This window comes from Blautia intestinihominis (assembly GCF_040096655.1).
Taxonomy (GTDB): Bacteria; Bacillota; Clostridia; order Lachnospirales; family Lachnospiraceae; genus Blautia_A; species Blautia_A intestinihominis.
In genome coordinates, this window is record NZ_JBBMEI010000002.1 from 1 (window position 1) to 115,343 (window position 115,343).

Genomic DNA, 115,343 nt, shown 5'->3' on the forward strand with positions numbered 1-115,343 from the left:
ACCTTAATTTTACCACAAATGGATGCTCTTTTTTTATTCACTTAACAAGTGAAAAGCAATATGCAATTAAAATACAGTAACTATGTGGCTTTCAGCCACGATCACGGCTTTGCCGTGAATAATTCAGGCTTATTATACCATTTTTCTTCTGACAGCAATTGTAAAAATTTTATATTTTCATATTTTAGGAAGACTTTGTGCTACGCACAGCTTTCCCGGGGATGTCAAGTCATTGCTACAAAAAATATGCGGCTTTTTTGCCACGAAAATGGCTTAAAACCGCATATTTCTGTATAGAGGACGTTATATAATTGTCACAAAGTAGGTGGGGAGGATGTTATGTCATTGCTCCATCTCATGCAATAATAATCAAAATTAAAATACAACACATACTACCAATATCTACGCATAACGCTCTGTTAAACCATGCATATTTATTAACCGTAATCTGTGCATTATATGTTATTTCATCCGCGTAATCTAATTCTATTTTGGATAAATCTTCTTCTCTTTTTATTATATTCAAATATTTTCGATATACCGCAATTAAATATTTTTCTTTTGTATATTTTGCAATATGAGTAAATAACAATAAATTATCTGCATCATTGCTCGATTGTATTGTTCTTTTATTATTTCCCGTTTTAGGTTTAAAAGACATCAATGCTAATCCTGAAGATATTATCAAAGCGCAATTGATTATATAATATAGTACGTTCTTATTCAACACATCTACGCTCCCTAACATTGCTGTAAGAACAGCTATATTAAATGCAATTAAAGCTGCATTTTTTGCCTCCGCAAAACTCAACCAATTATTAATATTTGAAAATGTATTTTCCAATATGGATACTGCTGAATTTCTATCATCACTATTTTCCATTTATCTCCTCCATTTTTTCAAAAGCCAATTTCAATGTATTTTTAAAATCCTTAACAGCATCTTCTTTAAAATCTTCAACTTCTTCTTTTGAAATCCATCTTACACTTGAATGTTTGCCGTTTTCCACAAAATTTGTTATATCATAAGGTTCTATAATTTCTGCCAAGGAAATGACTCCTTTATCTTTTCCCTGTTCACTTTCAACCTCATACAGTGCCAATGGTATAGGTTGTTCATCATCCCTTCTTGCATCACAAACAACTTGGATTTTCAATCCAAAATCCTCATAATACTCTTGTTCAATCTGTACACTCAATGAAGTCTCTAATGCTCCCTTGGCACAACCAAATTCCCACTTACTTGGATACTTTTTCCGACTATTTGATCGTTTCATTATCAATATTTTCATTGTAGATTTATCATAGCAAACTGCTACACAATGAAGCCGCAAAAAAAACTGTGGTTCCAAAAGATGCCCCGATATAGTTGGTGAGTTTTGTGATTCTTCTATTATTTTTTCTATTTTTGTGAATTTTTCAGCCAAATTCTGATCAAATAATATTTTCTTTAATGCACCATAAACATCATTATACATTTCCTCTTTCAAAACAGGTCTTTCTCTATTTGAAAAATATTCTTTTGCTAAAGTATTTTCTTTCTTTTCATCATAAAAAAAGCTATCCTCAAATTGTACATTTTCCGCATATTTAGGATCATGATACCAAATAATAGGATACATCCTATTTTGCCAAATTCCTTTTAAAGATTTATATGTAATGATATATATATTTTTTAAATAATCTGTATCCTTTGAAAGAATATAAGCAAGTTCAAAGCTGATGGCCATACGCCTATTTTCAGTTTCTTTTTTTACTCTAAATCCAGTATCAATATCATTTCCTAAAAACTCAATAAGACCATATCCTTCTCTTAATTTATATCTTTCTAGTAAATTATCATACCTCTCTATTTGTTGTATTTCTTCTCCTACAATTGCAATCCACGCAGCAGCCTTTAAGGAAATAATATTCTGTGTTTTCATTAATAATTTTTCAGCATCATCAGCTTCCAATTCATCAAAAAACTTTCCTGTTTTTAATTGATATACAAAATTATTTAAAATTTCGAATATTTTGTCTGTATAAACAAAAAAATCTTGTTTTTCCTTTATTGGAATAATAAATATAATTTCATCTCCTAAAACTCTCCACATCTCTGCTCCTGGCATTAATTTCATTACATTAGCCTGAATCTTTTTAAACAAAGAAATAATTACATTATACCATCCAGTATAATTCATCGTTTTATAAGCAGACGAATTTACTATATCAAAAGAAAAGAATAGCTCAACAGTTCGTCGAGCTATCACTTTTTCCTTTTGTATATTTAAATCTTCAATTAGCTTGCTATATTTACTTAATGTCTGATCTTCTTTTACCATCTTAAATACCCCAAAAATTTTCCTCGATTAGATGCAGCTTCTACCGACACATTAAAATACTCTGCAATCTTGGAAGTATCTACTACGTTACCGTCCGCAATCCTTTTAAGGACTGTAAGATATTCCGATGCTGGCATTAAAAAAGCTGCTGCAAACTCATTTGCTTGATATTCTTTTTCGGAGCTTCCTATTCGATGATAAATGTTATTCTCTTGTCTTGCCCATAACTCTTTATTAGTTCTATATCCCATATGAAGAAAGAGATGTCCTAATTCATGCGCAATTGTAAATCTTTCTCTTTTTTCGTCTTGATATGGGGATACAATAATCCTAAATCCATCCCCTTCCTTTTCAACTGCGCCATCTGAAAATGAAGTTTCTTTTTGGATAGTACCACCTAATATTTCAACAATATCACCAATATTCTGAATCGGAACAGAAATGTCATATACATTTAGTATATCTTCTGCTAATGAATTAATCATTCTTCTAGTAGAAATATCCATTATATCACTTCCCTCTCTTTAATGTCTTTTCATTATATCATACTCCTTTTACCATATTCAATACCTCCACAACTATTGATTAAAATTTTTCTTTTCTCCATTCCACCTCCACTCTCCCATCATCATACACATATATTCCCTGCACATATTCTTCCAGCATCTCTCGTGTCAGCTTCTCATAGCCTAAATACTTCAACATTTGCTCCACCGGAACATTTTTTTTCATCAGAATTTCTTTCTCTCCGTTTATCAGTTCATCCAGTTCCTGTACACGTTTCTGCAGTCGTTCTCTTTCTTCTTCCAACTGCTTCTTTGCTTCCATGAACTGTTTCTGATTCATCTGTCCCTCATGATACTTCTCATAGTTCTGGCGGTTCTGAATCTTTATCTGCTCCTGACGTTTTTCACAGTCTGCACTTTCCGTCTTATAGGCTTCTATGCTGTCCTCATGCTGTTTTCTCATAGATTGCTGCATCTGTTCCTGACTAATATTTTGACGTAAATATGCCTTTATTTCTGCCAGTACGATATACTCCAACATTTTGTTATCAGCTTTCCCTGCAAAACATCCTGTATCTTCTTTTCCTTTACTGTAAGCACAGCTATAAAGGATATGACCATGAACCGGACTGCTTGAAGTCAGACTTCTGCGACAATTTCCACACTTCACATAGCCACCTAACAGTGTTGTTTCCCTGTCAAATTTACTTTTCTTTGTGTATCTGATCTGCAGGGACTGTGCTTTTTCAAAAACTTCTTTTGATACGATCGGCTCATGGTGATTTTCCATCACTTTCCACTGATTTCTCGGCACTGGTACTTCTTTCCCTGTTCCGGGATCTGGAATCTTTGTCTTTCCATAGACCATACAGCCTATATAAGTCTTATCATCCACAATCTTCCGTATCATATCACTCGTCCACTGCAATCCTCTTGATGCAGCTTTCTTGCTGTCTGATTTCTGTCGTCTGCTCATAGACTGCAAGGGAGTCAATACACCCTCTTCATTGAATAACTTACAAATCTCCATCTTGGAATATCGCTGATTGGTCAGTTCAAATACTCTGCGAATCACTTCCGCTTCGTCCTCTACAATCATCAGTTCTTTCTTATTTTCAGGATTGATTCGATACCCATACGGTGCAGAGCCACAGCAATACTCACCTTTTCCTCGTCTGGTACTGACTGCCGCTTTTACCTTTACGGACTGGTCTTTCACATAAAAATCTGCTATCAGTCCTTTAAACTGTACTTCAATATCCGAACTCTTTCCCTTATAATCTTTAGAATCATATCGGTCTGAGATAGAAATGAATCGTACTCCCAGGAATGGAAAAATCTGTTCCAGATAAGTTCCCATCTCAATATAGTTTCTGGCAAAACGTGAAAAATCTTTTACCACAATACACTGTACTTTGTTCTCTCTGGCAAATTCCAAAACCTGCTTAATTGCCGGACGATCCATACTGGAACCAGAATACCCGTCGTCGTAGAACTCCTGAAATGGCATAGAAGCCAGTTCCGGGATATTGGAAATATAATCTTTGACCAGTTTTCTCTGATTGATAATGCTGTTACTTTCTCCCTCTGAATCATCTTCCATGGAAAGACGATAATATCCAATAATCAGTTTCTGATCACTCATGTTCTACCGCCCCCTTAAACCCGAAGTTGATTTCCAGTCTGCCATCACCATATAGATACATACTTTCAATCAAGCTCTCCGCAAGTTCCGCATTGATTCTGGTTGTCCCATCCAGTTCCAGCAGACTTCGTAAAAATCTGGCTTCTTCTTTCTGCTGTTTTTCCAGCTTTTGTATGGTATGCTCCAGAGTTCTCTTTCTCTCTTCGCAGAATACTTTCCAGTTATTACGGTCATCTTTCATTTCTATATAGGCTTCTTTGGAAAGTTCACCCTCTTTATATTGCATGAATGCCTGTGCCAGTTTTTCTGAACGTTTTTCCATATCTGCATCCAGTTTCCTGATCTCTGCTTGAATTTCTTTGATTTTGGCAAGAAAGACTGCACTGCTTATAGCAGACATATCCTTTTTCCGTAAGTCGGATAACTGAAACTGTCTGGTCAGCTCCGAACGGACAATTTTCTGCAGTTTTCCTTCGGAAATAGATTTATGACTGCATTTCCTTTCATCCCGATACTGGGCAGCATTGCAAAAGTAAAGCACATCATTTCCGTATCTGCGTGTGCACATTTTTCGCTTACAATCTCCACAATAGAATACATTGTAAAATGCTCTTTCATCCTCTTCCCATCCTGCTGTAGTTTTTGCTGCTTTCTGTTGTGCTGCTTTTAACCTGACCTGTGCTTTGTCAAACAATTCTCGACTGATAATCGCTTCATGGGCATTTGGCGTAATAATCCACTGACTTTCATCCAGTATGTCACACCATTTTTCCCCTCTTTGAAATCTTGATTCGTATTTTCTCTGAACCAGATCACCATAATAATTATTTCGATTTAAAACCGCACGTATCGAAGAATTTCCCCACTGATGAAGATTCTCTCCATCCTGACAGTACACATGATGATATTGGTTATAGTCCGAAATCCGATGTACCCCATCTTCAAACAGCCTGTCAATAATACTCTGTATACTATCTCCAGAAGCATATTCTTCAAAAATCCTACGAACAATCTTTGCAGATTCCGGTTCCACAATCAGCTTATAAATCCCATTTACCTTTTCCACACAATATCCGTATGGAGCTGTAGATCCCACATATTCACCATTTTTCTGGGCAATACGTTTCGCAGCCCGTTCTTTTGCAGAAATGTCTTTCGCATAAGCATCATTCACCAGATTTTTGATATTCATAGATAATTCCTGATTCTTAGCACCAGGTGCAAATGAATCATAGTTGTCACATACAGAAATAAACCGTACTTTCATAAAAGGAAGAATCTTTTCCAGATAGTTACCAGTTTCGATGTAATTTCTTCCAAATCGTGAGAAGTCCTTTACCAGAATACAATTTATCTTGCCTGCTCTGACATCATTCATCATCCATTCAAATCCAGGTCTGTCAAAATTTGTTCCTGTTTTTCCAAGATCAGAATAAATATCATACACAACAATCTCACACTCTCTGTCCGGATTTTCATTGTGCTTCTGAATGAATTCTTTTATCAGCGTAACCTGTGTTTCAATAGATTCTGACTTTTTTTCATCATTGTCTACGGATAATCTGGCATAAATTGCAGCCATACATACCGGAATACCAGAAATCTTCTTCTCTGTGTTTTTCTTATATCTTTTTGCTGTTCTTGCCATTTATCCCACCTCTTTCCTGCACTCTGTCCTGTGTTCCGCATAAAACCGTCTTATGACTTTCATCTTCTCAATCATATCCTGATAGCGGATGTGAATTTTAATTTGCTTGTTTTCATAAATATAGATTTTATCTACGGTCAGTGCCAGCAATGTGCGATCCAATTCTTTGATTTCCAGTGATTTCTTCCAGTTCTCCAACTGAACAGTTGCAGACACTCCACCCTCAAACATTTGCTTTACCAGCTTTTTCTGATTTTCAATCATCTGCTCCAGTTCTTCACATTTTCTTCCGTAACTTTCCCTAAAATCATCAAACTCCTCTTTGCTGATCAGTCCCTCTTTCAAGTCATCACCCAAAGATGCTTTCAGACTGTAATAGCGGTTATATTCTTCCTGTAACTTACTAATCTGTGTATCATAACCAATTACCTGATCGTAACTGACTTTCATTTCACAAAGTTCTTCCATAATCATCTGATAGTCTATAAAAAGTGCCGTATATGCCTGAATCTCTTTCAATACAATTCTTTTCAGCACCTCTTCCGGAATACTATGTCTGGTGCAATCTCCACCTTTATTTTTTGTCTGGCAAATATAAAAGGCTTTTTTCTTCCCCTTATATTGATTTACCCTGCGTATCATTGGTGTATGGCAATCTCCGCAAAATACAAAACCTGAAAAAAAGTTTGCACTGTCTGATGTTTTCGATGCCCTGCCATCATATTGAAGCAGCTTCTGAACCACATCAAAATCATTCTGCCTGATAATTGCCGGATGCGTATTTTCTACTTTCACCCACTCTGATTCTGGCTTATCCAAGCGTTGCTTTACTTTATAGCTGATTCGTTCCTGCTTGCCCTGTACCATGTTTCCAATATAGACTTCATTGGTCAGAATCCTTTTGATCTGCACTGCCGACCATTTCGGTGTATCTGAACTATGAAATCCGGAATTGTAATTTTCACCATTTGCCTTTTTATATTCTTTTGGCGACTGCACATGACGTACATTCAGTTTTTCTGCGATTGCTCCAAGACTGAACCCATCAATTTTCCATGAAAATATTTTTCTTACAATATCCGCTGCATAAGAATCAATCACCAGACAGTTCTTATTCTCCGGATCTTTGCAGTAACCATACGGTGCAAATGCTCCAATAAATTCACCTTTCTCACGTTTGATTTTCTGATGGCTTCGCACTTTACCGGAAATGTCTCGGCAATAACTTTCATTTACAAAATTTTTGATTGGAACTACAAATGACTTCTCTGAAAAATCTGCTGTTTTACTGTCAAACTGGTCTGTAACTGAAATAAAACGCACATTTAAAGCCGGGTAGGTCTTTTCGATCCATCGCCCGGCTTCTATATATTCTCTTCCGAATCTGGATAAGTCTTTTACAATCACACAGTTTACTTTTCCAGCTTCTATATCAGTTGTCATTCGTTTAAACTCAGGTCGGTCAAAATTTCCTCCTGAGTATCCGTCATCCACATATATATCAAAGATCTGAATATCCGGCTGGCTTTTTACAAAGCTCCGAAGTAACTCTCTCTGATTTGCAATGCTGTTGCTCTCTGACTTCGCACCGCCCTCTTCCATATCATCTTTCGATAATCGAAGATATAATGCAGCATCGTATATATCTGGCATATTCATTTGCATCTGTTCCATTTCACATCGCTCCCAACTTACTTATTCCATTGAATTTGAAGTCAGAAACCATGTATCACGTTCATTTTCCCTGACTTCACATTAACATAACATCTGTAGCTTCGCAAGATATTTTTTCAAGACTTGCATCTAATACATCAACTCCGTTCTTTTTCTTAGATAATCACTGATCGCATCTGTAGCATCCATTTCTCCTGTCATTTCCACGACTACCACATACCCTTCATTCATGTGAGCATACGGCTGATCGCCAGATTTATCCAGAAAAGTTTCCACTTTTTCAGAAATAGCTTTATCCATATCAGGAATTAAATCTTCAATGTCCTTTAACTGCTCCAGATTAACACTGGAATCTATTACTGACTGATTCACCATGATGCTCACCTCTTTTCCAACATATTCTTTGTATAAGTCGTCCTATACCTACAATTTTCTCAATCACATCACCTTACCTTTCACATTTTGTTCTCAAATTTTATCTATTACTATGGCATTGCATATTCTGTTCAGCGTGTTGGCTTCCATTCGTATAATCTGTTGTCAGCGTTACGTCCAACCTCTATCAGAATATTTCTGAATGCTGGCAGCTTCTTCGCAAACTTACCAGCCGTTTCCGGAGTATCTTCGACGCTCGCCCGTAAAATCATTTACAGGGTTATGGCATCTGTGGAATCAGATTATACAGCTCATGTAATTTTCAAGGTACAAAAGAGATTTTTTTGAATATCCTTTCACTTATTACAGCCTGGAAACACCAAAATGTTGTTCTCTTCAAAAAAATCCTCTCACTAATAAAGCCTGACAGAAGGATTTTACCAACCTCATTTTGCAATAATTTACAAAAAAATATTTATCCTCATCTGTACATTCGCTTTCATGCGAACCTTTATCGTACTGTCATTTTAATTCGCTTTTATGCGAATGTCAAGTATTTTGTTCGCTTCAATGCGAATCTTTCTGTTTACATTCCTTGTTTTTGGTAGTAAAATGGATTTATCAAAAAGAAAGTTGGAAATTTGGTATGACAATCGGTGATAAAATAAAAAAAATCCGGACATTCCGGAACATGACACAGGCAGAACTTGGAGCTGCCCTCGGCTGGGGCGCTAAAGGTGCAAACCGCCTTGCTCAATACGAAACGAATTACAGGGTTCCCCGTAAAGATCTGGTAACTGAAATGGCTAAGATTCTGGACGTAAATCCACTGGCACTGCATGAACCTACTACTATGGATGCTTCTGAACTTATGGAAATCCTGTTCTGGATTGATGAATTTAATCCGGCATCTATCAATCTCTTTCAGTTAGAAACTTATCCCGAAGAGAAATGCAATTCCAGCGAAGATACTGCAGTCCGTTACCATAACTCTGATAACTGGCCTGCTCATCCACCTGTTGGTATGTGGTTCAATTATGGAGTTCTCAATGATTTTATGAAAGAATGGGTTCTCAGAAAAGAAGAACTGAAATCCGGTGAGATTACCAGAGATGAGTATTTTGAATGGAAAATCAACTGGCCACAGACCTGTGACGGGTGTGGGAAATATGAACCTAAGAAAAAATGGCGAATATAGCAAATACAATGCTCTCCAAAACTGGAAAATATTCCAATAATGGGGAGCTATTCTTTTTTTAATCTAATGCTCTTCTACTATATGTATTTTTCTTTCAGACAATCATTAAGCACCTCTTCACAAACAGCATATTCCCGTCTATTTGGATATTCTTTAGCAACTACTTCACTGCCAATCTGAATATATGATAAGCGCTTAATTTTTAGGTATGATAGAAAAAATCCCCGACTACTTTTCAGTAGCCAGAGCACCTTGACAATTCACATATGATTGATTTGATTCGTTTACACGACGTTCGATTTCAGCTTTGACAATTTCGTTCCATGGAGACAGAAGTTCTAATTCATCATCGCTCATCCTATCATTATCGTGCTGATTTGTACAAAGAAATAACCCTATTATGCCGGTTGACAGGTTGGATTACGCTGATTTTTTGAAAACTTTATATTGTATATTTTAATGAATTGTAGGATTACTTTATTGACATTTCTGACACTATCATATACACTGTACATATCGTACAAGTACGCATATATCAGAAGGTGGTGAGAGGAAGTTAGAATGGAAATTATCATAAGTAATAGTAGTGATAAGCCTATTTATGAACAAATTTCTATGCAGATCAAGAGTTTAATCATGGATGGTACCCTATCTGCCGGAGAAGCCCTGCCTTCCATGCGTGCACTGGCAAAAGACCTGCATATAAGTGTTATTACTGTTCAACGAGCTTACGAAGATTTAACTCGAGATGGGTTTATCGAAACCGTATCGGGAAAAGGTAGTTTTGTTGCATCACCAAATAAAGAATTTATTCAAGAAGAACAACTACGAATAGCGGAAGAATTTTTAGAAAAGGTTGCTATAATCGGTCGTACTCATGGTATCAGCTATGAGCAAATGGCTAATATTCTAAAACTATTTTTTGAAGAATGAGAGGTGAAATTATGGAACAGAACAGTATTGTTGTAAAAAAAGTGACTAAAAAATTTGATGATTTTATGTTAGATCATATTTCATTTACAGTTCCTACAGGACGTATTGTGGGTTTCATAGGAGAAAATGGTGCTGGAAAAAGTACAACTATCAATTTAATTTTAGACCAGTTGAAGTTGGATGCAGGTGAAATAAGAATATTGGGTAAACAAAATCATTCTTATTTGCATAAAGAAAACATTGGTGTTGTTTTTGACGAATGTAAATTCCATTCCGTCTTAAATGCAAAAGATATTGCCCAAATCCTTTCGGGATCTTATAAAACATGGGATATGAATTTGTTTGAAGAATATATGAAACGCCTTGATGTTCCATTAAATAAATCAATAGGGCAACTTTCAAAAGGTATGAAGATGAAATTGTCAATTATTTGTGCACTATCGCATAGACCCCAGATTCTGATTTTAGACGAAGCAACAACAGGGTTAGATCCTGTTGTACGAGATGAAATTTTGGATATTTTTTTAGAATTTATTCAAGATGAAGAACACTCTATTTTGTTCTCTACACATATAACCTCTGACATACAAAAGGTTGCTGACTATGTAATTCTGATTCATAATGGAAAAATTATTTTTGAGGAAAAGAAAGATGACCTCATTTATAATTATGGAATTATACGCTGTAAAAAATCAGAATTTAATACTGTTTCGCCAGATGACTATGTATGTTGTCGAGAAACAAATCTTAGCGTGGAATGCTTAATACATGACAAAGTAGCTGCAAAAAAAAGATACCAAAATCTAATTATTGATGACGCTTCTATTGAGGACATTATGCTGTTCTATATCAAAGGAGGTATCAAATGAAAGGATTGGTTTTTAAGGATTTATTGCTTATGAAGAAAATGAATAAAAAAGTCATTCTTGTAATGTATTTTTTTGTAATAGCAATTTCATTCTTCGGAGAGAATGAAGTTTACTCAATTATGTCATCGGCTTTTTTTTCACTTTTTATCGGTATGCACTTAATGATGACCATGACCTATGATGGATTGACTTCATGGAAACAATATGAATTAACCTTGCCGATGAGTAAGTACCAAATCATTTTCAGTAAATATTTGACTAGCTTGCTTCTTGTTCCGATTAGTATAATGGGTACAGTTATCATTTATATCATTCGTTATGTGGTTTATCATAATTTTACACTTAGCCAGTTTGGTTTTTCTATCGCCATTGCAATAGCATTACCTGTTTTATGGTGTTCTATATGTTTAGCAATAGCACAGTGGTTTGGCTATATGAGCGTTCAGTATGTGAGAATGATTTGCACACTTCTCGTTATCTTTTTCGTAAGTAAAATATCAAAAGATATGGACTACGTTACTCAAAATTTGGTTAAAAATCCTATGTTGATTGCTATTTTTGTTTTGGGTATAGTAGTTGCATCGTATTTTGTTAGTGTTATAGGATATTCAAGGAAAAAATAAAAAGTAGAGACGCAAATAAAAGTAAGTGTCGAGTGGGTGCGTTTCCCTGTCTACGGAAATAAAACTCGCGACAAAATCTGAGAAAATGAGCCGGTGACAAAATTTTCCACTCTTTTGTCCGAAGTGCAAAAGCGAATGCCTAATCGACATTGAACAATTCCATATAACTGCTATTAAAACGCCAGACGCACAGCCGCAGAGCCGATAATACACAGTTCTTGAACTGTGGTTATCGGCTTTTGTATTTTCCTAATCATAGTGATGGCTTTTTTCTTCAAACTTCTTCTGAAAATACATTTTAAGCAGCATGATTCCCACATTGATAAATCCAAATGTCAAAATCAAATTCACTGGCAGATATTCTCTGATTACATCTCCAAGTACTGCAATCCCCGAAAGACTTCCCAGCAAAAACATCTGTGAAATTTCATCCCACATTTTTTTGTATCTTTTTATTACTTTCACGATTGTTACCATAACGATTGCCAATATAAAAAGCACAGCTACAATCGCCAGAATCCTAATAATCCATGCTTCTCCGCCTGTATATGCTATTTTCTGGTTGAATCCGTTATCATAGGTTGGATGTACCAACCATTCACAAAATCGAACATACCACATGAATGGAGTCCTGAAAAAATCTATAAAGTCATTCTGAAAAGCATCATTCTGTACGATTGCAAACAGGATTACTGTAACGTATCCCATTCCCCAGAAATATTCTATATCCCTCATTTTTTCAGTTCTTGCCTTTACTTCTTTTTTTGCTTTGCGGATTTCCAACTCTGTACTTTTCTTTTCGTTACGGGCTTTGGCTTCTGCCTGTTCCATCTTTTTCTCTGCTTCTTTCTGTTTCTTCTGTGCTTCATCTACTGCTTCAACAGATGATTTATTCACCTGTATCTGCAGTTTAGAGTTCTGGTTCCGAACGTCTCTTATTTCTTCTTCGAGCTGCTCTTGCTCGCTCCTGCTCTTCAAACCATTCCTGTTCCTCAGATCGTCGTTGCTCTGCTGAAGCGATTGATTCAGCTTCTGCGTTTCGGACAATTCGATTGTCAGACGCTGAATTTCTACGGTTGATTTCCGAACTTCTTCTCGCAATCTCTGCCTGTCGGATAAGATCGTCTGTTTCTCTTCTTCCAGTGTCTGTATCTGCTTTTTCTGTGTTCGCATGAACTCTTTCGCTCTCTCGAAACTCTGTACGAGAATATCTCTCTCCACTTTGAGCTTGATTGGTGATTCCTCTGGTGTCTGCAATGGCTGCGTCAAGCTCTCTGTAATAGTTTCTGAGTTCTTCGTCCGATCTGCTGTCTCTGTTGGCTGAATCTCTGGCTTTTTGCCTATTTCTATCAAATTCATTCTCCAGTCCCTCCTTGCTGATGTCCAGATGGAATGTTTTTGACAAATTGCTATCTCGCACTTTCTTCCCATCCTGGTTCTGAAAAGTGATGTGCTTCCGTTTCTCTGTCCAGTTTACGTTCCATCCAAACTGTTTCATTTTTTCTATAAACTTTTCTTTGCTGATACAATTTTCCAGTACCTTTAATACCGCCATTGCACAGTCCGCTACAAAACTGTCCTTTACCTGCTGACGGAACAGATTATATTTGTCTTTGCTCCATGCAATGACTTCCCCTTTTTCAATCTGGCTTCCATTAAAGTGCTTTCCTTTCTCGGCAACTGTCAGTCCACGTTCCCGGCACATCTGATTAGTAAGCTGTTTCATCCGCTCCAGATCTTTTCTTGTATTATGCAGCTTTCTCCCATCTTCATAACTCACTGAATTAGTAACCAGATGGCAGTGGATATGATCTTTATCCTTATGCACAGCCACTAAAGTCTGGAATCCACTGAACCAATTTTCTGCAAACTCTTTTCCAAATTCTAATGCCTGCTCCGGAGTAATCTGCTCGTCCTTATGCCAGGAAATAATGTTGTGAGCGTACATTCTCCCAGAATCTTTATCCCACATCTTCTTTTCTTCTAAAAAGGTTCTATACACCAGATCATAGTTGATCTCATCATAGCAGCACGGACCTGTTACATAAGTAAGCAGTTCACTTGTCTTGTCCTGTCGCAAAACATATTCGATACAGTTTCTCATTGCTCCATGTGTATTTGTCCGCTTATTAATCGTCTTATTAATAGCCATATCTTTTCACTCTCCTTCCTGTATTTGAGAATATTTTTGTTGAGATAATACAGAATATCTTCCCTTGGCATAAAACCATCCGTATTCATTTTTCTTGCAATCTGATTCAAATTCGTAGCTGCACCACGAAGCTGACTAAGTATCTCTGCAAGAATCTGATTCAGCGTTTTCAGTTCTTCCACTTCCTCTGCAGAAGCAATTTTTAAACCTGCTATTGCATGAATTACAACCGCCTGCTGAGTCTGTCCAGACTCCTTTACTTTATTTTGGAGCAGATCATACTCTTCTTTATTCATTCGTATCGTTACTGTATAATTTCGTTTTCGCATAAATCTTTGTCTCCTTTCTCCACTCTATCTTTTTTATAAATCATTCATAACCTTTCCGGCAGGTAGATTAGCAGGGGATATATAAGGGAGTGCAACGCTCCCTTATACAGGTGCAGGACAGCGTCCTAGTCAATCAGTAAGTGTTCCGTAGGAATGTCCGGTGGACATTTCGCAGGAATACTTACGCCATTGACGTGCCGGGGTTCCAAGGGGCGGAGCCCTCTGGCAAGTTTAGGAACAGCCCAAAGGCTGGCTCCGGTGCATAGTGGCTTGCCACTTTGCGAAACTTGCCTGTCATCTCCCCACCACTGAACTAGCACCAGTCAAGTAACATTTCTCCTCTGCGTTATCCAGCCTAAATAGAGATGACGGTGGTTTTGTGGTGCAGGGACAGACTGTGGAAGAAATAGAAAAGCTCCCATTTCGATAGATTTTCTCTTTCTGAAACAGGCTGTTCGTGCATCACTCCGATGCGAAGTATCGGACAATCATGTGCCGTATCCGGCACTCTATTCTTTTCTTCACCTTGCTTGTTCCATCCACCCATCTACCAACGCTTTTCTGTTATATTTTCCTGTTATTTCTGTCTTTCTTTTACTGGATCTCTTTCCAGCTCTGCTAAAAGACATCAAAATAGCAGTCATAAACATTTCTCCAATTCATAATGTCTGAAATGTCACCACTGCCATTGTCTTTTTCTGCTATTCTGTTTTTGTAAAGCTGTTCCTTACTGTCAATCTTATTCTCTGTTACTGTTATTCTGCAGCCAACTAAAAACTATCTGCAAAATCCAGTGCTGCATCCATATCAGCTTCTTTCTCCCAGTCCAGATTATCTTCTGTAATCTCTCCATCCTTTTTTTCCATTGTTAGTATTCTGTCCGACAGCTTACTTTCTCCTACCGATTCTTTTACAAACGGTACAAGCATTTCCATCAGATTCTTCGCTATAGCCATCGGAACGGATTCTTTCACTCCATCCCGGACAGCTGTTTCCACTCTTTCCAAAAACGCATCTTCCTTTTCTCTGGTTTCCAGATACGGATCTGCTTCATTCCTGTACTCTCTGGAAAAATAATCGTTTAAAGCAACTACAACTGCTCTGGTGTACGATTTATATTTTTCCCTGTCCATCGTCTGCAAATATTCCCATGCCTGCCTGTCCTGTTCATCACAAAGATTCAAACGGATATTTGTGTTGATGATTTTCCGTTCTTTTCTCATACAAGCATCCCTCCGTTTCTCTGAATTTTCCTTACGGTCATTGCTTCATAGCCTTTCGCTGTGGCACAGATGTCCCGTACAATTGTCACCCGGCTCTTGTCATATTCTCCAAAATTCTGGATCATACAACCGCCACCGCCGACCACATACAGACGCATCAGTTCTGGATTATATTCCCGTTCTCTCAGCTTATGGAAAATTTCTTTCGTATAATCTCCGGCAGCTTTACGAATGACTGTCAGATATTTCTCACCAATATCTGCTGTCCCGGTACGGATCACCTGCTCAATCACCAGATCGTCCACCACTGTTCCCAGTTCTTTCAGCAGGGATTCCCTTACAGTAAGCACACACTGATGCGTTCCATATTTCTCTGTAAAGCATTTCTTCTCTAATGGACGGGAATTGTTGATATACATGATGTTTATAGTTCCGTTTCCAATATCCACAAGCATGTTGATTCCTTTGAAATCCTGTAATCGGTAAAAGGCTGCTGCAAACCCCTGTGGGTAAATATCAGCTCCTGCAAACTCTACATGGTAGTCTTTGTTACGGAATGTAAAATCCACACTTTCATTCTGGAGAAGATATTTCTGAAAGTCTTCTTTCTGTGTAGCTACCCAGGTAAGGGGAAGTCCGGCTGCAATGTGTACCTTTGCCCTGTTCATACCTTTCCCATCAAGTTCTCTTGCGATAGCCGCCAGTGTCAGCACATAATAGTCCTCATCCTGCGTTTTCTCTGCACAGAACTCCTTGTGTTCCTCTCCGATCTGGTAATACATGCCATTGTAAACAAGAAGATTATTCTGAAAGATTGGCTCCTTGTCATATCTGGCTACACCGGATGGGAAACATCTGGTAGCTGTTTTCATGTTTCCATAACCATGATCAATCCCGATCACCATAACTGTTTCATTATTGTTGATTTTCATCATTCTCATAATCATACCTCACACTTTCTTAATTTTTATTTTTTTACTTTTTCCCAAATTCGGGAAAAACCTATATTTGTATCAGCTAAAACGTTGATACCTGAAAAAGGGCAATCAGTGTAAAAAAAGCAAAATTTTATGTACTCTGGCAGCTATCTTTGTTATTTCTCCTGCTCCGGTAACATTTCTTTTTGCTTATTTTGCCCTAAATGCCCTTAATTCCCTGATTCATATTTAATTGTAACTGTTTATAATCTATATCTGTCTCTTCAAAAGGTATTCTTTCTTCTGGATCTACAGGACAAAAATCTTCTTCCTTAACTGCAATATCCTGATAATAGAACTCACCATTGTACTGCTTCAGAAGGAAACCTTTATCCGTCATATTCCTGAAAAAGTTGGACTTACCATGCCCCTGTCTGCCATTCTCTTTGCAGTATTCCTCATACATATGGAACACTTCACTTCGTTTCAGACGTTTTCCTTTGGCACGCACCAATGACTCATCAATAAAAGCGCAGATACTATCTGACGTCCGTTGCACTTCTCTTACACATTCTTTGCTGTGTTCGCTCTCCGTGAACTTTCCCTGTTCGTACAGATTTTTCAATGCAATCATCGCCATATGAATTGCATAATCGGATTCTGCCTGTACCTTTTCCTTTAAGTGCAGATCTTTTTCACCACTTTTTACTACCCGGTTCATATCAAGAATCAGTAGTCTACGGTAAAAAGCATCTGACTTATCCTCAAGATTCTGCGGCATTTCATTGGTAGAAAAAAGCAGCTTCGCATAAGAGTGGAAATGAATTGCATCCTGTCCTTTTTTCTCATAAATCAGTGTGTCCTCACCGACTGCTTTCTTTAATACATCTGTGTTCTCCATTGCTTTGCAGGGAATATCCGCACAGGCATTTAACAGCTTTCCATACATTCCAGTCGCATAGAATCGTTTATTTAAATCCTGTAAAGAAATACTGGACATATTGGTGATTCCAACTACATACTGAATCAGTGATACTGCCACAGACTTTCCAGTTCCACCATTTCCTTTCAGTGTAAGGAATTTCTGAAACTGCGTATCCTGTGTCATGCAGTATCCAAAATACTCCCAGAATGTCTGCTGTTCTTCTTTATTTGGAAGAGACGATGCAAGATACTTTTTGATATTATCTCCACCTTGTAACACCTGCTCACAATCCTCTGGATAATAGGGAAATGGAATCTGATTGATTGTCAGATAATCCGGATTGTGTTCCAGCATTTCACCCGTAACCGGATCATAATATCCATTTTTGAAGTTGATCCACCGCACAGGTTGTTTATTTAGTTCATATGCCTCTCGGTGAACTTTTGGCTGTGCGATCAGCAGATTATAGATTCTTTTGATCACTCCACTCTGTATCTGGTCACGATAGATCAGCTTCTGGATACGGTATTTCATTCTTACCCCATCATGGTCTTCCAAGAAAACTCCATGCTCATAATAATACGGTGTGATTCCCACCACAAAAAACTGAACATTCTCCACCAGGTAATCTACAATCTCCATATCCCGGACACCTTTCACATTTCCTTTTGCATCAAATAAGTGAAAACGGCTCAGTTCCGGTTCTTCTTTCAGATATCGCTCAAACCGAAGAATATACTTTTCCAGTAATTTCTCAACTTCTTTCTGATTATCCAGTTTGCCAAGGTACTCCTTCTCTTTGAACAACTGCCAGCCCGCTTTTCCATCAAGACCAGCGTCTTTGAAAAATGTCTGTAACTTATCATTCATCCACTTCACCGTACAGGCAGTCACATAATGATAGGCACTCTGACAGCTTCCTGTAAACTGAATAGCTCTCATTTCTTCTATAAAGGAATCTGCACTGAAATAATATCCGTCATCTTCCTGTACCAGACAAAGTGCCTGATAACCTGACATCACAATATTCAGTGCGATATCCTGATTGTCCACCAGAAAGATATAGGTCTGTGCTGTCCCTTCTGGATTGGTTTCCATATAATGCTTCAAAAACTTCTTGTTCAAACTTATCACTTCCTTTCAGGCAAAGAAAAAGACGCAAGCCATATCTTATGACTCACGCCTTACTTCGCTCACAATATTCTATTTTTATCAGTTACCTGCCAGATTAGTTACTGGCAATCCTTATACACAAATCAATTCTTTCAGGATAATCTCTTCTGTAATCGCTCTGTGCTGATTGGCAGCTCTTACCCATGCCATCTGATCTTTCTCTTTATCCGGCAGTGGTTCTTTTTCTTCCAACTGTTTCAGAATCACTTCCTCCCGTTCCCTAGCTGCCTTGTCCACTTCCAGAAGATGCTTTCCAATCGTATCCTGCAGAAGCATCACCTGATAGGTTGAATTTCGATGGTTTTTCAGATAATCTCTGCGAAGAAAACCATACTTGCCAAGTTGCTCCATCTGCTCACCGGATTTATAGATGAGATTCGGGATCAGGTATCCATTTACATTCGTGTACGTTAATTTCATATTCATAAGACCTCTCTTTCGTTTAAACTTTTATCTGTAACAGAACCAGATATTCATGTTACGTCATTGCTACAAATCTTTCTTTCCATATCATTTTGAATCCAACCCGGGCAGATTTTCTTCAAAATCATAGTGAAAGTGCTTCTTTTCTGTGTTGGGAAAATGAACGGAAACACTTGATTTTACTGACTTTCTTCAATGTAACCTTATTATAACGTCCTTCCCCCACCCCACCGCTTCATTCGGATACTCATTAAATCCGGGCAGGGGCTGCGCGCCTCGTCTTAAGTAGGCTTTGACTTTCTCGCCCCAGAGGAATGGGTCGTTTCGTTGTATGATGCCCCATTCCATCAGGAGGGCGGCGGAGCCGGTGACGAAGGGAGTGGAGAAAGAAGTTCCGGTGACACTGGTATAGGCACCGCCGGGAGTGGGGGCGGTGATGTTTACGCCGGGGGCGACGAGATCCGGTTTGGGGAATGAGAGATTCGATCCGCCGCGGCCGGAGAAATCGGCGTAGGCGTTTAGTCTGGAGTCATAGGCTCCTACGGTGATCACTTTGGCTGCAGTGGATGGGATCGTGAGTGTTTCTGCAGCGATCGGACGGTAAAATCCGGTCACTGGGTTCAGGACATTTCCACCCGGAAGCCACAGGTTATAATTACCCTCCCGGATTCGTCTGCCATGCAGATGAATCTTCCAGATTCCACTGGTGAGGTATGTCTCTACAGGGATAAAATCAAAATAAATCTCCTGCGTTACCTGAAAAGGTCCCGGCTTTCCGTAGTAAATCAATAAATCTGTTTCCCCTGCACGATATCTCTGTGTGCCGATTTTTTCCGAAAGTGTTGGCAGTCTTTCGCCGGATGGCGTTTCTATGGAAATCTCGATCTCATCTGCATAGGCTTTCCATAACTGCAGATTCAAAGTTGTCTCATAAGTCCCAATACTCATTTCCACAGTTTCTGTCTGTCCCTGTCGAAGCTGTCCCGCCGTATGGATCCGGTCATTTCCATTATTTCCGCTTCCTACACAGATGACAGAACGTCCTACATTCGCTGCGTTGCTGAGATATGTTTCCAGCAGAGAATCCCCTTGATGTGAACCGTAGTTATTCCCAAAGCTGATATTTATAGCAATCGGTCTTCTCATCTTCACTGTCTGCCGGATCAGATAATCAATCCCTTCCATCAGCTCTGTTGTCCGTGGAAAAGAATTTTCCCGTGCATTTCCCATTTTTACAACGAGCAGATCACTTTTATAGGCCACGCCGCGATTTACTCCGCCTGATGCTCTCCCATTTCCCGCCGCGATTCCAAGAACTGCCGTTCCATGTCCACTGGAATCTCTGGATGGAACAAGGCGCCTGCCCTCAGTTTCCCCAAGTGCAAGCGCCTTATCTATTTCTTCTTTCGTATATTCAGTTCCTGTCACATAACCTCTTGGTGGCTTTCCATCCAGACTCTGATCCCATAATCGCAGGATCCGGCTGCTGCCATCCTCATTTCTGAAATCCGGATGAAAATAGTCCACTCCGGAATCCACAACGCCAACCAGAATCCCTTCGCCGGTCAATCCGTTTGCACCAGCCTGTACCGGCAGGATGCAGCTCGCCTCTTTCGCCTGAAGCGTCTCAAAATAAAGTCGCTTGGGCTTTTCTATAAACTCCACCTGCTGTCTGTCGGAGTACGCATCAATCTCTGTTTCCGGTAAAGTCACTACTGCATAACCTCCAAGCAACGGAACTGCCTGAATTCCATCACCGCCAAGGTCACTTTCCGGTCCGCTGTATTTCACGATCACGTCCCATAGTTTTACTGTGGAATCATATCCAACATTCAGATTTTCCGATTTTGCCCGTTCCTGTGGCGTTGCCTCCATTGCAAGATTAAGAAGATTATCTATTTTCTGATCCGGCATAAAGATCTCATTTCAGATAGCACATTTACTTTATTATATGCTCCTCTTTTTCCAGTATATTCTAGCAGTTTTCCAATACATTGATTTCCATTTTCTGCTTCACCCGTTTCTGCGTTATAACCTCCACAGCAAGATTTAATAGATTATCAATTCTCTGCGAATAATTGATCATATACAATCAGAGAAACAATGGTTATCCTGGATTTCTGCATCGAAAAATCTTTCTTCTCTTATATCCGATGCTAATAAACTAACCCGAGGTCTGCTTCACTGCTTACCTGATTTGATCAAAACCCATAATTTTACATAGATTTTGCATTACTCTGCATTTGCATTTTACAATTTCTCTTTATAATGAAAACAAATCAAAAAAACAACTGCTTTCATTAAGAAATGAGGGATTACAATGTATAAGACTTTATGGAATCATATCAAAAAAAATACAAAGAAACATACTACCGCATCCGTTTTTCTCCCTGTTCTGGTGCTTGGATGGACAGTGATCGGACTTCTTGCTGGTGCTCTGATCTGTCCGTTCCTCCAGGCGGCTGTGCTTGTCAAAGCAACAGTTGTTCTTTGCACCGGTGGATATGCGGGATTGATCTTCGGATTCTTCGGCGGTATCTTCTATATCTATCGCGGTACTGTAAAAAAATCTCACACTGCTGTCAATTCAGTACCGTCCATTTCCTTCAGATAAGACAACAAAACACACCTGCAAGCTGCCCTCTGTGGCAGCTTTTTTATTGCCCGCATGTCAAAAAGAAAAACCATCAGTGATTCCATTCTACGCTCATCCCAATGCCACATCCAGAACCATCATCAGTGAAAATCCCACCGCAAAGAAGATCGTTCCGATATTCGAATGCTCTCCCACAGACATTTCAGGGATCAGTTCCTCGACAACAACATAGAGCATGGCTCCTGCCGCAAAGCTCAGAAGATACGGCAGTGCCGGAACGATCAGCCCGGCTGCAAGAATTGTCAGCACTGCTCCGATCGGCTCCACGATTCCTGATAACACCCCGCCGACAAAAGCTTTTGTTTTTCCCATTTCTTCAGAGCGAAGCGGCATGGAGATGATCGCACCTTCCGGGAAGTTCTGGATCGCAATTCCAAGAGAAAGTGCCAGCGCTCCCATCATGGTGATCTGCGCTTTCCCTGTCAGATATCCGGCATAGACTACGCCCACCGCCATTCCTTCCGGGATATTGTGAAGTGTGACCGCAAGCACCAGCATGGTCGTCCTCTGCTGACAGCTTTTTGGTTCCTCTGCCTGGTCACTGTGCTGATGCAGATGCGGCACGATGTGATCCAGCATCAGCAGAAAAAGTACCCCTATCCAAAAACCGATCAGTGCCGGAACAAATGAAAATTTTCCCATTTCCACTGACTGATCGATCGCCGGGATTAAAAGGCTCCATATCGAAGCCGCTACCATCACCCCTGCTGCAAAACCGGTTAGACACCGCTGCACATAGGCGTTGAGATCTTTTTTCATAAAAAAGACGCAGGCGGCTCCCGCCGAGGTACCTATGAACGGGATCAGTATCCCGTAAAACGCATTCATATCCATCACTTAATTCCTCCTTATTTATATTTAAGTTAGTTTTATTTAACTTTATTCATAAACAGTATAACCACATGCCATACTTTATGCAATTGCTTCTTTTTTATTGAAAAAATTTATTGACAACACACCGTGCATTTGTTATAGTAGGAAAAATCTGATTTTAAGCAAACTACGTGAGGGAGTAATTTGCACGAAGGAACGTGTGATTTGTCAACATACTGGTATTTTGTACCTGGCAAATCTTAATGAATGAGACTCATGTATGCAGCAAAACAATACATACAGCGCTTTTGTACGTCTGTACTGTTCTGCTGCATACATGAGTCTTTTTGCGTGTTCAGATACTTTCTTAAGAAAAAAGGAAAAGGAGATTTTGTTATGGCACTCGTTATTGAACTATTTTTGTTAGGTGTTGGGCTTTCTATGGATGCTTTTGCAGTTTCTGTCTGTAAGGGGCTCGGTATGAAAAAGCTGAACAAAAAACAGGCACTCATCATCGGGCTTTACTTCGGCGGATTTCAGGCATTGATGCCGTTTGTCGGCTGGCTCCTCGGCAGCCAGTTCCAGAAATATATCACAAGCATTGACCACTGGATCGCATTCATCCTGCTTGGCTTCATCGGCGGCAAAATGATGATCGAAGCAGTCCGGGAATGGAACGAAGAGGAAGTTGTCGATGTCATGGACGCACCGATCGACCACAAAAACATGCTTGTTCTCGCTGTCGCAACCAGTATTGACGCACTCACTGTCGGAATCACATTTGCTTTCCTCGGAACTCCGATCGTAGAAGCGATCACCATCATCGGGATCACAACCATGGTCATCTCCATCGCCGGAGTTGTTGTTGGAAACTTCTTCGGAAGCAGATACAAGAGCAAAGCTGAGTTTATCGGCGGCCTGATCCTTGTTCTCCTTGGGCTCAAGATCCTTCTGGAGCACCTCGGTATCCTGGTTTTCTGATGAAATAATAAAACATCTGCACTGTGCAGAACAGCCCTGCTTCACGCTGTCACACATGAAGCAGGGCTGTTCTTTTTTATATTGTGGAGGCACTCATTTTATTTTTCCAGTACAAGGGTCTCATACGGTTCCAGTATGATCTCGCCACCATTCTCGATCTCATACTCTTTTTCATAATTTCCCAGAAGTTTATGGTAAGTTTTCCACTCCGGTTTCGCCTGGAGTACGATTTTTCCACCGGTCAGGTTGTTGAATACGACCAGTTCTTCCTCTTTGTAATTTCTCTTATATGCAAGCACATCTGCATTTTCTCTCTCAAAAAATTCAATCGTTCCCTCAGAGATCACTGCTTTCTCTTTGCGGAGTCCGACCAGTTTCTTATAGAAAGAGTAAATAGAATCCGGATCCTGCATTTCTTTTTCCGCATTGATTTCTTTATAATTATCAATTACAGAAATCCATGGTTCCGCTTCTGAAAAACCTGCATTTACATCTGCCGACCACTGCATTGGAGTTCTACTGTTGTCTCTGGATTTTGCTGCAAGGATTTCCAGTGCTTCCTCCTTTGACTTTCCTTCTGAGAGAAGGATCTCATAATAGTTCAGACTTTCCACATCACGATACTGGGAAATATCGCTGTAATGAGCATTTGTCATTCCAAGCTCTTCTCCCTGATAAATATAAGGAGTTCCGCGCATCATATGAATCGTCAACAGCAAAAGGATCATGACCGTCGAAAAAGTAACTGAGATCGATGAAAAATATCTCGACCTGAATATCCGGGATTACAACTGTGTCGCTGTCGTCAGCAGCCAGACGTATAACAGTGACGGCGTAATGTTTGAGTACACCCAGTCCCGCCACCGCCCGGATCATTTCCGTTTCTATGATAATGCGGTGAGAAAATAAAATATTGACGTAAAGTACATTGACATTTCCTGAAAAAGCGTTTATTATATATAACATATTTATTTAGTATGTTTATATGGTTTTTGTTTGATTAAGGAGTGTGATCTCATGAATATCTTATGCTTTGGCGATTCTAATACCTGGGGATACAAGCCGGATAAGACCGGACGCTTTGATGAAAATACAAGATGGACTGCTCTTCTTCAGAAGAAGCTTGGTCCAGAATATCATATTATAGAGGAAGGACTTTGCGGCAGGACTACTGTCTTTCAGGATGAGCTCCGCGAGAGCCACCGGGGGCTGGATATGATCGGTGTCACTGTGGAAATGCACAATCCTCTCAATCTCGTGATCATCATGCTCGGAACGAACGACTGCAAGACCCGCTATGGTGCATCCGCCAGTGTGATCGCCCGAGGTCTGGATCAGGTGATCCGTAAAGCACGGCTCAATGCATCTCAGCACTTTGATCTGCTTGTCGTCTCTCCGATCCATCTTGGTCATGGTGTCGGAGAAGCGGATTTTGACCCGGAATTCGATGAGAGATCTGAGGTCGTTTCCAGAAATCTCGCAAATGAATACCGTAAAGTTGCACTCCAAAATCATGCTGCTTTTTTGAATGCCGCTGATTTTGCTTCTCCAAGCACTATGGACCGTGAACATATGGATGAAGTTGGACATGCTGCACTCGCTGATGCTATTTATGATAAGATCACTGCACTTGAGAAGGGACTTGCAAATGTGATCTGAGATTACTGTTCACCTGTAATATCCCGCAAATGAAAAAAGAAGAAGATCAATCTCTTACCAGAACCATTTCGGCAAAGTTTGATCTTCTTCTTTTTTCTTATAATATGTACTGCAAAAGCCAGCAGATAAACGGCAGTGTCACAATGCTGCATATCGTCGTCACGAACACACCGCCCAGTGCATAGTCTCCATCTGAGCCAGCGCTGTTTGCCATCATAACTACAGAAGTCATCGCCGGCATTCCTGCGATCAGAGCCATTGTCAGATGGATCTCATCTGAAATCGGAAACAGATTCAAAATCCCGTACATGATGACCGGGATCAGAAGCATCTTGACCAGTACGATTCCGTAGAGGGCAAGTTCTTTTATATATCTGCGGATATCGATGCAGGCAAAGACACCTCCCACATAGATCATGGCAAGTGGAGATGCTGTCGCGCCTATCTTCTGCAATCCTGTATCCAGAAGCTGTGGGATTTTAATTCCTGTTACTACGAGAAAAAGCGCCGCAAAGATCGCCACCGTTGCCGGATTGACCAGTTTCCGCGGATCAAACTTGCCTTTTCCACATGGAGTGGTCAGTTTTACTCCTATTGTCCACAACATAAACTGGTCGATCACGGTAAATACTGAAACATAGAGGATTCCATTCTGTGGAAAAATACTCGTGATGATCGGGATTCCCATGAAACCGACATTTCCAAACAGAAACATCGCCTGGTAGATTCCCGCCTGGTCGCCTCCCAGGTGAAATATTTTTGTCATTCCCAGACTTATGATGAACGTGCAGATATAAAACACTGCTGCGATCACCAGAATAGATAAGGAATGAAAAAGTGTATCCCGCTCCACACCGTCTATGATATTGACAAAAATCATCACCGGCAGTGCCATCTTGATCACAAATCTTGAGATCGGATCAAGAGTTTCACTGTTCAGTACTTTTGTTTTTACCAGGATCATGCCTGCCAGAATGTAGATCACAAACAGGCCGATCTGCTGAAGCAGGATCTCAAGCGTATTCATTTGTTTTCCTGCTTTCCTTGTACTTCGACAAAATCAGAATAACTGCGAAGGTGATCATTTCAGATGCCAGGAAGGACAGCCATACACCATTCATTCCCAGAATCCTGGAAAGTACGATCGCACAGATTCCGATCGCGATCGCACCTCGGAGCAGAGAGCCGATGATTGCCGGACGTGGGTTTGCTGTTGCGGAAAAATATGCAACGAGCATGATATTGACTCCTGCGAACAAAAATCCCAGGAAGTATAACCGAAGACCTGTGTGTGCATATTCCAGAAGAAGCTGGTTGTTTTCACTGTTGAATACTGCAATAAACGGATCTGTAAAGGTCCAGACCAGTGCGACCATGACGATTTCTATTGCTGCTGCGCAGGTCAGTGCCCAGCGGAGAAGTTTTTTTACATCGCCAGATGCACCTTTGCCGAAGCTTTCGCTGATCAGAGGCTGCGCGCCCTGTGCCATACCGTTCATGATCGCCATTCCCACAAGCGAGAGGTTTGCTACTACTCCATATGCAGCAACTCCGGTGCTTCCAGTAAGTCCAAGGATCAGCATATTAAATATGAACGTGATCACTGCGGAGGAAATTTCGCCCACAAACGCGGACACGCCAAGCTGACAACAGGAGATCAGATGCCGCACGGACAGTTTTTTCCATTTGAAACCGATGTTGCATTTTTTGCTGAAATAATGCGTGGAACATACCAGCATCGTAACACACGGACAAAAAGCAGTTGCCAGCGCCGCACCGGAAAATCCAAGCCCTGCCGGGAAAATAAAAATGTAATCAAACACGATATTGAAGGCACTGCCGGCAAGGGAACCTGCCATTACGGTTGAGGTTGCATAATCGTTTCGTGCAAATGCGGTAACGGAATAATTGCACATAAAAAACGGTGCAAAAACAAGGACGATCCGCAGATAAGTTTTGCCAAGCGCGATCAGCTCTGCATCTGCTCCAAGGAGCGCCAGAAATTTATCCGGGAAGAAAATCCCGATCAGCATAAATGGAATGCTGAAAAGTACCGCCCAGCTGATCGACTGTGTAAAATAATGATCCGCCTCTTCACCTTTGGCTCTGCGGATCCCGTATCTCGTCGCAGAACCAATCCCGATCATGGATCCTATTGCGAACATGATTCCAAAAACCGGCAGGATCAGGTTGAGGACTGCCAGTCCATTTGCTCCTGAGCTGACCGATATAAAAAAAGTGTCTGCAAGAATATACACGGATTGCCCCATCATACTTGCTACACTTTGGAAAACATATTTTGTAAATTTTTTTAGCATAATTTTTCTCCATTTCACAGACTGTCCTCTGCATTATAGTAAAAAGTTCTCGAAAAGACAATAGACTTTTCAAGAACTTTTTATATTCAGCGTTTCCTGCCAAGTTCCCAGAATGCTACGGCACTTGCGGCTGCTACATTCAGGGAATCGACGCCGTGTGACATTGGGATCTTTACTGTGTAGTCACAGTCTGCAATGGTCTGAGATGCCAGACCGTCTCCTTCTGTGCCGAGAACGATGGCAAGTTTTTCTTCCGCGAGGAGTTTCGGATCATCGATGCTGAAAGAATCGTCACGAAGTGCCATTGCCACGGTTTTGAAGCCAAGGTTCTGGATCGATTTCATTCCTTCTTCCGGCCAGGAGGATTTTTTGTCAAAATATGTCCACGGAATCTGGAATACCGTTCCCATGCTTACGCGGGCGGCTCTTCGATAGAGCGGGTCACTGCACCCGCTGGTCAGAAGGACCGCATCCATATGAAGTGCCGCTGCGCTGCGGAAAATGGCTCCGATATTTGTCGGATTCACGACATTCTCCAGGATTGCGATGCGGCTGGTATTCTGGCAGATTTCTTCTACAGACGGAAGACGGCGGCGTTTCATGGCACAGAGCATGCCGCGTGCCAGTGCGTAGCCGGTCATTCCCACAAGGACATCATATTCTGCTGTATAGACCGGAATTTTCGGATATCGCTCCAGGATCTGCTTCGCCTCACCCTCCAGGTCTTTGTGCTCAACCAGAAAAGAAAGCGGCTCATATCCTGCATTTAATGCACGTTCGATCACCTTCGGACTTTCCGCAATAAAGAGCCCTGGTTTTGGTTCATAATACCGCAGAAGCTGCACTTCCGATATCCGTGCGTATACGTCTAATTCCGGTACGGTGATGTCGTTGATTTCGATTATATTGTTCACGGTGTTCTCCTATTTATTATCAAACGTAATATTTCGGATCATATTCCGGTTGATAAGCTGTGTGCCTTTCTTTGGTGTTTCGACTTTGACCCACTGGGCATCTGCCTCGACGAATCTGCCCTTGATCGCACCAACTTCGTTAAAAAGACTTACTACACAATCCCGTCCTACATACTGATCTAACATCGAACCGCTCATATCCTCATACTCCTTTTCACTATCAATGATTGTAATAAAATTCTGTGTCTGCTGCATTGCTGACATCACCGTCAGCATATTCAGATTATTGATTGCTACCATTGTAGCCGCATCCATCGCCGTCACCCCACAATTTCTGATAAGATATCTACTTCCTGTACTCTTCTATTTTACAGCTATGTTCCTGTGTTTTTTTATCATAATTAACTCCGACAAGCAACAAATTTCCATGATATTCTTCAAGGCTCTGACAATATTCTCTTTCCTTGATCTGTGCGATAGCACCGACTGCATCTTTGTTCCATTTCAATTCTACTACCAACGCCGGTTTATCTGCAAATCGCTTTCTTGGAATAAAAACCAGATCTGCAAAGCCCTTTCCACCAGAGAGTTCCCGATGAACTGTATAAAAATTCCGCGCGGCATAAAGTGCAAGCGAAATCGTATAACTTAATGCATTTTCATCATTGTACTGAATATGCGAAGTCTCAAAGTGTGCCTGCCGAATCCCCTCCGCGACCTGTTTTTCACGTCCCTGCCAGATTGCCTGCAGGGTATCTGCTGAATTTTTGAGTGCTTTCGATACTTCTCCCCAATCTGATACGGATACTGCATTCACATATTCTGCCCGGATTTCATCATTAGGAATAAACACAGATCTTGCAGAATAATGATACCCCAAATATCCAAGGTGGATCAACAAGGTCAAAACATCGTCTTCGGTACGGAAAGTTGTCATATCATTTGTAAAACTTCCAGTATTTACCGGAACTTCCTCTCCGGCAAGCATGCTCAGGATATCGTCTCTCAGTCCTTCAAAGTTCATATCAATATAAATCTGCAAAGCCTCAAACGTTTCTGTCTGGTTCCAGTAATTTCCCAGCTTTCCAAGCCTCATACAGCTGACTACAGATTTGGGGCTGTATACAGAAGAAACTTCCTCAAAAGAATATCCATCATACCAGTTTCTGATCTCACTAAGTTCCATATGATACTCTTCACAGAGTTTTTTTACTTCCGCTTCTGTAAAACCAACATAAGAAGCCAATGGTCCCGGGTCTATCATAGAAAATTCATCAAACATATTCAGCGCACTGTGTGTGCCATATTTTTTGATAGGAAGAATCCCCGTCATATATGCAAGATGGATATAACTTTTGTCTTTGATCAAATCACGCAAAAAATCCAGATATTTCTCCTGTGCTTCTTTGTCATTCTTAAATTCTCGAAAAATGCAATCCCATTCATCTATAATAAGAATAAATGGGCATTTACTTTCTGCATAAATATCCTGCATGGTCTCTGCCAGATCTTCCGGATCAAACAACTCCACATCCGGATACAGTCTTGCAAGTTCTCGGATCACTCTCTGTTTTATTCTGGTAAGCAGTTCCTGCACATTAGAGCTTCGGCTTAAAAATTCCTGCACGTTAAGAAAAATTGTATCATATTTATTCAGATATCTGGTAAAATTTTTGTCTTCCGCAATTTCCAGACCTGCAAATAACTCTCTGGAATCACAGCCTCTGCTGTAATACGCAGTCAGCATATCTGCCGCCATAGATTTCCCGAAACGTCTCGGTCTACTGACACAGACATATGCCTGCATGGTATTTATCACACGATTTGTATATTTTATCAACCCTGTTTTATCCACATAAATATCAGAATTTACAGCTCTCTGAAACTTACTGTTATCCGGATTCAGATAATTTCCCATTCTGGTGCAGTCCTTTCTTGCTTTTTGTTTTATCTTACCACAAAGCCGTGCTGGATTCTATGATTTGTGAAAAAAATACAGACCCACAATTTCTGCGGATCTGTATTTTAATTTTTTATTCGAAGGTTCCGGTAAATTTCCAGACCATATCCGGTTCTTCCGGGAGATAAGTTACGTTTGGACGCCAGGTTGCAATAACTTTGTCTTCTGAATTTACCCACAGACAATATTCTTCTTTATAGGAAGTATTTATAAGTCCTACGGACAGATACAGTGCTTCTGCATCCATTGCATAAGCCACGCTGTGATATCTTTTTGTAAAATCAGATGGGTAAAGATCATTACATTTCCATGCTTTGTAGCCAGCATAAAGCACTTTCTGTTCGCCGTCGATCACAGCTTCAATCTTAATTCTATATCCCTCTTTCGTAAGCACTGCGCTCTCGATCTTTCGTGGATTTTCTGTAAAAAGAATCTTGCGGTCAAATAATCTTGCAACCTCCTGTCTGGCAGTTCGAAATGCACCTTCCGGCTGTACAAGTGACAGGCTGTTTATCTTGGCCCGAAGTGCTTTCTCTGCTGCTTCCAGCTGTTCCTCTTTGCATGGTTCAGAAACTGCTTCCTTTATATATTTCAGACAGATATCTGCGGCAAGATATTCTCTCGCACCTGCTGTGATTCCAATTGCCACCGGAAGATCACGGAAACAGATCAGATACTGACCAAATGCTCCCTCGGCCGCAAAGATTTCTTTTCCTGCTTTTATGTGATAAGCATAATGTGTCAGTGCTTTCTTTTCATCTCCCGGAATTTCTACTCTCGGTTTTCCCATTTCTTCTATCCACCAGGATGGTACAAGCTGCCCGCCTTTCCAGTTTCCTTTCTGAAGCAGAAGCTGTGCCAGTGCGGAAATCTGCGGCGCAGTCAGATACATTCCCCATCCGCCGGTATTGTGTCCTTCCGGACTTGTCAGCCAGTTGATCCTGCCTGCATGGTAAGCAGATCATAAATTGTAATATCTTCCAGTGCTTCATCATACGCCGCCGGTAACTCTTCTCTCACATAATCCAGAAGATGATCTTCCAGATGAAGTTTTCCTTCGTCTACAGCAAAACCAACACAGATACTGGTTCCGATCTTTGACAGGGAATGCATCATCTGCGGATCATTCAGTGAAAAAGGTGCCCAGGCTCCTTCCAGAACAGTCTCGCCTTTGTAGCGAGCAGATATACTGTGCAGTTCAACTGTATTCTCAAGTTCTTCCAGCATTTCTGCCAGTTTTATTGGATTAAGTTCAGTTCTTGTAAATGTATCAGTCATTTTTCTCCTCCTCAGACGGCTGCCAGATAGATGTTTCAATACGGATACCGCCTTTTTTAAGATGGAATTTATTTTTGCTCCAGGCATCCGGATATTTCTGCAGAAGACGTGAGATCGCATATACAACTGTTACGTTCATAAAAAATGTGATCACCTGGAAAATATTTGTGATCGTTACGATGCTCATATCAAAAATGATCGGAAGCAGTACTACGATCAATGTGTATGTATAGATCAGAAATGGTGCACCAAAACGATTTTCCTTCAGGATTCCTTTTGGAAGCCAGCCATCCTTTGCAGCCTGTGCGATTGGATATCTGACATCATTGAATACTCCGTTCAGTGTTGTGATGATTGCCATAATCGGTCCACCGATCATAAAAATCTTGTAGACTACGGACGGCAGGATTGCCTGTGCTGCCGGAAGAATCGTCTCTACACCAGCCACCTCAACTTTGCTCTTAGAAGAATATTTTATCGTAGTTTTTGTTTGTTGTAAACAGGCCGCTTAGAGTTGTCAAAACAGGACTGCCATATGGCAGCCCCTGCTATCAAAGTTCTTTTATTTTATCCCGCAGTTTCTCGGCGAAATCACAGTTGAGTTTCATAAAAAGTTTCTGTTCCTCAGGTGTCCAGGTATCGTAGATCGTGTTTTCGATCTGGATGACTTTGTAGACGGTGTCTTCCATCAGTTTACGGCCTTTTTCGGTGAGGAAGACCATTGTATTGCGGCCTTCTCCTGGGGTAAGGTAGAGGAGGTCTTTCTGCTCCATCTTGCGGATTGCTGAATTTACGGTGGATTTTGTCAGGCAGGCTTCTTTGTAGAGAACGCTCTGGTTGCAGCCTTCCTGATGAAAATTAAAAACATACAAAATCCAGAATTCACTGTCTGAGAGATTCATCTTGAGTGCAGACTCATGGTAGGCACTCTGCATCAGACCTTCAATATAAACCCATTCTTTAAATCTTGATTCCATGAACTACGCCTCCCATCAAATATAACCGTATTTTTTCCTGTTGCGCATCAGGAAGAAGATCGACAGGATCAGTGCAAAAATTTCTGCCGCGATCACTGCATACCAGATCCCATATGGTCCGAACAGGATCGGAAGTACCAGAACACAGATCACTTCAAAAATCAGCGTTCTTCCAAAAGAAATCATCGCGGAAGTAAATCCGTCGTTCAGTGCCGTGAAGAACGATGAGGCATAGATATTATATCCTGAAACAAGGAAGGAAATGGAATATACGGCAAATGCATAGGTTGTCATTTCCAAAAGTTCCGTATCGTAGCTTACAAAGATCATCGACAGCGGTCTTGCCAGAAGTTCTGCCGCTATGGTCAGAACTATGCTCATGACCAGAATGATCCTGAGGCTTTTTTTGAAGAGATTCTTCAGTTCGTTTCTGTTTCCTGCGCCATAATGGTAGCCTACGATCGGTGCGCTTCCCATCGAATAGCCGATATAAATAGACAGAAAAATAAAGTTCACATACATGATCACGCCATATGCCGCAACACCATTTGTGCCGAGCATTCGCATCAGCTGCCAGTTATACAGCATATTTACGATTGACATAGACACATTTGTCATAAACTCGGAAGCACCGTTTGTACAGGCTTTTGTGATCGCACGCAGATCCATATGTGTTTTTCCAAGACGAAGTTTACTGCTCCTTGACATGATAAAAAAGGTCAGTGGTACAATGCCGCCGATCGTCTGGCTGAGTGCTGTAGCAGATGCGGCACCTGCCACTCCCCATCGAAATACTGCGATAAATAATGCATCCAGCACGATGTTTAACACACCAGATACCAATGTTGTAACAAGTCCAAGCTGCGGACGCTCCGCTGTGACAAGAAAACTCTGAAATACATTCTGAAGCATAAACGGAACAAGGGCAAGCATCAGGATCCTGCCGTAAGTCACACAATATGGGAGCATTTCGGCATCTGCACCCAGAAACTGCGAGATCGGTCCGACAAAGATCTCACCAATTACGGTAAACAGAAGTCCCAGACCGACCAGCAGATAAACAAGCAGAGAAAAGATCTCGTTCGCTTTCTTCTTATCGCCAACGCCCAGAGTGTAGGCAACGAGGGCACTGCCTCCGGTTCCAATCATAAATCCGACCGCACCGAAGATCATCAGGAACGGCATGACAATGTTGACCGCAGCAAAAGGCTCTGCGCCGATAAAGTTTGAGATAAAAAATCCATCTACAACACCATAGATGGAGGTCAGCACCATCATAATGATGGATGGGAATGTGAAGCGGAGCAGTTTGCTGTAAGTGAAATGCTCCGATAATTCAATATGCATAAAAATCCTCCTGATATAAAAAATGTACGAAATCGTACTTGATAGCATAGTACGATTTCGTACATAATGCAAGAAGAATTTTATTCATCTGCGCTCCAGATCAAATGACATTTCGCCGCCAGCTCTTCTTCTTTCTGCTGCGCTTTCTCTGGTTCATCCTGGTAATCCCAAAGTGCAAAAGTTTCTTTTACATTCTCCGGGTCAACATAATAGACATGTTCAATCCCTGTTGGAAACGAGGTTTCATCTGTAGATTCGTCCGCTCCGCGCTCATATGCTTCCTGAAAATCCTGCAGATTCCAAAGCTCATTTTCTGTATTCGGATCGGATGGGTATTCTTTGCGGGTCCACATGGTTTCTGACAGCATATAGAACATGTTTTTCTGATCCACGGACAGGATTGATCTCATCCGTCCCAGTGGATTGACTGTAGAATATACTTTCCCGTCTTTTACGGAAATATCTGCCTCGTCCCAGGAAATATAATTCTCTTTGTCATAGTACCAGTAATGTCCGATTCCGCCTGCTGCCACTACGAGAATGACCGCCAGAAGGACAGATGCAATCCGTTTCTTACGGATCTTTCGGCGGATCTTTCGGAGTGGTTCTGCCTCTGTTTTGTTTGTCTGTGTCAAATTGTTTCCTTTCGCGGTGGCTGTCAGACGATTTTCTCTCATCATTTCTTCCTGCATCTTTCTGCAGGCGGGACACGTCTTGAGATGTTCTTCTACAAGCTGGCGGCTGTCTTCACTGACCATATCGTCCACATAAAGCGGAAGTAGGTCTTCTATGATATTACAGGTGATCTTCATGGTTTAATTCCTCCCTGATCTTCTTACATGCTCTGTGATAAGTGACTCTTGCCCAGCTTTCGCTTTTGCCAAACAGCGAGGAGATTGTGGTAAATGACAGTTCTCCGAACACACGAAGGGAAAAGACTTCTTTGTACGGCTCTGCAAGTCTGTGCAGTACTTTGTGAACCTGAAATGCCGTTTCTTTATCCGAAAAATTCTGAAGCAGATCCGGTACAAAAGTATCCTCTGTTTCTTCCTGAGATTCCGGTGCATACTTTTTATTTTTCTTCAGATAGTCATAATATGTGTTTTTGGAGATCTGACAAAGCCACACTCGCAGGTCACAGTCGCCTCTGAAATCGTCGACTTTTTTCAGGGCTTTGAAGAATGTTTCCTGTGTGAGTTCCTCTGCGATATGGGTATTATGCGAAAGCGAAAGCAGATAACGGTATACGATGGTGAAATATTGTTCGTATATCTCCTGAATATTCAGCATTGGTGTTTTCCTCCTTCACATATATGACGATGTATGTATCAGAAACGTTACAAAAAATCTCACAAAAGAAAAAGGCATTCCGATCTATGGAACACCTTTTTCTCTTTTATAAATTCCCAATCCACGTGCACGCAAGTTCTATCCATGACTGGCATTCTGGCTGGATGCAGCCGCCATCTTCGTGGCTGGTTTCTTCGTTTGCGAGACTGAGGCCGTGACCGCCTGACGGATATAGATGCAGTTCTACGGGTACTCTGTGTTTGCGCAATGCTTCAAAAAACAGCATGGAATTCTCAACCGGAACGGTATCATCTGTAACGGTATGCCACAGAAAAGTCGGCGGAGTATCCTCTGTTACCTGGAATTCCAGGGACTGTTTTTTTCTCTTTTCCGAATCATTACTGTTCTCTCCGAGCAGAGCTTCAAAAGAACCCATATGCGCAAATTTTCCAGATGTAATGACCGGATAACTGAGGATCATTCCATTTGGCTTCACCATTTCCGCATCTGTATGCAGAGCTTCTGAGATGAATTTTTCCCTCCAGAATACGCCAAGACTCGCTGCCAGATGACCTCCCGCAGAAAAGCCCTGGAGGATGATCTTGTCCGTATCAATATGGAATTCTCCTGCATGTTCTCTTAAATATGCGACCGTTTTTGCAAGCTGCATTAACGCCAGCGGATACCTCGCCGGAGCTACACTGTAGCGCAGGATCACCGCATGATATCCTCTTGCAAGATACTGCATGGCGATTGGTTCGGTCTCTCTGTCGGAGGTCATTTCATAACCACCGCCCGGGCAGATCACAACGACCGGACGCTTCCTGTCCGGGTGCATTTCCACAGAATTATCCAGAATATAGGTATATAGATCCGCAGTCTCCTGGTATCCTTCTACTTTAATCTCTATCTTTTTGTAGATCATTTAAGCCTCCGTTTCCTTACACACATCCACCCATCCGTTTGCATCTGCGACCTGTTCAAGTTCCGGGATCGTGAGTTTTACTGCGCTGTGGTCGTTGCCTGCTGCCGGGTATACGGTGTCAAATTTCTTTAAGCTTTCGTCCAGATAAACCTCAATATCATCGTTGATTCCAAACGGGCACACGCCGCCCGGGGCATGTCCGATCACTTCCTCTACCTGATCGAACGGGATCATTTTTGCTTTGACATGAAAGGTATCTTTATACTTACGATTATCGACTCTTGCAGTGCCTTCTGTGAGGATCAGAACCGCATTTTCTCCCTGCAAAAAGGACATCGTCTTAGCGATCATTCCCGGCTCTACACCGAGTGCTTCTGCTGCCATCGCAACCGTTGCTGTGGATTCCTCAAGTTCGATCACATGATCCAGAAATCCCTTATTTTCCAGATATTCTTCTGCTCTTTTTAATGACATGATGTCCTCCTTTTACAGTACATAATAATGTGGAATGATATCCTCATAATGGCCATCTGGCAGACGGAACCCACCGGGGATCACGCTAAGTTTCTTAAAATCAAAAATAGAATGACATCTGTATTTTATTCCTTACAGTTGTCACTCTATCTGTATACCACGTTGAAGCGTTTTCGTCAATCACGCCGTGGATTTTTATTCCAGCTTTTTTATTTATTCAGATTATCTGGACCAAATCCAAGCGGAAGAAGTTCTTTCAGCGTGAAAATCTCATACTGGTCCTTGCTGGTTGCGAGAATAATCTGGAATTCTTCAGGATTGCAGAATTCCATCATAACCTGGCGGCAAACACCACATGGAGCTGCGTATTCTTTCATAATTTTATTCATACCACCAACCACACAGATAGCGTCAAACTCCATTACGCCTTCACTGACTGCCTTAAAAAATGCAGTTCTCTCCGCACAGTTACTTGGTGTGTATCCCGCATTTTCGATGTTACAGCCGCCATAAACCTTGCCGTTCTTTGCCAGCAATGCCGCACCTACATGAAAATGTGAATACGGTACATAAGAATAATCCATCATACCGATCGCTTTTTCGATCAGTTCCTGAATCTGTTTCTGTTCCATTTTCTTCATATTTCTGCTCAACTCTTTCTTAATAGCCTGTAGCTTCTTCGTTTTTGATGATTTTGACAATACGGCTTGTGCCGAGGCGATCTGCTCCAAGGCTTAAGAATTTTTCTGCATCATCCAGAGAAGAGATTCCTCCGGCTGCTTTCATCTTTACATTCGGGCCGATGTGCTCGGAAAACAGTTTGATATCATCAAAAGTCGCACCTGCCTTGGAAAATCCGGTAGAGGTTTTGATATAATCTGCTCCTGCTTTGGTAACTGCCTCACACATTTTGATCTTTTCTTCATCGGTCAGAAGGCAGGTCTCGATGATCACTTTGAGGATCTTGGAACCGCAGACTTTTTTGAGAGTGCGGATCTCTTCTTCGATCGCGTCAAACTTGCCGTCTTTTGCCCAGCCGATGTTGATGACCATATCAATCTCATCTGCACCATTTGCCAGAGCATCTTTTGTTTCGAATTCTTTTGTTGCTGTAGTCATGTATCCGTTCGGGAAACCGATAACAGTGCAGACTGCCATTTTGTCCTGCACATATTCTTTGACCTGTTTTACATATGCAGGCGGAATGCAGACGGAGGCTGTTCCATATTTGATTGCGTCGTCACAGATCTGTTTGATCTCTTCCCATGTAGCAGTCTGTGTCAGTAAAGTATGATCTACGTGTTTTAAAATTTCTTTTGCATCCATGTTTTTATTATTCTCCATTCTTATTAGTTACTGTTCACTCCGTTCACAGTAACTTGGTCAAAATCCATTCCACATCACCTACGGTGATGGAATTTTGCCCTGTATATCTCGGGATTTTGCCATATTCATGGCAAAACACCTCGCGGGATACTACCTGTGAACAGTAACTCTTATTATTCATTATGCCAGTTCCAGTGCAATTTCCATCATTTTGCCGAATCCAAGCTGACGGTCCTCGGCACTTAAGGATTCTCCTGTATACAGATGATCCGAAATTGTCAGCATGCAGAGTGCTTTCTTTCCTGCTTTGGCAGCATTCATATATAATGCCGCTGCTTCCATCTCCACTGCCAGCACGCCCATATCGCGCCACAGGTCGTTTACATTGCTCATGGCATTGTAGAATACATCGGAAGACAGAACATTACCTACAACCACATTCGTGCCCTGACGTTTCGCAGTCTCTACAGCTCTGTTCAGCAGTTCGTAATCTGCGATCGGTGCGAAAGTTCCCGGCAGACCATACTGATACGCATAATTGGAATCTGTGCAGGCACCCATACCGATCACCACATCCATCAGTTTGATGTTGTCCTGGAAAGCTCCGGCAGAACCGATACGGATGACCTGATCTACATCATAAAAATTGAACAGCTCGTAAGAATAGATTCCGATAGACGGCATCCCCATACCGCCTCCCATAACAGAAATTTCCTTTCCTTTATAGGTTCCTGTATATCCGAACATGTTTCTGACAGCATTCACCTGTCTTGGATTCTCCAGATATGTCTCTGCAATATATTTTGCACGGAGCGGATCTCCCGGCATCAGTACAGTTTTTGCAAAATCTCCTGCTTTGGCACTGTTGTGTGCAGTTGGAATATTTGTCATCTTACTCCTCCTTTATATTAATTTCGTTTTTGCTGTAATATCATTCCCCAGATTAGGCGGATATTTATAATCCGTCAGATCAGCGTAATGTGCTGAAATCCTTTTTCCCTTAATATATCAGCCAGGTAAGCCAGATACTCCTGGTTTGGAACCTGGTAATGCGAATACTGCTCCCTGACTCCCATCGGACGGTATGCAATGATCTTTACGCGGATATCGTTGATCTTGAGATATGGTGCAAGAAAATCTCCCATCTCACGGATACTTCTCTCTGTATCATAAAGATCCGGTACGATGACCGCTCTTACTTCATAAAGCTTGGAAGTTTTTGCCAGATATACAGCATTCTTCAACACCATTTCATTTGTAAAATCGGTGACCTTCCTGTGCTCGGCAGCTTCAAACGCTTTGATATCCAGCATTACGCCGTCTGATACTTCCATCAGTTCCGGATAATCCTCAAACGGGATCATGCCGTTGCTGTCGATCAGTGTCCCCAGTCCGTCCTTCTTTGCCAGGCGGAACAACTCTGTCAGGAACTCCGGCCAGAGCATGCACTCTCCCCCTGAAACACTAAGACCTCGGATGAACGGAATCTGCTTCTTAACTTTTGCATAGACTTCTTCCGGTGTCATCTCAAAGGTTCTCGGAGAACTGTCGTTGGGACAGACGTGGATGCAGGTATCACACTGTACACATTTCGATGGATCGAACGCCACTTTGCCATTCTCATCAAAAGACAGTGCACCTGCCGGGCACTGTTTCACACAGGTACCGCATTGTACACATAATTTCCTTGTTTCCGGATTGTGGCAGTATTTGCAGTTGATATTACATCCCTGCAGGAACACTGCCGTCCGGTTACCCGGACCATCCACACTGCTGAACGGGATGATCCGGTTCACTACTGCTTTCATTTAACGTACCTTTCTCTCCAGGATATGTCCGTTTCTTGCAGCACCAAGCCCCAGAGCTGTGGTATCCTGCAGAACAGCCTCTCCGTTTGCAAGTTTCTCAAGTTCAGAACGTTTTACAAGATATCCTGTGACACGGATCACATCGCTGTCGCTGGAATAGAAAGACAGGTAACGAAGATCCATCTTGAAGGAGCCCTTGATGATATCCAGTACATACTCCGGATTGCGATGAACAGTCATATCGATCGGGAAGATATCGCCGGTTCCTGAAGTAAAGTATTTGTGGAACTTTCTCAGCACGTTGAGCTGATCGATCAGTTCTTCCGGTTCCTCGCCGATCGGGATACGTGTTCCCGGAGTTACATTCTCATCCTCAGCAAGTCCTACCTGTGCATGAAGGAGGAAATGTCCGCCGGTTCCTTCACAATATTTATTCTTGTGGTTCAGATTAAATTCCTTGATGATCTCCATGATCTCCACACCCAGATCATTGGCTGCTTCATCATGTCCGAAACGTCCCTTGAGACCTTCTTTTTCGAAAAGGATATTGACACAGTCAGCAAGACCTACCAGACCATACATGCCGGAGAAACGATCTCTGTGGATAAATCCTTCTTTTGCCAGGAAGTTATTCTCAAAGAATCCGCTCTCTTCTACCTCGAACTTGATTCTTGCATCCATGTAACGAGCCATGATATCCAGTACATATGGAAGTTCACGTTCTTTGAAATCCTGGATGTTCTTTGCTCTCTTGGCAATGTTTCCAAGGACCAGACGGCAAAGGGTATACGCACCGCCGCCAAGCAGAAGGCCATTGTAGCAGCTGGCGATCACATAATTCTCACCAAGCTCGCTCTTGAACATCTTGTGATTGGCAAAGCTTGGTTTTGCGCTGTGCATTGCACAGTCGATCGCTTTGAGGGCAAAATCATCCGGAGTAATGTCTTCGTCATATTTGAAGCTTAAGTTCGGAACTGCATTTTCCAGTTCTTTCTCAGCTTCCAGAAGCAGACGTCCTGCCTTGGTCTCTCTCGGTCCGATGTTTGCATGTGAGAAGGAATCGAGGATCGTGCGGTCCATCTGTGTCAGGAACAGCTTCAGCATCTTTTTTGCCTGAGCTTCATCGACGGTATCGATGTATGGCTCCAGTAATTCATCCAGCTGTCCTACGTAAACCGGGTAATTGGTAACACTCGGTACATGTTTATAAAAGATCATCAGGCTGTTCAGTGCCTCATAGAGATCGGTCGGCGGATCGAGCTGCAAGAATTTGCTTCCTTCTTTCAGGAATTTCGCATAATCCGGGATAATGTAACGCGGACGCATCGGCGCATGTCCTTCAGACAGGTCGCAGATACATTTGCGGTCGATCGGTACATTCAGAAGCTCATCCAGTCCTTCCGGAAGATCAAGGACTTCCATCAGAGAATCTGCCTGATTTGCAAGGCAGGTCAGCTTCTGTTCATGAGTCAGCGTTGCGCTCTCTATAATTTCCAGAATGTTTTTTCTTGTTTCATTGACTCTTTCCATAGAAATGTCACGCATAGTAATTCCTCCTAAAATACTATAAAAAACTATTATTTTCCCTCAGTTGTCTTATCTTATTTATACCATATTTCCTGTAAACAAAAAAGAACAAATGTCTTTTTTTGCTGTCAAAAAAAGTGCTGCAAAAACTGTTTTCAGTCTTTTACAGCACTCTTTGCTCCACTTGTACCGTTTATTTGGATTTTACAAAAATCTTTCCGTTGGCTGCCGGTGTGTGAGCCTTACCAACAAACAGTACCAGTGCAATGATCGTTACCACATATGGAATCATGGAAATCAGGTTCGGGGATACCACATTGCTCTGTGCTGCCAGAGATTTGATACCACTGCAGAGACCAAACAGAAGGCATGCCTTTGTTGCGCCCTCCGGTGAGAATTTACCAAAGATTACAGCTGCGATCGCAATAAATCCCTGTCCTACAATAACGCTTGGACGGAACTGGTTGATGGTTGCCAGAGTTACGAATGCGCCGCCAAGTCCTGCAAAAAATCCTGACAGGATCACACAGGTATAACGAACTTTGTAAACATCGATTCCCAGAGATTCACATGCTTCCGGATGTTCTCCGACTGCACGGAGGTGTGCTCCAAATTTTGTCTTATAAAATACAAACCAGCACACAAATGCAAGAATGAATACCAGATACGCTACTGCGTAAACATTTAATACGTTGTTCCAGAATGAACCTGTCGGGAAGACACCCTCAAACAGCTTCGGAAGCTTGCAGCTTGGGTCCATAGCCGGTGTATCTGATGAGTTATTATACATTGCCTTGCAGAGAAACAGTGCAAGTCCAGGTCCCAGGAAGTTGATCGCTGTACCGGCGATCGTCTGGTCTGCGTGGCAGGAAATACATACAAATGCATGGATCAGGCCGAACAATGCGCCCGCCAGTCCTGCACATAAGAATGCGATCCAGCCGTTTCCGGTAGTCAGGCCCATTACCGCTCCGGTGAATGCACCAATTGTCATCATACCTTCGATACCAATGTTTACAACTCCACATCTCTCAGAAAAACAGGAGCCAAGTGCCGCCAGAAGAAGCGGCGGTGTTGCGATCAGAGTCGCATTGATCAGAAGACCAAGGTCTTTAATTAATCCGTTCATCTTATTTAGCCTCCTTCTTCTTTGCAGCATTCAGTACGAATACTTTGAATACGTGTGAGATGGCGATCAGGAGAACAACACATCCCATGATAATATCAACAACTTCAGACGGTGCCTTTACGATACTGAGCTTGGAACCGCCATATTTCATTGCACCATAGAAGATACCGGAAAAGATACATCCGATCGGGTTGGATCCTCCGATCAGGGCAACGGTGATACCTTCAAATCCAAATCCTTCCTGTCCTGCAAACTGGCTCAGACGACCTGCCATACCAAGTACCTGAACCGCGCCGCCGAGACCGGATAAAAGACCTGAGATTCCAAGTGCAGTCAGCACAGAACCATCTGCATTGATACCGCCATACTGTGCACAGTTTCTGTTAAATCCTACGGCTTTTAATTTGTATCCAAGTGTTGTCTTCTCAATGATGACCCAGATAACTACTGCTGCGATCACTGCGAACAGAATGCCCCAGTGTGCTGCATTACAGTCCAGAGCCTTACGGATACCCTCCGGAAGAAGAAGTCTCGCGTTTTCGGCGATATCCAGTGTCGCTTCACTGCTCTCTCTGTGGATTCCCGGAAGGTTTACCACATAGTTGGACAGATAAAATGCGATCCAGTTAAACATGATAAAGGACAATACTTCGTGAATACCTCGTTTTACTTTGAGGACACCTACGATCAGAGACCATATACAGCCGGCTGCTGCTGCCGCCACCAGGCATACAAGTGCATGAAGGACCGGCGGAAGCTTGAGGACAATACCAAGTACACAGGCTACCAGACTTCCGATTACGAACTGGCCTTCTGCTCCGATGTTAAATACACCTGTTCGGAAGGAGAAAGCCACACTCAGTCCGGTAAAGATCAGCGGGCTCGCATAAACCAGAGTCCACACCAGATATTTCGGTTTGCTGAAAATACTGTCAAACAGCTTGCCATATGCTACTGCAGGACTGATTCCGGCGATCAGAAGAAATATCGCACCTACCAGGAAACCTGCAATGATCGCAACGATGGTATAGAGTACATTGCTCTCAAGAATGCTTTTTTTCTTATTCATTTGTTTTTCCTCCTGCCATCATAAATCCAAGTTCTTTCTCATCTGCATCCTTACCCGGAACACTTCCGGTGATCTGGCCATCAAAGATAACCTCGATTCTGTCAGACAGACTCATGATCTCATCCAGTTCGAAGGATACCAGTAAGACCGCACGATTCTTGTTTCTCTGCTCTACCAGATATTTATGTACGAACTCTATCGCACCTACGTCAAGACCACGGGTCGGGTTTACTGCGATCAGCAGTTCCTTGTCGTTTGTCACCTCACGGGCAATGATAACCTTCTGCTGGTTTCCACCGGACAGTGTACCCGCCGGTGCTTCTGCACATCCTCTCGGACGGACATCAAACTTCTCGATCAGTTTCTCTGCATGTTTCTTGATCGCTTTTCGGTTCAGAATGCCGTGATTCGAAAACGGTTCTTCCTCAAAGTGCTGCAGAATCAGGTTGTCTTCATTGGAAAATTCCAGGATCAGACCATGTTTCTGACGGTCAGCAGGAATACTGGAAATTCCATTCGCAAAAGTTTCCTTAGGACTCTTATTGAATACGTCCTTACCAAGTACAGTAACCTTGCCGGATTCTGCCTTACGAAGACCTGTCAGGACTTCTACAAGCTCTGTCTGTCCGTTTCCATCTACGCCGGCAAGACCTACGATCTCACCTCTGCGGACATTCAGGTGGAATCCCTTGAGGATCTCTACGCCTCGGTAATCCTTGGCATGCAGATCATCGACCTCCAGAACGACTTCGCCTGGTTCCATGTCTTTCTTGTCAACTTTGAAGTTGACATCACGACCTACCATCATGGCTGCCAGATCATTCTCGTTTACATCTGATACCTTTACGGTACGAATATATTTACCCTGACGGATGATCGTACAATTGTCAGAGGAAGCAGTGATTTCTTTGAGCTTATGGGTGATCAGGATAATACTCTTGCCATCTGCGGTCAGGTTATCGATGATCTCCATAAGTCCCTCGATCTCCTGTGGTGTCAGGGAAGCAGTCGGCTCATCCAGGATCAGTGTCTCTGCACCACGATACAGAACCTTGAGGATTTCCACACGCTGCTGCATACCTACGGAAATATCCTCGATCTTTGCGTCAGGGTCTACTTTCATTCCGTAACGCTCGGACAGTTCCAGGACTTTCTTTCTTGCTGTTGCCTTGTCGACGGACAGGCCCTTGGTCGGCTCCATACCAAGAATGATATTTTCGGTCACAGTAAATGGCTGGATCAGCATAAAGTGCTGGTGTACCATACCGATTCCGATATCAATGGCATCCCTCGGACTGTTAAAATGTACTTCCTTTTCATTAATAAAAATCTGTCCGCTGGTCGGTTTGTAAAGTCCACAGAGTACGTTCATCATTGTACTCTTTCCGGCTCCGTTCTCTCCCAGGATCGCGTGGACCTCTCCTTTGTGTACGGTCAGATTGATGTGGTCATTCGCTGTAAAATCGCCAAACTTTTTTACGATGTCTTTCATCTGGATTACGACTTTGCTCTCATCCATATGGCTTGTTCTTCCCACGTATGCCGCCTCCTTTGTTTGTTGTTTTGCTCTTTTCACTGTCTCCAGTGGACAGGAAAATAAAATTGCTGTGCATTCCGTTCACAGTAACGAAAATGCAGGATATTTTCTTCTCCATTGAAGATAGAAAATCTGGAAATCTTTGTCTCTATATGCATCGACGGGGCTCTGCATACGCAGGCCCCGTACAGACGCAAATATTAGATTACCGGGTAAAACGGTCACTTCTTAGTCAAGAACATATACGTCGCCGTATTTTGCCTCGAAATCATCTTTGTTATCCGGAATAACAACATCACCGCTGATAATCTTTTCTTTTACTTCGTCAACTGCCTTGATTACATCATCCGAGATCAGATCCTGAGACGGAGCGATATCAACACCACCTGCTGCCAGGTCGAAAGTCTGAACGCCGCCCTCAAGCTTATCATCGATCAGTTCCTGTACTGCATCATATACAGCATTGTCAACACGTTTCATAGCAGAGGTAAGAACGGTCTTCGGAGCGATGCTGGACTGGTCAGAGTCAACACCGATCGCATATACACCAGCTTCCTGGCAGGCCTCGATAACACCAAGTCCTGTAGCACCAGCTGCCTGGAATACGATATCAGCGCCGTTGGTGATCGCTGTGTTTGCCATAGTCTTACCTGTTGCGGAATCTGCAAAAGAGTTTGCATTGAACTGCTGAACAGTGATATCCGGGTTAGCATCAATAGCACCTGCACAGTAACCATATCCAAACTGGTTCATGGTCTCGTTAGTCATACCTACTACAAATCCGATATTGTTGGTCTTGGTAGTTAAACCTGCAACATATCCTACCAGATAAGAAGCCTGCTCAGCTTTGAACATCAGGCTGGTAACATTTGGAAGATCGATGCTTGAATCATCAATGATAGCGAATTTGGTATCCGGGTTAGCTTCTGCTGCTTCTCTGGTAGCATCTGCCAGCATATAACCAACGCTGATGATCAGGTCATAATCCTCGTCTACGAAAGTTTCCATATTTGGCTGATAATCTGCATCTGTAGCAGACTCCAGATAGTTAACCTCTACTCCGAGTTCCTCTCCGGCTTTTTCAAGTCCCTCCCATGCTGACTGGTTGAAGGAACCATCGTTAACTCCACCTACGTCTGTGATCAGACCAATCTTAAACTCGTCGTCTGCTGCTGCAACCATCTGCGGCATAGCACTTACGGAAGCTACCATAGCAGCTGTTAATACTGCAGCCATTACTTTCTTTCGCATAAATTGCCCTCCTTTGTTTTTTGTCTAATAATACTATGATAACATCTTTTTTATGAAATGAAAAGACGAAATTTATTTATCTTTCATGATTTGTTTATGGTTATTTTATTTTCCAGTACCTGCGTGATCGTGGAAAACAGAGTGTCTATCTCGATCGGTTTCGCCACATAGGCATCCATTCCTGCTGCCAGCGCAGCTTTGTGGTCCTCTTCGAAAGCATTTGCGGTCATGGCTATGATTGGTGTTCTGGCACGGTCATCCAGCAGTTTTCGGATTGCTTCAGCTGCCTGGTATCCGTTCACATGCGGCATCTGGATATCCATAAGGATCACATCATAATATCCCACCGGTTTTGCCTGCAGCATGGAAAGTGCGATCTCACCGTCCCCGGCAGCCCCTACTTCTGCATGTGCATCCTGAAGGATCGTCACTGCGATCTCAGCATTTAATTCGTTATCTTCTGCGAGAAGGAGCCGTTTATTTTTCAGAGTTTCTTCCTGTACAGCATCCTCTTTCGAATCTTTTGAAAGTTCTTTTTCCTCAGAGATCCTGCATGGGAGAAGAACGGTAAAACAGGAACCTTTTCCTGGTTCACTCTCTACGGAGACACTGCCATTCATCAGGTCTGTGAAGGATTTTACGATACGGAGCCCCAGCCCGGTTCCCATGATGCCGTTTTCGGAAGAGCTTTTTTCACGGGTGAAAGCTTCGAATAATAAAAAGCAGCATTCTCCTGCATCATCTCGATGCTCTGCACTTCCTCATCAAAATAATATTCTCTGTCATTATCGGGACTGACCTGTCCTTCTTCATTATCAAGCGTGATCTCAATCTCCATGTCTTCGCTCAGCAATGGATATTCCCGACTTTTCTTCTCAATCAGATTCGTAACCATCTGCAGCATCTTCTGTGCATTATGACCTTTTTTACATATGATCTTCATTTACATTCCTCTTTTGCTCAAAACTTTCAGAAATATTTTTTGAATAACCGATATGTGTTATGTTATCACATTTTATGCTGCAATTCTATTTCTCAGGGGATTTTGCATTTTAATTTGTACTTATTTGCATTTTTACTCCTTCTCCAGAAGTTTCTTATACGACATATCCATGCCGAATGCGCCAAACGGGGCGGTGATGATGATGGCCATGACTGCTACGGAGAGGATGATCTTGCCGCAGCCAAGGCCTGCTGCCAGGGGGACGGAGCCAATGGCGGCCTGGACGGTTGCTTTTGGCAGGTAGGCGAGTACGCAGAAAAGTCTTTCTTTCGCATTGAGGTTTGTTTTTACCATGCACAGAAGGACTCCGCAGGCACGAAAAATGAGTGCGACCAGGATCATAAGGATTGCCGCGGCTCCGGCCTCCAGGGTGTATCGGATATCCACCGCCGCACCGACAAGAACAAACAAAATGACTTCTGCTGCAAGCCAGAGTTTGCCAAATTTCTCGGATAAACGTTTTGAGACAAAAGCAGTGCTTTTCATCTTGAGGACGCAGGCCATGCTGACAACTGCAAGAAGTCCGGATACGGCAATCTTTCCTTCCAGCCAGCCTTCGATCGCGATCAGCAGGAAGGAAACACCCAGTACAATGATGACCTTCATGCTGTTTCTGACATAATGTTTTTTGGCGTATGCTGTCTCAAAAAACAGATAGAGAAGATATCCGACAACCGCTCCCAGTGCAACTCCAAGTACGATCGATACCGGGATATTGAGGAAGGATTTTACATCTGCCTTATCTCCCTGCGCCATTCCAAGGAATGTTGTGAACAGCACGATCACAAAAATATCATCACAGGATGCACCCGCCAGAATCATCTGCGGGATTGCTTTGCCTGTGCCGTATTTTGTCTCAATGAATTTTACCATGCGCGGAACCACGACTGCGGGCGAAACTGCTCCGAGGACGGCTCCCATAACTGCCGCATCCACTCTTGAAATGCCCAGAATCGCAGGCGCACACAGAATATAACCAAGGATTTCAAACGATGCCGGCACAAACGACATCATAACGGCGGGGCGGCCTACTTTCTTAAGGTCTTCCAGATTCAGCGACAGTCCGGCTTTGAGAAGAATGATGATAAGTGCCATCTTTCGCAGATCTGCTGAGATTGACAGTATCGATGGATCCAGCAGGTCAAGCACATACGGTCCGAGAACGATTCCCGTAACCAGCATGCCAATGATCCGTGGCAGTTTCAGATATCCGCAGATGGCCCCCATTGCAAGGCCAACCAGAAAAATAAGTGACAATGATGTTAACATAAAAAATTTCCTCCTTTTCTTTCCCTCAGACGCAATCAGCAGTACAACACAAAAAGAGCTGACAACTTCTGCGACTGAATAATCGTAGAAGTCATCAGCTCTGAATAAGCAGTTTAGGTTTCCCATGGGAGAACTTCATTCCCAATTCGGGTAAATCATACTATTTTCGTAAACGAAAGTCAAGAATTTTTGTTTTAACACTGTCCTCTTTTTCCATTCTTAAGGTCCTCTACAATTTCATTGTAGCGTTTTTTATTTAAACGATAGAAGAACAGTACAATCGCAGTCACGATCCAGAGAATTCCAGGGATTGTTGAAAATGAGTGTTTCATGATACTGATGACAGCAGAATTCTGCGTCTGATTCGCAACATAACCATATTTACCAAGAAGCATTGCAAGCATCGCAGTTCCGATTGCCATTCCGATCTTATTTCCCAGTGAGACAAATGCATACTGGAATCCATCGTTCCGAAGACCCGTTTTCCATTCTCCATATTCCACACAGTCTGGGATGATTGCATAAATTGCGGTATTAAATCCAGAAAAGAAGAATTGTGTCACTCCTGCCAGTGCATAGAAAATGACTGCACTTTCTTTTACATTGAAGAAATACATGCTCAACATGGAAATACCGGTAAGCAGTGCAAAAACAGATGCAGTTCTTCCCTTGTTGTCAAGTTTACGGAATACTGGCTGGAAACATGCTGCTCCAATGATCGACGGGATAATAATGCACATGGAATATGTTGTATAATAAGCTGCATTTCCTTCCACATAAGTAAAATAATAGAGAACATCTGCATTTCTTCCATAAAGAGTAAATCCAAAAAGTACCTGTCCGATCAGTGCAAGTATATATGGCCGGTTCTGCATAACTGCTTTTAGCTGAACTTTAATGGAAATTTTTTCTTTCTCCGGCGTTGTCACGGCTTCCTTTGTTTTTGCAAAGCAGAAGAAATGACATGCTGCAAAAATACATCCATAAATAATCGCTACAAACAGATATCCATTTTTGGTGCTGTGGCTTCCGAGTTTACTGATCAGTGGAACCGTGATGATATTGATGATTCCAATTGCGATCATCGCCGCTACAGAACGGGATGTGTTGATCTTGGCACGCTCATCGATATCCTGTGTCATTGCTCCACAGAGGGTTCCATATGGAATATTTACACAGGTGTATCCCAGAACCAGCAGACAGTAAGTAATGACCATATATATAATCTTTGCCTTGTCTGACCAGTCCGGATGTGCCCAGAAAGTCAGCATCAGAAGGATTGCTGTGACCGGTGCTGCAACCAGCAGCCACGGTCGGTATCTGCCCCATCTTGTCTTGGTCTTATCAGTCAGTCCTCCGACGATCGGATCGTTGATCGCATCCCAGAATCTTGAAAAAAGCATCAGCGCAGAAACCGCTGTCATACTGATTCCAAAAACATCCGTATAAAAGATCATCAGAAAATTACTCACAAACATCCAGCTGAAATTGCAGCCTACATCTCCAAATCCATACGCAATCTTGCTGATCAGCGGCACTTTTCCATCTTTAAATTCTTTTCCCATGGCTTCTCCTGCTTCCTTCGCTTTATTTTTCCTGTACGTTGATAATGACTTTCATTGTTGTTTCACGGTTGTCATCAATGTAGTGATATGCTTCCAGATAATCCTTGAATGCAAATGTTTTGGAGATCAGAGGTCTTAAATGAACTTTGCCTTCATTTACAAGTTTAATACCATCTACATAATCATCGTGGCGATACATCATAGTGCTCTTGATATCCAGCTCATGGTCATTTGCTACAGCCAGATCGATTTCTGCCATTCCTGCAAAAACTGCAACCAGTACGATCACGCTGCCCTTTCTTGCATATTTGATTGCCTGTCCCATTGTGATATTATTTCCGGCACAGTCATAGATCACATCTGCTTTGTCCGGTCCAAAAGCTTCTACCATTGCTTCTCCAAAGTCTTTGTTCTTTGTATTGACGCAGACATCAATTCCACATTCCTGTGCTTTTTTGAGACGAAGATCACTGACATCTGTGATCATGACTTTGGCGGCTCCCATTCCTTTGGCAGCCTGTGCCACCAGGTTTCCGATCGGACCTGCTCCAAGGACTGCAATATTCATACCTTTCACATCGCCCATCTGTTTTACTCCGTGAACTGCAACTGCCAGCGGCTCGATCATTGCACCTTCCTCATAGGACATTTCCTCTGGAAGTGGTGTTACCTTGGATGCATCTACTGCGAAGTATTCGGATGCCGTTCCGGTTGTCTGGAATCCCATAACCTTCAGTTCCTCGCAGAGATTATATTTTCCATGGCGGCATGGATAGCAGTGTCCACAATATACCTGTGGTTCAATGGTGATCTTCTGTCCTTTATGAAATCCTGTTACATTAGCTCCAAGTTCTACGATTTCTCCGGAAACTTCATGTCCCTGTGTAACCGGATATTTCGTAAAAGGATGTTTGCCGTGATATACATGGATATCTGATCCGCAGATTCCGATATTCATGATCTTTACAAGAACCTGATCGTCCTTTACTTCCGGAACCGGAACCTCTCTGAAAATAATTTCTCCTGGTTTTGTCATTACCTGCTGTAACATAATAGTTTCCTCCTTGTTTTTGTTATGTATTATCTTTTATTAAATGTTTTATTAAAGTAATTACATTATTATTCAGAAACTCTCTTTTGTCAAGAGTGTTCTTATCACTTCTCTCTATTGCACAATATTAGAAATCAGTTTTTGTGCAGGTTTCATAGATACACTGTGCATCATCCCACAACAAAAAATCTCTGAGCAAAATCTGCCTTTTGACAGACCTTGTTCAGAGATTTCCGAAAATAAAAGTTCTCAGCTTCTATTCTATATTTTTGATAAAATCCTGTAAAAAATGTTTCGCAGCACCTACTGCGGATGCTTCTCTCTTGTAGGAGCAGTTTCTGAGATACCGGATATCATGATCGAAGCCATTGTATTCCATCACTTTTTCCCCCAGTGGAAGCATATGTTCTGCCAGATATCCACCAACTTCTCCACCAAGGATGATATCCATATCGTATGCCATACGCAGATTTGAGATCAGGACCGCCAGCATATCCAGATATTCGCTCCATTTTTCTTCCGCTGCTTCGTCACCGGATTTTAACTGTTCCATAAACGTTTCCAGAGAATTGATTTCATCTGTAAGTGCACTTGCTGCACAGTAGGCATCCGCACACCCTTTCTTGCCACAATAGCATTTACGTCCTCCCGGAACCAGAATCATATGTCCGAATTCTCCTGCCTTCTGATTTTCTCCCTGAAACAGCTTTCCACCAATACAGAATGCTCCGCCCAGCGTATTGTTCAGTGACAGGTAGATTGCATTTTTATATCTGTTCATATCCTCTGCCATCATTGCCGCATTTGCATCATTTTCGAAATAAACCGGAAGATTAAATGCCTGTTCCAGAAAACTCAGGCTGTAATTTTCCAGCTGCAATGCATGTGATTTTATAAGCAGATGGGCTTTCTGACTGATGATTCCCGGAATTGAAATACCAATTCCAAGAATCCGGTCCTGATACTCTGTGTCCTTCAGAAATTCTGATGTCAGTACAGAAAGATCCTGACAGTAAGATGCATCCGGTGAAAACTTCATACGGACACGCCTGAATTTCACGATTTCATATTTCAGGTTTACAAGTACTATCCCCACATGATTTGCTGTGATCACAATTCCTACAGAATATCTGTAGGACGGATTGATTCCTATGCTTTTTGCCTTGCGTCCACCAGTAGATTCATATTCTCCGGTTTCTATAATGATTCCTTTTGCGATCAGATCATTTATATTTGAAAGAACTGTGGGCATACTCAAGTTCAGATTTTTGGATACTTCTGCCTTGGATGTTATTTGATTGTTGATCACATAATTCAGGATTCTGGATCTTGTGATAGTTTTTTTATCTGTTCCAGCCATTTTTGCCGACCTCTTTTATCAATTATTTTATAAAAGAATCATAACTTTTCTTTTGACATTTGTAAAGCACAAAAAATACCACCCGACAAATGTCAGATGGTACCTTATGTATTGTGTTTGAAATTATAATTTTCCCAGCACCTCGTCCAGCGTCGCGAAAAGTACATTTATACTGATCGGCTTCGCAATATGTCCGTCCATACCTGCTTCGAAAGCCCTCTGGCGGTCTTCTTCGAAGGCATTGGCGGTCATGGCTATGATCGGGATGCGGCTTCTCGGACCGTTAAGTGCACGGATTATTTTGGTTGCCTCGTAACCATCCATGTGCGGCATCTGAATATCCATGAGGATCAGGTCATAGTAATCCTCCGGTTTCGCCTTCAGGGTTTCCACACATTTAACACCGTCTGTTACGTGTTCTGTCTCAAGACCGCTTTCTCCGAGAAGTTCCATCGCAATCTCTGCGTTCAGTTCATTATCCTCTGCCAGCAGGATACGTTTGCCTTTGAAATTCCGGAATATCTGACCGGATTGTTCTTCCTTCCTGGACTGGATCTGCTCTTCTGTCGCTGTCGGAAAAGACAGGACGATGGTTGTCTTGGTCCCCTTTCCGGCTTTACTCGAAACATTGATAGTTCCGCCCATCAGGTCAACCAGTGCTTTGACAATCGGAAGTCCAAGACCTGTACCGGTCACATGACTCTCTGTAGTCGTTCTTTCTCTCGTAAATTCCTCAAAAATATGAGGCAGATACTCCTCACTCATTCCAATTCCGGTATCGGCAACTACGATCCTGAATGAAGTGTGTCCCTCTTTTGAATAGTGGAATTCTAAAATATCAACTACAATACTGCCGCCATCCGGTGTGTACTTGATCGAATTGCTTACGATATTAAGCAGGATCTCTCTTACTTTGGTCCTGTCACAGATCACATACGGATGTTCTGAATTCAGTATACAGGTGTACTTAAGATTTTTCTTATGGAGTTCCGGCTCAAAAACCGCCTGGAGAGAATTCACAAGATCCTTAAAACATCCTACTTCCGGTTTCAGCTCCGCTTCACCACTTTCGATCCGTGCCATCTCAAGCACATAATTGATCAATGAAAGTAAAAATGAACTCGATGACTTGATCTTGCCAATATACTCCACAACCTTCTCACGATCATCCGCATGTTTCTCCAGAAGGTCTGAGAAACCGATGATCGCATTCATCGGTGTACGGATATCGTGGCTCATATTAAAGAGGAAACATGTCTTTGCTTCATTCGCGATTCTGGCTTCTTCGGCAGCTTTCTCCAGTTCTTTCTCATGAATATATTCACGATAACGTCGCATCTGAAACTGCATATATCCCTCTGCCAGCAATATCGCAATTGCTACTGCGATCAGTATTGTCAGTGCCTTCTGGATATTGCTGATCCATCCGTTCTCCGGTACAATATCAAAATACCAGGTATCGTTTGGTACAGAGCAGGCAACTTCCATTGAATTTTTCAGTGTTTCATTGTCACTTTCCGCAATGACAACTTTCTTCCCGGTATCTATGTCTTTCTTCCAGATCTGGTAATGGTATCCTGCATTCTCAAGTTTGTTCAGTTCTGTTTCCTGGATAAATTTATTCCAGTCGATGACCAGAATAGAAAATCCCCAGAACTGCTCTTTTCCCGATTCATCCGCTGTGTAAATCGGATCAAAAAGAAGTGCTCCGACTCCTCCCTGTACCAGATCAAATGGTCCTGCGATCGTGTATTCTCCACTGTCTTTCGCAAGGTTGGCTGCTACTTTTCGCTCGGAATCTCTGAGTATGTCCAGACCGATTGCCTGTTCATTTCCCTCAAGAGGGTATACCTGTGAAACTGCGCCATCCTTTGCAAGCTCATGCGCTGATATCACGTAGTTCTCATCCTGCATCAGTTGAGACAGTTCTGAGAACTCTTCGTCCGTGATCTCATGCTTCTCTTCTATGAGCTTCTTCATGAGTTCTGACTCTGACAGGTATTTATTTAACTGTGCTTCTACCTTGCCGACAGTCGTCTCGGCAGTATAGGATGCCTTAAGTTTCTCTCTCTTTTCCTGATTCAGATTCACCAGATAGATACAGCCAATGGTAATTAAAAAAGTAATACAGAAAACAAGGAGCGCCCGGACTCTCATTATTTTGGTATCTTTCTTTGTTTGCATATCTTTCTTCTCATCATTTTCGTAAATTTCTGAGTAAGTAAAAACATTCTCACGCAGATTCATTCTTCGCTGCTTTTTATTATAATGGAATCCGGCGTATAAATCCAGTTCTTTCTGGCAAACACGCCAGCAAATACTAATCAGTGAAAGGCTCTTCGATATATATGCAAAAAAACTGACTCGCCAGGAAATCCGACGGGTCAGTTTTTGTATCATCTGCTATTTGAGTTATCTTTTTTGAAAGATCATCCTTCGAACGGAACAACGTCTTTGACGGCATCTGCCAGTGTGATCTCAGCATCATCATTGTCGATGTCGATCAGGTGATAGCGGTCATTTCCCATGCCCATTTCTTTCATGTAGGTAAGCTGGCGAAGCCCATGGCGGGTTGTGATTCTCTCTACCAGTGCTTTGCGGTCATCCTCTCCAAGTGCAAATACCAGGTCGACAGACGCCTGGTCGATTGCAAGGATATCTGTGGATGCAAGAATTCCGATGTTCGGTGTAACGACCGGTTCTGCTCCGACACCTTCGCAGTCACAGGAAACAGACATGTTTCTCAGACAGTTGATGTATGCGATCTGTTTACCGAAATGATCTACCGTTGCTTTGGAAGATTCTGTGATGCGCTCCATCAGTTCTTCCTCTGCAATGCTCCACATATTAGAGGAACCTTCTACGGTGTGGATCATTCCTTTGCCGATACGTCCGTCTGCACAGCCGATACCAATGTTCTTGTTGGATCCGCCGAAACCACCCATGGTATGTCCTTTGAAATGTGTCAGGACAAGCATGGAATCATAAATAATTTTATTATAGACCCTGAAATCAGGTTGAGGTCAATATCTTTCTGCAAAAAAGTTAATTTCGGTGTACTTTCACCTTCAGAATTGTGCTTCCCAGTTTTGAGGCTTCTATTGGTTTCGGGATATGTCCGTCCATTCCTGCATTCAGACATTTGCGGACATTTTCCGAGGAAGCCTGTGCTGTCATGGCGAAAATTGGAATCGTTCCTGCATCTTCGCGGTCCAGCCCGCGGATTGCCTTGACTGCCTCGATCCCGTCCATGACCGGCATCATGATATCCATGAGAATAACATCGTAGCCATGTGGTTCCGAAGCTTCAAACTTCTCAAGAGCTTCTTTTCCATTCCATGCCTTGTCAATCTTCGCACCAAGTTCTGTGAGATAAAATTCTGCGATCTCCATATTGATCTCGTTGTCCTCGACCAGCAGGATCTTCATACCTTCGAGATTTTTTGCCCCCGCACAGTTCTGTGACTCGCTTTGTTCTGAAGCATTCTTATCAATTTTGAATAGAAGCTGATATGTGATATCCGTTCCCTCGCCAAGAGTGCTCTCAACCTTGATCGTACCGCCAAGCCGGTCGATCAGTGCTTTTACGATAGACATTCCGAGACCGGTTCCACGGTACTGCGTCCGGGCATCGTTTTCTTCCTGGGTAAAAGGCTTGAACAGCTCATTCTCTATAAATTCCCGGCTCATTCCTATGCCGGAATCTACGATACGGAACTCATAAAGAGCTGTCTCTCCATCGTCCGAAATTTCTGTCGCATATGTGTCGATCGTTCCGTTTGGCTTGTTATACTTGACGGAATTACTCATAAGATTCAGCATGATCCGGCGAAGCTGCAGAGAACTTCCATACAATGCAGTATGCCTGATAGTTCCTCTGTGCTTTCTGTGGACAAGTCCCGTCTGCATGACCTGTGAATCCATCAGTGCTGCCACCTCATTCATCAGTTCAGCAAGGTCAAACGGTTCTTCTTTGATATCAAGTCTGCCTGCTTCCAGTTTGCTCATATCCAGAACATCATTTACCAGTTCCAGAAGATGTCTTGTTGAAAGCTGGATCTTGTCGAGACTGTCATCGACCTTTGTCTCATCCTGACGGTTTTTGTGGATAATGTCGAGCATTCCCATGATTCCGTTGATCGGCGTGCGGATATCGTGGCTCATGCGGTTCATAAATTCTGTCTTGGCACGATTTTCGGAATCAGCCTCCTCGATCGCGATCTTGAGACGTTCGTTTTCTTTTACTTCTTTTTCATGGAATTCTGAAGTGTTTTTGAACAGAATGATGCCATGAACTACTGTACTTTCTTTGTTGGTCTTTGAGTCATATACGGTGTCTCTGGACATCAGAACGGTTTTCTGGAGCCAGACAAGAGCGTTATCATCACTCTTTTCGCGGTATTCCACTGTTACCTGCCTGGAACCCGTCTCAAATCGCTGAAGAAGCTTGGAAGAAGAATCCACGATACGGTAATTTTCCATGGTGTCTTCTGTTATATAGGCTCTGCGCTCGCTGCAATAATCATCGTAAGAACATGGTGTCTGAACCTCAAAAGTAATTTTTTTTGATTTCGTATGATAAAAAGCACTCTCCAGCCTGTCATTCGTCAGGTCTACTGTATAGACAGAATGTGCTGTCTGCAAAAGTGCCTCCGCGTAGTTTCCATTCTCCACGATCGACTGCCGAAGCTGCTCGTAATAACGTGCCAGCCGGTGTTTTTCGTTCGCCTCGTTCTCATTTCGGTTCTGGAAAGTCTCAAATCCCAGGATAAAATGATGCAGTCGTCCATCCTCTGTCCCGTTGAGATACAGAAGCGTCATTCTGCCACGGTACACATTTTCGCCGTACTGATACTGATATGGAAGCTCAAATTTCCCGGAATCTTTTGTCAGATGCTCGCTCAGGTATTCGATCTGAAGCTGAAGACGGAGATCTTTCCTGTTCTCCTCTGTAGAAAGTTCCTGTATGATCTGCTCAACGGCACCGGAGTAACTTCCGTCATCTGCAAGGAAAAATTTCGAACTGGATCTCAGCACATAATACTGATCCAGCAAAGCATCACAGTACATGCAGCTCGAAAATTCATAGCCCTGTGCAGAGATGTTCTCAAGGATCTGAATATTCATCTTCTGCTTCGCTGCCGCTTCTTCCATCTTTGCCCTATTCTTGTCAATGTACATGTTTTTGTCCGCAAAACGGAACAGGTCTCTCATAGTACAGCCGTCGAAATCACTCGACAATGCGTAACCTGCCGCATAACTGATCGGCATTTCCGGATTTTTGCGGGAGTATTCTGCCGCATGATCCCTGATATTCTGAAGACATTCCCGAACACCATTGTGGTCAAGTCCCTTAAGGACAGCTATAAACTCATCACCGCCGTCACGCCCTGCAAAAAATTCCTCCGGGACAGCCTCGCGAAGCTGTATTGCAAAAGAACGGATGTATTCGTCACCTTTGTCATGACCAAGATTATTGTTGATCGTTCGCAGATTATTCAGGTCAAATACGCACATCGCAACCAGTTCATCTGCCGGGATCGGATCTGGAGCATTAAGGATCTCCTCACATTTATTCTTATTCGGAAGCCCGGTTGCTTCATCGAGGTAGACTTTTTTCTGAAGGATCCTGTTCTGTGCGGCAAAACGGACTGCCTTGACAAGTTCTGTTCCGATGATCAGAACCAGGCCCAGGATATCCGCCAAAACTACTTTTTCCAGTTTATCCAGGGCTGTGGCTTTTTTCTGGGAATAAACTTCCGCGTAGCTGACCGCCTCGTCACAAATCTGGAAAAAATGCTCGCTCTTCGAAATAATATCGGTGTTCTCGTAACCTTTTTCCCTGACAAGGAGAAGTTCACTTCTGAGTTCTTCTTCAAAACACTGTGCAAGCTCGTCCATATTGTTCTGAAAATTCTTATCCGCAAGACGCACAAAATTTAACTTGTCACTTCCATAGCGCAGTCCTTCAATATAGGACGAGATCGTCTCATACATCTTATCCTGCGGCTCCCCGGAAATCTCCAGCTTGACCATACGCTGCGTGCCGCCGCGCACCAGTCCCGCATAGTTAATGACACGGGCCGTTCCCTGGATCTTGCCCACCATAGACATGATCATAAAAAATAATACGATCAGTATCGTCGTAAGGACCATCATTGCAATACGCAAAAAATGCGTCTGTTTTTTCTCTGTTTCTTTCATTAAATATCCGTCCTGTTAAACATCCAAAACATTTTTTAGTATTTGTTATTATTCTATCCGATTCCCTGCTTTTTGGCAACAAAAATGGGACCTGAGTTTCCCCAGATCCCGTGGTGTGTTGCATTTTGTACAATTCATGATATGTGAGTTTTACATAATTTTCATTCTATTTTAATGGTTTTTCATTGCTTTTTGCACAATATCAATTTATAATAAAAAATATCAATTGGAACGTAAAAACTATGACGGAGGGTGTATTTTATGAACGAAGAACTTTTTAACGAGGCGACGAAATCAAATGTTTTGTCAAAGAAACTGATCGATCAGCTTCAGGAAAGCATGAGCTACAGCAGTATTTCTTTTATCAACTGGACAATCGAGGTCCTGACACTGATCAAGAACCGTTTGGAGCGCGGGGACAGAATTACGGATGAAGTCAGTGGAGAGGTTTATACACTGCATTCTTTCCAGGCATTTGTAAAGAAAAATTTCTCCTCTTACATAACCAGCCAGGTCTTCACCGAGAGTACCAAACCAGAGAAGATCTACTTCTCTCTGAAACCATGTGAAGGCGGTTACAGCCTTCTCGCTGCTGATTCCGGTGATAACAAGACTTATGCGTGGATTTCAAGCCTCAGCAAGAGATTTTCTCTCGTGCAGATGATCGCGACTGGTGTTGTTTATGTCAAGGACACACGTACAGATACCTATCAGCCGTTTATCTCTGAGCATGGCAAATACTGCCGTTATGATAAAGAACACGGAATCCTCGTAGAAATCTGATTGATCTCTGCAAGCATTCCGCTATCAATGATTCCATATCTGTTCATCCATATCTCAGTTGGAGCTCCGGCTCTGACTGAGATATTTTGTTACTATAAACAATTTATCTTCCTGTGATCCTTCCGATCCCATAAGAGACCAGAAATACTGCAATATCCACTGCCACGATCGTAGATCCGACCGGCGTTCCTGCCAAAATTGAAATCAGGATTCCGGCAGTTGCACTGATCACAGACATCACCGCCGCACTGATCGTCACAGAGCGGAAAGATTTGAATAATCTCATCGCAGAAAGTGCCGGGAAGATCACCAGTGCTGAGATCAAAAGTGATCCAACCAGATTCATTGCCAGAACAATGATCACTGCGATCACAACCGCGATCAGAAGATTATAGGCATTCGCCCTGGTTCCGGTCGCTTTTGCGAAGTTTTCGTCGAATGTCACTGCAAAGATCTTGTTATAAAATAAGATAAAAATCGCCACAACTACGATAGAGAGGATCGCGCACAGCCATACCTCGCCTTTTGTCAGGGTCAGGATGGAAGTGGAGCCAAACAGCGTACTGCACACATCCCCTGAAATATTCGGACTTGTAGAAAAAAGATTCATCAGAAGATAACCGATCGCCAGCGCGCCGACGGAGATCATCGCGATCGCCGCATCTCCCTTGATCCTTGTGTTCTGTCCTGCACGAAGAAGCAGGATCGCACAGATCACAGTCACCGGAAGGATGAACAGCATATTGTTGGTGATGTTCAGTACGGACGCAATTGCCATGGCACCAAATGCCACATGGGAAAGTCCGTCACCGATGAAAGAAAATCTCTTCAATACCAGTGTCACGCCCAGAAGGGAGGAGCACAGTGCGATCAGTACACCTACGATCAGTGCGTAGCGCACGAACGGATACTGAAAATACATATGAAGTGTCTCAAACATCTTATTCCTCCCCTTCCTGTCCGGTGAATGCTTTGCCCAGACTGCTTTCGAGATATTGTTTCTTGGTACCGAAGAAGCAGTGCTCTCCGATATGCAGGATATGTGTTGCATATTTTACTGCCGCCGCAATGTCGTGCGAGATCATAATGATCGTAATTCCATCTTTCTTATTCAGATCCTTGATAAGCTGATACATCTCTGCGGTCACTCGTGGATCCAGACCGGAGACCGGCTCATCGAGAAGAAGGATCTTCTGTGCTGCACAGAGTGCTCTTGCGAGAAGGACTCTCTGCTGCTGCCCGCCGGAAAGCTCTCTGTAGCAATGATCGGCAAGATCCTGGATCATCATTTTTTCCATTGCTTTCTGCGCAACACGCTTTTCTTCTTTGTTATAAAATGGTCGCAGTCCGCAGCGGCTCTGGCATCCGGACAGGACGATCTCCCGCACTGATGCCGGAAAATCCCTCTGCACCAGGGTCTGCTGTGGGAGATATCCGATCTCGTTTTTCTTAAGTCCGTCTCCCAGTTCGATCGTGCCGCTGATCGGCGGCTGCAGATGGAGAAGTGTTTTCATCAATGTAGATTTACCGGAACCGTTTTCTCCTACGATGCAGAGGTAATCACCTGCGTCGATGGAGAAATTCAGATCTTCCTGGATCGCCCGGTTATCGTATCCAAGTGTAAGATTTTTGCATGTAAGCTGTGCCATTGTTGTCCCTCCTGTCATGGACAGTTTGTCGTATCAGGCAGATGGCTTCTGTCCACCGCCTGCAATTATTATCAGTTCAGTGCTTCCTTCAGAACATCCAGGTTATCTTCTATCACGGAAAGATACGTCACACCGTCAGCGATCTCATCGGATGTGATCGACTGCATGGAGTTCAGTTCCAGTATCTTCTGGTCTTTCGTTTTGGTGTTTTCGATCACGGTCTGCGCGATCCGGTCATCTGATTTCTCGATGGTCAGCACGGTTTTAAGTCCCAGTTCATCCAGCTTTTCGGCAAGGAATGTCACTGTCTTGAAACTTGCCTCAGACTCCGCGGAACAGCCGGAAAAGGCTGCATAATAATTCAGTCCGTAATCATCCACCAGATAGCGGAATGCAAAGCGGTCTGCAAAGAGAAGTGTGTTCTGTTTCGCGCTGTCCACTGTATTCTGGTATTCTGTATCCAGATTAGAAAGTTTTTCCTGATAAGCCGCTGCGTTGGATGCATAGACATCTTTATTTTCAGGGTCCATCTCTTCAAGTGTCTCCGCGATGATGCCACAGATCACTGACGCATTTCGGAGGGATGTCCAGACATGCTCATCGTATTCCTTCTCATCCTCGTCTTCATGTCCATGGCCACTTTCCTGCATGCCCTCAACGTTTTCTTCTTCCTTGATGGTATCGCCGAGAACTTCCATCAGATTGATTGTCTTCATATCCTTATTCTGAGCCGATTCCAGAGCATCCTCGATCCACTGGTCGGACTCGCCACCCACGTAGATCAGAAGGTCGCAGCTTGATACTTTCATGATATCCTTCACTGCCGGCTGGAAACTGTGAAGGTCTGTTCCATTATCAAGAAGCATGGTCAGGTCGACATCCGCCTCCCGGTCTCCAAGAACTGCCCGTGTCCAGTCGTATTCTGGAAAAATGGTGGTCACGATCTTTAATTTTTTGCCTGAGTCCTCTGTTGTTCCTGCTTCCGCTGTACGCACTCCCGCCAGAGGAATGCTGATACTTAAGATTCCCAGCAGGATCGCCAGCGAACTCATGATCCATTTTTTCATTGGTCTGCTCCTTTTCTTCTATAATTATTATCTGCTTATTTTCCTTTGATATGAACTGCTTCGGATTTCCGGCAGTCCTCGCAGATTCCGTAAAAAACTGTCCTGCACGGGTCCATCTGGAATCCGTGGCTCTCCATCAGATGCTGTTCCAGTTTAACCACATCCTCACAGTGAAGATGGATCAGTTTTCCACATTTCTCACATTTGCAGTGGAAACAGGATGTCTTGTGACAGTGTTCCTCTGCTCCGAGATATTCAAAACAGGCACTGCTCGTCCCGTCCACATTGTATTTGGCGACCAGCCCCTGTTCCACCATCTTCTCCAGATTGCGGTAAACTGTCGTTGTTCCGATCGTAATTCCCTGTTCTTTAAAATGCAGACAGACATCTGCGACCGTCACATGTGTTCCCTCCACGGTCCTGAGATATGATAAAAGCTGTGCCATCTGCTTTGTCTGATAAGGTGCTTTACTTCCCATAATATCTTCCTTCCGCCGGAATGCCCGGCAAACAAATCTATATCTGATATTTTTATACAAATTGAAAACCGTTTTCATATTATAGCACATTCTGATGATGTGTCAATATGAAAACGGTTTTCATTTTCATTTTTTCTTATTTCGCAAACAAAAAAACTCCCGCCCGGCACGCGAGGTGTTATCCACCTCGCCGTGTCAGACGAGAGTCTGTTTTTCCACACTATTGATCAATCTTCCACTTTTTTCATCTCGCGGACGATCTTACGAAGTTTGAGGATCATGGACGGAGCTACGGAAAGCTCGTCTACGCCCATGCGTACAAACTGCTCGGTAAGGGTTGCATCTGCACCAAGTTCGCCGCAGATTCCTGCCCATTTGCCGCATTTGTGTGCGTTGTCTACGACCATCTGGATCATGCGGAGGATTGCTTCGTGATGAGGATTATAGAAGTCATCCAGTTTCGCATTCTGACGGTCAAGAGCAAGGGTGTACTGGGTCAGGTCGTTGGTTCCGATACTGAAGAAGTCAACCATCTCAGCAAGCTTGTCGCTGATGATCGCTGCTGCAGGAGTTTCGATCATGATTCCCTGTTCAGGAAGTTTATACTGGATCTCCTGCTCTTTGAGCTCTGCTTCTACTTCTGCTACGATCTCATAGATCTTCTTTACTTCCTCTGTGGAAGTGATCATCGGATACATGATGGAAAGATTTCCATAAACAGCGGCACGGAGAAGTGCACGGAGCTGTGTCTTAAAGATATCCGGCTGTGTCAGGCAGATACGGATCGCACGATATCCCAGAGCCGGGTTATCTTCGTTTCCGAGGTTGAAATAATCTACCTGTTTGTCAGCACCGATATCAAGGGTACGGATGATAACTTTCTTGCCAGCCATCATCTGTACTGCCTGCTTGTAAGCCTGGAACTGCTCTTCCTCTGTCGGGAAGTCGTTTCTTCCAAGATAAAGGAATTCGCTTCGGAAAAGACCGATTCCGCCGGCATCATTCTCGAGGACATAACCGATGTCACCAACACTTCCGATGTTCGCATAGATGTTGATCTTGTGTCCATCTAAGGTTACGTTTTCTTTGCCTTTTAATTCCTGAAGAAGTTTGAGTTTCTCTGCTTCTTCTTCCATTCTCTTCTCAGTCTGTGCTTTGATCTCCTCGTCCGGATCAAAGGTAACGGTTCCTTCGAAGCCATCTACGACTGCTGTCATACCGGTCTTAAGTTCATCAAGATCCATCGGAACACCGATCAGAGCCGGAATGTTCATCATACGGGCAAGGATCGCTGTATGAGAGTTGGTAGAACCATGAACAGTCACAAATGCAAGGATCTTATCCTTGTCCATCTGAACAGTTTCACTTGGGCTTAAGTCATCAGCTACGATCACAGACGGATCGATAGAGCTTAAATCTGTGTCCTCCTGTCCGCTTAAGTTACGTACAAGACGCTCGGAGATATCCTTGATATCTGCGGAACGCGCTTTCATGTAATCGTCATCCATAGATGCGAACATCTCTGCAAAATTGTCACCGGTTGTTGCTACGGCATACTCTGCATTGACCTGCTCTGTGCAGATGGTATTCTGGATCGCTTCCAGATAATCATCATCCTCAAGCATCATCTGATGTACTTCAAAAATGGCTGCGCTGGCCTCACCAACTTCTTTGACTGCCTTGTCATATAATTTCTGGAGCTGCTCTTTGGATTTCTCCAGTGCAGCATCCACACGCTTCACTTCTGCTTCCGGGTCTTCGATCCTGGTTCTTTTGACCTGATAATCATCTTTCTTGAGAACCACGATCGGTCCCATAGCTATTCCTTTATAAACAGATTTTCCCTGAAAACACTGCATCCTTACTTCCTCCTGCATTACTGTTATGTTACACCCATTCCAGGTTTTGGATCGGACTGATTACAGATTTGCTTCGAAGAATTCTTTGAGGCCTGCAATTGCAGCGTCTTCGTCAGCACCTTCAGCTGTTACAGTTACAGTTTCGCCCTGTTTTACACCGAGGGACATCAGCATCATAAGCTGTGTAAGTTTCTTTGTTTTGCCGTCTTTTGTGATTGTGCACTCGGACTCATACTTCTTTGCTTCTTTTACAAGAAGTCCTGCCGGTCTTGCGTGGATTCCCAGTTCGTCTTTGATTGTGTACTCGAATGTTTTCATGTTGTTTTTCTCCTCTTCTTTATATATTTTTATTAATAAACATTTTTATTCGGTCTCACTGTCCAGCATGCGCTCCAGATGCATTGCCAGGTAGCCGATCTCGATATCCGGCATCGGCAGTCCCAGACGCTTCTCCATCTCATGACAGATCCTCTCGGCTGCATCAAATGCCTCCGGGAACTTTACGGACATATATTCGTTCAGATTCATCTTGAGTTTCTCACCGTGAATCGTTCTTGCCACCATGTAACGTACATGGTTCATCAGACGGTTATATGCCAGTGACATCACATCGATGGAATTGCCTGTTTCTTTCTCAACAAGAGAAATACATTCCCGGACAGTCCGGGCGATCTCCATGGACTGTGAAACCTTTTCATCTACAATGGCTGAGTGAACATGAAGGGCGATATAACCCGTCTCATGTTCATCAAGCTCTATCTGAAGTTTTTGCTTCAGAAGAGGTGCTATACAGCCAGCCACCTTGTATTCCTTGTAAAACAGGATACGGATGTCTTCCGTGAGAGGATTGCTGATCTGCTCTCCCTTCTGGATACGCCGGATCGCAAAATCAAGATGATCTGCCATCGGAAAAAGGATCGAACGGTCAACCTTGCCGAATTCCTTCTCTGCTTCTCTGAGCACTTCATTCGCAAGTTCCAGACATACCGGAGAAACTGAATTAATGATCTCTCTGGCATCCCCGCGCTCTGTCAGTTCTTTGAGTGAGTAGACTCTGGTATCCTGTGGCACTTCGATCGTCTGTCCCACTTTCTTGCCAAAAGCAACTCCCTTGCCCATGATCAGGCATTCCTGATTTGAATTTCCTTCAAGTCCGATAAAAGAATTGTGATTTAATAATTTTGCTATCCTGTACTTCATCCGTCTCTTCCCCATCCAGGGTCGTTCTTACTGAAGAACCTCGATCTCAAAGAGCGGTTCTCCGGCTTTGATCTGACCCTCCTGCAGCAGATGGATTCTCTGATTATCCTCCAGTTCTGTACAAAGAACCGGTGATGTGATAGAAGGTGCATTCGCTTTCAGGTATTCCAGATCCAGCTTGAGCATCGGATCACCCTTCTTGACTGTCTGACCGCTTTCTACCAGTGCTTCAAATCCCTCGCCGTTCAGTTTTACAGTATCGATTCCCACATGGATCAGCAGACTGATTCCTGAGTCTGTCACGAATCCAATGGCATGTTTTGTGTCAAAAACAAATGCAACTTCGCCGTCTTCCGGAGCTCGTACAAACGGATCTTCCGGTGTTACAACGGCACCATCGCCCATCATTTTCTGAGCAAAAGCTTCGTCCGGTGCAGTAGCAAGATCTGCTGCCAGTCCTGTGATCGGGCTGGAGATCACGATTCTCTCTACGACCTTCTGTTCTTTTGCTTCCTGTGTCTTGTCTGCTGTTTCCTGAACGCTCTCTGTAGTTTCTGCTTCCGCATAAGTATCCGGTGCAGTTTCCAGATAGTCTTCAAGGTTTGACTTAATTACTGTTACGTTTGGCCCATAGATGACCTGAACGCCCTGTCCTTTGTGTACCACGCCTGATGCTCCTGTTGCCTTGAGGATTCCGTCGTTTACTCTGGAAGCATCTTTGACTGTACAACGAAGTCTGGTTGCACAGCAGTCGACATCACTGATATTTTTCTTACCGCCAAGACCTCTTGTGATCGCTTCGCTGACAGCGTCTTCAGAAGCTGCTGCTCCTGCCTGTCCTGCTTCTCTGCGGGCATTTACATCGGCCTTTGTGTAAAGTTTTGTTTCTGTGTCATCATCTTCACGACCAGGAGTCTTGAAGTTGAACTTCTTGATCATGAATTTGAAAATAAAATAATATAAGAAGAAATAAATAATACCAACCGGGATTACTCTCATCCAGCTTGTCTTGGCATTTCCCTGAAGGATACCAAACAGGAAGAAGTCGAGCAGTCCGCCTGAGAATGTAAGTCCTACCGCAATGTTCAGCATATGCGCGATCATGTATGCTGTTCCGGCAAGAACTACCTGTACTGCAAACAGTGCCGGAGCAACAAACAGGAAGGAGAATTCCAGAGGCTCGGTGATACCTGTTGCCATACATGCAAGTGCCGCGGAAAGAAGAAGACCGCCGGCAGCTTTTTTCTTCTCAGGTTTTGCACACTGATACATAGCCAGTGCTGCTCCCGGAAGACCAAAAATCATAAAGATAAACTCACCAGAGAAATATCTGGTTGCATCTGCGCTGAAATGTGCAATATTTGCAGAATCAGCAAGCTGTGCAAAGAAAATATTCTGTCCGCCCTGAACCATCTGTCCGGCAACTTCCATCGTACCGCCTACGGCTGTCTGCCAGAAAGGCATGTAGAATACGTGATGCAGACCAAACGGGATCAGAGCTCTCTTAATAAGTCCGAAGATCAGGGTTCCTACATATCCGGAACCTGTTACCAGTCCGCCCAGTGCGTAAATTCCGTTCTGGACAACCGGCCATACAAAGTAAAGAAGAATTCCCACAAACATATATACAATTGTGGAAATGATCGGTACAAATCTCGTGCCTCCGAAGAATGACAGTGCACTCGGAAGCTGGATTCTGTAAAACTTATTGTGGAGTGCCGCCACACCAAGTCCTACGATAATACCTCCAAACACACCCATCTGCAGGGACTGGATACCACATACAGAAGTGATGGTTCCTTCCAGTACAGACTCAGCGATCTCGCCGTTGTCAAGGATCTGTCCTGTAATGGTCAGCATTGCGTTGATCGCTGTGTTCATTACGAAATACGCGATAACTGCTGATAAAGCGGATACTTCTTTTTCTTTTTTTGCCATACCGATTGCAACACCTACAGCAAAGATCAAGGGGAGGTTATCAAATACTGCACTTCCTACCTTGTTCATGATCATCAGGAGGGCGTTCAGAATCGTTCCCTCACCGAGAATACTTGTCAGGTGATACGTTTCGATCGTGGTTGCATTGGTAAATGAGCTTCCGATTCCGAGAAGAAGACCGGCTACCGGAAGGATTGCGATCGGGAGCATAAAGCTTCGTCCCACTCGCTGCAGAACACTAAAAATCTTGTCCTTCATTTCACATACTCCTTTTTCCTGTGCCTTTGGCACATCCCTAAATTTATTGTTAAGAAGCGAGTATGCGTATTATGTAAGTTTTTATACAAAAAAAAGGCACTAATACACATAAACACTCCTTGTTATGTATAGTTAATGCCTCCTAAATCGAGTTACACACTACAACCAATCAAAATATAACATGGTCATAAACGCTTTGTCAAGCTACTCTTTTTATTATTTTTTAATTTTATCTGAGGAAGGCGAAAGGCTCCTCGTCCTTCAGAAAATGCATCAGCATGTAAGCACACATGATGGCAACATTTTCTTCCTTAAGGATCCTTCTGACCTCGTCGCGGTCTGCGAGGACGACTTCGATCTCCTCAGTGTCCTCCTGGGCTGCCTTGCTGATCTCGCCGCTGGCATAGCCATAAACGGTTGCACAGGATTCGTCTGTCATGCCGATCGTGGTAAAGTATGGCTTCTCATAAGCCGGGTCTACTTTGAGCGGTTCGAGTTTCAGTCCGGTCTCCTCGTGCATCTCGCGGACAGCGCCCTCGTGAAAGTCCTCGTTCGGCTCTACAAGCCCTGCCGGGAATTCATAGATGTAACCGCCCAGCGCATAGCGGTACTGGCGGATCAGAACAACCTTATCCTTCTTCTCGCCGTAAACACTGTAAATGATCACTCCGTCCGGATCATTGCGTCCGGTCTTCATCTTGAGGGATGGAATGTCCTTTGCTCTGGATGCCACGTAATAAGATACCGGTGTATTATGTACGCTGGTCGCATCTACATGGTAGAGATTGACGAAACGGTTGTCTGTAAGTTTTTGTACATCATGAATTTTTCCCATATTATTATAGAGAACCTTCTTTCCTGCACGAATCTACCGTGCAATATTATACTGTGTGTTCTCCGGTGTGAATGAATCAGTCGCCCTTGAGAACTACGCGGATTCGTTTGTAAATAAAGAACACGATCACTGACATCAGGATATATTTGAATAAGTTAAATGGAACAATGATCAGTGCAACGAAACCAAGAAGACTGTTTACGGAATGATTTACTGCTGCTCCCATTTCGATGAAAGCTTCGATTGGCATACCAAATGCTTTACCATATGCCGGAAGAAGAACAAATGCATTCATCAGGCAGGCTGCTGCTGTTGTCAGTACTGTACCTGCTGCCATTCCCATAACTGCATGCTTACGGCTCTTTACATTGTGGAGTCTGTAGATCAGTCCTGCCGGTACTATAAATGTACATCCAAAAAGGAAGTTTGCAAAATCACCAACACCTGCTGTTACAGTTCCCATTGTTACCAGATGCACCAGAATCTTGACAAGCTCGATAAAAATACCTGCTACCGGTCCCATCGCAAAAGCTCCTACCAGTACCGGGATTTCTGAGAAATCCAGCTGATAGAAAGACGGCGCCAGGAACGGAATTGGAAATTCAAAATTCATCAGGATACCTGCAAGGGCTCCCAGCATCGCAACCTGTGTGATCGTCCGGGTACGGCTCCTCTGCATTACATTTCCATTTCTTAAAACCTGTTCACTCATACTTCTCTCTCCTTTGAATTATCTTTTTTTAAAAGAAAATTCTACGCTATGCTGTGGCAAACGACTCTTATTTGTAAAAAGAAATCGGTTTTGCAGCATAAAAAATCCCCGGAATCATCTTCCCGGGGTACTGAGCACGTATGAATTATTCGTGTTCTTCTCTCATCCAGACTTTACTGTCGGTTCCGGAATTCTGACTCTCTGTAAGCCAGTCACCAGATCAGCCGCATTACGCGGGTCGCGGACTATACCGCCGGTAGGGAATTCCGATCTTCTGTAAATCAGTCACCCTGCCCCGAAGAATTTTCTTTTATCTGAGAGATATTATACAACCAACTTTCTTACAATGCAATAGAAAATAATAAAGACACTGACAATTTTGAAAAACATTTTCAAAAATATATCAGTGTCTCTATGAATTTAATACTATATTCTTATCGTTCTTCGCGGAAATACGGAAGTCCCAGTGCAGCCGGCGGCTGATGTTCTTTCTTCTTTCGGAAGCTTGTGAATACCAGAACGATGATGGTTACGACATATGGAAGAGCCTTGAATACTTCCTGCATGCTTCTTCCGAGTCCCGGAATATACAGGTACAGGATGTAAAGTGCCCCAAAGAGGAATGCTCCCCAGATCGCATTGAGCGGTTTCCACAGTGCAAAGATAACCAGTGCGACTGCAAGCCATCCACGGTCACCAAAGCCGTTATCTGTCCAGGTTCCACCGGAGTATTCCATTACGAAATACAGCCCGCCAAGTCCTGCCAGGCCTGCACCGATACAGGTTGACAGATATTTGTATTTGATAACGTTGATACCGGCTGCATCTGCAGTTCCCGGGTTCTCACCGATCGCACGGAGGTTCAGTCCCATTCTCGTTTTAAATAAGAAGAATGACAGTGCGATCGCTGCGATCACACAGAGATAAGTCATAAATCCGTAGTTAAATAAGATCGGTCCAATTACAGGGATCTTGGATAAGCCAGGGATTTTTGCCGTATAGGCACTTCCTGTTACCTTAACAGAAATCTGTCCGACACCACCGGCAAGTTTGGAGATGGAACCACCAAAGAAGTTACCAAATCCAGTACCAAAGATGGTAAGGGCAAGACCTGTTACGTTCTGGTTTACACGAAGTGTGATCGTCAGGATACTGTAGATCAGTCCACCGATCATTGCACATGCAAATGCACATACAAACGATATCAGAACTCCGACAAAAGCATTCGGGTTCGGATTGTCTTTTTCATAAAGGAAGGCTCCCATCAGTCCGGCGATACCTCCCATGTACATGATTCCCGGGATACCAAGGTTCAGGTTACCGGATTTTTCCGTCATGATCTCTCCAAGCGCACCATACAGAATACAGATGCCCTGGACAATTGCTTTTTGAATAAAAATGGTCAGTACACTCATTGCATCTTCCTCCTATTTCTTTGCACGCTTTACTCTGTAATTGATAAAAAATTCTGCTCCGATCAGGAAAAACAGAATGATTCCAAGGATTACATCAGATGCATTCTCGTTCAGTCCATACTGTGTCGCAATCTGAACAGCACCCTGATCCATGAATACGATACCAAAAGAAACAGCTACCATAATAAAGGTATTGAATTTGGAAAGCCACGCAACGATGATCGCTGTAAATCCGCGGCCACCTGCTGTCGCAGTAGAGATCGTATGGCTCGCGCCGCTGACAATTACAAATCCTGCAATACCGCAGATCGCACCGGAAATTGCCATGGTACGGATGATGACTTTCTTTACATGGATACCTGCATATCTGGCGGTATTTTCACTCTCACCGACTACAGCGATCTCATAACCCTGTTTGCAGTATTTCAGGTAGATGAACATACCGACTGTCAGGATCAGGACGATCAGCACATTCCATCCATATTTCTGTCCAAAGAGTTCTGGCAGCCATCCTGCCTGTGTTGCCTGATTGATGATACCGACTGTATTGGATCCTTTTGGATTTTCCCAGAAAACAATGCAGTAGGTAACGACCTGCATCGCAACGTAGTTCAGCATCAGTGTGAACAGTGTCTCATTGGTATTCCAGTATGCCTTGAATACTGCCGGGATCATTCCCCAGATCATGCCGCCAATGGCACTTGCAATAAACATTACGATCAGAAGCAGAATCGGTGACATTTTGTCCCCTGCATAGATCATTACTGCTGCAGAGCATGCTCCACCGATCAGGATCTGGCCTTCTGCACCGATGTTCCAGAATTTCATCTTGAATGCCGGTGCAAGACCGATCGCGATACACAGAAGGATCATCATATCACGGATCGTCTGCCAGATACGGCGCTCGGAGCCCATGGCTCCATCCCAGATTGCCTTGTATACATCTACCGGATTCATTTTGACAAGTGCCACGATCACTGCACCACACACGATCAGTGCAAGGATCAGTGCGATAAAACGGATCAGAAGTCTTTCCTGCCATCCGGCTTTGTTTCTTCGTTTACTTACCTGTAAGAAAGGTTCTTTATTCATTGACAGCCCCTCCTTTTTCGTGCTTCGTCATGAGAAGACCGATTCCTTCTTTGGTCGCTGTTCTTCCGTCAACCACTCCGCTGATCCTGCCGCCACAGAGAACTGCGATACGGTCACAGAGTTCCAGTACAACGTCCAGATCCTCAATGACGCAGACAACTGCAACGCCTTTTTTCTTCTGTTCGTTCAGAAGCTGATAGATAACATGAGAAGTGTTGATATCCACGCCTCGTGTCGGGAAAGCGACAAGGAGAACTTTCGGGTTCTGTGCGATCTCACGTCCAACCAGAACTTTCTGGACATTTCCACCGGACATCTGGCGGACCGGAGCGGAAATACTCGGTGTCATGACTTCAAGCTGATCTTTGATCTTCTGTGCAAGGGCTCTCGGACCTTTACGGTCGAGGAAAGGACTTTTGCCGTTGCGGTAGCTTCTAAGCATCATATTATCGGTCATATCCATGTCTCCGACGAGTCCCATACCGATACGGTCCTCAGGAACGAAAGCAAGACTGATTCCTGCTTCATTGATAGAAATGGAATCCATTCCGGAAAGTTCCATTCCGCTTCCATTGTCATCCAGAAGTCGGATGGAACCACTTTCTACATCCTGCAGACCGGCGATCGCCTCCAGAAGTTCCTTCTGGCCGCTTCCGGAAATACCGGCAATACCAAGGATCTCACCTGTGTTTACTGTCAGATCTACATCATCCAGAGTTTTGACATCGTCTTTGTCCTTACAGTTTACGCCTTCAATGACCAGGCGCGGCTTTATATTCTCCGGCTTCGGACGCTCGATATTCAGGTCAACTCTTGCGCCAACCATCATTTCAGAAAGGCTCTGCACATTTGCCTGGGCAGTTTCCACAGTGTCAATATACTGGCCTTTACGGAGGATCGCCACGCGGTCAGACAGTGCAAGAACCTCCTGCAGTTTATGCGTGATAATGATGATCGCACATCCGTCATCTCTCATGTTACGAAGGATATCAAATAATCGGTCGGCTTCCTGCGGTGTCAGCACGGCTGTCGGCTCATCCAGTATCAGGATCCTGGCACCACGATAAAGCATCTTTACGATTTCGACGGTCTGTTTCTCGGAAACGGACATTTCGTAGATTTTCTTTGAAAGATCCAGGTCAAATCCGTACTTGTTGACCAGTTTCTGGATATCCTCTGTGATCTTTTTCATATTGAGTCTTGCCTTGCCCGGCAGACCCAGGACGATATTTTCGGCTGCTGTCAGTACATCTACCAGTTTGAAATGCTGATGTACCATACCGATTCCAAGTTCGTAGGAATCCTTCGGCGAACAGATTGTTACCTCCTTGCCATTTACAAAAATATGTCCTTCATCCGGATAATAAATTCCGTAGATCATATTCATGAGAGTTGTCTTGCCGCTTCCGTTTTCACCCAGGATCGCAAGAATCTCTGATTTTCTCAGCGTGAGATTTACATGGTCATTCGCCTGGACGGATCCAAAACGCTTGGAAATATCCTTAAGTTCAAGTGCATAAGTTTCTCCCACTGTCATTCCCTCCTTTTTTCTGTCTATAGACAAGAAAAAAGCAGAGCTGCTGACGAGCAGCCCTGCCTGTTTCAATTCTTATTCTGTAATAGAAGTGATTCCGTCGATCGCTACATCGAATGCCGGTGCAGAACCATATTCGGATTCATGGAAGTATCCGTCAGAAACGTATTCTGTGTCGCTGCCGTCTTTCTTATAGGTAGTAAGTTCTTTGCCATCTACTGTGAATGTAGAGGTATCAAATACATGAAGAGATCCGTCTGCAAGTGCGTCTTCTACTTCTTTTACTTTCTCATCTGTTCCTTCTGCTACAACGTTCTCGTTGAGTGGTGTGATCTTGTCTGCACCATCGGAGAAGCCTTTGCACCAGTCAGTATCGATTGCTGTGCCATCAAGCATGCACTGTACTGCATATGTGTAATATACACCCCAGTCCATGGATGCGGATGTAAGTGCTGTGTTAGGAGCAACGGATGTCATATCAATGTTGTATCCAACGCAAGGAACGCCTGCTGCTTCACATGCTGTAGGAGCACCTGTTGTATCTGCATGCTGGCTGATCAGAACACATCCGTCAGAGATCAGGGCATCTGCACATTCTTTCTCAAGGTCGAAGCTTGCCCAGCTGTTTGTGTATTTAACTTCCATTGTTACGGACGGGCATACGCTCTTAGCTCCAAGGTAGAAGGAAGTGTATCCGGAAATAACCTCTGCGTACGGGAATGCACCTACATAACCCATTTTGCAGTTATCCTCTGTAATAGTGCCGTCCTCGATCATCTGATTCAGTTTCAGACCTGCTACTACACCGGATACATAACGTGCTTCATAAATATTTGTGAAGTAGTTGTGCATGTTGGAAAGTCCGCTTGATGCTGCCTGAGTTCCTGTTGCATGACAGAACTGAACGTCCGGATATTCCCCTGCTGCTTCAAGGATATAAGTTTCATGTCCAAAGCTGTTTGCAAAGATGATCTGACATCCCTGGTCTGCAAGGTCTGCTGCTGCATCGTAGCATCCTTCGTCTTCACCGATCAGAGTTTTCTCGATGACCTGTGAATCATCCAGTCCAAGGTTCTCTACCATTTCGTCGATACCAGCCATATGAGCTGCTGTATAGCCTTCGTTCTCATCTCCGATATAGATCGCACCAATCTTGATGTCTTCCTTTGCGATTCCTGCGCCACTTTCGCTGTCATCACTTGCATATACAGGTGCTGTCATAGAAACTGCCATTGCTGCTGCAAGTCCGATTGCCAATGCTTTTTTCATTCTTCTTTCCTCCATTTTCTCTTTTTACTCCTCTACCTACAGTTCACCGAACAAAAGAGGCACAACACTTTCTGTTACGCCTCTTTGCAAGTGCTTTTACTATACATTCCGATCTGCAAATTGTCAATAAATTCGAACAAAAACGCATTATTTATTTGACACCCTAATTTTTTTTGTATTTTATTTCGCATAATCTTAAATAGGAAATCTTTGGCAGTTTTGTCCGAAGTCTCAGCATTTCTCCTTGACTTTTTCGCGTTAAAGCGTTATACTTTAAAAAGTTAATTCGATTCAAGTGTGAATCAACAAAACAGGAGGACTTAAAATATGAAAAAGCAGATTTTAGCAGGTGTTCTTTCTGCAACAATGGTAGTTGGCATGGGCGGTGTCAGCGTATTCGCAGCAGATAATGCAGATGATAAAACTTACAACATCGGTATTTGCCAGCTTGTACAGCATGAGGCACTTGACGCAGCAACACAGGGATTCAAGGATGCCATCACAGAAGAACTTGGCGACAAAGTTACATTTGATGAGCAGAACGCACAGGGTGATTCCAATACCTGTTCTACTATCATCACAGACTTCGTTTCTGACGGTGTAGACCTGATTCTTGCAAACGCAACTCCTGCACTTCAGGCAGCTTCAGCTGGTACAGCAGATATCCCGATCCTTGGTACTGCAGTTACCGAATATGGTGTTGCACTTGACCTTGACGATTTCGACGGAACTGTTGGAACCAACATTTCCGGTACATCTGACCTTGCTCCACTGGATCAGCAGGCAGCAATGCTCAACGAACTGTTCCCGGATGCAAAGAACGTCGGACTTGTTTACTGCTCCGCAGAAGCAAACTCCCAGTACCAGGTAGATACAGTAAAGGATGCCCTTGAAAAATTAGGATACACCTGCACTTACTACGCATTCTCAGATTCCAACGACCTTTCTTCCGTAGCTACTACAGCTGCTACAGAAAGCGATGTGATCTACGTACCAACAGATAACACAGTTGCTTCCAACACAGAGATCATCAACAACATCTGCCTTCCGGAGAAAGTTCCGGTAATCGCCGGTGAAGAAGGTATCTGCCAGGGATGCGGTGTTGCTACTCTTTCCATCAGCTACTATGACCTTGGTGTTGCTACAGGTAAAATGGCACTCAAAGTTCTCGTTGACGGAGAAGACATTTCCACAATGCCAATCGAATATGCTCCACAGTTCACCAAAGAATACAACCCGGAGATCTGTGACGAACTTGGAATCACAGTTCCGGATGACTATGTGGCAATCGGTGCTGACGATGCAGCAGACGAAGAAGAAACATCCGAGGATGCTGATGCAGAAGCAGCAGACGACACAGCAGAGGAAGATACTGCTGAAGAAGCTGAATAATTCTGACAATTAATCTAAAATCACAAATTCACACTGACAGCGGGAGAGGAATAACCTTTCTCGCTTTCTGTGTCATCAGGAGGAACTATAAAAATGAACATTATGAGCTTAATCAATGCACTTCCGGGTGCTTCTGCCCAGGGTCTGATATGGGGGATCATGGCAATCGGTGTCTATCTTACTTTCCGTATTCTGGACGTAGCCGACCTTACTGTTGATGGTACCATGTGTACCGGAGGTGCTGTCTGCGTTATGATGCTTATGAGCGGTCATAACATCTGGGTATCCATGCTTGCTGCAACCGGCGCAGGAATGCTTGCCGGTCTTGCAACAGGAATCTTCCACACTTTCATGGGAATCCCGGCGATCCTTGCCGGAATCCTGACACAGCTTGGTCTTTACTCTGCCAACCTCAAGATCATGGGCAAAGCAAACCAGGCAGTCAACGGAAACAAATACAACCTTCTTGTTTCCCTTCGAAATGTCAAAAATGTTCCATTTTATCAGAATACAATTCTGATCGTTGCAATCTTTATCGTTGTTCTGATCGCGATCCTGTACTGGTTCTTCGGTACTGAACTCGGATGTTCTCTCCGTGCTACCGGATGTAACCCGAATATGTCCCGTGCACAGGGTATCAACACAGATGTATGCAAGGTACTCGGACTTATGATCTCCAACGGACTGGTTGCTCTTTCCAGTGCACTTCTTGCACAGTATCAGGGATTCGCTGATGTCAACATGGGACGTGGCGCGATCGTTATCGGTCTTGCTGCTGTTATCATCGGCGAGGCGATCTTCGGAAAGATCTTCCGCAACTTTGCTCTTCGTCTTCTGAGCGTTGCATTTGGTTCTATCCTCTACTATCTGGTACTCCAGACTGTTATCTGGCTCGGAATCGATACAGACCTTCTGAAGATGCTGTCTGCACTTGTAGTAGCGATCTTCCTTGCTGTACCTTACTGGAAAGCAAAATATTTTTCAAAACCTACGAAACGTGGAGGTAACAACTGATGCTTGAGCTGAAAAACATTTACAAAACTTTTAATCCTGGAACTATCAATGAAAAAGTGGCTCTGAACGGTCTGAACCTCACTCTGAATGAAGGAGATTTTGTTACAGTTATCGGTGGAAATGGTGCCGGTAAATCTACCATGCTGAATGCAGTTGCGGGTACATGGATGGTCGATGAAGGACATATCATCATTGATGGTGTTGATGTTACGAAATTATCAGAACATAAGAGAGCAGCCTACCTGGGACGTGTTTTCCAGGACCCTATGACTGGTACTGCTGCTACAATGGGTATCGAAGAAAATCTTGCACTGGCGAAACGTCGTGGAAAACTTCGTCTGCTGAAACCCGGTATCACAAAGGCAGAACGTGCAGAATATAAAGAATTACTTAAAATCCTTGGTCTGGGACTTGAGGACCGTCTTACTTCCAAGGTCGGACTTCTTTCCGGTGGACAGAGACAGGCGCTGACACTGCTTATGGCTACGCTCCAGAAGCCGAAGCTGCTTCTGCTGGACGAACATACCGCAGCACTCGACCCAAAGACAGCGGCGAAGGTACTTGAGATCACAGAAATGATCGTAAACCGGGATCACTTGACTACAATGATGATCACTCATAATATGCAGGACGCGATCATCCATGGAAATCGTCTGATCATGATGATGGAAGGCAAGATCATCCTGGATATCCAGGGTGAAGAAAAAAAGAAACTGACCGTACGCGACCTCCTCGACCAATTCGAAAAAGCCAGCGGCCAGGAATTCAGTAATGACTCCGCTCTGCTGAGTTGATTTGGTGGGCTGTGTGGTTGTTAAAGGGACGCAGTCAAGAAATGGCATGGGAATTCAAACCGGCTTCGTCGTCCGGAAGTACTAAGGGATAACCTGTCTGCTAAAAGCATTCATAGAAACTGCAAACTCGCTTCGCTCAAACAGTGCAGTTTCTATGAATAACGCAGCCAGAACATCCCTAAGTGCTTCCATGGACTCCTGCAGAGTGTTTGCCTTCCCATGCCATTTTTGACTGCTGACTTTTCCCCCAGCCAAATGGTCAACTAGGTTCGCTCCGCCGCGCGTTCCGCGCGTGCAGCTACGCTCTTCAAATATTCAGCGGTACATAACGGCCTACGGCCGTTCGCGTACCGCGTCCCCCTTCATCCCCATTCCGGTATTATGGTGCGTCTTGAGGGGCGGAGCGGTCTTCCCCACACGACCACGCATATACCGTCTCCTACTTCGTTCCCTTCATAGAAAGACTGATTCTTTTTTTCTTGAGGTCTACGCCGATCACGCGCACATCCACAACATCTCCAACAGACACTGCCTCAAGCGGATGTTTGATATATTTCTCACTCATCTCAGAAATATGCACCAGTCCATCCTGATGCACTCCGATATCTACGAAAGCTCCAAAATCAATCACATTTCGCACTGTACCCTTAAGGATCATACCCTCTTTCAGATCCTTCATATCAAGTACATCCGTCCTCAGAACCGGTTTCGGCATCTCATCTCGTGGGTCTCTTGCCGGTTTTTCCAGCTCTTTAACGATGTCACGAAGTGTCGGCTCTCCTACGCCAAACTCCTCTGCGAGCTTCTTGTAATTTTTGATCTGCTTTGAGATTCCGCTCAGCTTGCCAACCGTGATATCCTCCGGTGCATAGCCAAGTTTTTCCAGAAGCTTCTGCGCTGCCTCATAACTCTCCGGATGCACACTCGTTGCATCCAGTGGATTCTTACCGCCTGTGATACGCGCGAATCCTGCACACTGCTCAAACGCCTTCGGTCCGAGCTTCGCAACCTTGAGAAGCTCACGACGGCTCTCAAACCTGCCGTTCTCCTCACGATACGCAACGATATTTTTCGCGATCGCCTTGCTGATACCGGAAATATACTCCAGAAGCGATGCAGACGCCGTATTCAGATCCACACCAACCTTATTTACACAGTCCTCAACAACTCCACTCAGTGCCTCACCAAGCTTCTTCTGGTTCATATCATGCTGATACTGTCCGACACCGATCGACTGCGGTGTGATCTTAACGAGCTCTGCAAGCGGATCCTGAAGACGTCTTGCGATGGAAGCCGCACTTCTCTGTCCCACATCAAAATTCGGGAACTCCTCTGTTGCCAGCTTGCTCGCGGAATATACAGAAGCACCAGCCTCATTCGTGATCACATACTGAACTTTCTCCGGGATTTCCTTAAGCAGTTCCACAATGATCTGCTCAGACTCCCTGGACGCTGTTCCATTTCCAAGAGAAATAAGAGAAACATTGTATTTCCTGATCAGTTTCTTAAGTGTATCTTTTGCCGCCTGGATCTTCTTCTCATTAGTCGGTGCTGTCGGATAGATCACAGTCGTATCCAGCACTTTTCCGGTAGGATCTACGACTGCCAGCTTACATCCTGTACGGAATGCCGGGTCCCAGCCGAGGACAACTTTGCCTACGATCGGAGGCTGCATCAGAAGCTGCTCAAGGTTTTTTCCAAAGACATGAATCGCACCGTCCTCAGCGTTTTCTGTCAGGCTGCTACGGATCTCCCTCTCGATCGCCGGGGCGATCAGACGCTTGTAGCTGTCCTCCACTACTTCACGGAGAACCGGTGTTGTGATCGGATTATCCTTTGCCAGGACCTGCTTCTGCAGCCAGCCAAGGATTTCTTCCTCCGGTGCATTTACCTTGACTGTGAGGATTTTTTCCTTCTCACCACGGTTCAGGGCGAGCACACGATGTCCGGCAAGCTTCTTGATCGGCTCCTCAAATTCATAGTACATCTCATATACAGAAGACTCTTCCGGTTTCTTCGCTGCAGATGCAACAGAACCTTTTTTCATGGTAAGGTCACGGATATAGATTCGATAATCTGCCTCATCAGAAATCGTCTCTGCCAGAATATCCTTCGCTCCGTTCAGCGCGTCCTCTACGGTCTCTACGCCTTTTTCCTCAGAAAGAAAAGCTTTAGCTTCCTCTTCCAGCGGTTTCTTTGTCATCTGAAGCATGATGATATTCGCCAGCGGCTCAAGTCCTTTTTCCTTCGCAATGATCGCTCTTGTACGTCTCTTCGGACGGTATGGACGATAAAGATCCTCTACTACTACGAGGGTCTTGGCATCCAGAATCTGCTTCTTCAGTTCCGGTGTCAGTTTGCCTTGCTCTTCAATGCTTGTAAGTACCTGATTTTTCTTATCTTCCAAATTTCTCAGGTAAAGAAGTCTTTCGTGCAGGGTACGGAGCTGCTCATCGTTCAGAGAGCCTGTCGCTTCTTTACGATAACGGGAAATAAACGGGATCGTACATCCCTCATCGATCAGCTTTACAGCAGCCTCTACCTGCCATTTCTGTACTTTAAGTTCGTCGGTTATCACCTGAATAATATCCATAAATAAAAATCTCCTTTTGTGCCCGTAAATAAATCTGCTTAATAACTATGCTTCTGCATTATAATCGTCTGATGCCGTATTTTTGTAAAAAGACTCTTCCTTCTTCTCCGGCTCATCAAACTCTCCCAGAATATCTCTGTAAAAAGCCGTTTCAGACGCTTCCATATACGGAAGTACCCACAGAAGCGGAATCCCCATGAATAGAAGTGACACGATCAGCAGCGGTGCAAAGCTTAGCTGCAGCATAAGATACTGCCAAATATGTCCCTTCATCAAACGCATGCTCTGTTTCAGGGACTCTACTCCTCCCATCTCCGGATTATCTGCCAGAAGATAAAAACTGAGCGCAAGCGGTACTGTGATAAGTACATTCAGTACTACACTCAGGATCATGATTCCCATGATCATCTGCATCCAGTTCATCTGCGCTTCGATCGTGCTTCCTGGATCGGTCAGATATACCGCAAAATAGATCGGAAGCTGTGAGACTGTGTTCAGAAGTGCCATTACAAATGCCGCGATCAGCACTCTGTCCGGCTGATTATGAAACATATACAGAAGATTTCCAAGGCTGAACTCCCTGCCTCTGCTCATATTCAACATCATATAGCTGTATCCTGTACCGAATACCATCGCGATCAGCGACACAACAAATACAAAAATCTGCCCGGCTGCGATCTCCAGCATAGAATTTCCCGGAAAAAGCTCCAGCGAAAGGACATTTCCCAGAAAGTTCACCGCCATATAAGCCAGCATTCCCGCGATCGCGATGATCCAGTTTCCTCTGAGAGCTGCCTTGGCACTTGTTTTCCAGTATTTTCGGTTTCTTTTCATTTTTGACTCCTGTTTTCTGTAAACAACGAAGGAATTCCACCCCTGAAACCACAGAGATGAAATTCCTTCCATTTTATTTAATCTGCCAGGTTAAATGCGTCATGTACTGCGTTCATCGCTCTTACACCGTCTTTTTCGTTGATAAGAACTGTCACGCGGATCTCTGATGTGGAGATCATGTTAATGTTGACGCCCTCATTATAAAGACTCTCAAACATCTTTGCCGCAACACCAGGATTACTCATCATTCCGGCTCCGACAATAGAAAGTTTGGCAATATTTCTCTCAGAATGAAGTTCCTGGTATCCAAGTCTTGCTTTGTTTTCATCAAGGACTGCCATTGCATCATCCAGATCCTTGTCATCTACGGTGAAGGAAATATCCTTGGTTCCCGCACGTCCGATAGACTGAAGGATCACATCTACGTTGATGTTTTTCTTTGCCAGTACATCAAATAATCTGAACGCCACGCCCGGGGTATCCTTCAGACCGATCACGGCGATTCTTACTGCATCTGTATCAAGCGCAACTCCGCTGATCAGCATTCTTTCCACTGTTACTTCCTCCTTTACAACAGTTCCTTCGCTTGTATTCAAACTGGAACGTACCACGAGCGGTACGCCGTATTTCTTTGCCATTTCCACAGAACGATTGTGGAGCACTCCGGCACCAAGTGTTGCCAGATCCAGCATCTCATCATAAGTGATCTCCTTGAGCTTGCGGGCTGTCGGAACTTTACGCGGATCTGCTGTATATACGCCGTCTACGTCAGTGTAGATCTCGCAGGCATCTGCATGAAGTGCCGCTGCCAGAGCAACTGCTGTCGTATCGGAGCCGCCTCTTCCAAGCGTTGTATAATCATCGTATTTATTGACTCCCTGGAAACCTGTCACAACAACGATCTTGTGGTTTTCCAGTTCTCTCTTGATTCTTTCGGTATCAATCCTCTTGAGTCTTGCATTTCCGTGAACGCTTGTAGTATGCATTGCGACCTGGAATGCGTTCAGAGAAACAGACGGAACGCCCAGTTTATCGAATGCCATGGACATCAGCGCCACGGACATCTGCTCTCCGATCGTAAAAAGCATATCCATCTCACGCTTCGGCGGTTTCTCATTGATATCCTTTGCCATAGTGATGAGTTCATCTGTGTATTTACCCATTGCAGAAAGAACTACCACCACATCATTGCCTTTTTTGTATTCTTCTATGCATCTTCCGGCGACATTAAAGATACGCTCTTTGTTTGCAACTGAAGTGCCGCCGAATTTTTTTACTATTAACATAGTTTCTCCCCCGAAAAAAATGTCAGTCTTTGACACGGATCATAGTGACCACACTGCCATTTAATTTCTGAACTTTTTCTTTATATTCTCCCTGTTTCATCTTGGTGGTGATAAATCCAAATTCACCCGGGAGGTTCTTGAGATTTACGATCTCAACGTCGTCAAAAACAGCTTCTACCTGGTCTACGGTTGTGCCTTCGACTCTTACAAAAAATCTTCCCTCAACTTCATCCATCGGAATCAGTTCAAGCGGTTTGCTGGACCAGTTTGTCATAATGTTCTTGTGGAGGTGCTTTGCTTCGTCTACTACGTCAGCAACTACTGCGCTTGCTGTCGGAAGTTTGCCTGCGCCGCTTCCATAGAACATTGCATCACCAAGGACATTGCCATGGACAAATACTGCATTGAATACGTCATTTACGCTGTAAAGCGGGCTGCTCTTACCTACCAGGAACGGTGCTACCATTGCGTAGAAAGAATCGTCTCCGATCTTGCGGCTGGTACCGAGAAGTTTGATCGTCATGTCAAGTTCTTCTGCGTACTGCATATCCTCTGGTGTGATCTTGGTGATTCCTTCGGTATAAATATCCTCGTAATTCAGGAATTTACCGTATGCCAGAGAAGAAAGGATCGCGATCTTACGGCATGCATCATATCCCTCTACATCGGCTGTCGGGTCTGCCTCGGCGTATCCCTTTGCCTGAGCTTCCTTGAGAACTGTATCAAATTCGCAGCCTTCTGTGCTCATCTTGTACATCATGTAGTTGGTGGTTCCGTTGAGGATACCTGTGATCTCATCGATCTCATCTGCTGTCAGAGAAGAGTTCAGTGCACGGATGATCGGGATTCCACCACCGCAGCTTGCTTCAAACAGGAAGTTGATGTTTTTCTCGCGTGCGATCTCCATAAGTTCCGGGCCGTGTTTGGCTACCAGGGCTTTGTTGGAGGTGCAGACGCTTTTGCCGGATTCGAGGGCACGTTTTACAAAGGTGTATGCCGGCTCGATTCCTCCCATAACTTCTACTACGATGTCTACCTCCGGATCGTTTGCGATCACGTCATAGTCGTGAACAAGGACTTTCTCTACCGGATCTCCCGGGAAATCTCTCAGATCCAGTACATATTTGATGTTGATCTCTGCGCCGGCTCTCTTATTGATGCTGTTATGGTTGGTGTTGATAACCTCTACCACACCGCTTCCTACTGTACCGTATCCTAATACTGCAATATTTACCATAGCTTGGTTTCCTCCTGCGTTCTTTCTTATAGTTATTCTCTTCCGAGGATCTTCAGATAATGGATTCCATCTCTCTGTTCGATCTCATCCACCATAGCCTCTGCGTCTCCCTCACCCGGCAGGATATCCACGCTGAGTGTGAGGGTTGCCACTCCATTGATCGGAATACTCTGATGGATCGTCAGGATATTTCCATGGAAACGTGCAATGGTCTGAAGCACAACAGACAAGATTCCCGGTTCATCATCCATCTGAATGATGAAAGTGATCGTCTTTCCTCTGGCTTCTTCGTGAAAAGGAAAAATATCATCCTTATATTTATAAAAGGAGCTTCTGCTGATACCGGTCTGCTCTGCTGCTTCCTGCACAGTGCTCACTTTCTCTGAATCGAGTAATTTCTTTGCCTGTACCACTTTCAACAAAACTTCCGGAACCGCTCGCTCCCTGACTACAAAATACTTCTTTTTTTCTGTTGTTTTTCCCATTATGACCTTCCTGTCTCTGCTGACTTTATCGTTACTGTTCACAGCAACTCTTTATCCATTTGATGAAACACATATCCCTCTCAGGAGATGTCCGTTTTCAAAAGACAACTGTTTTCCTATGAGGGATATGTTATCACACCTCTGCAAAGTCTGCAAGGCTTTTTTGTCTTATGATTCAGCCGGTTTCTTGGCTAATGCGATCCATTTCAGGTAGGCGTTGATGAACGGATCGATGTCTCCGTCAAGAACTGCGTCTACATTTCCGGTTTCTTCGCTTGTTCTGTGATCCTTGACCATGGTGTATGGCTGCATAACATAGGATCTGATCTGATTTCCCCAGCCGATATCGGTTACTTCACCACGGATACCGGAAAGTTTCGCTTCTGCTTCCTGCTGCTTGAGGAGGAAGAGTTTGGCTTTCAGCATCTGCATGGCTTTGTCCTTGTTCATGTGCTGAGAACGTTCATTCTGACACTGTACTACGATTCCTGTCGGGAAATGTGTAATACGGATCGCGGATGATGTCTTGTTGATATGCTGTCCACCGGCACCGCTGCTTCGGTAGGTATCGATACGGATGTCGTCATCGTTGATCTCTACATCCAGGTCTTTCTTGATATCCGGCATAACATCGCAGGATACGAAGGAAGTCTGGCGTTTGCCTGCTGCATTGAACGGAGAAATACGGACAAGACGGTGTACACCTTTCTCGGATTTGAGATAGCCGTAAGCATTCTCTCCGTTGACCTGGAAGGTAACGGATTTGACACCGGCTTCATCGCCGTCGAGGTAATCAAGCACTTCCATACTGAATCCCTTGCGGTCTACCCAGCGGCTGTACATACGATAAAGCATTCCGCACCAGTCACAGGCTTCTGTTCCACCTGCTCCGGCATTGAGCTTGATGATCGCATTTTCGCTGTCATATTCTCCTGACAGTAATGTTTTAACACGGATGCTGTCGAAATCCTTCTGGAATTCGTCGAGCATCTCCTGAATCTCCGGAATGATCTCCGGATCATTTTCTTCATAGCCCATCTCGATCATGGTTTCCATATCTTCCAACTGGGTCTCCAGATTGTGGTATGTCTCCATGTCGTCCTTCATGCTCTTGAGTTCTTTCATCTTCTGCTGTGAAACCTCTGCATCATCCCAGAAGTCCGGTGCTTCCATTTCACGCTCTAATTCTTCAACCCTCTGCTCTTTGTTAGCGAGGTCAAAGTGAATCCCTCACTTCCACTAATGGTTCTGTGTATGTTGCAAGAATACTCTTGAACTGATCTAATTCAACCACAGCTTCACCTTCTTTCTATATATTCATATACTGTAATACCATACCATAGATTAGGGGAAACTGCAAGATTTGCAGTGTGAAAAGCCACGAATCCATTTTTTATTTTTGCATTTTTAACTCATCATTTTTATTGACATTGTATATAATATTACATACAATATAAGTATCAAAATTTGTATAAAGGAGGGAATTTCAATGGCTCAGACAAATGTAAATATCCGTATGGATGCAGAACTTAAGAAACAGTTTGAAGCCTTTTGTTCTGACATTGGCATGAGTATGACAACAGCATTCTGTGTCTTCGCCAAAAAAGCAGTTCGTGAACGCAGAATCCCATTCGAGATCACCGCTGACAGCGATCCATTCTACAGTCCTGCAAATATTGCACGACTTAAGAAGTCAATAGAGCAACTTGAAACCACCGGCGGTACGATACATGAGGTAAATATGGATGATAAAAGCATGATCTGATGAAGCATGGCAGGATTTTGAATAAATAATCTAATTTTGATTGCTCAGTGTGGTTCGCATTATAGAGATAAATAAAGCAAGTCCCCATCATACATGAAACTTTCCAATGTTTATATGCATGATGGGGATTTATATGTACTATAATTCTATTCTCTCCAGATCCTCCGGGACGAAAAGATTTCCGTGGAAGTATTTCTTTCCTTCTTCTGTGTAGAGTTCTTTGCGGCGGGCGATGTTCTTGTCCTCGGTGTGGTAGAGAATCAGATTCTGTACGCCGAGCTGCTCTGCCAGTTCGCTGGCGTCTTTGGCTGTGGAGTGATGTTTCTCGTATGGGTGGAATCTGTCTGCCTGGTCGAAGAGACAGAATGCTTCGTGAAGGAGCCATTTGCTGTTTTCGGCGTATTTTTTCTCGCATTCGTTGTATGGTTCGTCACCACAGCAGGTGAATTTCTCGCCATTGCCCATATCCATGCAGAAGCCAAACTGTTTCGCTTTGGTGGACTGGATGTCGAAGAATGTCGTCTTATGTCCCATGATGGTTCTTTCTTCTCCGTCTTCTACGACTACAAGGTGCAGACGGTCTCCAATGTAGCAGGTCTGTTTCTTAGGATAAAGCATCTCTGCCATTTCCTTGAGGATGCGGATGACCTCTTCGTGTCCGTAAATTGTTGCCTCACCTTCGTACTGTCCCTGTTTCATATGCTGGCAGATCATACGGATCATCCAGACAACACCCATGATGTGATCTACATGTTTGTGTGTCACGAAGATCTCGCGCATATCCATCCAGTCAAATCCGACATGTTTAAGCTGTGCAAGCAGTGTATTTCCACCACCGCCGTCAACCAGCAGATGCTTATCCCCATCTCTCAGCACAAAACATGTATTGTAACACTCAGTTACCATTGCATTTCCTGTTCCCAGCATTGTAATATCCATAAAAGCGTGAACCTCTCTTTCGTATCGGTGAATATTTTTCGGATATATCTTATCATAAGTGCAAAAGAAAGGAAACAGCATTTGCCGTTTCCTTTCGTGATTTGTTTATGAGAAAAAGCTCTCCGCCACGCTCATATCCGCAACGTATCCCACACTTCCGGTCATGTAGATGGTGCCGTCTTCGTGGATATCGATCTGAATCATGCCGCCTGGCTGGTTGATGTTGATACGGTTTTCAGTGAGACCGAGTTTGTATGCTGCCATTGCTGCGGCGCAGCTTCCTGTACCGGAGGCTTTGGTGTAGCCGGAACCGCGTTCCCAGATCTCGATGTCGAGATTGCCGGTGTCAATCTTACGGCAGATCTGGAGGTTCATCCTCTCCGGAAATTCATCGGCGTTTTCCACATATGGTCCAAGTTCTCTGGCTGCTTTTTCACTTACCTCATCCATAAAGATGATACAATGTGGATTACCGATCGTCAGACAGGTTGCCTTGTAATCTTTGTTGTTGAAGGTAAAGTCCTCATTGATAACCTCACGCACCTCGCCAGTCACTGGAATCTCTCTGGAAAGGAAGGATGCCTTTCCCATGTTTACACGAAATTCTGTAGCACGGCTGTTCAGGCACTCCACTTCAATAGAACCGGACAAAGTTTTGATCTCAAATTTTTTCTCTTTGACATATTCATGGTCAAGAAGGTATTTTGCAAAAATACAGACACCATTTCCGCTGATCGCCGCTTCGCTTCCGTCAGAGTTGTAGATATGCACGCCCATTTTTCCATTGATGTCCACCGGTCCGTACAGAACACCGTCTGCACCGAGTCCAAAACCTCTCTGACACATCAGAGCAATCTTTTTGCCCTGAAGCTGTACACGGTTCTTGTTCGGATCCAGTACCAGATAATCATTTCCAAGTCCCTGATATTTTATCATTGTAATGCAGTCTGTCATTGCTATGCCCTCCCGCTTGATTTGCTTATATTATGGATTTATCGTTACCCGCAATTCATTTAACCATTCGATAGTTCCAGTATATAAGCTATTTTTTACAATGTATATAGAATAAACTGCTCTATACCTTGCAAAAAATGCGGTCATGCTATTGTTTGACCCGTTCACAGCCTCCTGATCATGCCCATTTAATTGTTCCATAACTGGATTTCATTGTATACACCCTATCACATCTCAGACGAAATGGATACTGTTTTCTCGTGACCAGGCATAAATTCTTGTTTGTGTGTGCCCGCTGCATACTACAGTCAAGCATTTTCCATGCATTTCCATATTTTACCTCGCACCATCCATGTGGAGACAATGCGGCATATGGTCCTCTTGCAGTAACTGCACCACACGCCACACGCGCATCATAGCCCAGAACTCTTGCAATATATGCCATTGTAGAGGCATAATAATAGCAGTCACCTCTTCTGTAAGTAAACATGTAACCTGCACAGGAAGCAATCTGATTTGCCCGTGGTGCGTGATCTGTCATATTATAATAAGGATAATTAAGCAGTGTACGGAAACAGGTTCTAAGACGTTTAGAAGGCAGATCTGTTGCCTTTGAGTATCTCATGACAAAAGCAACTGCCTGACGGATTTCTTTCGTTGTAACCCTTACACCCGTTTTGTCCACATAAAAGTATCCAGTCGTTTTTGAGCCGACAATGTGATTCGTGATAAGCCTGCTGTTTCGGTCAAAATAATAATATTTATTCGAAATTTTCTTCCATCCCTTTGCTCTTATTCCTTTTACAGAATAATACTTTCCATTATTCTGGCTGAACCATCCGGTATACACTTTATTATTCTGATATACTTTGCCTTGTCGAATCGTAATCCCGGATGCGGCAGATACATTTATACCTCCCGCCATAAGTGCCAGCGCTATTATCAATACAGCTATTACATTTTTCCATGCTTTCTCCTTCATTGTTCTCTCCCTGTGTAAAATGATATTTTTTATTATACACCACTTCTTTTCCAGTGAATACTTCTTTATAATAGAAAGCAAACAAATCAGGAGGGCTTCCCATGGACTATTCGCAGTATTCCCTTGCAAAAACCGGCTATCTCAAGGAGGATTTCCGGCTGTTTCATATCAATGACCGTACAGACCGGGAGTTTGAGTGGCATTATCATGATTTTCACAAGATCATCGTCTTTGTCTCTGGCAAAGTTACTTATCATATAGAAGGAAAAGCTTACCACCTCAAACCTCAGGACATTCTTCTGGTCAGCCAGGGTGCGATCCACAAGCCGGAGATCGACCCGGCGGTGCCATATGAACGCTATATTTTCTGGCTTCGTGAAGATCTGTCACGTCCGGAGCTCAACACCTGTTTCCAGAAAGCCAACGACCGCAGCTTCAACCTTGTCCGTCTGGATTCTGCCCTCCAGGAACGCCTCAAGGATCTGCTGCCCGAGATCGAGCAGTCCCTGCGTGGTGACCAGTTTGGGGATAATTTCTTAAGTGAGGCACTTTTTACACAGTTTATGGTCTACATCAACCGGATTTTCCTCAAAAGCAGTACTGCTCCAGACCGGAAATCCTACTCTTCGGACTCCCAGGTGGAGCAGCTTCTGAAATATATTAATCGAAATCTGGCAGAAGACCTCTCGATCGACAGTCTCGCCGGGAAGTTTTTCTTCAGCAAATATCATATGATGCGGAAATTCAAAGAAGAAACAGGCTACACGATCCACAACTACATCGTCAGCAAACGCCTGCTTCACGCCCGCTCTCTGATCTCCCAGGGAATGCCCATAATGAAAGCCGCCCAGATGAGCGGCTTTCGGGATTACACTACGTTTGTCCGTGCTTACAAAAAGCAGTTCGGAACAGTGCCAACACAGCGATGATCATTTTTCTTTTTCATAGAGGAATTCTTCTGGCAGGCTTACGTGGAAGTCTTTTGCCAGAGCACGGAAGTTATCCGGTGTGATAGTCTGGAGCTTGTTTGGTGACATGGAGAGGATCTTGACCAGGATCTCTGCAGATTTCTCTACTGTGTGGAGCAGACCGAATGTCAGGTCAAAATCTTCTCCGGAACAGAACATTCCGTGATGTGCCCAGATGACAACATCGTATTTTTTCATCAGTTCTGCTGTTTTGATAGCAATTTCTCTTCCGCCCGGAACCATCCAGCCGATCACTCCGACACCATCAGGGAACACAACCGGACACTCTGTTGCGGATTCCCACAGTTCTCTTGTGAATACCTTGTCTTCCAGTGGAAGTACGAAAGTCAGCGCGATCGTATTTGTGGTATGTGCATGGTAGATAACACGATGTCTTCCGTTTGTCAGTTTCTTCTTCACTTCATGGTTCATCAGATGAGTCGGAAGCTCACTGGTCGGTCTGCCGCCCTCGACAAGTCCCCAGCGGATCCTGTACTTCGTTCCTGTCTCATCCAGCTCGATGATCGCAAGACATACTTCCGGGTCCACGATGATGTTTCGGAAATATTTACCGCTTCCTGTCACAAGGAAAAACTCTCCTGCCAGACCCGGAACTTCCACTCCGATCTCTTCCCATTCTCCCGGTGCATTCAGTCGCGGTTTGATCATCTCTACTTCTTCCGGTTTCAGACGATAGCTTAAGTTTCCACCGTTTCTCTCATGCCATCCCTGCTGATAACCGTCATCTGCCATTTTGATAAAGCCTTTTACGAATTTAGATTCAAGAATTTTCATTTTAATACTCTCCTGTCTGTTTTTGTTGTTTTTGTATCTTTGTGGTTTTGTGTCTGTTTTATTTTAATTTTGTGTGGTTTCTTTTTGTTTATGTCTGCATTATATATTGTTTTATGTGGTTTGTAAAGAGGTTTTTTCAAAAAATAGTCACAAATCACATGTGGTTTTCACAGTTCTTTCTGCAATACTACACAAAACCACAAAAACAAAGCACCAAATTCATCAAGAAACATCACTTCAAAAGAAATGTTTCTTGATAGATTCAGTGCTTTTGTTTACAAGCATTTTATAACGTCAGGATCCTGTTTTTTGGTTTATTTCTGCGCCCATGGCTGTGTCTGAGTCTCTACTACAGTCACCGGATGTTCCAGAGCTTCATCCATCTTGAGGCAGATATACATATCCTGCAGTGCATCTGCCATTCCATAAAATTCTTCACCGCCGTTGATATACTCATGCATTTTTACCATACAGGAAGCAACTGCGATCTCGTCATCGTTGAATCTCGCATTGATAAACGGTGTACGGAACAAAAATTCCTCGCCCAGCATAACCGCATAATGTGACCATTCCTGATTTCCATATACGCCAAGATCAATCCTCCGAAGATCCTGTGTGACCGGAATATTCTGCGCATTCAGATAGCGAATAGTAAGATCATCGATCTCACCTCGTGTTCCCTGCACGGTAAGCTGTCTGGTGCGGATAAAAGAGTGATACTGCGCCGGGTCAGAAAAGTCGAAATATGCCACTTTGCCATTGTCGAATTCCATCGTCAGACGATCTCTGGAGCATTTGACAACCTCTCCATCAAAAACCATGCCATCTCTTCCATATGTTTCCGTCACATCAAACCAGTAACGTTTTCCGTAAATCCTGCAGTTCTCAAATCCTGTTCTAAGGAACTGCCGGATGATACTCGCACCGTGATAACCGTGGAGTGAAGAAATATTGATATTTTCTACCTCACCAAGCTTTCCATCACAGATTGCCTTGTACCAGGATGCATAGAGCGGCTGCAGGAAATACTGTTCTGCCACCTGCACTTTTGGCTGATATTTCTGATAAGCATCCCAGAGCTGATGCAGTGCTTCCACGTCTTCTCCCGGAGGTGTTTCCGTCAGCACCGGGATCCCTCTCTCAAATAAAGTGATCAGATTTTCTGTGACGATTCCTCTTTTGATTGCCATTACGACAAACTCCGGCTCTTTTTCCACAAGTTCATCCAGTGTATTGACTACTTTTACACCGAATTTTGCAGAAAAAGCCTCACCTTTTTCTTTACTTCTTATCATCACTGCTGCCAGATCAAACATTTCCGGCAGGGCTTTGGCAATGCGAATATAAAATTCTGCTCTCCAGCCGGAACCGATCAGTCCAAAACGAATTTTACTCACGTTTCTGTCCTCCCAAGATCATTTATGTCAACTAATTTTCATCACGGTACAGCGTATCCTCTGGATGCTTCCAGAATCTGATACCACTCATCATAAGAAAGTTCCAGTTCTGTCGCATCCACGGCTTTCTGGATTCTGTCTGCATTCATAGTTCCTGTGATCGCCGCAATTCTTACCGGATGAACAAACAGCCATGCGTAGATCACTGCGTCGATCGTAGTCTTATGCTCTTCTGCGATTGCCGTAAGTACAGTACGCAGACGTACAAATTTTTCATCGGTACTCTTAAATACATCACCACCTCCAAGCGGAGACCATGCCATCAGAGGGATTCTTCTTGTAAATGCATCGTCAACTACTCCATTAAAGAAGTTCTCAGTGTTTTTGACAGAAAGCTCCATCTGGTTCGTCACAAGCGGAATGTTCAGATAACTCTGAAGCATCGTCATCTGGGACGGCAAAAAGTTTGAAACACCAACATTCAGGGCTTTTCCCTGCTTTACAACAGTTTCCAATGCATCTGCAGTTTCTGCCGGATCAGCCAGCGGGTCAGGTCTGTGGATCAGTAGAAGATCTACATGATCTGTTCCCAGTTTTTCCAGAGATTCGTCCATTTCTTTCAGAATCTCTTCTTTTGTACTTTTATAGTAAATGGTCTTGTTTCCATAATGTCCCGGGCATACGATACCAGCTTTTGTGATAAGCTGCATCTTGTCCCTCAGTTCCGGACGTTTCCGAAGTACCGCATCTCCAAAGATTTTTTCACAGGTATAGCCGCCGTATACCGGTGCATGGTCAATGGAGGTCACTCCCATATCCAGACATTTTTCTACAAGATCCAAAAGTTCATTTTCGGTAAGATTGGAATCTGCGATTCTCATGCATCCCATAACTACCTGAGATAATTCCAGATTTTCTGATAATTTGATTTTTTTCATAATGCTCACTCCTGATGTTTATTATTTGTAACTGTTCAGTACCCTCACAGCTACTATTATTCTTTTACACCGCCGGTGGTCAGACCTGCGATGATCTTTTTCTGGAAAATAAGTACCAGAATGATAAGCGGAACGGTTACTACAACAGTCGCTGCCGCAATGTCGCCCCACGGAAGCTCGTAATTGCTCGGGAAAAGTGCAATACCTACCGGTACTGTCCTCATATTGTCATTTGTCATAAAAGTCAGTGCATACAGATACTCATTCCATGCATTGATAAAGACGATCAGTGCCACAGAAAAAGTTGCCGGTTTGATCAGAGGAAGCATGATCGTGAAGAAAATCTTACCTCTGGAACAGCCATCGATCGCTGCAGCCTCCTCAAATCCCTTCGGAAGCTGTGCAAAAAAGTTCGTCAGAAGCCAGATCGACAGGGGCAGGGCAAAGGTGATGTACGGAATGATCAGACCTGCATATGTATTGAGAAGCTTCAGGTTTTTCAGAAGAAGATAGATCGGGCTTAAGGTTGCGATCGTCGGGAACATGGAAATACTTAAGATCGCCATGAGCATGATCTTTTTACCTTTAAAGCGAAGTCTCGCAAGTGCATATGCTGCGGAAGCACCGATTAGAATGCTGAGTACCGTTGTGGAAAGTGCCACGATAAAACTGTTCAGCAGATATCTTCCAAATGGATGTTTCGTAAATACATTTTTGTAAAAGTCCCAGTGGACCTTGCTCGGGATCCACTTCGCCGGAATTGCTGAGATCTCCGACAGAGGTTTGATCGAAGTCATAAACTGCCAGAAGAAAGGAAGGACAATGATTCCGACAAAAACGATCACAAACACTGCGAATAAGATTTTTCCTGCTATGCTCTTTGATTTCTGCACAATGTCCACCTCCTACATCTCTGTCAGACGGTTTCCCATAAATTTCATATAGATCACGCTGATCAGGAATACAACTACAAAGATCAGCACTGCCAGGGAAGAACCATATCCAAAATCAAGGAATTTCATCAGGTTATTGTATGCGTACACAGACACACTCTCCGTTCCGTTCGCGCCTCCTGTCATAACGGAGATCAGGTCAAATACCCGGAAAGCATCCAGGGTACGGAACAGCATTGCCACGAGGACAGTCGTTTTGACGTTTGGAAGCGTGACATAAATGAAACGCTGAATTACATTTGCACCGTCAATCTTTGCCGCTTCATAGAGATCATCCGGAACCATCTGCAGCCCTGCAAGGATCAGAAGTGCCATATACGGCGCTGTTTTCCAGATATCCGTGATGACCAGCGCCATAAAGGAACCACTTGAAGTACTGAGCCATGCTTTGTAACCATCGATCACCCCAAGGCGGCACAATACATCATTAAAAAGTCCATACTGATCGTTGTAGATAAATTTCCACATCATTGCAGAAACAGAGGTCGGAATCGCCCACGGAATCAGGATTGCTGCCCGGACGAAGCCTTTTGCCTTGAATCCCTGATTCATGATCATCGCAGAAATAAAGCCGAGAATCGTCTCAAAAAATACTGTCACAACAGTAAATTTCAGTGTAAATACAAGTGCCGTCAATGCTCTGGAATCCTGAAAAATCTTTATATAATTTCCCAGTCCGACGAACGGATACCCGCTCGTCGGATCAGTCAGGACCATCTCATGGAGACTCAGCCAGAATGTACGAAGTATCGGATAAACCGCCACGATCGTCAGAACAATAAGAGCCGGTGTCATCATAATCCATGCATCCCTGGATTCTGTTTTTTCCAGTGAACCACGTCCCTTTTTCATTGTGCTCATTCCTCTCCCTTAAAATTTTATTATTTTGTAAGCTCTTCCAGTTCGCTCTGGAGTGTATCAAGTGCATCTTTGACTTCCATCTCGCCGGTGAGTGCCTGGTGTACATTTCTCTGGATCGCATCGGAAACTTTTGCATATTTTGGTGTCTGCGGTCTGGATTTTCCTGTTGCGATGATGTCTGCAAAATCAGAGTAGAATGGGATTGCTTCCAGGATATCAGCATCTTCATAAACAGATTTTACAACTGGCGGCTGAGAAGAGATCAGAGTCATTTCTTTCTGTGTATCTGCACTTGCCATGTAGGAAATGAAATCAGCTGCTGCCTCTTTGTGTGCATCGTCAACGTTGTTGTTGATCACAAGATCAAGTCCACCGAGGCAGGTGTGAGAATCTTCACCACTTGGTCCGACCGGAAGTGTAGTTGCGCCAATTTTTCCTGTCACCTTGGAACCTTCATCCTGTCCGCTTGACCAGAATCCTGACCAGTCACGTATGAAGAGGCATTTGCCTTCTTTGAATACCTGCTCACTCTCTGTTTCGGAATAAGTTGTGATTCCTTCCGGTGCATAATCATCAACAAGTTTCTTCATGATCTCTGTTGCTTCTACATTATTGTCGGAGTTTGCAACAGGAGTTCCGTTCTCGTCCAGAATATCTCCGCCATTGCCCCATACATATTCCACCCAGTTGCATACAAGAGATTCGGACTGTGCTGCCTGGAAATCAGCTCCATATTCCACGCCATCTACACCTTTTGCCTTGTCTGCCAGCTCCATCCAGCCTTCCCAGGTATCCGGAGCTTCTGCCCCCAGATCTTCAAGGACATCCGTACGATAGAAAAGGACACTTGAGTTTGTGAACCATGGCATTGCTACAAGTTTGCCATCAATCGTTGCACCTTCTACCGGACCTGTGAGCATTCCCTCTGTCAGAGAAGGATCTACCAGATCAGAGAGATCTGCCAGCCATCCTGCAGAACCAAACTCGCTGATATAAGTTACATCAAGTCCCATTACATCTACACTGGTATCTCCGGAAGCAAGCTTGTTTACAAAATCATCGTGAACTGTGTTTGCATCCTGCGGGAGAATGACAGTCTGTACTTCCACTTTGTCCTGGCTTTCGTTGTAGGCATCTACCATCTTCTGGGTTGCCTCGCCAACGCCCTGGTCAAAGGAAAATGAAATCGTTACCTTATCGTCTGCCTTTACTGCCAATGGTGCCGCAAAGATAGATGCGGTCATTGCTCCTGCTGACATAAGTGCTGCTGCTTTTTTCCACTGTTTTGTTTTCATGTTGTTTCCTCCTTCATGAATGAAAATATATATTGTGTTTTTTATAGATCTCTTAATTTAAGAATGTCTCTGAACTGTCGGAATGATATTTATACTTTTAGGAAAACGTTTACATTTAGTCGTAAAAAAATAAGGTTTCATCGTTTTTCCGTTTGTTATAATCACTAATATTTGTGATTTTCTTTTGTATAATCTGCATAATCTTTAGGGAAATCGCTTTCCTATTCGTTCAAAAGTAAGAGCTGCTCCTATACAGCTCTTCTTTCCTGTATTCAGTTCAGATTCTTTGTCGTGCTCCTTCGGATAATCTTGTGGGGCACATACTCCTTCATTGGTGCTTCTGTGCTGCCATCCATCAGTTCCCTGAGCATCTCCGCCGCCTTGACTCCCTCATCATAGTAAGAGATCCGCACGGTTGACAGCTCCGGCTTGATGTAAGTTGCAAATTCAGAATCATCAAATCCCATAATGGAAATATCATCTGGAATCTTCACTCTCATGTTGTCAAGATACTGGATTGCTCCTACTGCGATCACATCACTTCCGGTGACTACTGCCGTCGGGAGCTTACTGTTCTCCTCATAGAGCTTCTTCATTCCCTGATATCCCGCTTCAAAAGAAAAATCTCCCTGGGCAATGTAGGAATCCTTCACTTCTATTCCTGCTTCTTCCAGTGCTTTCTTATAGCCAATGACACGCTTCTTGCCAGATGAAAAGTCATTCTTCGGTCCGCCGAGATAGGCGATCCGCTCATGGCCATTGTCCAGAAGGAACTTCACCGCATCGTACATCGCCTCCACATTATTGTGGATCACAGTGTGCACTGCTTCCTCATCCTCCGAAGCTTCCTGTGTCACCAGGACTACCGGATAATTTCTCTTGCGCATGCGCTCTACCAGAGTGTGGTTTACATCAACTCCGGCAAAAAGCAGGCCTTCGATCTGCTTCTCCTCCAGAATTCCCAGTAATTTCAGTTCTTTCTCAAGTTCACCCTGTGATTCACAGAGGACAACAGTATAGCCTTCCTGTGCAAAAACACTGTTGATTCCCTTGGTGAGTTTACCAAAAACTGCATTGGAAATGTCCGGTACGATAATACCGATCGTATTGGTCTTCTTTGTGATCAATCCCTGTGCAAGGCTGTTGGGCTTGAAATGATTCTTCTCGATCACTTCGTAGACTCTGTCACGGAGTTCTGCACTTACCGGCTTCGTCTTATTGATCACCCTGGATACAGTCGCAATCGATACACCGGCTTCCCGGGCAATATCTTCTATCGTAACTGCCATTCTGATTCTCCTTGCTGGTTTGTTAGGAAAAGGTTTTCCTTACATGTGTCATAGTAGCACTCTCTTAAGTGAACGTCAATTGCTTTTTGGAAAAAAACACAACTTTGTATAGATTATATAAGTTATTCTTTTGGTTTTTGTGAATTGTGCATACATAAACTTCTCATTGAATCCCCTTTATCGCTATGTTAAAATGACGTTGTACAAAGTTATCACATCAAGGAGGACTCACCATGGAATTTCAGAAATTAATAGAAACCAGAAGAACTGTCCGCAAATATGCGGCTGACAGTAAAGTGACCAGAGAACAGATGGAAGCGCTGATCCGTGCCGCGCAGGAGGCTCCGTCCTGGAAAAACTCTCAGACAGGACGTTACTACTGTGTTCTTTCCAGAGAAATAGTCGACAAGATCCGTGCAACCTGCCTTCCGGGTGCGGGAAATGCGGGTAAATCCGAGAATGCTGCGCTGATCGTAACAACCTTCGTACATGACCGCGCCGGTTTCCAGAAAGATGGTACCGCCGACAATGAACTTGGAAACGGATGGGGATGCTATGATCTTGGTCTGCAGAATGAAAACCTGATCCTCAAAGCGGAAGATCTGGGACTTTCCACTCTGATCATGGGAATTCGTGAATCTGATAAACTCCGCGAACTCCTTGATATTCCAGAGACAGAAACTGTTGTGTCTGTTATTGCAGTTGGCAAGGCAGCCGAATCTCCGGCACGTCCGCCGCGCAAGGAACTGGATGCGATCGCGAAGTTCTTCTAATTCGTTGTCATAGACAACAAATACAAATTTAGCCAATTTTTGACTCTGTATTGTATCTTTTTTGTACATATGATACAATGAATTGTCAGGTGATGGCGATGAAGGCATTGCGTTTATTTGCGATGCCTTTTTTATACCCGAAACCTGTACAAAAGGGAAAGAAAGAGAGGAACTATTAATGAAAGAAAAGAAAAAAATGTCCCTGGCCATGCAGATTTTTATTGCACTGGTCCTGGCGATCATTGCTGGTCTTCTGATGCAGAGTCATGCCAGCTTCGCCGAATCTTACATCAAACCGTTTGGAACGATTTTCCTGAACCTGATCAAGTTTATCGTCGTTCCGATCGTACTGTTTTCCATCATGTGCGGTATCATTTCCATGAGTGATATCAAGAAAGTTGGATCTATCGGTCTCAAAACAGTTGTTTTTTATCTGTGCACAACTGCTTTTGCCGTTACAATCGGTCTAACCGGTGGAAACCTGTTCAAAGGACTGTTTCCTGTAGTTGCTACCACAGACCTGGCCTATGAGGCTGCTGAGGCAACTTCCTTCATGGATACGCTGGTAAATATTTTTCCATCCAACTTCGTTTCACCGATGGTAGAAGCAAACATGCTGCAGGTTATCGTAATGGCGATCATCCTTGGTTTCGCGATCATCCTCGTCGGTGAGAAAAACGTCCGCGTTGTAAACGCATTCAATGATCTGAATGAGATCTTTATGAAATGTATGGAAATGATCCTGAAACTGTCCCCGATCGGTGTCTTCTGCCTGCTGTGTCCGGTTATCGCAACCAACGGTCCGGCAATCATCGGTTCCCTGGCTATGGTACTTCTCGCAGCTTATATCTGCTATGTTGTACATGCTGTAGTTGTTTATTCACTGACTGTCGGAACACTCGGTGGAATGAGCCCGCTGAAATTCTTCAAGGGCATGCTTCCGGCGATCATGTTTGCATTCTCCAGTGCTTCTTCCGTAGGAACCCTGCCGATCAACCTGGAATGTACTGAGAAACTTGGTGCCAAACGTGAGATCGCATCCTTCGTACTTCCACTCGGTGCTACCATCAATATGGACGGTACTGCGATCTATCAGGGCGTCTGTGCGATCTTTATCGCATCCTGCTACGGAATCCATTTGACACTTTCTCAGATGCTGACTATCGTGCTCACAGCAACTCTCGCTTCTATCGGAACTGCTGGTGTGCCTGGTGCCGGTATGGTCATGCTTGCGATGGTGCTTACTTCTGTAGGTCTTCCGGTCGACGGTATCGCACTTGTTGCCGGTGTTGACCGTATCTTTGATATGGGACGTACCACTGTCAACATCACCGGTGATGCTGCCTGCACTATGGTCGTTTCCAACCTGGAATCAAAGAAAGATGCCCGCAGAGCAAAAGCTGGGAAATAAACTCTCTGATATTGAAAAATCAAATATCACCTATGCAAAAAGCTGCATCCTCATCGGAATCACTCCAACGGGGATGCAGCTTCTTTATTATCTGCTCTATTATGCTTTCATTAATTTACGTCCGCAGCACTGTTTGTATTTCTTGCCGCTTCCGCACGGGCATGGATCGTTCGGATAAATCTTGTCTTCTTTACGCTGAACAGGAGCTTTTGCGGAGGAATCATCCTTGTTGGTTCCTGTAACTTTGGCAACCTGCTCACGCTCTGCCTTCTGCTCTACATTTACATGATACAGCATACGGACAGTATCTTCCTGGATCGCACTGATCATGTTGTTGAACATCTCGTAAGCGCTCATCTTGTACTCAACAACCGGATCTCTCTGACCATATCCTACAAGGCCGATTCCCTGACGGAGAATCTCCATGTCGTCGATGTGATCCATCCACTTGCTGTCGATGCATTTCAGGAGAACGACACGTTCCAGTTCACGAAGCTGCTCTGCTTCCGGGAACTCTGCTTCTTTGGCTTCGTAGAGTTTGACAGCCTTTTCTTTGATCTCGTGCTTGATCTCGTCTTTCTTCTTGCCTTTGACATCTTCCTTAGTTAAAGCCTTGATCGGGATGATCGGGAGCAGTGCTGTGTTGAACTCATCCAGATCCCACTCTTCGGAATCTACATCATCGGAGAAGCACATATCTACAGTACTGTCTACGATATCTGTGATCATCTTGTAGATGGCATCGCGCATGTTCTCTCCATCCAGTACCTGACGGCGCTCTGCATAAATGATCTCACGCTGCTCGTTATTTACCTGGTCGTAATCGAGAAGGTTTTTACGGATACCGAAGTTGTTGAACTCGATCTTCTCCTGTGCCTTCTGGATCGCGTTGGAAAGCATCTTGTGTTCGATCTGCTCATTCTCTGCAACACCGAGGGATGTAAATACTTTCATCAGTCGCTCAGAACCGAACAGACGCATCAGGTCATCCTCAAGAGAGATATAGAAACGAGATTCACCCGGATCTCCCTGACGACCGGAACGTCCACGGAGCTGGTTATCAATACGTCTGGATTCATGACGCTCTGTACCGATGATCTTGAGACCGCCGGCTTCTCTTGCAACGTCATCGAGCTTGATATCGGTACCACGACCTGCCATGTTGGTCGCGATGGTAACAGCACCGGACTGACCTGCCTGTGCAACGATCTCTGCCTCAAGTTCATGGAACTTCGCATTCAGGACTTTATGCGGGATTCCCTCGCGGCGGAGCATCTTGCTGATGAGCTCGGAAGTCTCGATGGTGATCGTACCAACCAGTACCGGCTGTTTCTTTGCATATGCTTCCTTAACAGCCTCTACGACTGCGTTGAATTTCTCTTTCTTGGTCATGTATACGGCATCTTCGAGGTCTTTACGCTGTACCGGTCTATTGGTCGGGATCTCTACAACGTCCATTCCATAGATATCACGGAATTCTTTCTCCTCGGTAAGTGCTGTACCGGTCATACCGCCCTTCTTGTCATATTTGTTGAAGAAGTTCTGGAATGTGATAGTAGCAAGAGTCTTGCTCTCTCTCTTGACCTTGACATGCTCTTTTGCTTCGATTGCCTGATGAAGTCCGTCAGAATAACGGCGACCCGGCATGATACGTCCGGTAAACTCATCTACGATCAGGATCTCGTCATCCTTAACTACGTAATCCTGGTCCTTATGCATCAGGTTGTGTGCACGGAGTGCAAGGATGATATTGTGCTGGATCTCCAGGTTCTCCGGATCTGCCAGGTTCTCGATATTGAAGAATTTCTCAACCTTCTTGACACCCTGCTCGGTGAGGTTGACGATCTTGTCCTTCTCATTGACAACGAAATCACCAGTCTCGACAACTTCCTCACCCATGATAGCTGCCATCTTGGTCATCTCATGGCTGGCTTCACCACGCTCAAGCTGCTGTGCCAGGATATCGCATACTTCGTAAAGTTTGGTGGATTTGCCGCTCTGTCCGGAAATGATAAGAGGTGTACGTGCCTCGTCGATCAGGACGGAGTCGATCTCATCGATAATGCAATAGTGCAGATCTCTCTGTACAAGCTGCTCTTTGTAGATAACCATGTTGTCACGAAGATAATCGAATCCAAGTTCGTTGTTTGTTACATAAGTAATGTCGCATCCGTATGCTGCACGGCGCTCTTCCGGTTTCATGTCGTTGAGGACAACGCCTACAGTCAGTCCGAGGAATTCATGGACTTTACCCATCCACTCAGCATCTCGTTTTGCCAGGTAGTCGTTGACAGTTACGATATGGACACCCTTGCCTTCGAGAGCATTCAGGTATGCAGGAAGGGTAGACACGAGGGTCTTACCTTCACCAGTCTTCATCTCAGCGATACGACCCTGATGGAGAATGACACCACCGATGATCTGTACACGGTAATGCTCCATGCCAAGAACTCGTTTCGCACCTTCACGAACAACTGCAAAAGCCTCCGGAAGAAGATCATCCAGTGTCTCTCCCTCGTCCAGACGTTTACGGAATTCTCTGGTCTTGTCTCTCAGCTGTTCATCTGTTAATTTCTGCATTTCCGGGCGAAGAGATTCTGTTTTCTCTACCAGTGGCATGATTCTCTTTACCTCATGCTCACTACGTGTCCCGAATACTTTTGAAAATATATTCATACTTTACTCCTGTTTGTCTTTATTCTTGTTTGTTCTTCTTATTTCCCATTCTACAACTCCTGCCCACGGTTTCATGACCGCCCGGCAGTTACTCGTTATGGCTTACTTAACACCTTAACGTCACATCTTCTCTATTTTACCACTTTCATAGAGGGAAAACAATGAATTTTTAATAAACAAAATGTGTCCAGATTTTTGGCAAATCCGCTCCTGTTCGTTAGTGCTAACTTTTTCTTGTCATACACAGACAGATATGCTATGATTGATTCTATATGGGAACCTGTAAACCGTAACAAACTAACATTTATCTAAGACAGAGGTTTATTTATTTGAAGAAAAAAGAACTGACATTTATCATTAGTATCGTGGTGTTCGCCCTGGTTCTGTGGGGCGGGATGTATCTGGTGCGTCAGGGGCATTACGGTTCGATCCGGATCACGGTAGATGGTGAAGAATATGGCACGTATTCTCTTTCAAAGGATCAGGTGATCTCCATCGGAGATACCAATATATGCAAAATAAAAAACGGCGAGGTCAAAATGATCGAGGCCGACTGTCCGGACCATCTCTGCCTAAAACAGAAAGCCGTTGACAGCACCGGCGGAACGATCGTCTGCCTGCCGAACAAAGTTGTGATCGAGGGGGAAAAGGGTTCCGGTTCCGATGAAACCTCACCGGAATTTGACACTGTTGTCTGACCCTTATTCTACTTTACAAAGGAAAACATTATGAACCAGAAAAAAATCGCCAATCTAGGACTGTTTGCCGCAGTTGCGATCATCTTTGGCTATGTAGAATCGCTGATCCCGTTTTTTGCGGGGATTCCGGGAATGAAACTTGGACTTGCAAACCTTGCGGTACTTTTTATCCTTGAGAAATATACATGGAAGGAAGCGGCACTTGTCTCCGCTGTGAGGATCGTTGTGATCGGGTTTATGTTTGGAAATCTGTTCAGTATCCTCTACAGCCTCGCCGGGGCTGCACTCAGTCTTACCGTTATGACTCTTATGAAGAAAAAATCTGGCTTCAGCATTCTTGGAATCAGCGTCGCCGGGGGCGTGTCACATAATATCGGGCAGCTTATTATTGCGAGTCTGATCACGATGACGTCCGGGCTGATTTATTATGCGCCGGCGCTGTTGATCTCCGGGGTGATCACCGGATTGCTGATCGGGACTCTGACAAGTGAGGTTTTGAAACGTATTCGGTTCTAGGAAAAACCCAAGGGGACGGGTACAATGGCACTAAATCGCCACTGTACCCGTCCCCTTGGTCTTATGCATCGTTTTTAAAGTATAATTCATTTCTCGATGCTCAAAATAATTTTAACACCAAAATAAAGCATCGCAAAATCACATTTGCTCCTGAACTATTGCACAACCTTTACGGTGTAGGTGTTCTTCATTAACTCAAATCGTTCTTTCATCCCGTCCGTCAAATAGATATTCTTGTCTTCATCCACAAACATTGCATCTGCATCATATTTCTCCAGCAGTTCCATTGCATCATCCATTCCAAGAACGAAACATGCGGTGGAGAGTCCGTCTGCCAGAAGTCCATTGTCGCAGACGATCGTCACGGAATCTAATCCGTTCCATACCGGATAGCCCGTCTTCGGGTCCAGGATGTGGTGGTAGCGTTTGCCGTCTTCCATGAAATATTTCTCGTAATCACCGGAGGTAGAAAGGAACTCGCCGCCTTTGATCGTGATCGCGCCGAGATAATCACCTTCTGTGTCTCTCGGGTCTGTGACTGCTACTTTCCATGGAGAATCGTCTGGTTTCTGTCCATAAGCCATGACACTGCTGCCGCCCAGGTTCAGGATCATTCCCTCGACTTCTTTCTGGTCTTTGAGAAATTCTGAGATCACATCGCAACCAATCCCCTTGCCGGTCGCACCCAGATCCAGAGTGGTATCCTCTGCCAGAGTGACTTTGTTCCCATCCAGAGTCACGTTCTGATAGCCAACATCCTTAAGAAGTGCTTCAAGCTCGGACTGCTCCGGCACATGCGGGTCCTCGCCGTCGATATCCCACAGACGGATCACCTTGCCAAGTGTCGGATCGAAAGCTCCACCTGAATCATCAGCAAGCTGCTCGATCTGTGCAAGATACCCGGCAAGCTCATCGGAAACTTCTGTCGTCTCCCCCGCTGCCGCATTCAGCTTCGAAATCTGTGAGTCCTCGTCCGTCCAGGACAGAAGTCCGTTTTCGATCTCCCGGAGCTTGTTTCCGATCTCTGCGTTCAGGTCATCTCCTGTTGTATACAGCGTCTCAGAAACTACCGTATCCATCGCAAAATCTGTATTTGTATATTTCTCCGCATCTTTCGCCAGAACCGGCACTGCTCCCATAAGCGTGCCACAAAGCATCACACCTGTCAGTGTACAGGCGATTTTTTTATGAAAATTACGCATATATTTCTCCTTTATAACCGAAATACGCATCCGCTGTAACATACAACGAATGCGTTTTAATTTTTCGGTTATATCTTACCACAGTTTTGTTTTTGCGGCAAGTTATATATTATTAACTTGTTACTATTCGCAGTAACTTCACCATTATTTTGAAACAGCTGCACTTTTCTCTCGCTTCACTGGTGTTTTTGAAACTGCTGCTTCTTCTTTCAGTTCCTCCACTTCCTGTCCGATCTGGATATTCTTACGCGGGCAGGTTGCCTCGCACGCATGACAGCAGATACATTCACCGGAAAGAGGGGTATCTCCGTCAATATCAAGATGTGCAGGGCAGCGTTTTTTGCAGAGACCGCATTTGGCAGGGCATTTGGAACGTTCTCTTTTGAATAACGCTGACGGCAGGATCGGCATCAGCGCAAAAACAGCTCCCATCGGGCACAGGAACTGGCAGAAGAAACGCTCCTGTGTACACATGCCGACCAGGATCAGGACAAGTAAGATGATTCCGATCTTGTAAGAGGCATTTGGAAGTTTCCGCGCTGTCAGCATGGAAAATACATCCCACGGGCTCATTCCCTGGAGGTTTGCATACCATCCGGTGAAAATGGAAAGGAGGATAAATGCCAGAAGGATATATTTCACTTTCTGCAGACAGCGAACCACTTTTTCCGGATATCCATGTCTGCCTTTCTTATGAAAAACTTTCTGGCGGATAAATAAGGTCAGCTCGTACATGGCATCTCCCAGAGAACCAAAGGCACACGCATATCCGCAGAAATGTCTTCCGAACAGTACCGTGATCAGAAGCAGTGCGCCTGTAACATCGAGGAAGGAATTCCATGTCACCGGCTGTCCTGCCGCAATCGCCTGAAAGATCGACTTAACTCCCGCAAACGCGGTGGAAAAAAGTGCCGGTGCCACAATGAAAAATACAAGCTGTATGGCAGCCCGGATCAGACGGACTTTTCTCTGCCTTTTTTTCATCAGTTTTCCGCCTTTCCTAATGCATCTACAACTGCATTGATGATTCCGGTAGAGCTGAAGGTTGCTCCGGAAATGGTATCAACATCTGTACTCTGTGCGGAGAGAATGGAGCTGATAACGCCCTCTCCCGGTGAGAGATAAGCAGAATCCTCGCCCGGTGCGCTTGTCACCTGGATGTCGGTGATCTCATCGCTGGCAAGTGTTACCTGAACCTGAATGGTTCCACCAAATCCCTGTGCTTCACCTGTGTAGGTTCCGTCTTTGTATACATTATCAGCATCAGATGTGTCTGCATTGCTGCTGTCCGCAGCTGTGATATCACCTGCTGTCTCCTTTGAAGAAGCGTTTGCGGCTGCAGCCTTGGCTTCTTCCTGCGCTTTTGCCGCATCTTCGAGGGCAGTCAGCATTTCCTGCTGCTGTTCTTCCAGCGCACTCACGCGGTCTGTAAGCTCTGTGATCTCCTGTGCCTGTGTATCATTTTTCTGCATAAAATTATAGCCCAGGACTGCGCCGATGATCAGGATCAGGCACAGAACTCGCATATAAAAACTATGGTATTTCATTTTTTCTCGTTACTCCTGTTGATTATTTTTTAATATGTGTTAATTCTGAGCCTGACTCAGTGCATTCTGAAATGCCTGAATAATGCCCTGTGAGGAAAAAGTTGCCCCAGATACAGCATCCAGACCGTCAGCTGACTGACTTCCCATTACCTGATTATAAATAGAATTCCATGCTTCATCAAAATACTCTTCATCATCAAGTGTACTGTAGGATGCTTCAACAATCTGTCCTCCAGAGATAGTAACTGTTACTGTTACGCTTCCTGCTCCATAATTTCCGGCTCCGCTTCCCGTGTAAGTTCCATCTCTGTATCTTCCTGCCGGTTCTTCAGTCGGTTCCGGTGTTGGAGTCTCTGTCGGAACAGCAGTCGGTTCCGGTGTTGGAGTTGCTTCTGGTATTACCGTTGGAGTTGGTGTAACAGTAATTTCCGGTGTCACTGTTGGAACTGGGGTTTCTGTTGGGGTTGGCGTAATTTTTGCACCTTCCAGTGCTTTCTGGGTTCCACCAAGAATTCCATTCGAAGAATACGTTGCTCCGCTTACGGTATCAATTCCATCTACAGACTGTTTTTCCAGAATTGCAGGCTGTAATACTTTCCATGCTTTCTTAAAGAAAGAATCTGTGTCTGTGTTCGTATTCGTCAGTTCTATAATTTTTCCATCCTTAATAGTTACTGTAATATAGACAAATCCAGAATACCCTCTTGCTCTCCCTGTGTAAGTACCATCCTGATATTCAGAAGTTGGTGTATCTGGTTCTGGGATATCTGGTTCTGCTGTCGGAGTAGGCGTAGCTGTTGGTTTCACAGTCGGTTTGGCAGTTGTTGTCTCTGCTTTCGCCAGTGCTTTCTGAGCAGCTTCCAGAATACCATTGGATGAGAAAGTTGCTCCACTTACGGTATCTACGCCATATACGCCCTGCTTCTTGAGAATTGCAGGCTGAATCTTAGACCATGCTTTGCTAAAATATTCCTTCGTATCTGTATTTGTATTTGTGATTTTTGTGATTTTTCCGTTTTTGATGGTAATTGTCACTTTAACCGGTCCGTCAAAGCCTTCTGCTTCTGCGCTGTATGTTCCGTCTTTATAGGTCACATTTTCTGCCGGTTTCGGAATAGATGCCGGTTTTGGTGTTGGTTTTGCTGTTACGACCGGCTTCACGGTTGGTGTCGGTGTTGTCTTTGCATCTGTATTCGCCGCTTTTGACAGAGCATCCTGTACTGCCTGAATGATTCCATTGGAGGAATAGGTTGCTCCACTGACAGCATCAACATTCGGAGTCTGACCGGAGATCATCCTGCTGATCACCCCCTGTGCAGAGGCAAAATAAGAAGGAGTTTCGCCGGAGGCACTCAGAACATCAATCGAAGTAATTTTTCCACCGGAAATCGTTACCTGAACACTGACCGTGCCTCCAAATCCTGTGCCGCTTCCCTGATAAGTACCATCCTTATATCCGCCTTCCGGAACGGATACAGTCGGAGTAGATGTAGTTCCCTGTCCTGTCGCAGAAGTTTTCTGAGATTCATCCGGAAGTGTTTTTGCCGTTCCTTTTTTGATTCCGGCTTTTGCCTTTTTGGAAGCAGTTTTGCCTGTTTTTGCTGAAGAAGAAGTTCCATCTGAAAAATCCTCATAGGAATATGCTGTTGTAATCAGCCCGGTCAGTTCTTCTGCATCCTTAACATCGGCACTCTCTGACTGTACTTTCTGCGTACTTCCGGCCTTTCCCTGAACACCAGTCACCGCCACTGCTGCGATCACTGCCGCTGCCGGAAGAAGCTTGATATAATTTTTTCTGTCCGGAAAATCCTTTTTGTCCTGTTTTTTCATAGTGTCTCCTGTATTATCTCAAAACGTACAAAAGCAGGGGCTGTTAAAAAACGGCCCCCGTCTTTTGTGCTGACTTTATAACTTTTTATTTTACAGTTACTTTAAATTTTGCTGTCATGCCGCTGCATTTCACAGTGATAACTACTGTACCTTTCTTAACGCCTTTTACAACGCCCTTGGAAGTTACAGTTGCAACGCCTTTGTTGCTGCTTGTGTAAGTAACTTTTCCAGTTGGAACTGCACTTACTTTGATGGTAGTTGTTTTGCCTCTGTTGATTGTTGCTGCTGTTCTTGAAAGTTTCAGAGATGCATTTTTAACAGATACCGTTACTACCTTTTTCAGCTTTCCTACCTGAACTGTGATCTTAACGGTTCCGGCTTTTTTCGCTCTTACAACACCTTTGGAATCTACGGTTGCAATGTTCTTGTTGCTGCTTGTAAATTTCGCAGTTCCGGAAACACCGCTCTTGGTCACTGCGATTGTTGTAGAAGTCTGACCTTTTGTATAAATAGTTGTTTTTGCTGCTTTTGCTGCAATGCTCGGATTCTTAACAGTTACTTTGCAGGTGATCTTTGCTTTTCCGGCTGTAGCTGTGATTACTGCTGTACCTGCTTTCTTTGCTGTTACAACACCTTTGGAGCTTACAGTTGCAACGCTCTTGTTGCTTGTTGCATATTTTACTGTTCCACCGATTGCAGATGTTGCTTTCAGTGTATAGGAAGCAGGTGTTCCTCCAACATAAACTGTGACAGCTGTTTTGTTGATGGACATTGCATTCTTGACAGTTACTTTGTAAGTTGCTGTTTTTCCATTCAGAGTAGCAGTGATGTTTGCTGTACCTGCTGCTTTGGCTGTTACAACACCCTTGGAGTCTACAGTTGCAACTTTTGTATTGCTGGATTTCCATGTTACAGTTCCTGCCAGGTTGGTTGTTACCTTGAGGGTTGTAGATGTTTTATCCTGAGTATAAAGTGTTCCTGAAGCAGCGTTAAGTTTGAACTCAGCTTTTACAAGTGAATCAATTGCTTCTCTCAGATGTGTAATCTGCTCATCAACGCCATTCTGTGTCTGTTTGTCAATATTTGCAAGCATTTCTTCGCACTCTTCAAGTTCGTTTGCAACATTTACCCAGCTTGCCGGAGTATAGTCGCTTTCTTTCAGTGCTTTTGCTTCTGCAATCACTGCCTCAAGTGCAGTTGTATCCACTTCTTCTTTTGCTGGTTTTACAATATTTGCATCTGTTGCCTGGAACTGTACAGTAAAGTCTTCGTATCCAAGAGCATATACGGTCAGTGTCCAGTATCCTGTTCCGTCGTATCCTTCTGGAAGCTGGCAGCGCAGGGATTTTGTAAGGCCAAGCTGAATACCCATAGATTTGTGCATCCAGTTATCTGCTGCAAATTTTGTTCCGTAAGTCTGAAGTGCATTTGTGCAAGTGCTGTCGTTTCCATAGTATGTCCATTTAACAGCCTGCATTGCAGCACCAAGATCTCCATATCCATCTCCTGTAAGGTCAACTCTCAGGAACTCACCATAGTTGCCACTTGCTTCTTTTACAGTTGTGGTAATATTTTCTGCTTTTTTGAGGGCTGCATCTTTAACACCTGAATCTGTTCCATTTGCTCTTGCGCTGAAGCTGAATGTACCATCTTCATTCTTTGTAGCTGTCTTAAGACCATTTGTATTTGCCGTAACATCTGCTGTCAGATTATAAGACCGAAGATTAACTTCTCCGTATCCACCAACCAGTGTTCCATCATTTTCTACTACTGTATAAGCCTTTTTGAAATCTTCATAATCCGAAGTTTTTACTTTAACCGGTACATATTTCAGACCGCTTACTTCATAGTCAAGCATTTCATCTGTTGTACCATCTTCAAATGTAAGAGTTCCCCTGCTATATGTAGCTTTTGTTCCGTCTGTGAATACAACTGTTGTCTGTCCTTCCCAGTAAGAAACGGCATAAGAACCTTTCTCACCTTTAATAATTGCAATTGTCTGGAAGCTTCCTCTGTGAAGACCGTGGTTTGTAGTTGCTCTTGTTACAGTATCAAACGCTCCAAGGTCTGCCTCACCTCTTGTATCTTTGTCTGCTGAAGCAGTTGCATCACCTGCTGCATATACACCTTCTGCTGCCCAGTACTGAGCCCAGGTAAGTCCTGCATATACATATTTATATTCTGCAACTTCATAATCGAACGCAAAATCATCATATCCGCTGGAAGTTACAACAAATTTAGTTCCGTTTGTTACTTCAATACCTGTAAGATCCAGTGTTCCGTCTTCTTTGACGATCACTTTTGAACCTTTTCCGGTGGCCTGATAAGTCTTATCTCCTACTGTTACAGCAGTGATTGTCTTGATGTAAGCTGTCAGCTGCTCTTCTGTAGAGCCTTCTGCCGGTACAAGTTTACTGTTTTCAGCATCGTAAGCTGCCGGTACAGCTGCCTCTTTTGCATAGAAAGAAGCCTGGATCGGTGCATATTCGCCATTTTCATCGCTGATAACCAGAGTATGGGAACCTGCTGCCAGTGTTCCGGTTGTGATCTTGCCATCTGCATATGCAACTTCTGTTCCGTCAACAGTATATTTTGCTGCAAAACCTTCCGGAAGAGTGCCATCCAGAGTGACTGCTGCTTCTGTATCTGTTGTATGAATGTTTGCAACTGTTGCTTTTACGCCTGTTTTTGTCAGAACCTTTTCATCATTAACATCAAATGTGATGATTCCCTTGTCAGTGTAATAAGTAACACTGTCAATGGTTTTTCCCATCATGGATTTATAATGTTCAGATGATGTCGGGCATCCATGAACACTTGTAGTAAAACCTGTGCACCATGCCAGTTCATAGCCTTTCCAGATATTTTCCAGATGACGCATACCGTACTCTGTACCATCTGTTGTATTAACCGTTGCACCATAGATTTTATCCGTGCTTGTACTGATCAGGGAAGAGAAGGTTTCATTATTGATCTTCAGCTGATAATCTCCATATTTGCTCTGTGTTTTCAGTTCTGCTGTTGCTTCAACTGTTTTCTCCTGTGCACCCTTAACATCACTGAAGGTAAAGCTTCCATCTTCATTTACTGTCAGTTCTTTATAATAACCCGGAACTTCTGACAGTACATAATAAGAGTAGGAAGCATTCTCGATCAGAGAATCTTTTCCTGTATAAGTATTGCTTGCTGTCTGTCCTTTGTTTGTGACTGTGATCGTTACGAAATCATCGTCTGTCACCTTTTTCTGATCCTTCAGAAGTGCAAGATCACTTACTTTAACAGGGAAGGTGACACCTGCCAGATTTGTTCCTTCTACATCTGTATGATAAGCTGAATTTCCATTCATCATACCCGCTGTTCTGGATTTGTTCAATGTGGCAGAGGTAAATGCATCGACTTTGACATCGTTATTCTTTAATTCTGCCTTATAGAAATCGTCATAAGGAATGTTCATGAGAACGTATGCTTCGCCTGTTGTCTGGTCATCGCCTGCCTGATCAGAAAACTCGTCCTCTGTTACCTCGGAGCTGAACAGATCTTCCTCAGAATCAGTTTCTGCTGTGTTTGCATCCTCATCTTCTACCACATCTACATCTGCAGTATCATCAGCAACTTCTTCTGTATCTACCTCTACTTCTGCCTCAGTCTCCGCATCCGGTGTTTCTTCTACTTCTACAGCATCTGAAACTACATCACTGTCTGAAAAATCAGCCGCCATTGCAACTGTCGGCATACTTGTCATTGCCATAGCTGCACTGAGCACTACCGGAGCTACTTTCTTTAACAATTTCTGATTTGCCATCTTCTTCCTCCTCTTTCTTTTCGTTAGGTATTTCTAACCATTATTTTATACCACAAACCTATATTCCTGTCTATATTTCAGTTAGAATTTTCTAACCTGCGAATTGACTTTTTTTCTCATTTAACATCTTATTGATAATTCTTTTTCAATAAAAGTATAACAAAATACACCTGTTATACCAGGTAAACATTCCCGATACAGCAGGTGCATATTATTTGTCATTTATTCAGTTTTACTTTTGTGGTCCCTTCTGCCGAACTGTCTCTCAGTCTCTCAAAAGCTTCTTTGCTTTCTTTCCACGCTTTCGGTGTGCCGCCGATGATCGAGCAGCCTTCGTGGAGTGTGATCGGACTTCCGTCGATCTGTGTGATCACGCCGCCGGCTTCTTCCAGGATCACGGATGCCGCCGCATAATCGTATGGCTGGAGTTTCAGTTCCAGATAAACCGTATTGCTTCCAGATGCCGCACGGCAGAGTCCCAATGCCGCTGAACCGCCACAACGGATGGAAAGGCTGTTCTGGAACATATCTTTGACCACACGGAACAGCCAGTCGATTCCGGCTTCGTTGTATCTTGCACAGCCGAACTCCACGATTCCCTCCGTGACGGATTTATCCGCAAGCTGGATTCGTTTGCCATTAAGGTAACTTCCCTTGCCGCGGATCGCAATATACATATCATTAATGTACGGATGATAGACAAAACCAGCGACCATCTGATCCTTATGTGCAAGCCCGACAGAAATACAGCTGTGATGATAATCAAACATAAAATTCGTCGTGCCATCGATTGGATCAATATAAAAGGTAAACTCGCCATCTGCCTGTGCACCGGCATTTCCCTCGGTATCTTCTTCTCCGAAGAAAGCTGCTCCCGGAAGGATCTCGCTGAATCCTTTGATCAGGAACCTCTGGATCTCCATATCGTAATCGGTGCAGAAGTTCGCAAGCCCCTCTTTCTGATGGATCATTGCATCGGATGGTCTGGCCTTGACCATCTTTTTGCCGGCTTCGCGGATCAGACGCTCGATCGCACGGTATCTGGAATCCATTCGTTCCTTCGGATCTTCTTTGATCTCAGGTGTGGCATTTTCTCCCATTGCTTCTGAAACAGAGCGGTCCATGGATGGATTCTCCGTCATTGCATATGTGCCGGAAGATTTCTGCTCCTCATCCGCGGATCTCCATGGTGTCACATCCCAGCCGCCAAATCTGCGAATCGCACTCTCAATCTTTCTGCGGCTTCTGTCAAATCCCCAGTACCAGATTCCACCGAGAAGTCCGCCCACTGTATTAAAGAACAGGTCTGCAAGCTGGAAGGTTCCCAGTTTGAAAAACAACTGACAGAACTCGATGCCGAGCGAAAACAGGAAACTGATCTTGAAACTTAAGATCAGGACATCCTGAATACTTTTTTCCTTATAATGGTCTCTTTCTTCCTGTGCCCAGAACAAAAGGACGATGAACGGAAGAAACAGGATCAGGTTTTCAAAATTCTCTGTGTAAAGCTCTCCATTATTATGTAAACTCCAGATGCCGAGCACATGATCCAGAGGATTTCCCCAGATTGTTCGGCACAAAAGTGTCCGAAACAGCATCATACTTACATAAAATACCAGGAAAAAATGTTTCCTGAACCAGCCGCTTGTGCGGAACTGACGGATCCATGCCCGAACCACTGGACCGGCTCCCTGTTTCCTGCCAAGCATATAGACGCACATGACAAGTGCCGCCAGCAGAAGGGATGCTCCCGCTGTCTGGTAGAGTGCTGCCAGAACATCTGCGATGATTTTTACAACATATTCCATAGTCTGTCTCCTCATTTCGTGCGGTGAATATCCGCCGCACCAGTCAGTTCATAATAAAAAATATACTGCTGCATGATTCCCCGAAGTCCGTGATATCTGCGGTTCGGGAATCCTCTTTTGTAGTGTATGTCCAGAACCTGGCGGATATGTGTGTCGATCGGGAATGCATCCATGTGGTGAAGTGCAAACAGACAGATGCAGTCAGCAACCTTCTCTCCCACGCCGCTGAGTTTCATCAATTCCTGTCTTGCCCTGCGATAATAACACATGCGGTAAAGTTTCTCCAGCGAGACCTCTCCGCTCAGAATACTTCGTGTCGTTTCCACCAGATATTTCGCGCGATAGCCCATTCCGAGTGCCCGGAGTTCTTCCTCCGTCGCCGTTCCCAGCTGTTCCGCTGTCGGGAAAGTCCAGTATTCCACGCCTTCCTCGGAATATTTCTGCTCACCGTATCGTTTACATAATCTGTCAATGCATCCACGGATCCTGGAAATATTATTCTGCTGTGAGATCAGAAACGTAATGATCATCTCCCACAGATCCTGACGCAAGATCCGGATGCCGCTCCCGCACTCTGCCGCCGCACTCAGGTAATGGTCACGTGGATTGATCTTCTCGATATAGCCTGCATAATCCGCATCAATATCAAAGTACGGAACCCAGTAACAGAGAAATTCCACATCACTGCAATGAAAAGTTACGATCGTCCCTTCCTGTGTAAGTTTGAGATACTGATCTCCTGCGATCAGTTCATACGTGTTTTCTTCTGTCTCTCTCATCCGGAAACACTGACCGGACTGACAGATCTGTTTCAGGCTGAAATTATCCAGCTCTACTGTAATCATATTTTTCTCCGTCCCCTACATCTGATGCCGAACTACTCTGTATTCATCTCCATTGCGATAATACGGGCATTCTTTATATTCTGTGCTGATAAAACGGTAATACTCGTCCTCGTCCAGATTTACATCGCAGTAATAACTTTCACTTTCTTCGTCATATACATAATTCGCGCAGTAATCGCAGCTTGTTGCTTTCATCTGTTATTTCCTCTTTTCTATTCCCAGATCTTCCACGGTGCATTTCCGCTCTGCCAGAGACTTTCCAGAAGATTTTTTTCACGAAGGGTGTCCATGCACTGCCAGAAGCCCTTGTGGCGGTAGGCATTTAACTGTCCCATGCGGGCAGCCTCTGCCAGAGGATATTTCTCAAACACAGTATCATCCCCTTCGATCAGATCCATGATCGAAGGCTCCAGGACCATGAATCCGGCATTGATCCAACCGCCGTCTTCTTTTTTCTTTTCTTTGAAGTTGGTGATCGTTCCATCGTTTTCAATATCAAGGATACCGAAACGTCCTCCCGGCTGTGCCGCTGTGATCGTCGCCATTTTGCCGTGGGAGCGGTGATACTCGAGAAGTTCTTTGATGTTGACATCAGCCACGCCATCCCCGTAGGTCAGCATGAACGTATTTCCATCGAGATATTCCTTCACACGTTTGATACGTCCGCCGGTCATGGTATTGAGTCCTGTATCGACCAGGGTGACTTTCCACGGTTCCAGGACATTGTTGTGCACGATCATCTTATT

At 43.9% G+C, this 115,343-nt stretch carries 106 protein-coding genes, 2 pseudogenes and 2 riboswitches (1 of these 110 running past the window's edge); of the genes and pseudogenes, 19 read left to right on the top strand and 89 right to left on the bottom strand.

The annotated features are described in order from the left end of the window. Positions 1 to 355: 355 nt before the first annotated feature. The 7 genes from WMO75_RS00975 to WMO75_RS01005 all read right to left on the bottom strand — a co-directional run bounded on the left by WMO75_RS00975 (position 356) and on the right by WMO75_RS01005 (position 8,172). On the bottom strand, positions 356 to 883 hold the full coding sequence (locus WMO75_RS00975; RefSeq protein WP_227221943.1) for a Pycsar system effector family protein: 528 nt from the start codon (positions 881 to 883) through the stop codon (positions 356 to 358). Continuing rightward, positions 873 to 2,324, bottom strand: coding sequence for an NUDIX hydrolase (locus tag WMO75_RS00980; RefSeq protein WP_227221944.1), 1,452 nt, complete (start codon positions 2,322 to 2,324; stop codon positions 873 to 875). Before WMO75_RS00980 ends, WMO75_RS00975 begins: the two co-directional genes overlap by 11 nt. Further along, positions 2,318 to 2,830: an ImmA/IrrE family metallo-endopeptidase gene (locus tag WMO75_RS00985; RefSeq protein ID WP_227221945.1), complete on the bottom strand. Its 513-nt coding sequence runs from the start codon at positions 2,828 to 2,830 to the stop codon at positions 2,318 to 2,320. The genes WMO75_RS00980 and WMO75_RS00985 overlap by 7 nt, the downstream gene beginning before the upstream one ends. 79 nt (positions 2,831 to 2,909) lie before the next feature. Further along, positions 2,910 to 4,475 (bottom strand): recombinase family protein, encoded by a 1,566-nt coding sequence (locus WMO75_RS00990; protein ID WP_227221946.1) that lies wholly within the window; start codon positions 4,473 to 4,475, stop codon positions 2,910 to 2,912. Next, the gene (locus tag WMO75_RS00995; RefSeq protein WP_227221947.1) at positions 4,468 to 6,123 is read right to left on the bottom strand and encodes a recombinase family protein; all 1,656 of its coding nucleotides are present in this window, start codon (positions 6,121 to 6,123) and stop codon (positions 4,468 to 4,470) included. The genes WMO75_RS00990 and WMO75_RS00995 overlap by 8 nt, the downstream gene beginning before the upstream one ends. Further along, entirely contained in the window at positions 6,124 to 7,797 is a 1,674-nt protein-coding gene (locus tag WMO75_RS01000) for a recombinase family protein (RefSeq protein ID WP_227221948.1), read from the bottom strand. It abuts the gene before it with no gap. A 129-nt stretch (positions 7,798 to 7,926) separates the two neighbouring features. Beyond that, complete coding sequence (locus tag WMO75_RS01005) at positions 7,927 to 8,172, bottom strand: DUF6870 family protein (protein ID WP_016286640.1); 246 nt, start codon at positions 8,170 to 8,172, stop codon at positions 7,927 to 7,929. Positions 8,173 to 8,818: 646 nt separating this feature from the next. Here WMO75_RS01005 and WMO75_RS01010 point away from each other — a divergent pair. The 5 genes and pseudogenes from WMO75_RS01010 to WMO75_RS20070 form a co-directional block, all read left to right on the top strand. Next, entirely contained in the window at positions 8,819 to 9,370 is a 552-nt protein-coding gene (locus WMO75_RS01010) for a helix-turn-helix domain-containing protein (RefSeq protein WP_227221949.1), read from the top strand. A gap of 561 nt (positions 9,371 to 9,931) precedes the next feature. After that, a complete protein-coding gene (locus WMO75_RS01015) occupies positions 9,932 to 10,303 on the top strand; it encodes a GntR family transcriptional regulator (RefSeq protein ID WP_118044672.1) in 372 nt (123 codons plus the stop codon). Between the two features lie 11 nt (positions 10,304 to 10,314). Beyond that, positions 10,315 to 11,172 (top strand): ABC transporter ATP-binding protein, encoded by an 858-nt coding sequence (locus WMO75_RS01020; protein WP_227221950.1) that lies wholly within the window; start codon positions 10,315 to 10,317, stop codon positions 11,170 to 11,172. Continuing rightward, positions 11,169 to 11,795 (top strand): ABC-2 transporter permease, encoded by a 627-nt coding sequence (locus WMO75_RS01025; protein ID WP_118048550.1) that lies wholly within the window; start codon positions 11,169 to 11,171, stop codon positions 11,793 to 11,795. The genes WMO75_RS01020 and WMO75_RS01025 overlap by 4 nt, the downstream gene beginning before the upstream one ends. A gap of 139 nt (positions 11,796 to 11,934) precedes the next feature. Further along, a pseudogene (locus tag WMO75_RS20070) lies at positions 11,935 to 12,003 on the top strand (hypothetical protein); the annotation flags it as partial. Positions 12,004 to 12,044: 41 nt separating this feature from the next. Here WMO75_RS20070 and WMO75_RS01035 read toward each other — a convergent pair. From WMO75_RS01035 to WMO75_RS01070, 8 genes are all read right to left on the bottom strand, one after another. Next, positions 12,045 to 12,692, bottom strand: coding sequence for a DUF6040 family protein (locus WMO75_RS01035; protein ID WP_319638474.1), 648 nt, complete (start codon positions 12,690 to 12,692; stop codon positions 12,045 to 12,047). A 13-nt stretch (positions 12,693 to 12,705) separates the two neighbouring features. Beyond that, positions 12,706 to 13,947, bottom strand: coding sequence for a relaxase/mobilization nuclease domain-containing protein (locus tag WMO75_RS01040; protein WP_227221952.1), 1,242 nt, complete (start codon positions 13,945 to 13,947; stop codon positions 12,706 to 12,708). After that, positions 13,896 to 14,276, bottom strand: a complete 381-nt coding sequence (locus WMO75_RS01045) for a plasmid mobilization protein (protein ID WP_227221953.1) — start codon at positions 14,274 to 14,276, stop codon at positions 13,896 to 13,898. Before WMO75_RS01045 ends, WMO75_RS01040 begins: the two co-directional genes overlap by 52 nt. 770 nt (positions 14,277 to 15,046) lie before the next feature. Then, positions 15,047 to 15,499, bottom strand: a complete 453-nt coding sequence (locus WMO75_RS01050; protein ID WP_227221954.1) for a hypothetical protein — start codon at positions 15,497 to 15,499, stop codon at positions 15,047 to 15,049. Next, positions 15,496 to 16,440 (bottom strand): ParM/StbA family protein, encoded by a 945-nt coding sequence (locus WMO75_RS01055; protein WP_227221955.1) that lies wholly within the window; start codon positions 16,438 to 16,440, stop codon positions 15,496 to 15,498. Before WMO75_RS01055 ends, WMO75_RS01050 begins: the two co-directional genes overlap by 4 nt. A gap of 196 nt (positions 16,441 to 16,636) precedes the next feature. After that, on the bottom strand, positions 16,637 to 18,475 hold the full coding sequence (locus tag WMO75_RS01060; RefSeq protein ID WP_227221956.1) for a DNA primase family protein: 1,839 nt from the start codon (positions 18,473 to 18,475) through the stop codon (positions 16,637 to 16,639). Positions 18,476 to 18,586: 111 nt separating this feature from the next. Further along, a complete protein-coding gene (locus tag WMO75_RS01065) occupies positions 18,587 to 18,934 on the bottom strand; it encodes a TnpV protein (RefSeq protein WP_227221994.1) in 348 nt (115 codons plus the stop codon). Between the two features lie 195 nt (positions 18,935 to 19,129). Next, positions 19,130 to 20,851 (bottom strand): S8 family peptidase, encoded by a 1,722-nt coding sequence (locus WMO75_RS01070; protein ID WP_227221957.1) that lies wholly within the window; start codon positions 20,849 to 20,851, stop codon positions 19,130 to 19,132. Positions 20,852 to 21,257: 406 nt separating this feature from the next. On the opposite strand from WMO75_RS01070, the gene WMO75_RS01075 reads away from it, so the two are divergent. After that, positions 21,258 to 21,551: a hypothetical protein gene (locus WMO75_RS01075; protein WP_118698498.1), complete on the top strand. Its 294-nt coding sequence runs from the start codon at positions 21,258 to 21,260 to the stop codon at positions 21,549 to 21,551. 93 nt (positions 21,552 to 21,644) lie between these two features. Here the strand turns inward: WMO75_RS01075 and WMO75_RS01080 are convergent, their stop codons facing one another. After that, positions 21,645 to 22,427 carry a ZIP family metal transporter gene (locus WMO75_RS01080; RefSeq protein WP_022213833.1) on the bottom strand — a complete coding sequence of 261 codons (783 nt, stop codon included), beginning with the start codon at positions 22,425 to 22,427 and terminating at the stop codon, positions 21,645 to 21,647. 375 nt (positions 22,428 to 22,802) lie between these two features. Between WMO75_RS01080 and WMO75_RS01085 the strand changes: the two genes are divergently transcribed. Continuing rightward, positions 22,803 to 23,387, top strand: a complete 585-nt coding sequence (locus WMO75_RS01085) for a manganese efflux pump MntP (RefSeq protein WP_118698497.1) — start codon at positions 22,803 to 22,805, stop codon at positions 23,385 to 23,387. A 98-nt stretch (positions 23,388 to 23,485) separates the two neighbouring features. Here WMO75_RS01085 and WMO75_RS01090 read toward each other — a convergent pair whose 3' ends face one another. After that, complete coding sequence (locus tag WMO75_RS01090; RefSeq protein WP_227221959.1) at positions 23,486 to 24,115, bottom strand: alpha-amylase family glycosyl hydrolase; 630 nt, start codon at positions 24,113 to 24,115, stop codon at positions 23,486 to 23,488. Here WMO75_RS01090 and WMO75_RS01095 point away from each other — a divergent pair. Together WMO75_RS01095 and WMO75_RS01100 are read left to right on the top strand one after the other, a co-directional pair. Beyond that, positions 24,093 to 24,296 (top strand): annotated as a pseudogene (locus WMO75_RS01095) (UTRA domain-containing protein); the annotation flags it as partial. The gene WMO75_RS01090 and the pseudogene WMO75_RS01095 sit on opposite strands and share 23 nt — an antisense overlap. 108 nt (positions 24,297 to 24,404) lie before the next feature. Then, positions 24,405 to 25,046 carry a GDSL-type esterase/lipase family protein gene (locus WMO75_RS01100; RefSeq protein WP_227221960.1) on the top strand — a complete coding sequence of 214 codons (642 nt, stop codon included), beginning with the start codon at positions 24,405 to 24,407 and terminating at the stop codon, positions 25,044 to 25,046. A 97-nt stretch (positions 25,047 to 25,143) separates the two neighbouring features. Here WMO75_RS01100 and WMO75_RS01105 read toward each other — a convergent pair whose 3' ends face one another. The 32 genes from WMO75_RS01105 to WMO75_RS01265 all read right to left on the bottom strand — a co-directional run bounded on the left by WMO75_RS01105 (position 25,144) and on the right by WMO75_RS01265 (position 58,628). After that, entirely contained in the window at positions 25,144 to 26,073 is a 930-nt protein-coding gene (locus WMO75_RS01105; RefSeq protein ID WP_227221961.1) for an AEC family transporter, read from the bottom strand. Further along, the gene (locus WMO75_RS01110) at positions 26,060 to 27,364 is read right to left on the bottom strand and encodes an MATE family efflux transporter (protein ID WP_173905172.1); all 1,305 of its coding nucleotides are present in this window, start codon (positions 27,362 to 27,364) and stop codon (positions 26,060 to 26,062) included. Before WMO75_RS01110 ends, WMO75_RS01105 begins: the two co-directional genes overlap by 14 nt. Before the next feature lie 86 nt (positions 27,365 to 27,450). Next, positions 27,451 to 28,278, bottom strand: a complete 828-nt coding sequence (locus tag WMO75_RS01115) for a TrmH family RNA methyltransferase (RefSeq protein ID WP_227221962.1) — start codon at positions 28,276 to 28,278, stop codon at positions 27,451 to 27,453. A 9-nt stretch (positions 28,279 to 28,287) separates the two neighbouring features. Further along, positions 28,288 to 28,578 (bottom strand): hypothetical protein, encoded by a 291-nt coding sequence (locus WMO75_RS01120; protein WP_147399624.1) that lies wholly within the window; start codon positions 28,576 to 28,578, stop codon positions 28,288 to 28,290. 46 nt (positions 28,579 to 28,624) lie between these two features. Next, the gene (locus WMO75_RS01125) at positions 28,625 to 30,196 is read right to left on the bottom strand and encodes an AAA family ATPase (RefSeq protein WP_227221963.1); all 1,572 of its coding nucleotides are present in this window, start codon (positions 30,194 to 30,196) and stop codon (positions 28,625 to 28,627) included. Between the two features lie 115 nt (positions 30,197 to 30,311). After that, positions 30,312 to 31,130 (bottom strand): hypothetical protein, encoded by an 819-nt coding sequence (locus WMO75_RS01130; RefSeq protein ID WP_349077487.1) that lies wholly within the window; start codon positions 31,128 to 31,130, stop codon positions 30,312 to 30,314. A gap of 35 nt (positions 31,131 to 31,165) precedes the next feature. After that, positions 31,166 to 31,516, bottom strand: a complete 351-nt coding sequence (locus WMO75_RS01135) for a serine hydrolase (protein ID WP_349077488.1) — start codon at positions 31,514 to 31,516, stop codon at positions 31,166 to 31,168. Next, entirely contained in the window at positions 31,509 to 31,964 is a 456-nt protein-coding gene (locus WMO75_RS01140; RefSeq protein ID WP_349077489.1) for an APC family permease, read from the bottom strand. The genes WMO75_RS01135 and WMO75_RS01140 overlap by 8 nt, the downstream gene beginning before the upstream one ends. A 103-nt stretch (positions 31,965 to 32,067) precedes the next feature. Next, the gene (locus tag WMO75_RS01145) at positions 32,068 to 32,493 is read right to left on the bottom strand and encodes a MarR family winged helix-turn-helix transcriptional regulator (protein WP_022213822.1); all 426 of its coding nucleotides are present in this window, start codon (positions 32,491 to 32,493) and stop codon (positions 32,068 to 32,070) included. Between the two features lie 15 nt (positions 32,494 to 32,508). Then, complete coding sequence (locus WMO75_RS01150; protein ID WP_118251818.1) at positions 32,509 to 33,840, bottom strand: MATE family efflux transporter; 1,332 nt, start codon at positions 33,838 to 33,840, stop codon at positions 32,509 to 32,511. An 80-nt stretch (positions 33,841 to 33,920) separates the two neighbouring features. Continuing rightward, positions 33,921 to 34,652 (bottom strand): zf-HC2 domain-containing protein, encoded by a 732-nt coding sequence (locus WMO75_RS01155; protein WP_118698491.1) that lies wholly within the window; start codon positions 34,650 to 34,652, stop codon positions 33,921 to 33,923. Beyond that, positions 34,636 to 35,130, bottom strand: a complete 495-nt coding sequence (locus WMO75_RS01160; RefSeq protein ID WP_118251820.1) for an RNA polymerase sigma factor — start codon at positions 35,128 to 35,130, stop codon at positions 34,636 to 34,638. Before WMO75_RS01160 ends, WMO75_RS01155 begins: the two co-directional genes overlap by 17 nt. A 106-nt stretch (positions 35,131 to 35,236) precedes the next feature. Further along, on the bottom strand, positions 35,237 to 36,055 hold the full coding sequence (locus tag WMO75_RS01165) for an alpha/beta hydrolase (protein WP_227221965.1): 819 nt from the start codon (positions 36,053 to 36,055) through the stop codon (positions 35,237 to 35,239). Then, a complete protein-coding gene (locus WMO75_RS01170) occupies positions 36,056 to 36,529 on the bottom strand; it encodes a YbaK/EbsC family protein (RefSeq protein WP_118698489.1) in 474 nt (157 codons plus the stop codon). Between the two features lie 209 nt (positions 36,530 to 36,738). Beyond that, a complete protein-coding gene (locus WMO75_RS01180) occupies positions 36,739 to 37,194 on the bottom strand; it encodes a cytidine deaminase (protein ID WP_481170893.1) in 456 nt (151 codons plus the stop codon). Beyond that, a complete protein-coding gene (gene deoC / locus WMO75_RS01185; RefSeq protein ID WP_118698488.1) occupies positions 37,190 to 37,855 on the bottom strand; it encodes a deoxyribose-phosphate aldolase in 666 nt (221 codons plus the stop codon). Before deoC ends, WMO75_RS01180 begins: the two co-directional genes overlap by 5 nt. 180 nt (positions 37,856 to 38,035) lie before the next feature. Beyond that, the gene (gene deoD, locus WMO75_RS01190; RefSeq protein ID WP_022213812.1) at positions 38,036 to 38,746 is read right to left on the bottom strand and encodes a purine-nucleoside phosphorylase; all 711 of its coding nucleotides are present in this window, start codon (positions 38,744 to 38,746) and stop codon (positions 38,036 to 38,038) included. A 74-nt stretch (positions 38,747 to 38,820) separates the two neighbouring features. Next, a complete protein-coding gene (locus tag WMO75_RS01195; protein ID WP_022213811.1) occupies positions 38,821 to 39,663 on the bottom strand; it encodes a YjjW family glycine radical enzyme activase in 843 nt (280 codons plus the stop codon). Then, entirely contained in the window at positions 39,664 to 41,208 is a 1,545-nt protein-coding gene (locus tag WMO75_RS01200; RefSeq protein WP_022213810.1) for a YjjI family glycine radical enzyme, read from the bottom strand. A gap of 175 nt (positions 41,209 to 41,383) precedes the next feature. Next, complete coding sequence (locus WMO75_RS01205; RefSeq protein WP_022213809.1) at positions 41,384 to 42,319, bottom strand: ABC transporter permease; 936 nt, start codon at positions 42,317 to 42,319, stop codon at positions 41,384 to 41,386. Between the two features lies 1 nt (position 42,320). Further along, on the bottom strand, positions 42,321 to 43,388 hold the full coding sequence (locus WMO75_RS01210) for an ABC transporter permease (RefSeq protein WP_022213808.1): 1,068 nt from the start codon (positions 43,386 to 43,388) through the stop codon (positions 42,321 to 42,323). Then, on the bottom strand, positions 43,381 to 44,907 hold the full coding sequence (locus WMO75_RS01215) for an ABC transporter ATP-binding protein (RefSeq protein ID WP_227221995.1): 1,527 nt from the start codon (positions 44,905 to 44,907) through the stop codon (positions 43,381 to 43,383). Before WMO75_RS01215 ends, WMO75_RS01210 begins: the two co-directional genes overlap by 8 nt. Positions 44,908 to 45,153: 246 nt before the next feature. Continuing rightward, a complete protein-coding gene (locus WMO75_RS01220) occupies positions 45,154 to 46,176 on the bottom strand; it encodes a BMP family lipoprotein (RefSeq protein ID WP_022213806.1) in 1,023 nt (340 codons plus the stop codon). An 83-nt stretch (positions 46,177 to 46,259) separates the two neighbouring features. Then, positions 46,260 to 46,844, bottom strand: coding sequence for an ATP-binding response regulator (locus tag WMO75_RS01225; protein WP_349077491.1), 585 nt, complete (start codon positions 46,842 to 46,844; stop codon positions 46,260 to 46,262). Continuing rightward, positions 46,814 to 47,119 (bottom strand): hypothetical protein, encoded by a 306-nt coding sequence (locus tag WMO75_RS01230; RefSeq protein ID WP_118698486.1) that lies wholly within the window; start codon positions 47,117 to 47,119, stop codon positions 46,814 to 46,816. Before WMO75_RS01230 ends, WMO75_RS01225 begins: the two co-directional genes overlap by 31 nt. Positions 47,120 to 47,251: 132 nt before the next feature. Continuing rightward, entirely contained in the window at positions 47,252 to 48,448 is a 1,197-nt protein-coding gene (locus tag WMO75_RS01235) for a cation:proton antiporter (protein WP_349077493.1), read from the bottom strand. Between the two features lie 78 nt (positions 48,449 to 48,526). Further along, positions 48,527 to 48,600, bottom strand: a riboswitch (Fluoride riboswitch). 42 nt (positions 48,601 to 48,642) lie between these two features. Further along, positions 48,643 to 50,013, bottom strand: coding sequence for an MFS transporter (locus WMO75_RS01240; RefSeq protein WP_022213803.1), 1,371 nt, complete (start codon positions 50,011 to 50,013; stop codon positions 48,643 to 48,645). Positions 50,014 to 50,035: 22 nt separating this feature from the next. After that, positions 50,036 to 51,064 (bottom strand): zinc-dependent alcohol dehydrogenase, encoded by a 1,029-nt coding sequence (locus tag WMO75_RS01245; protein WP_118698485.1) that lies wholly within the window; start codon positions 51,062 to 51,064, stop codon positions 50,036 to 50,038. A 256-nt stretch (positions 51,065 to 51,320) separates the two neighbouring features. After that, entirely contained in the window at positions 51,321 to 52,424 is a 1,104-nt protein-coding gene (locus WMO75_RS01250) for an ROK family transcriptional regulator (RefSeq protein WP_349077494.1), read from the bottom strand. A 123-nt stretch (positions 52,425 to 52,547) separates the two neighbouring features. Next, entirely contained in the window at positions 52,548 to 54,671 is a 2,124-nt protein-coding gene (locus WMO75_RS01255) for an ATP-binding protein (protein ID WP_349077495.1), read from the bottom strand. 182 nt (positions 54,672 to 54,853) lie between these two features. After that, positions 54,854 to 55,402 (bottom strand): DUF362 domain-containing protein, encoded by a 549-nt coding sequence (locus tag WMO75_RS01260; protein ID WP_118251827.1) that lies wholly within the window; start codon positions 55,400 to 55,402, stop codon positions 54,854 to 54,856. 67 nt (positions 55,403 to 55,469) lie between these two features. Next, positions 55,470 to 58,628 carry a response regulator gene (locus WMO75_RS01265; protein WP_349077496.1) on the bottom strand — a complete coding sequence of 1,053 codons (3,159 nt, stop codon included), beginning with the start codon at positions 58,626 to 58,628 and terminating at the stop codon, positions 55,470 to 55,472. Between the two features lie 261 nt (positions 58,629 to 58,889). Here WMO75_RS01265 and WMO75_RS01270 point away from each other — a divergent pair, with 261 nt between their 5' ends. Next, positions 58,890 to 59,411 (top strand): hypothetical protein, encoded by a 522-nt coding sequence (locus tag WMO75_RS01270; RefSeq protein ID WP_022214017.1) that lies wholly within the window; start codon positions 58,890 to 58,892, stop codon positions 59,409 to 59,411. A gap of 103 nt (positions 59,412 to 59,514) precedes the next feature. Here WMO75_RS01270 and WMO75_RS01275 read toward each other — a convergent pair whose 3' ends face one another. From WMO75_RS01275 to WMO75_RS01340, 14 genes are all read right to left on the bottom strand, one after another. Next, complete coding sequence (locus WMO75_RS01275; protein ID WP_118251829.1) at positions 59,515 to 60,351, bottom strand: metal ABC transporter permease; 837 nt, start codon at positions 60,349 to 60,351, stop codon at positions 59,515 to 59,517. Between the two features lies 1 nt (position 60,352). After that, complete coding sequence (locus tag WMO75_RS01280) at positions 60,353 to 61,060, bottom strand: metal ABC transporter ATP-binding protein (protein WP_022214019.1); 708 nt, start codon at positions 61,058 to 61,060, stop codon at positions 60,353 to 60,355. Positions 61,061 to 61,131: 71 nt separating this feature from the next. Continuing rightward, positions 61,132 to 62,127 (bottom strand): metal ABC transporter substrate-binding protein, encoded by a 996-nt coding sequence (locus tag WMO75_RS01285; RefSeq protein ID WP_118698483.1) that lies wholly within the window; start codon positions 62,125 to 62,127, stop codon positions 61,132 to 61,134. 35 nt (positions 62,128 to 62,162) lie between these two features. Then, a complete protein-coding gene (locus tag WMO75_RS01290) occupies positions 62,163 to 62,606 on the bottom strand; it encodes a Fur family transcriptional regulator (protein WP_118251832.1) in 444 nt (147 codons plus the stop codon). Between the two features lie 227 nt (positions 62,607 to 62,833). Continuing rightward, positions 62,834 to 64,465, bottom strand: coding sequence for a phosphoenolpyruvate--protein phosphotransferase (ptsP, locus tag WMO75_RS01295; RefSeq protein WP_118698482.1), 1,632 nt, complete (start codon positions 64,463 to 64,465; stop codon positions 62,834 to 62,836). 60 nt (positions 64,466 to 64,525) lie between these two features. After that, positions 64,526 to 64,783: an HPr family phosphocarrier protein gene (locus WMO75_RS01300; RefSeq protein ID WP_022214023.1), complete on the bottom strand. Its 258-nt coding sequence runs from the start codon at positions 64,781 to 64,783 to the stop codon at positions 64,526 to 64,528. 45 nt (positions 64,784 to 64,828) lie between these two features. Then, positions 64,829 to 65,665, bottom strand: coding sequence for a PRD domain-containing protein (locus WMO75_RS01305; protein WP_118698481.1), 837 nt, complete (start codon positions 65,663 to 65,665; stop codon positions 64,829 to 64,831). A 27-nt stretch (positions 65,666 to 65,692) separates the two neighbouring features. Beyond that, complete coding sequence (locus tag WMO75_RS01310; protein ID WP_118698480.1) at positions 65,693 to 67,861, bottom strand: PTS sugar transporter subunit IIABC; 2,169 nt, start codon at positions 67,859 to 67,861, stop codon at positions 65,693 to 65,695. A 229-nt stretch (positions 67,862 to 68,090) separates the two neighbouring features. Further along, positions 68,091 to 68,696, bottom strand: coding sequence for an NUDIX hydrolase (locus tag WMO75_RS01315; protein WP_022214026.1), 606 nt, complete (start codon positions 68,694 to 68,696; stop codon positions 68,091 to 68,093). Positions 68,697 to 68,772: 76 nt separating this feature from the next. Next, positions 68,773 to 69,408 (bottom strand): ECF transporter S component, encoded by a 636-nt coding sequence (locus tag WMO75_RS01320; protein WP_118698479.1) that lies wholly within the window; start codon positions 69,406 to 69,408, stop codon positions 68,773 to 68,775. A gap of 150 nt (positions 69,409 to 69,558) precedes the next feature. Beyond that, positions 69,559 to 69,715, bottom strand: a riboswitch (FMN riboswitch). Positions 69,716 to 69,842: 127 nt separating this feature from the next. Beyond that, positions 69,843 to 70,823, bottom strand: coding sequence for an ABC transporter permease (locus WMO75_RS01325; RefSeq protein WP_022214028.1), 981 nt, complete (start codon positions 70,821 to 70,823; stop codon positions 69,843 to 69,845). Positions 70,824 to 70,835: 12 nt separating this feature from the next. Beyond that, a complete protein-coding gene (locus tag WMO75_RS01330; protein WP_291581165.1) occupies positions 70,836 to 71,915 on the bottom strand; it encodes an ABC transporter permease in 1,080 nt (359 codons plus the stop codon). Then, positions 71,908 to 73,446, bottom strand: coding sequence for an ABC transporter ATP-binding protein (locus tag WMO75_RS01335; protein ID WP_022214030.1), 1,539 nt, complete (start codon positions 73,444 to 73,446; stop codon positions 71,908 to 71,910). The genes WMO75_RS01330 and WMO75_RS01335 overlap by 8 nt, the downstream gene beginning before the upstream one ends. Positions 73,447 to 73,524: 78 nt before the next feature. Next, positions 73,525 to 74,682, bottom strand: coding sequence for a BMP family ABC transporter substrate-binding protein (locus WMO75_RS01340; RefSeq protein WP_417192302.1), 1,158 nt, complete (start codon positions 74,680 to 74,682; stop codon positions 73,525 to 73,527). A 363-nt stretch (positions 74,683 to 75,045) separates the two neighbouring features. On the opposite strand from WMO75_RS01340, the gene WMO75_RS01345 reads away from it, so the two are divergent. From WMO75_RS01345 to WMO75_RS01355, 3 genes are all read left to right on the top strand, one after another. Next, entirely contained in the window at positions 75,046 to 76,110 is a 1,065-nt protein-coding gene (locus tag WMO75_RS01345) for an ABC transporter substrate-binding protein (RefSeq protein ID WP_022214032.1), read from the top strand. Positions 76,111 to 76,203: 93 nt separating this feature from the next. Next, entirely contained in the window at positions 76,204 to 77,124 is a 921-nt protein-coding gene (locus WMO75_RS01350) for an ABC transporter permease (RefSeq protein WP_022214033.1), read from the top strand. After that, complete coding sequence (locus WMO75_RS01355; protein WP_118251839.1) at positions 77,124 to 77,918, top strand: ABC transporter ATP-binding protein; 795 nt, start codon at positions 77,124 to 77,126, stop codon at positions 77,916 to 77,918. Before WMO75_RS01350 ends, WMO75_RS01355 begins: the two co-directional genes overlap by 1 nt. Positions 77,919 to 78,357: 439 nt before the next feature. On the opposite strand, the gene WMO75_RS01360 is transcribed toward WMO75_RS01355, so the two are convergent. From WMO75_RS01360 to prfB, 6 genes are all read right to left on the bottom strand, one after another. Beyond that, complete coding sequence (locus tag WMO75_RS01360) at positions 78,358 to 80,511, bottom strand: Tex family protein (RefSeq protein ID WP_349077498.1); 2,154 nt, start codon at positions 80,509 to 80,511, stop codon at positions 78,358 to 78,360. A 45-nt stretch (positions 80,512 to 80,556) separates the two neighbouring features. After that, entirely contained in the window at positions 80,557 to 81,345 is a 789-nt protein-coding gene (locus WMO75_RS01365) for a DUF975 family protein (protein WP_022214036.1), read from the bottom strand. A 77-nt stretch (positions 81,346 to 81,422) separates the two neighbouring features. Then, complete coding sequence (locus WMO75_RS01370; RefSeq protein WP_022214037.1) at positions 81,423 to 82,631, bottom strand: aspartate kinase; 1,209 nt, start codon at positions 82,629 to 82,631, stop codon at positions 81,423 to 81,425. A 22-nt stretch (positions 82,632 to 82,653) separates the two neighbouring features. Next, on the bottom strand, positions 82,654 to 83,868 hold the full coding sequence (locus WMO75_RS01375) for a homoserine dehydrogenase (protein WP_022214038.1): 1,215 nt from the start codon (positions 83,866 to 83,868) through the stop codon (positions 82,654 to 82,656). A gap of 32 nt (positions 83,869 to 83,900) precedes the next feature. Beyond that, positions 83,901 to 84,353, bottom strand: a complete 453-nt coding sequence (locus WMO75_RS01380) for an ACT domain-containing protein (protein WP_022214039.1) — start codon at positions 84,351 to 84,353, stop codon at positions 83,901 to 83,903. A gap of 168 nt (positions 84,354 to 84,521) precedes the next feature. Further along, positions 84,522 to 85,647 (bottom strand): peptide chain release factor 2 gene (gene prfB, locus WMO75_RS01385; RefSeq protein WP_118251841.1). Its coding sequence is split into 2 segments (ribosomal slippage): positions 84,522 to 85,571 and positions 85,573 to 85,647, totalling 1,125 coding nucleotides; the frame shifts between segments, so codons are not numbered across the junction. 195 nt (positions 85,648 to 85,842) lie between these two features. On the opposite strand from prfB, the gene WMO75_RS01390 reads away from it, so the two are divergent. Next, a complete protein-coding gene (locus WMO75_RS01390; protein WP_118698477.1) occupies positions 85,843 to 86,118 on the top strand; it encodes a type II toxin-antitoxin system RelB/DinJ family antitoxin in 276 nt (91 codons plus the stop codon). A 138-nt stretch (positions 86,119 to 86,256) separates the two neighbouring features. Here the strand turns inward: WMO75_RS01390 and WMO75_RS01395 are convergent, their stop codons facing one another. From WMO75_RS01395 to WMO75_RS01405, 3 genes are all read right to left on the bottom strand, one after another. Next, positions 86,257 to 87,057: an MBL fold metallo-hydrolase gene (locus WMO75_RS01395; protein ID WP_291581175.1), complete on the bottom strand. Its 801-nt coding sequence runs from the start codon at positions 87,055 to 87,057 to the stop codon at positions 86,257 to 86,259. A gap of 105 nt (positions 87,058 to 87,162) precedes the next feature. Further along, on the bottom strand, positions 87,163 to 88,011 hold the full coding sequence (dapF, locus tag WMO75_RS01400) for a diaminopimelate epimerase (protein ID WP_349077499.1): 849 nt from the start codon (positions 88,009 to 88,011) through the stop codon (positions 87,163 to 87,165). 178 nt (positions 88,012 to 88,189) lie between these two features. Then, positions 88,190 to 88,993 (bottom strand): transglutaminase domain-containing protein, encoded by an 804-nt coding sequence (locus WMO75_RS01405; RefSeq protein WP_303217096.1) that lies wholly within the window; start codon positions 88,991 to 88,993, stop codon positions 88,190 to 88,192. A gap of 101 nt (positions 88,994 to 89,094) precedes the next feature. Here WMO75_RS01405 and WMO75_RS01410 point away from each other — a divergent pair, with 101 nt between their 5' ends. Further along, the gene (locus WMO75_RS01410; RefSeq protein ID WP_022214045.1) at positions 89,095 to 89,922 is read left to right on the top strand and encodes a helix-turn-helix domain-containing protein; all 828 of its coding nucleotides are present in this window, start codon (positions 89,095 to 89,097) and stop codon (positions 89,920 to 89,922) included. On the opposite strand, the gene rhaD is transcribed toward WMO75_RS01410, so the two are convergent. The 7 genes from rhaD to WMO75_RS01445 form a co-directional block, all read right to left on the bottom strand. Beyond that, the gene (rhaD, locus tag WMO75_RS01415) at positions 89,923 to 90,756 is read right to left on the bottom strand and encodes a rhamnulose-1-phosphate aldolase (RefSeq protein WP_022214046.1); all 834 of its coding nucleotides are present in this window, start codon (positions 90,754 to 90,756) and stop codon (positions 89,923 to 89,925) included. A 314-nt stretch (positions 90,757 to 91,070) separates the two neighbouring features. Then, positions 91,071 to 92,153: a Gfo/Idh/MocA family protein gene (locus WMO75_RS01420; protein ID WP_303217094.1), complete on the bottom strand. Its 1,083-nt coding sequence runs from the start codon at positions 92,151 to 92,153 to the stop codon at positions 91,071 to 91,073. 41 nt (positions 92,154 to 92,194) lie between these two features. Then, complete coding sequence (locus tag WMO75_RS01425) at positions 92,195 to 93,091, bottom strand: aldo/keto reductase (protein ID WP_022214048.1); 897 nt, start codon at positions 93,089 to 93,091, stop codon at positions 92,195 to 92,197. A 56-nt stretch (positions 93,092 to 93,147) separates the two neighbouring features. Further along, positions 93,148 to 93,984: a carbohydrate ABC transporter permease gene (locus WMO75_RS01430; protein ID WP_022214049.1), complete on the bottom strand. Its 837-nt coding sequence runs from the start codon at positions 93,982 to 93,984 to the stop codon at positions 93,148 to 93,150. A gap of 12 nt (positions 93,985 to 93,996) precedes the next feature. Continuing rightward, complete coding sequence (locus WMO75_RS01435) at positions 93,997 to 94,905, bottom strand: carbohydrate ABC transporter permease (RefSeq protein ID WP_199611789.1); 909 nt, start codon at positions 94,903 to 94,905, stop codon at positions 93,997 to 93,999. Positions 94,906 to 94,925: 20 nt separating this feature from the next. Then, positions 94,926 to 96,200 (bottom strand): ABC transporter substrate-binding protein, encoded by a 1,275-nt coding sequence (locus WMO75_RS01440; RefSeq protein ID WP_022214051.1) that lies wholly within the window; start codon positions 96,198 to 96,200, stop codon positions 94,926 to 94,928. 272 nt (positions 96,201 to 96,472) lie between these two features. Further along, complete coding sequence (locus tag WMO75_RS01445) at positions 96,473 to 97,489, bottom strand: LacI family DNA-binding transcriptional regulator (protein WP_022214052.1); 1,017 nt, start codon at positions 97,487 to 97,489, stop codon at positions 96,473 to 96,475. A gap of 233 nt (positions 97,490 to 97,722) precedes the next feature. Here WMO75_RS01445 and WMO75_RS01450 point away from each other — a divergent pair, with 233 nt between their 5' ends. Together WMO75_RS01450 and WMO75_RS01455 are read left to right on the top strand one after the other, a co-directional pair. Further along, positions 97,723 to 98,262: a nitroreductase family protein gene (locus WMO75_RS01450; RefSeq protein WP_118698470.1), complete on the top strand. Its 540-nt coding sequence runs from the start codon at positions 97,723 to 97,725 to the stop codon at positions 98,260 to 98,262. 178 nt (positions 98,263 to 98,440) lie between these two features. Next, the gene (locus WMO75_RS01455; protein ID WP_118698469.1) at positions 98,441 to 99,673 is read left to right on the top strand and encodes a dicarboxylate/amino acid:cation symporter; all 1,233 of its coding nucleotides are present in this window, start codon (positions 98,441 to 98,443) and stop codon (positions 99,671 to 99,673) included. Between the two features lie 99 nt (positions 99,674 to 99,772). Here WMO75_RS01455 and secA read toward each other — a convergent pair whose 3' ends face one another. Further along, on the bottom strand, positions 99,773 to 102,349 hold the full coding sequence (gene secA, locus WMO75_RS01460; protein ID WP_118251843.1) for a preprotein translocase subunit SecA: 2,577 nt from the start codon (positions 102,347 to 102,349) through the stop codon (positions 99,773 to 99,775). 329 nt (positions 102,350 to 102,678) lie between these two features. Here secA and WMO75_RS01465 point away from each other — a divergent pair, with 329 nt between their 5' ends. Then, positions 102,679 to 103,047, top strand: a complete 369-nt coding sequence (locus tag WMO75_RS01465; RefSeq protein WP_349077504.1) for a NusG domain II-containing protein — start codon at positions 102,679 to 102,681, stop codon at positions 103,045 to 103,047. 30 nt (positions 103,048 to 103,077) lie between these two features. Continuing rightward, positions 103,078 to 103,563, top strand: a complete 486-nt coding sequence (locus tag WMO75_RS01470; RefSeq protein ID WP_022214058.1) for a Gx transporter family protein — start codon at positions 103,078 to 103,080, stop codon at positions 103,561 to 103,563. Between the two features lie 155 nt (positions 103,564 to 103,718). On the opposite strand, the gene WMO75_RS01475 is transcribed toward WMO75_RS01470, so the two are convergent. From WMO75_RS01475 to rfbF, 9 genes are all read right to left on the bottom strand, one after another. Then, positions 103,719 to 104,765, bottom strand: coding sequence for an FAD:protein FMN transferase (locus tag WMO75_RS01475; protein WP_303223675.1), 1,047 nt, complete (start codon positions 104,763 to 104,765; stop codon positions 103,719 to 103,721). 144 nt (positions 104,766 to 104,909) lie between these two features. After that, positions 104,910 to 105,749 carry a 4Fe-4S binding protein gene (locus WMO75_RS01480; RefSeq protein WP_303223671.1) on the bottom strand — a complete coding sequence of 280 codons (840 nt, stop codon included), beginning with the start codon at positions 105,747 to 105,749 and terminating at the stop codon, positions 104,910 to 104,912. Then, the gene (locus WMO75_RS01485; protein WP_303223670.1) at positions 105,749 to 106,312 is read right to left on the bottom strand and encodes an FMN-binding protein; all 564 of its coding nucleotides are present in this window, start codon (positions 106,310 to 106,312) and stop codon (positions 105,749 to 105,751) included. The genes WMO75_RS01480 and WMO75_RS01485 overlap by 1 nt, the downstream gene beginning before the upstream one ends. Positions 106,313 to 106,351: 39 nt before the next feature. Then, on the bottom strand, positions 106,352 to 108,142 hold the full coding sequence (locus tag WMO75_RS01490) for an FMN-binding protein (protein WP_022214062.1): 1,791 nt from the start codon (positions 108,140 to 108,142) through the stop codon (positions 106,352 to 106,354). Between the two features lie 85 nt (positions 108,143 to 108,227). Next, positions 108,228 to 111,944, bottom strand: coding sequence for a penicillin-binding Tp47 domain C-containing protein (locus WMO75_RS01495; protein WP_349077506.1), 3,717 nt, complete (start codon positions 111,942 to 111,944; stop codon positions 108,228 to 108,230). A gap of 218 nt (positions 111,945 to 112,162) precedes the next feature. Then, positions 112,163 to 113,752 (bottom strand): inositol monophosphatase family protein, encoded by a 1,590-nt coding sequence (locus tag WMO75_RS01500; protein WP_349077508.1) that lies wholly within the window; start codon positions 113,750 to 113,752, stop codon positions 112,163 to 112,165. An 11-nt stretch (positions 113,753 to 113,763) separates the two neighbouring features. After that, a complete protein-coding gene (locus WMO75_RS01505) occupies positions 113,764 to 114,597 on the bottom strand; it encodes a DNA-3-methyladenine glycosylase family protein (protein ID WP_022214065.1) in 834 nt (277 codons plus the stop codon). A gap of 15 nt (positions 114,598 to 114,612) precedes the next feature. Further along, positions 114,613 to 114,792: a DUF6472 family protein gene (locus WMO75_RS01510; protein ID WP_022214066.1), complete on the bottom strand. Its 180-nt coding sequence runs from the start codon at positions 114,790 to 114,792 to the stop codon at positions 114,613 to 114,615. Positions 114,793 to 114,809: 17 nt separating this feature from the next. Then, on the bottom strand, positions 114,810 to 115,343 hold the 3' portion of the coding sequence (rfbF, locus tag WMO75_RS01515) for a glucose-1-phosphate cytidylyltransferase (protein ID WP_022214067.1). Its footprint extends 243 nt past the window's final position; the window shows 534 of its 777 coding nt (coding positions 244-777); the start codon falls outside the window, past its right edge — the gene reads right to left on this strand; the stop codon is at positions 114,810 to 114,812.

What these genes read in the sequence shown, in the direction of transcription:
- WMO75_RS01425 (WP_022214048.1), bottom strand. Translation starts at nt 93,091, where the DNA reads ATGAAAAAAATCAAATTATCAGAAAATCTGGAATTATCTCAGGTAGTT.
- WMO75_RS01010 (WP_227221949.1), top strand. Translation starts at nt 8,819, where the DNA reads ATGACAATCGGTGATAAAATAAAAAAAATCCGGACATTCCGGAACATG.
- WMO75_RS01065 (WP_227221994.1), bottom strand. Translation starts at nt 18,934, where the DNA reads ATGAAATTAACGTACACGAATGTAAATGGATACCTGATCCCGAATCTC.
- WMO75_RS01380 (WP_022214039.1), bottom strand. Translation starts at nt 84,353, where the DNA reads ATGGGAAAAACAACAGAAAAAAAGAAGTATTTTGTAGTCAGGGAGCGA.
- WMO75_RS01090 (WP_227221959.1), bottom strand. Translation starts at nt 24,115, where the DNA reads ATGATCCTTTTGCTGTTGACGATTCATATGATGCGCGGAACTCCTTAT.
- ptsP (WP_118698482.1), bottom strand. Translation starts at nt 64,465, where the DNA reads ATGCAGTGTTTTCAGGGAAAATCTGTTTATAAAGGAATAGCTATGGGA.
- WMO75_RS01165 (WP_227221965.1), bottom strand. Translation starts at nt 36,055, where the DNA reads ATGATCTACAAAAAGATAGAGATTAAAGTAGAAGGATACCAGGAGACT.
- WMO75_RS01340 (WP_417192302.1), bottom strand. Translation starts at nt 74,682, where the DNA reads ATGGCAGTTTCTATGACAGCACCTGTATATGCAAGTGATGACAGCGAA.
- WMO75_RS01205 (WP_022213809.1), bottom strand. Translation starts at nt 42,319, where the DNA reads ATGAACGGATTAATTAAAGACCTTGGTCTTCTGATCAATGCGACTCTG.
- WMO75_RS01080 (WP_022213833.1), bottom strand. Translation starts at nt 22,427, where the DNA reads ATGGATATGAATGCGTTTTACGGGATACTGATCCCGTTCATAGGTACC.
- WMO75_RS01085 (WP_118698497.1), top strand. Translation starts at nt 22,803, where the DNA reads ATGGCACTCGTTATTGAACTATTTTTGTTAGGTGTTGGGCTTTCTATG.
- WMO75_RS01305 (WP_118698481.1), bottom strand. Translation starts at nt 65,665, where the DNA reads ATGAAGTACAGGATAGCAAAATTATTAAATCACAATTCTTTTATCGGA.
- WMO75_RS01285 (WP_118698483.1), bottom strand. Translation starts at nt 62,127, where the DNA reads ATGAAAAAATGGATCATGAGTTCGCTGGCGATCCTGCTGGGAATCTTA.
- WMO75_RS01475 (WP_303223675.1), bottom strand. Translation starts at nt 104,765, where the DNA reads ATGCGTAATTTTCATAAAAAAATCGCCTGTACACTGACAGGTGTGATG.
- WMO75_RS00990 (WP_227221946.1), bottom strand. Translation starts at nt 4,475, where the DNA reads ATGAGTGATCAGAAACTGATTATTGGATATTATCGTCTTTCCATGGAA.
- WMO75_RS01290 (WP_118251832.1), bottom strand. Translation starts at nt 62,606, where the DNA reads ATGGGAAGTAAAGCACCTTATCAGACAAAGCAGATGGCACAGCTTTTA.
- WMO75_RS01440 (WP_022214051.1), bottom strand. Translation starts at nt 96,200, where the DNA reads ATGAAAACAAAACAGTGGAAAAAAGCAGCAGCACTTATGTCAGCAGGA.
- WMO75_RS01315 (WP_022214026.1), bottom strand. Translation starts at nt 68,696, where the DNA reads ATGGGAAAAATTCATGATGTACAAAAACTTACAGACAACCGTTTCGTC.
- WMO75_RS01150 (WP_118251818.1), bottom strand. Translation starts at nt 33,840, where the DNA reads ATGCATATTGAATTATCGGAGCATTTCACTTACAGCAAACTGCTCCGC.
- WMO75_RS01105 (WP_227221961.1), bottom strand. Translation starts at nt 26,073, where the DNA reads ATGAATACGCTTGAGATCCTGCTTCAGCAGATCGGCCTGTTTGTGATC.
- WMO75_RS01240 (WP_022213803.1), bottom strand. Translation starts at nt 50,013, where the DNA reads ATGGGAAAAGAATTTAAAGATGGAAAAGTGCCGCTGATCAGCAAGATT.
- WMO75_RS01395 (WP_291581175.1), bottom strand. Translation starts at nt 87,057, where the DNA reads ATGGATATTACAATGCTGGGAACAGGAAATGCAATGGTAACTGAGTGT.
- WMO75_RS01280 (WP_022214019.1), bottom strand. Translation starts at nt 61,060, where the DNA reads ATGGCACAGCTTACATGCAAAAATCTTACACTTGGATACGATAACCGG.
- WMO75_RS01325 (WP_022214028.1), bottom strand. Translation starts at nt 70,823, where the DNA reads ATGAGTGTACTGACCATTTTTATTCAAAAAGCAATTGTCCAGGGCATC.
- WMO75_RS01225 (WP_349077491.1), bottom strand. Translation starts at nt 46,844, where the DNA reads ATGGGAACCGGGCTGGGGCTCCGTATCGTAAAATCCTTCACAGACCTG.
- WMO75_RS01045 (WP_227221953.1), bottom strand. Translation starts at nt 14,276, where the DNA reads ATGCGAAAACGAAATTATACAGTAACGATACGAATGAATAAAGAAGAG.
- WMO75_RS01210 (WP_022213808.1), bottom strand. Translation starts at nt 43,388, where the DNA reads ATGAATAAGAAAAAAAGCATTCTTGAGAGCAATGTACTCTATACCATC.
- WMO75_RS01200 (WP_022213810.1), bottom strand. Translation starts at nt 41,208, where the DNA reads ATGCGTGACATTTCTATGGAAAGAGTCAATGAAACAAGAAAAAACATT.
- WMO75_RS01510 (WP_022214066.1), bottom strand. Translation starts at nt 114,792, where the DNA reads ATGAAAGCAACAAGCTGCGATTACTGCGCGAATTATGTATATGACGAA.
- WMO75_RS01345 (WP_022214032.1), top strand. Translation starts at nt 75,046, where the DNA reads ATGAAAAAGCAGATTTTAGCAGGTGTTCTTTCTGCAACAATGGTAGTT.
- WMO75_RS01235 (WP_349077493.1), bottom strand. Translation starts at nt 48,448, where the DNA reads ATGTTAACATCATTGTCACTTATTTTTCTGGTTGGCCTTGCAATGGGG.
- WMO75_RS01135 (WP_349077488.1), bottom strand. Translation starts at nt 31,516, where the DNA reads ATGACTGATACATTTACAAGAACTGAACTTAATCCAATAAAACTGGCA.
- WMO75_RS01130 (WP_349077487.1), bottom strand. Translation starts at nt 31,130, where the DNA reads ATGTATCTGACTGCGCCGCAGATTTCCGCACTGGCACAGCTTCTGCTT.
- WMO75_RS01470 (WP_022214058.1), top strand. Translation starts at nt 103,078, where the DNA reads ATGAACCAGAAAAAAATCGCCAATCTAGGACTGTTTGCCGCAGTTGCG.
- WMO75_RS01120 (WP_147399624.1), bottom strand. Translation starts at nt 28,578, where the DNA reads ATGGTAGCAATCAATAATCTGAATATGCTGACGGTGATGTCAGCAATG.
- WMO75_RS01495 (WP_349077506.1), bottom strand. Translation starts at nt 111,944, where the DNA reads ATGGCAAATCAGAAATTGTTAAAGAAAGTAGCTCCGGTAGTGCTCAGT.
- WMO75_RS01255 (WP_349077495.1), bottom strand. Translation starts at nt 54,671, where the DNA reads ATGAATCTGCGTGAGAATGTTTTTACTTACTCAGAAATTTACGAAAAT.
- WMO75_RS01330 (WP_291581165.1), bottom strand. Translation starts at nt 71,915, where the DNA reads ATGAATAAAGAACCTTTCTTACAGGTAAGTAAACGAAGAAACAAAGCC.
- secA (WP_118251843.1), bottom strand. Translation starts at nt 102,349, where the DNA reads ATGAATATATTTTCAAAAGTATTCGGGACACGTAGTGAGCATGAGGTA.
- WMO75_RS01155 (WP_118698491.1), bottom strand. Translation starts at nt 34,652, where the DNA reads ATGAAGATCACCTGTAATATCATAGAAGACCTACTTCCGCTTTATGTG.
- WMO75_RS01500 (WP_349077508.1), bottom strand. Translation starts at nt 113,752, where the DNA reads ATGGAATATGTTGTAAAAATCATCGCAGATGTTCTGGCAGCACTCTAC.
- rhaD (WP_022214046.1), bottom strand. Translation starts at nt 90,756, where the DNA reads ATGAAAATTCTTGAATCTAAATTCGTAAAAGGCTTTATCAAAATGGCA.
- WMO75_RS00975 (WP_227221943.1), bottom strand. Translation starts at nt 883, where the DNA reads ATGGAAAATAGTGATGATAGAAATTCAGCAGTATCCATATTGGAAAAT.
- WMO75_RS01490 (WP_022214062.1), bottom strand. Translation starts at nt 108,142, where the DNA reads ATGAAAAAACAGGACAAAAAGGATTTTCCGGACAGAAAAAATTATATC.
- WMO75_RS01300 (WP_022214023.1), bottom strand. Translation starts at nt 64,783, where the DNA reads ATGAAAACATTCGAGTACACAATCAAAGACGAACTGGGAATCCACGCA.
- WMO75_RS01320 (WP_118698479.1), bottom strand. Translation starts at nt 69,408, where the DNA reads ATGAGTGAACAGGTTTTAAGAAATGGAAATGTAATGCAGAGGAGCCGT.
- WMO75_RS01355 (WP_118251839.1), top strand. Translation starts at nt 77,124, where the DNA reads ATGCTTGAGCTGAAAAACATTTACAAAACTTTTAATCCTGGAACTATC.
- WMO75_RS01375 (WP_022214038.1), bottom strand. Translation starts at nt 83,868, where the DNA reads ATGGTAAATATTGCAGTATTAGGATACGGTACAGTAGGAAGCGGTGTG.
- deoC (WP_118698488.1), bottom strand. Translation starts at nt 37,855, where the DNA reads ATGGATGCAAAAGAAATTTTAAAACACGTAGATCATACTTTACTGACA.
- WMO75_RS01145 (WP_022213822.1), bottom strand. Translation starts at nt 32,493, where the DNA reads ATGGAATCAAGATTTAAAGAATGGGTTTATATTGAAGGTCTGATGCAG.
- WMO75_RS01360 (WP_349077498.1), bottom strand. Translation starts at nt 80,511, where the DNA reads ATGGATATTATTCAGGTGATAACCGACGAACTTAAAGTACAGAAATGG.
- WMO75_RS01485 (WP_303223670.1), bottom strand. Translation starts at nt 106,312, where the DNA reads ATGAAATACCATAGTTTTTATATGCGAGTTCTGTGCCTGATCCTGATC.
- WMO75_RS01125 (WP_227221963.1), bottom strand. Translation starts at nt 30,196, where the DNA reads ATGGGAAATTATCTGAATCCGGATAACAGTAAGTTTCAGAGAGCTGTA.
- WMO75_RS01195 (WP_022213811.1), bottom strand. Translation starts at nt 39,663, where the DNA reads ATGAAAGCAGTAGTGAACCGGATCATCCCGTTCAGCAGTGTGGATGGT.
- WMO75_RS01070 (WP_227221957.1), bottom strand. Translation starts at nt 20,851, where the DNA reads ATGCCGGATCAGAAAATAGATAATCTTCTTAATCTTGCAATGGAGGCA.
- WMO75_RS01230 (WP_118698486.1), bottom strand. Translation starts at nt 47,119, where the DNA reads ATGAAGATCATATGTAAAAAAGGTCATAATGCACAGAAGATGCTGCAG.
- WMO75_RS01435 (WP_199611789.1), bottom strand. Translation starts at nt 94,905, where the DNA reads ATGAGCACAATGAAAAAGGGACGTGGTTCACTGGAAAAAACAGAATCC.
- deoD (WP_022213812.1), bottom strand. Translation starts at nt 38,746, where the DNA reads ATGACAAATATTCCAACTGCACACAACAGTGCCAAAGCAGGAGATTTT.
- WMO75_RS01410 (WP_022214045.1), top strand. Translation starts at nt 89,095, where the DNA reads ATGGACTATTCGCAGTATTCCCTTGCAAAAACCGGCTATCTCAAGGAG.
- WMO75_RS01390 (WP_118698477.1), top strand. Translation starts at nt 85,843, where the DNA reads ATGGCTCAGACAAATGTAAATATCCGTATGGATGCAGAACTTAAGAAA.
- WMO75_RS01265 (WP_349077496.1), bottom strand. Translation starts at nt 58,628, where the DNA reads ATGAAAGAAACAGAGAAAAAACAGACGCATTTTTTGCGTATTGCAATG.
- WMO75_RS01020 (WP_227221950.1), top strand. Translation starts at nt 10,315, where the DNA reads ATGGAACAGAACAGTATTGTTGTAAAAAAAGTGACTAAAAAATTTGAT.
- WMO75_RS01110 (WP_173905172.1), bottom strand. Translation starts at nt 27,364, where the DNA reads ATGCTAAAAAAATTTACAAAATATGTTTTCCAAAGTGTAGCAAGTATG.
- WMO75_RS01505 (WP_022214065.1), bottom strand. Translation starts at nt 114,597, where the DNA reads ATGATTACAGTAGAGCTGGATAATTTCAGCCTGAAACAGATCTGTCAG.
- WMO75_RS01005 (WP_016286640.1), bottom strand. Translation starts at nt 8,172, where the DNA reads ATGGTGAATCAGTCAGTAATAGATTCCAGTGTTAATCTGGAGCAGTTA.
- WMO75_RS01100 (WP_227221960.1), top strand. Translation starts at nt 24,405, where the DNA reads ATGAATATCTTATGCTTTGGCGATTCTAATACCTGGGGATACAAGCCG.
- WMO75_RS01215 (WP_227221995.1), bottom strand. Translation starts at nt 44,907, where the DNA reads ATGGATGAGAGCAAAGTCGTAATCCAGATGAAAGACATCGTAAAAAAG.
- WMO75_RS01025 (WP_118048550.1), top strand. Translation starts at nt 11,169, where the DNA reads ATGAAAGGATTGGTTTTTAAGGATTTATTGCTTATGAAGAAAATGAAT.
- WMO75_RS01075 (WP_118698498.1), top strand. Translation starts at nt 21,258, where the DNA reads ATGTATAAGACTTTATGGAATCATATCAAAAAAAATACAAAGAAACAT.
- WMO75_RS01445 (WP_022214052.1), bottom strand. Translation starts at nt 97,489, where the DNA reads ATGGCAGTTACGATAGAAGATATTGCCCGGGAAGCCGGTGTATCGATT.
- WMO75_RS01170 (WP_118698489.1), bottom strand. Translation starts at nt 36,529, where the DNA reads ATGTCATTAAAAAGAGCAGAAGAATATCTGGAAAATAAGGGATTTCTG.
- WMO75_RS01050 (WP_227221954.1), bottom strand. Translation starts at nt 15,499, where the DNA reads ATGAGAAAAGAACGGAAAATCATCAACACAAATATCCGTTTGAATCTT.
- WMO75_RS01015 (WP_118044672.1), top strand. Translation starts at nt 9,932, where the DNA reads ATGGAAATTATCATAAGTAATAGTAGTGATAAGCCTATTTATGAACAA.
- WMO75_RS01270 (WP_022214017.1), top strand. Translation starts at nt 58,890, where the DNA reads ATGAACGAAGAACTTTTTAACGAGGCGACGAAATCAAATGTTTTGTCA.
- WMO75_RS01220 (WP_022213806.1), bottom strand. Translation starts at nt 46,176, where the DNA reads ATGCGAAAGAAAGTAATGGCTGCAGTATTAACAGCTGCTATGGTAGCT.
- WMO75_RS01000 (WP_227221948.1), bottom strand. Translation starts at nt 7,797, where the DNA reads ATGGAACAGATGCAAATGAATATGCCAGATATATACGATGCTGCATTA.
- WMO75_RS01480 (WP_303223671.1), bottom strand. Translation starts at nt 105,749, where the DNA reads ATGAAAAAAAGGCAGAGAAAAGTCCGTCTGATCCGGGCTGCCATACAG.
- WMO75_RS01040 (WP_227221952.1), bottom strand. Translation starts at nt 13,947, where the DNA reads ATGGCTATTAATAAGACGATTAATAAGCGGACAAATACACATGGAGCA.
- WMO75_RS01370 (WP_022214037.1), bottom strand. Translation starts at nt 82,631, where the DNA reads ATGTTAATAGTAAAAAAATTCGGCGGCACTTCAGTTGCAAACAAAGAG.
- WMO75_RS01455 (WP_118698469.1), top strand. Translation starts at nt 98,441, where the DNA reads ATGAAAGAAAAGAAAAAAATGTCCCTGGCCATGCAGATTTTTATTGCA.
- WMO75_RS01250 (WP_349077494.1), bottom strand. Translation starts at nt 52,424, where the DNA reads ATGGCTGGAACAGATAAAAAAACTATCACAAGATCCAGAATCCTGAAT.
- WMO75_RS01275 (WP_118251829.1), bottom strand. Translation starts at nt 60,351, where the DNA reads ATGTTTGAGACACTTCATATGTATTTTCAGTATCCGTTCGTGCGCTAC.
- WMO75_RS01245 (WP_118698485.1), bottom strand. Translation starts at nt 51,064, where the DNA reads ATGTTACAGCAGGTAATGACAAAACCAGGAGAAATTATTTTCAGAGAG.
- WMO75_RS00980 (WP_227221944.1), bottom strand. Translation starts at nt 2,324, where the DNA reads ATGGTAAAAGAAGATCAGACATTAAGTAAATATAGCAAGCTAATTGAA.
- WMO75_RS01350 (WP_022214033.1), top strand. Translation starts at nt 76,204, where the DNA reads ATGAACATTATGAGCTTAATCAATGCACTTCCGGGTGCTTCTGCCCAG.
- WMO75_RS00985 (WP_227221945.1), bottom strand. Translation starts at nt 2,830, where the DNA reads ATGGATATTTCTACTAGAAGAATGATTAATTCATTAGCAGAAGATATA.
- dapF (WP_349077499.1), bottom strand. Translation starts at nt 88,011, where the DNA reads ATGACAGACTGCATTACAATGATAAAATATCAGGGACTTGGAAATGAT.
- WMO75_RS01160 (WP_118251820.1), bottom strand. Translation starts at nt 35,130, where the DNA reads ATGCTGAATATTCAGGAGATATACGAACAATATTTCACCATCGTATAC.
- WMO75_RS01365 (WP_022214036.1), bottom strand. Translation starts at nt 81,345, where the DNA reads ATGAAAAGAAACCGAAAATACTGGAAAACAAGTGCCAAGGCAGCTCTC.
- WMO75_RS01310 (WP_118698480.1), bottom strand. Translation starts at nt 67,861, where the DNA reads ATGAAGGACAAGATTTTTAGTGTTCTGCAGCGAGTGGGACGAAGCTTT.
- WMO75_RS00995 (WP_227221947.1), bottom strand. Translation starts at nt 6,123, where the DNA reads ATGGCAAGAACAGCAAAAAGATATAAGAAAAACACAGAGAAGAAGATT.
- WMO75_RS01055 (WP_227221955.1), bottom strand. Translation starts at nt 16,440, where the DNA reads ATGAGAATGATGAAAATCAACAATAATGAAACAGTTATGGTGATCGGG.
- WMO75_RS01260 (WP_118251827.1), bottom strand. Translation starts at nt 55,402, where the DNA reads ATGCTTGTCCTGACACATTTCAAAGGACATACCATGGGTGGTTTCGGC.
- WMO75_RS01405 (WP_303217096.1), bottom strand. Translation starts at nt 88,993, where the DNA reads ATGAAGGAGAAAGCATGGAAAAATGTAATAGCTGTATTGATAATAGCG.
- WMO75_RS01450 (WP_118698470.1), top strand. Translation starts at nt 97,723, where the DNA reads ATGGAATTTCAGAAATTAATAGAAACCAGAAGAACTGTCCGCAAATAT.